Below are 112,314 nucleotides of genomic sequence, written 5' to 3' on the forward strand. Positions count from 1 at the left end.
CCGAAGCTCCCGAAGATACGGCTGCTTCCGCACCGGGCACCCCGCCCCCGCCGCCCGGAACCCCTGGTCAAAGTCCGCATCGACCCGCCGAAGCTCCCGAAGATACGGCTGCTTCCGCACCGGGCACCCCGCCCCCGCCGCCCGGAACCCCTGGTCAAAGTCCGCATCGACCCGCCGAAGCTGCCCCGCATACGGATACGCCGCCCGCGGCTGACCCCATTCCGTGAGCATAATCCCGTGGTGATCGGAGCCGTCGGTCTCACCTTCCTCGCGCTGCTGACCGTGGCCGCGTTCAACGCCGACAGCCTGCCGCTGATCGGCGGCGGCGAGACGTACAGCGCGGCCTTCTCGGAGGCGGGCGGCCTCAAGCCCGGCGACGAGGTTCGGATCGCCGGCGTCAAGGTCGGCAAGGTCAAGGACGTCGATCTGGACGGTGACCACGTCAAGGTCACCTTCAAGATCAAAGGCGATCCGGGGTTCGGCACCGAGACCGGCGCCTCGATCCGGGTCAAGACGATCCTCGGCGCGAAGTACCTCGCGCTGCATCCCAAGGGACCGGGACAGCTGAAGCCCGGCAGCGAGATACCGCTGAAGAGGACGGTTTCGGCGTACGACGTCGTACAGGCGTTCAGCGATCTCACTACGACGACGGAGAAGGTCGACACGGACCAGTTGGCGAAGGCCCTGGACACCATCTCCACCACGTTCCAGGACTCGCCCGCCGAGGTACGGGCGTCCATCAAGGGCCTCTCGAAGATCTCCCGTACGGTCGCCTCGCGCGACAAGGCGCTGGGCGAACTCCTCGACCACGCGAACGGTGTCACGGGCGTACTGGCCGAGCGCTCCGAGGACTTCACCGCGCTGGTCAAGGACGGCGACCAGCTGTTCAAGGAGATCAGCAAGCGGCGCGAGGCGATACACAAGCTGCTGAAGAGCTCCGCCGTGCTCGGCATCGAGCTCTCCGGCCTGGTCGAGGACAACGACAAGGAGATCGGGCCCGCGCTCAAGGGCCTGAACACCGTGGTGCGGATGCTCGAACGGAACCAATCCAGCCTCGACCGGAGCGTCAAGCTGCTCGCGCCCTACGTCCGGGTCTTCAGCAACGCCCTCGGCAACGGCCGCTGGTTCGACAGCTACGTCCAGAACCTGGTCGCCGCTCCAGTGGTGCCGCGCACGGGAGGCAACCGGTGAAGAACCTGAAGAGGCGCGTGGCCGTGGTCACCGCACTCGCCCTCGTCGCCGCGCTCACCTACGTGCTCTGGCCGCGCTCCGAGTCCGTGCACGTCACCGCGTACTTCCCGCGCACCGTCGGCATCTACCCCGGCTCGGACGTCCGCGTCCTCGGCGTCCGGATCGGCGAGGTCGAGAAGATCACGCCGGAGGGCGACCGGGTGCGAGTGGAGCTGAAGTACGACGAAGGCCGCAAGGTGCCGGCGGACGCCGAGGCCGCCATCATCAACTCCTCGGTGGTCAGCGACCGTTACGTACAACTGCTGCCGGTGTACCGAAAGGGCCCGGTACTGCGGAACGGCGCCGTCATCCCCGAGACGCGGACGGCCGTACCGGTCGAACTGGACCGCGTCTTCAGCAGCCTGCACACGACGGCCGACGCGCTCGGCCCCCAGGGCGCCAACAAGGACGGCTCGCTGTCGCGTCTACTCGGGGTGAGCGCGGACAACCTCGACGGCCAGGGTCAGAACCTCAACCAGACGGTCGAGGACCTCTCGCAGGCCGTCACCACGCTGTCCGACGGCCGCAAGGACCTGTTCGGCACGGTGCGAAACCTGCAGGTGTTCACGGCTGCGCTGGCCGCCGACGACAAGAGCGTGCGGTCCTTCAACACCAGCCTCGCCGAGGTCGCCGGACAGCTCGCGGGCGAGCGCAAGGACCTCGCGGACGCACTCAAGAACTTGGGAACGGCGCTCGGCGACGTGTCCGCCTTCGTGAAGAAGAACAAGAAGTCGCTGACCTCGAACGTGCAGGGCCTCAGCAAGGTGACCAAGGTGCTCGTCACCCAACGGGCCGCGCTGGCCGAGCTGTTGGAGGTCGCTCCCACAGGTCTGTCGAACCTGAACGACGCCTACAACCCGTCCTCGGGCACCCTCGACACCCGCAACAACGCGCAGCAGGCACAGGATCCGGCCTCGCTGCTGTGCTCCGTACTGAGGACGACTGGCGGCGAAGGCGGCAAGAACCCCGACTGCAAGGAGCTCAAAGACCTCTTCGACTCCCTGCCGAAGGCGCCCCAGGGCTCCGCGGTGACGGGAACGGTCGACCGGACGCTCGGCGGAATTCTGGGGGCGAGCGCATGAGCGCACTGCGCAAGGTCGGGGCGGTCGCGTGTGCCGCGGTCGGCTCGCTGCTGCTGTCCGGCTGCGAGTTCAACGGCTGGTACGACGTCCAGCTGCCCGGCGGAGCCGCCGCCGACGGCCACGCGTACCACGTCACCGTCGAGTTCCGCGACGTCCTCGACCTGGTGCCGCAGTCGGCGGTGAAGGTCAACAACGTCACCGTGGGCGCGGTCGAGAAGGTGGAACTGGACGGCTGGCACGCGCGTGTACGGCTGCGGGTCGCCGACTCGGTGAAGCTGCCCGCCAACGCGGTCGCCGAGCTGCGGCAGACCAGCATGCTCGGCGAGAAGTACGTCGCGCTCTCCGCCCCGACCGGCACGGCCCCCATGGGCCGGCTCGGCGACGGCGACCGCATCCCGCTGTCTCGCAGCGGCCGCAACCCGGAGATCGAGGAGGTGCTGTCCGCGCTCTCCGCGCTGCTCAACGGCGGCGGAGTGGCCCAGCTCAAGACGATCACCGTGGAGCTGAACAAGGCCCTGGACGGCCGGGAGAGCCGGGTCAGATCGCTGCTCAAGGAGCTGAACACCTTCATCGGCGGCCTGGACGACCAACGGAAGGACATCGTCCACGCCCTGGAGGCCGTCGACCGGCTCGCGGGGCGGCTCGGCAAGGAGAAGAAGACGATCGCCCAGGCCGTCGACACGATGCCACCTGCCCTGAAGGTCCTGGCCGACCAGCGCCGCGATCTGACGAGGATGCTCACCGCCTTGTCGAAGCTCGGCAAGACGGGCACCAAGGTGGTCAACGCCTCGCACGACGACACGGTCGCGAACCTCAAACAGCTGCGGCCCATCCTGCAACAGCTGAACAAGGCGGGCGACGATCTGCCCAACTCCCTTGAGCTGCTGACCACTTACCCGTTCCCGCGCAACGCGGTGGACGCCGTCAAGGGGGACTACGTCAACCTCGACATCACGGCCGACCTCGATCTGTCGGACCTCTACGGAAACCTGGCGGACGGCAACTCCGGCGGGGGCAAGGGCGATTCCCAGAAGCCCGGCACTCCCGACGTACCGGATCTCCCCGATCTCCCCGATCTGCCGAGCGTGCCGACACCCACCGCGCTGCCGAGCACACCGAGCCTGCCGTCGTCCCCCTCGGTGCCGTCGGCCCCCTCGGGCGGGGGCGGGCCGCTGTGCCCGCCGGTGTGCACCAGCAGCTACACCACCCAAGGCGGGCTGCCCGAGGGGATAGACCTCGCGCTCGCGGAGCTGATGCTGAAGGGGGTTCAGCCGTGATCACCCGTACGGTCAAGGCCCAGCTCCTGGCCTTCGCCACCGTCACCGCCGTCGGGGTGTCGTATGTCGGCGCCGAGTACACCGGTCTGGTGGACGACGTCCTGGGCCGCGGCTACACCGTGCAAGCGGACTTCGCCGACTCTGGGGGCATCTTCCCCGGCGCCGAGGTCACCTACCGCGGGGTGCCGGTGGGTCGCGTCGGCGCGCTGCGGCTGACCGGCTCCGACGGCGTCTCGGTCGCTCTCGACATCAAGGACGGCACGCCACGCATCCCGGCGGACACCCTCGCCGTGGTGGCAAACCGTTCGGCGGTGGGCGAGCAATACGTAGATCTACAGCCACGTACTTCGCATGGCCCATACCTCCTCGACGGCAGCGCCATCCCGCGCGGCAGCACGCGCGTGCCACTGCCCACGACGGACCTGGTCCTGAGCCTGGACCGGCTGGTGAACTCGGTCGGCAAGGACGATCTACGAGTCACCGTGGACGAGTTGGGCAAGGCCTTCTCGGGCACCGGCCCGAATCTGAGCCGACTGGTGGACTCGGGCAACGCGCTCGTGGAGTCGGCCTCCGAGTCACTCCCCCAGACGATCTCGCTGATCGAGGACTCGCGAAAGGTCCTCAAGACGCAGTCCGACCAGGGCTCGTCCATCAAGTCGTTCGCGCACGACCTGGCGGTTCTCACGGCACAGCTGAAGTCGAGCGACGGAGACCTGCGCAAGCTGATCGGCAACGCGACACCGGCCGCGCAGCAGGTGAACTCGCTGCTGAAGAACATCTCACCGCGCCTGTCGGTCCTGCTGGCCAATCTGATCAGCGGCGGCCAGGTCACGCTGGCCAACCTGCCCGGCGTGGAGCAGTCCCTGGTCACCTTCCCGGCACTGGTCGCGGGCAGCTACACGGTCGTCCCGGGCGACGGCACCACCCACTTCGGCCTGGTGGTGAACGCCGACGACCCGCCGCCGTGCACCCAGGGGTACGGCACGGCACGGCGCGACCCCTCGGACACCAGCCCGCGCGAGGCGAACACCGACGCGCGCTGCACGGCCCCGCGCGGAAGCAAGACGTCGGTACGGGGCGCGCAGAACGCCCCCGGCGCGTCGGCCGCTTCCGGCGATGCGAACCAGGCGGCGTACGTGACGCCGTACATCACGCCTTACGACCCGGAGACCGGCACCGCGACCGGCCCGGACGGCAGACCGGTCGAGATCGGCTCGACGGGCGGCCAACAGGCGGTGTTCGGAAAGGAGTCGTGGCAATGGCTGCTAGTAGGGCCGATGGCATGAGCGGGACCATGAACAGGGCCATGAGCGTGATCGTGTCGGGCAAGACCCTGTCGAGCAGAGCGTGGTCGGGCAGGGCGTGGTCGGTGGCGCTGGCCGTGGCGACCGTCCTCACGACGGCGCTGACGATCTGGCTGGTCCTTGGACTCTACGACCAGCACGACAGGGCGCAGCGGCGCCAGGACATCCTGGCCGCGGCCCGCCAGTCGGCGCTGAACTTCACCTCGCTCGACTACCGGCACTACGACCGGGACAGCGCGAACGTCCTCCAGGGCGCCACCGGCGACTTCAAGAAGCAGTTCGCCGCACAGACCGAGCAGCTGACCAAGCTCGTCGCCGCGAACGAGTCCGTGTCCGAGGGCCAGGTCCTCGACGCGGGCATCGTCCGCTCCGACGAGCACTCGGCCCGCGTCCTCGTGGTCGCCGACAGCAAGGTGACCAACACCGCCGCCCCCAAGGGCGAGGCGCGCACCTACCGCCTACAGCTCGACCTGGTGCACCGAAACGGCCGCTGGCTGACCTCCGACGTCGAGTTCGTCGGCTGACCGCGCCCTCCCCGCCATACGACCCATGAGGACATGAGGAGTAAGACCGTGGCGAAGACGACCACCCGAAGCCGCGGTTCCGGTTCCGGATCCGGCACCAGGCACACCATGACCGCGGCCGCCCGCGCGGCGGCCAAGCGCGCGGAGCGCGGCCACCTCGAATCGAACCCGGCGTCCACCGACGAGGAGGCCCCGGGACGGCCCGAGGCACCGACCGCCGGCCGCACCGTCCTCATCGAGTCCCCCGACGAGGACGGCTGGGACGACCCGCCCGAGCCCTCGCCGGAGTGCTTCGAGGAAGACCCACCGCAGGAGGAGGGCGAGCCCGGCCCCGGTACGGCCACGCGGCACGGTCGGCGGCGGCTGCTCACCGCCGCCCTGTGTGTCCTGCTCCTGGCGGGACTGGTCGCGGCCACCGTTCTCGGGTGGCGCTACCGGGAGGGCGTGCGGGCCGAACAGGCACGCGGTCAGGCACTCGCGGCCGCACGCCAGGCGGCGCCAGTCGTGCTGTCGTACGACTACAGGCACCTGGACCGCGACTTCGCCGCGGCCCGCGCCCGGCTCACCGGGCACTTCCGCGACGAATACCGGAAGACCACCACGACGGTGGTCGGGCCGACGGCCAGGAAGTACCACGGGGTGGTGAAGGCCACGGTGGCGCAGCCCGCCGGCGGCTCCCCGGCGGCCTCCGTCATCTCGGCCTCGGCCGACCGGGCCGTGGTCCTCCTCTTCGTCAACCAGGTGACCACGAGCACCCAGGTCTCGGGCTCCCGCGTGGACCTGAATCGGGTGCGGATGACGCTGGCCCTTACGTCCGAGGGCTGGAGGATAAGCGGGGTCGACGCGCTCTGACATCTGCTTCTTCCGGGGGCTGAAGGGCAGACGAGGCGGGTTGCATGCCGGGGACGGCTGCGCGATTCGTGGATGCGGCCTCCAAGCTGTGCGGACGTTTCGCCCACTGCCGGTTCCTGGAGGCACGGCACCAGAGCGTGGCGACCGCCGCCAACCCGCTCGCGCTGGAGAAAGCTGTCCTCTCCGGCCGGGACGGCGAGGACGCCCGCGGGTGCCGGCATCGACTTCTTCCGCGGCCGTCTGGCACCGGGCGGAGAGCGGACCCCTTGGTCACTGCCGCACGGCACCTCCTGCCGTGTGATGCGTAGGGGCGGGCGTGACGAGGGCCCGCCCCTGCGCTCATCCGCGCCGACGTGCTCAGGGCAGGTGCCACACCTGGGTGGACAGCCCGTTGCAGTCGTAAATCTGCAGCTGTGTTCCGCTCGCTCGCCGTGTTGCCTTGGGGGTCGTCCAGGCAACGTCCGGACTGGGGGTTGTACAGGCTGCCGTCAGCTCGAGGGACCCACTGTTGGCCGACCACGCCGTTGCAGTCGTAGAGCTGCACTGCGATGGGAGAGGGCGTCCAGGACCAGGCCCCGCTGCTGCCGGCGGTGTTGAGGAGGACCACCTGCTGGTTCTCGGGGGCCCCGGCGGACACCGCCCCCTGCGCCGGCGCAGGCTGCGCAGTGCCGCCTCGCACGTCGGCCTGCTGCTGGTCACCCTGGTCGTCGTCGCCCCGATCCTGCTCATGGTGAAGGTCTCGCGGCAGTCCGACGCCGACGTCGCCGCCCACCCGCTGTCCTGGACCAGGCCACTGGAACCTGCACAACTACGTGGCCGCGATGCAGGCCGTGAACTACGGGCGCAGCCTCTACAACACCGTCCTGATCACCGGCGGCGCCGTCGTCCTGGTCATCCTGACCGGATCACTCGTGGCCTGGCCGAGGTCCCGCATCTCCCCGCATCTCCCGCCGCTGGACCAAGACGGTCTACCAGTTCTTCGTGGCCGGCCTCACGGTCCCCGTCTTCGTCATGATCACGCTGTACATGTTCATGCGGGACCTCGAACTGTTGGACTCCTACGCCTCGGTGATCCTCGCGGAGGCCGCGATCAGCCTCCCCTTCGCCGTGCTCTTCTTCACCAGCTTCCTGAGATCCGTGCCCGTCGAGCTCGAGGAGGCCGCCGTCATCGACGGGGCGGGTCCGCTGCGCACGTACTGGCACGTCATCCTGCCCGTCCCGCGCCCGGCCACCGCGACCCTCGTCATCACCCGCACCCTGGCCATCTGGAACGACCTGGCCATTCCCCTGGTCCTGCTGACCTCCGACAGCAAGCAGACGAACGGCACATCGTCGCCGGTATCACCGCCTGGGTCAGCAAGGGGTGAGGCATGCCCGGAGCGGCCGGGGAACGCCAGTGCGTACGGCGCTGCCCCGGTCGGGGTGTGCGCCGCACGCGTGGTGGGGGCGTCGACGCTCAGCCGAGGGCGGGACGTCGACGTAGACAGTGCTTTGGCCGTACAAGCCGTGGGCGTAGACGGTGACGGCTCGGCTGCTGCCGGTGGTGAAGGTGACCGGCAGTTGACTCCAGCCCGTCTGGCTCGACCTGGCGCTGGCGCCGTCGCTGACTCCAAGGTCGGCGTACGGGCCCGTTAAAATCCGTACCTCGCGTGCAGCAGCTGCCACGAGCCTGTCGAGGCCTCGACTCTGCGGCCGACGTCCGCCAAAGAAGGCGGTGCCGATCAGCGGATGGGCGGGAAGTGAGCGGCTCCCGCGGCGCCGCACGACCTCGATTCGAGGCCTTCCGCGCTCCAGTAGCGTTTTGAAACTAGTCGCGTTGTGCCACTAGTGACCGAAAACGCATCCTCGGTCGCAGAGAGGACTGATCATGACCACGAACCGGCTCGAAGGAGTTACCGAGAAGCTGATCCCCACCTCACTGGGCCCTCAGGCGTCGTCGTGCTCGCGGGTGTGGCGTCTGCGGCGCGTGTGCAGAGAGGACGCGGCGCTCGTGGGCCATGCGGGCTCACGCGCCGGGATCATCGAACTGGTCGAGAAGAAAATCGACCGGTGTCTGGCCCGGGGCGGCGGATGTGCCGTCGTGGAGAATCTGTTCCGTCCAGATGACCTTGCCGCGAGTCGTGTACCGCGTTCCCCATCGCTGGGCGAACTGCGCCACCAGAAACAGCCCCCGCCCGCCTTCGTCCGTGGTCGCCGCCCGCCGTAGGCGCGGCGAGGTGCCGCTGCCGTCCGACACCTCGCAGATCAGACAGCGTCCGTGCAGCAGCCGCACACCGACCGGCGGCAAGCCGTACCGGATCGCGTTCGTGATCAGCTCGCTGAGGATCAGTTCCGTGGCGAATCCGGCCTCCTCCAGTCCCCACTCCCGCAACGTCTCCCTGCACCGCGCCCGCACCGAGGGAACCGCCGCCGGGTCCGACGGCACGTCCCACTCGGCCACGCGCGAGGGCGGGAATATCCGCGTACGCGCCGCCAGCAGCGCGATGTCGTCGGAGGAGTGTGACGGCTTCAGCGCGTCGATCACCGCCTGACACGTCTCCTCCGGAGTCCGGCGTCCGGAACCGTCCAATGCCCGGCGCAGCCTCTCCATCCCGACGTCGATGTCGTGGGTGCGGTCCTCCACCAGGCCGTCGGTGTACAGCACCAGTTGTGAACCCTCTGGCAAGGAGAGCTCGGCGGTCTCGAAGGGGTAGCCGCCCAGGCCGAGGGGCGTCGAAGCCGGGACACCAGGACAGGTGACCGTCCCGTCCGGACGCACCAACACCGGTTCCGGGTGTCCCGCACGGGCCATCGTGCAGGCCCCCGCCACCGGGTCGTAGACCGCGTAGAGACAGGTCGCTCCGGTCACCCCCTCCCCCTCGTGGCCCTCCGCGGCATCGCCCGCGTTCTCCTCGTTGTCCATGCGGAGGACGAGGTCATCCAGGTTCCCGAGCACCTCGTCAACGGGGAGGTCCAGGGTGGAGAAGTTGTGCACCGCGGTGCGCAGCCGGCCCATCGTGGCCGCCGCGTGCAGCCCGTGACCGACGACGTCACCCATGACCAACGCCACCCGCGCGCCCGGGAGCGGGATGACGTCGAACCAGTCCCCGCCCACCCCCGCCTCCGCGGGCAGATACCGCCAGGCCACCTCCAGTGCGTCCTGATCCGGCTGTGCCCGCGGCAACAGACTGCGCTGCAGCGTCACCGCCGTCGCGTGCTCCCGGGTGAACCTCCGGGCATTGTCGAGGGCCAGGGCCGCCCGCGCGGCCAGTTCCTCCGCGAAGGAGAGATCCTCCGGCTGGAACGCCGGGGAATCCACTGTCCGGTAGAAGTTCACCACGCCCAGCGGCACGTTCCGCGCCTGCAGCGGTACGGTCACCAGCGCACGCAACCCGCACTCCAGGGCCTTCCGGGCACGCTCCGGATCCTGCTCCCGCCAGCCGTGTGCCTGCCGCAGGTCCGGCTCCAACAGGACCCGTCGCTCCTGCAGCGTCCGCATTTGCGGCGTTTGGCGCGAGAACGTGATCACTTCGCCCAGCGGATACACCGGGATCATCCGCTGTTCACCGCCGATCGCCGCCCGGCGCAGATGCCGCCACCCCTCCGCCGTCGGCTCCCACCCCCGCAGTACCGCGTCGAGCAGGTCCACCGTCACCAGGTCGGCGAACTGCGGCGCCGCAACGTCGGCCAGCTCCTGCGCCGTACGCCCCACGTCCAGCGTCGTGCCGATCCCCACCCCGGCCTCGTACAGCAGCTTCAGCCGCTCCCGCGCGACCTCGGCCCGCCCCGAGACCACCGCCAGCTCCGTGGTGTCCCGCAGGGTCACCACACTGCCTCCTTGGTCGGCCTGCGGGTACGTTGGCCGCTTGTTCACCGCCAGCAATCGGTCCCCTGCGAGATGCACCTCGTCGGTGACCGCCTCCGGCGACGACAGCAGACGCGTGATCGGCTCCGGCAGTCCCAGCTCCCGCACCGGGCGCCCCTGCACGTCCGCCGGCAGGTCGAGCAGACGCCTCGTCTCGTCGTTGGCCAACAGCAGTCGTCCGTCGCTGCCGATGATCAGCACTCCTTCCCGCACCGCGTGCAGGACCGCGTCGTGGTGCTCGTACAGCTGCGCCAGCTCCGCCGGGGCCAGGCCGTGTGTCTGCCGGCGCAGCCGCCGGGCCACTAGCGTCGTTCCCGTCATGGACACCGCCAGCGCGGCCGCGCCGCTGCCCAGGATGATCGGCAGCTGCGGCAGCCACAGTGCCGCCACGTTCTTGACCGTGATTCCGGCGGAGACCAGGCCGACCACCTTGCCGCGCGAGTCGGTCACCGGGACCACCGCCTGCACGGCCGTTCCTTTGCCCGCGGGCAAAGGCGGCCCGCCGGCCTGCTCGACGACGGTACGGCCCTTCAGCGCCGGTGCGATCGTGCCGACGAACTTCTTCCCGATCTCTCGCGGATAGGGATACGTGTAACGAATCCCCTGCGTGTTCATGGCGACGACGAAGTCCACGCCCGTGCGTTTCCGCACCTCCTCGGCCCGCGGCTGGAGCACCGCCGTCGGATCAGAGCTCCGCAGCGCCTCGGCCGTGCCAGGGGCACTCGCGAACGACTGGGCCGCGACGACCGACTCACGACGCCCCTGTTGCAGCGCGTCACGCGACGTCTGGAGAACCATGGCCGTCACCGCGGCCACGACCAGCAGGACCACGATGACGACCTGGAGAACGAATACTTGACCGGCCGCACTGCGCAGGTCCAACCGGGAAGCCCGGTGTTGCCGCGAGCGTCCGATGAGCGGATGACGTTCCGGGCTCCGAGGACGCCCAGAAAATACCTCCATACACCCTTGATAACACCGCCGCGGGGAAGCCGACGCCGATCACGTCCGTCGCGCCGCCGCGTTACCGAGTTCGGCACTTCAGGGCGACGGTGGTGGGCCGAGCGAAATTTCCAGTGTCTGCCCGATTCCCCACTTGGTTGAGCGGTGAACGATAAGGCCGGGGCCGCGCCCCGGACCGCCTTGGCTGCTCAGCCCAGCGCGTCCATCAGGACGGTGACATAGACATCCAGCCGCTCCTCCACGGCTCGCGTCGTCAGCGCTGCCCTCCCTGCCTCCCGCCATGGCAGACACCGACTGCACTTCTTCAGGGAACACCAGCGCGTCCCGCACCCGCCACTACAGCCGCTCGCTCGCGGCCGCGGCCAGCACCCCACCGGCCTCCTCATACGCCTCAGCGAACCGCAGACCCCACGCCGGACCGTGCAGCAGCGCGAGATTGGTGGAGCAGTGCGCCACATCGAGATCCGCCGGGCCCCAGAAGGTCGCCGCCCACGACGGCACCGGTGATCCGGGCACCTGCCGGCTGCGGGGGCAGCACGTCGAACAGCACGTTGCCGGGGTGGAAGTCGCGGTACAGGTCGCCCTCCATAGGCGGGCTTGCGGATCACGTCGATCGCCGCCTGGACAGGACTTTTGCGTGGCTGCACGGCTTCCGACGTCTGCGGATCCAATGGGAACGGCGAGCCGACATCCACGAAAGCGTTCCTCAAACTGCCTGCTGTCTCATCACCCACCGACAACTCGGCTCATTGCGTTGGCCGTTGTAAGGGCTCGCAGATCATTAACTCGTCTCTTTGATCTCCGCTTAGGCGGGGTCCGGAACGAGGAATGCCGCCGTGTCGGCTTGTGTTCGGCTTTGGCGCCTGTGCCCGGGGCCACGAGGCGCTCGTGACCGCGGCGGGCATCGAACTGCTGCCCCAGCCGCTCGGGGTACGGGCCGAACGTGCCGATCGGCAGGTACGGCCCGACGAACCCCACTCCTCGTCCGTCAGTTGCACGCGTGTCACGCAAGAAGATCCAGTGGTCCTGCAGATTGATCACGACTCGCGCTCTAGGCGAGGGCGGCAGCGCCAGTCACGACGACCACCCCTGAGCTCAACCCCATGACCGCGTTCGACGACCTCACTCGCCTCGTCCCTCCGCCGTCGCGACCACTGTGGGCGAACGGAGACTGGGACGAGGTGGAGGCCGCACTCGGCCTAGAACTCCCTTCGGACTTCAAGCAGTTGGTCGGAACGTACGGGGCCTACCACTTCGCCGAGTTCTTGACGCCACTTACGCCCTTTGGCGGGCGAGACCTGCTGGTCGGCCCCGCGAAGCGGCTGCTGGACCAGGAACGCAACTTCCGGGACAGCAACCCCGAAGACTGCCCGTACCCCTTCTACCCGGAGCCGGGCGGACTCCTGCCGTGGGCAGGAACCGACAATGGGGACCGCGTGTGCTGGCTCACTGACAGGAAGCCGGACGAGTGGACGGTCGTCTGCTGGAATCCGCGGGGCTGGCACTACGACGCCCATCCTGTGGGTGCAGTCGAGTTCCTGCTCGGCTGGCTGTCGGGACACATCAGCACCAACGTCTTTCCTGATGCCTTTGAGTTTCCCAAGGTGGACTGATCCGCTGCTCGTCGAGCATCGTCTCCGGTCTTGTCGCCCGCACCAATTCCAGCCGCCCCAGCCGCGTCGGCAGCCGCACGGATGCTCGCGACGCCGTCGCGTCGGCCAGCGAGGGCCACTGAGTCGGACGAGCTGGCCAAGGTTGCAGTTGGCCGCCGTCTGCTGTGCATGACCTGGTACGCGGCGACTCGCCCCACTGCCCGACATCTCGCCGACCGCCGTGTGCCGGGTGGACCGGCTCCACCGTCCACACCCTGGACCGATGTGGGCGCCGCAGTCAGCGGCCGACGGGAGTGGGGAGCACGCTTTGCGATCGATTGCTTTGCGCCAAGTTGGCAAGTCGACATAGCAGCAGGCGATGAGCTCGTCACTGCAGCACCAACAGGCTCAATGGATTCGATCTCGAGTCTCTTACAGCGGGGGACTCGTGCAGGACCGAGGGGAAACGTGCAGGGGTGCGCAAGGACAAAGGGGGCGCACCACGTTACTCGCCGCTTGAACAGGAAGGACCGCTCTCACTATGACCACGCCGCCAACGAAGCACGTACCCCGCCCTCCAAGGGCCCCAGGCCAGGTCACCATGTACTGCGCCGCGCTGGGGGCTGGAGTGATGTTGGTGCTGTTCGGTCACGCCAGCCCTGTCGAGGCCACCGGTTATGTCGCCCCGTTCCTCGTGATCTTCGAGCGCACCCACCGCGGCGGCGGGGGCTGAGGAAGGTACTCAGCGCTCGCGCATCTCTGACTACCACTCCCATCATCACAGTCTGCGCACCAGCGGCGGCAAGACCTGGATTCCACCCGCCGCGATCACCTGCCACCGCCAAGGAGGAAAGGTGGGTCAAGAGGCCAGGGATACGAGTGCCTCGTACCCCACGTCGGACAAATCTGTGGCCTGTACGTAGACCTGGACACCGTCGAGCAGGTTTCGGAGCGTGCTGTAGCCGGAGGAGTGCGCGATCCTCTCCTCGGCCTTCGTCCCCGGCGGGCACCAGGAGATCAGTACGACCTTCTCCTGACGGGTCCCGTCCGCTGTTGCGAAGAGAAGGTCGTAGACGACGTACCGGGACACGTCGGTCGGCAGGGCCTTCAGTACTTCGTCGTGTGTCAGGTTCCCCTCGAAGTCGGGGATGACGGTCTCCAGGCTGTCGCTGAGCCGGTAGATCACTGTGTTGATGTCCCGCCTGCTCTTCAGCTCCTGGAAGGCGCTGATACAGCTGTCGTCCACTGGGATACCACCGCTCACGACGAGTCCTTCTGATCATTGGGAGAACAGGCCGAGCGGCTCAACGAACCGACACCCCAGGAGGTTCTGGGCCGCCGGCCCTGAGCACCTGTTCCGCTCCCCGGTGCCCTGGCCGTTGACCGGACGCCGACGGAGATCAAGGAAGCGGCGCAGCACGCTGTCGCGGGTGAACGGGCTCACGGCCAGTCGCTCGACGGCCACGGCGGTCACGATCAGGCGCTTGCGTTCCGTGACGTACTGTCGCGAGAGGTCGGCGATCCCGCCCCTCCAACCGACAGGGGGCTGGCACCTCAGCCGAACGGGATTGCTTCCCCGCTCGCCACGCGTCTCTCCTCGGCATGCAGGCGATACGGAGAACACCGACGACGCCTACTGTGACGTGTCATTGGCCGACGGGGCTTCGCACTTTCGCTCTGCCTCTCGCTGCGAAATGGCCCTGCGGCGGTCGTCCGTCAGTCTCCACAGCACATCCCGTCGGGCGCAATCTCGTGGCGGACAGCTGAAGCATGAACACACCTGAGGCGATCACCGCCAGGAGCACGCGCGTCATCGCGAAGGCCTCCAAGGCGGTGACGGTTCGCGGAGCTGGTGCTGGCGGCGCTCATGCCAAGGCGGGTCGGGCGGCGATACGGGTCACCGTGACCGCGACGGTGACCGGTTCCACGACCCCGTGGGTGGCGAGGTGGGAGGTGGCGGCGGTCCGTACCCGGTCGTGGACGCTCCTGGCGGTGTCCAGGGCTCGGTGGCTTTCGGCCAGGACGCAGCGCACCTCGATGCGCCATCCCGAACCGTCCGGCGCCCGGTCGGCGCGGATGCCCGCCTCGGGCGACATGCGGTGCGGTGCGGTGTCCGTCCGGGTGGGCGCGGCGGCCGCCGCGAGGCAGTGGGCCAGGCGGGGTTGCAGACCGGCCACGCCGGGAACCGCGAGGGCTGCCTCGGCCGCGACGCCGAGGAGCATGGTCGTGCCGGAGGCGGTCATCACGTGCCCCCGCCCGTAGGGTCGCCGGGGCTCAGGGGTGGCCACGGCTCCAGAACGTCGACCACGGTGATGTCGACGGCCGTCACGGCCAGACCCAGGTCCCGTCCGGCCGAGTCGAGGACCGATTGGCGTACCTGATCAACCCGGTCGGGCAGCGGGCGGTCGAGGGCAGCGGCCAGTTCCATGGTCACCCGCACGTCGGTGCCCTCGCCCGCGGGTACGAGCCGGCAGGTCGCGGCCCTCACACCGGGGACCATGTCCGCGGCCTGCCGCAGTACCTTCGCGGCAGCGCTCTCGGCGATCCGTAGCTCCCGGTCCGGGTCGGCCAGGGGCAGCAGCCGTCCGAGCCGGATCTCTGCCCTGACGACGTTCATGACACGGTCGGCGAGCGCCTGCAGGCCGGGAGGGTCTTCCGCACGCAGCGCCTGGGCGGCCGCGTTCACCGTGGCCAGTCCCTCGACCGCCTCGCGGCAGTGAGGACAGGACACCGTGTGCGGGTCCGCGACCGGCGCAGCGTCCCGCGCCTGTTCCCAGACCCGGCTGAGCAGGCGGCCGCAGGGCAGTAGCTCATCACCCGCGAACGGGAGCACGTCGGCCATGTCGGCGTCAATGGGGCTGGTGCGGGGCTCGTCGACATGGGGCGGTTCGGAAGGCCGGCCCTGCGGGTCGTCTAGCGCCATGGGCCCATCGCCTCCTGCAGGGATCGGCGTGCTCTGAACAGTCTGCCGCGCACCGTCTGCTCACTGGTCCGTGTCACGTGGGCGATCTCGTTGTAGGGCAGGCCCTGCAGTTCACGCAGGATCCAGCAGATCCGCTGGCCGGCGTCCAGCTCGGCGAGCGCGCGGGACAGGGCCTCGGTTGCCGCGTCCTGCTCGGCGGACCGGGCGGGCTGGCTCCTCGCGTCGCCCGTCGCGGGTTCGGCGACGGTGTCCAGGGGGAGGGGCGGCGTTCGGCGCCGCCGTCGCATGGTCAAGCAGCGGTTGATGGTGATCCGGTACATCCAGGTACTGAATTCCGCACTGTGACGGTACTCCGGTAGACGCCGCCAGGCGCTGACGAAGGCGTCCTGAACAGCCTCTTCAGCGTCCTGGGGGTTGCCGAGCATGCCACGGGCCAGGGCCAGGAGGGACCGGTTGTGCCGCTGGACGAGAACGGCGAAGGAGTCTTCGTCTCCCTCGGCCGCCCGCACGGCAAGCACTCCGTCCGGCAGGTCGCATCCCAGCTGTGGGGAAGCAGTACGTGGAATCATGACGCTCTCGCAGGGGGCTCGGAAAGAGCGTGTACCCCCGCCACGCCCGTGTGATGCACATCACACGTCACGTCTGTGAGAGGTACGCCGCCCCGGGTGTCCAACCTCTTGAGAGACACCACGCAGGTGTCACACCGAGCCACTCGAGGCGACCGCCATGACGGACAACATCACCAGCGTCGGCGGGGGCAGCCGGCCCGACACAGGCGTGAGCGCGCTGAAGGGCCGCACCGGGGCCGGAACACCGGCCGAGACACGGGGGAAGACCACCATCGCGGACGGCGTGGTGGCCAAGATCGCGGGCATGGCCACACGCGAGGTACCGGGCATCCACAGCATGGGAGCGGGGATGGCCCGCGCCTTCGGCGCCATGCGGGAACGCGTCCCCGGCGGAGGCGGAGGCGTCACGCGCGGGGTGAAGGTCGAGGTCGGCGAGCGCCAGGCCGCGGTGGACCTGGACGTCGTCGTCGAGTACGGCGTCTCCATCGTCGACGTCGCCGGCGCCGTTCGCACCAACGTGATCAGCGCCCTGGAACGAATGACGGGACTGGAGGTCGTCGAGGTGAACATCGCCGTCGACGACGTCCACCTCCCCGACGAGGAGGAAGAGGCCGAACGGGACGAGGGCCGCGTGCGGTGACCGACCGCCGTGACCACGGCCATGCCCTGGGCATGGGCGGGTGATCACACGGACGCTCACGTTCGCGAGACGGGTGAGTGGATGATGAACGCAGCGACGACGGGCCTCGTGGCCGGCATGGCCCTGGGCTTCGCCGGATATTTCGGCGGCTTCTGGGCATTCCTGCTGGTTCTGGTTCTGGGTGTGGCGGGGCTGATCGTCGGCCTCGTCGTGCAGGGCGACCTCGACCTCCATGCGCGGAGGCAGCGGTGAGTACCCGGCCCGGTTCCCAACCCCCTGGCGAAGGGGCCGGCCCACCGGGGCGATCCGCCGACCTGCCGCCTCCGGCCGAACGGGGCGCCACCGTCATCCCGGAAAGGGTGGTCGCCCGTATCGCCGCCAGGGCCGCACGCACAGCCCAGTCCCGGCGCGCCGCCATACCGCCCGACCGGAGCGGGCCGGCGACACCCAGCGCCTCGGCAGCCGTCCGTACCGGATCGGTGCGCCTGCACCTGGCCATGGACCTGCCCTACCCCGCCGATATCCCCCACGTCTGCGAGCGGATCCAGCACGACGTCGCCGAACGGGTGACTCAGCTGACCGGCTTGGAGGTGGGAGAGGTCACCCTGACCGTCCGGCGGCTGCTGACCGCCGCCGACGCGAGCCGGGGACGGGTCCGATGAGGCGCCACGCGGCCCGGGCCGCCGGGCACGCCGCGCAGAAAGGAGGACCGGAATGACACCCGACCCGGACCCTCCCGCATGCAGCTCCACGCCATCCGCGCGCCGTGCCACCGTGCCGATGACAAAGGAGCTTGAGGAGCCGAGAGAGCCGACAGAGCCCGGTCCACCAGAACACGACGCGCCCCTTCCGCCGGACTTGGCGGCGGGCGAGCACGACAGAGGGCACCGCACCCACCGCCCGTGGTCCGCGCGTCGCATTCCGGCCGCGCTGGTCGCCTCGGTGATTCTCGTGGCGGCGGTCGCGGCGCTTTTCGACGTCGTCGCCGTACGGGCGGGACGCCCTGCGGCAGCCTGGCGACGGCACCTGGCCGACGAACTGGCCACCCGCCCCTTGGACGACGTGTGGGTGCTCACGGGGGCCGCCGTGGCCGCCGCGCTCGGCATCTGGTTGATCGTCCTGGCCCTCACCCCCGGCCTGCGCCACTGGCTGCCCCTGCGCTCCCCCGCGCCCGGGCTGCGGGCCTCCCTGGACCGCGACGGCGCCGCCGACCTGCTGCGCGACGCCGCCATGCGGGTCCCGGGAGTCAGCACGGCTCGCGTCCGAGTGCGCCGCCACCGCGTCAAGGCGCGCGCGGACGTCCGCTTCCGCGACCCCCAGCAGGTGAAGGACGACCTCACCGCCGTCCTCGACGAGGAGCGCGATCAGCTCGCCCACGCCCGCCCTCCTCGCATCGTCGTACGAGTGCGGCAACGCACCAAGTGAACGAAGACCCCCCAACACCGGAGCCCACACCATGACGCCGCGAACCGTACTCAACCGCAGTCTGCTGGCCCTCGCCGGACTGGTACTGCTCGGCGGCGGTCTGCTGATTCTCTTCGCCGGACTCGACGTCTACCGGCGACACGATCTGGTCCCACCCGTCGGCTGGCCCCTGACCACCCCGCACGACGTCCTGCTCGGCTCCGCCGACCGGGCCCGCTGGAGCAGTCAGGGCTGGTGGTGGTGGCCCGCGGTCATCGCCGCCCTCACCCTCGTCGCCCTGCTCGCCCTGTGGTGGCTGCTCGCCCAACTGCACCGACGCCACCCCGGAGCGCTGCCCGTCGGCGGCACACCCCCGCAGGAAGGCGTCGAACTGCGCGACCACGCGCTCAGCGACGCGATCGCCGCCGAAGCCGGTGCCCAACCGGGCGTTGAGCATGCAACCGTGCACATCACGGGCCGGCCTGCCCACCCCCGCACCCACGTCACGCTCGCTCTCACCCCTCAGGGTGCACCCGGCGCCGCCCTGGCCGCCCTGTGGGAAGGCCCGCTCCGTACCGCTCGTCGGTCCACCGGCTCCCCCGACATGCACACCGACGTCCGCCTACAGGTCGCCCACCACAAACCGCACCGCGCACAGTAAGGCGGGGCACCGACGGCCTGCCTCGGCAGCGGATCCCGCTTGCAAGCACGAGGTGCTCCCAGTTGCCGGGCCCCGCGGGCAGGCGCACGGTGAACAGAGATGTGTCGGTCCTGGACGGGCCGCGTTTCCCAGCGTCTTCGAGAGGACGGCGATTCCGATGGCCAAGGCCAAGGGCAATGCGAAGGTGCATCAGATCAGGGGCAAGATGAAGGAGACTCTCGGCAAGGCCCTGGGGGACTCATCGATGCAGCAGGCTGGACGTGGGGAACAGCTGCGTGCCAAGGCACATGAGATGACGGAAAGGGCGGCGGACCACCTCCGTAAGCGGAACGGGCACTGATCGAGGACGTACGGCTGGTCCGCATCTTCGGGGGCTCGTGTCGTCAACGTCGATATCGCGCCGGACGCGGGTGATCGCGCAGTGGTTCAAGCGAGGCGCCCGCGCCCGTCCGATGGCTTCTCCAACCGATCGCTCACGTCGGCCGACCAACTCTCGGGGCAGGTCGCACCGAGGGGATCGCTCGGCTCGGGCCGCGTCAGCCCTCGTCCTCGTCGCCCTCCTCTTCCTCCTCGGCGTACTCGTCCTCTGGCCCCTCTTCGTCGTACTCCTCTTCTTCCTCTTCTTCCTCGGGCGCCTCTTCATCGGGCGCCTCTTCGTCGTACTCCTCCTGCTCCTCGTCCTCCCCTGCCGCTTCCTCCTCTTCCAGTGCTTCCTCATGGCTGCGAACTACCTCGCCGTCGCGGATCTCTCCGCGCCAGCCCTCGACGTCCTCGTCGGCGAACGTGACATAGCGCTGGAAGTTCTTGAAGTCCAGCCGCAAACGGCGTCCTTGAACGCGCCACAGGTTGCCCGTCTTCTCGAAGAAACCCGAGGGGTAGTACTCGACGACAAGCACGATCCGCGTCAGGTCGGGCGTGAGTTCGTGGAAACTGACACAGCCGTGAGTAGTGCCCTTCGCACCCTCGGAGCTCCACACGATTCGATCGTCCGGCACCTGTTCCTGAACCGTCGCCTTCCAACCGCGAGTCGAGGGACCGACCTTCACCTTCCAGTCACTGGCGGTCTCGTCGTTCCGGGACACACTCCGTACGCCTTTGGTGAAGTCGCTGAACTCCTCGTACTGGGTCCAGTAGTTGTACGCCACGCGGATCGGCACACCGACGTCCAGCACTTCAATGATGTTCATCACCTTGGTGCTGCCGGACTTGCCTCCGCGTCCCCCGCCGAAAACGTTCTTGACCTTGTCCATCACATTGTCTTTGAGCCCCTTGGCCTTCTCACCGACGAACGCCTTCAAGGGGGAATCACCTTTGAGAATGCGTCCGCCGATACCGAGAAGAGATCCGCCGTTCTCGGCCGTGTCAAGGAGTTGGTCGGTGACGTCCCCCAACTTTTCCCCGGCCTTGTCGACTAGATGTCCGACCTGAGCACCGAGGAAGTCGGTCAGTTCGTCGCGCAACATGTCGAGGCCGGAGCCCTCTTCCCGCCCGGAGTCTCGCTCTTTGTCGGCCATGACCTACCTCCGCCGCGCGGGAGTCTTCTTGGCAGTCGCCTTCTTCGCGGGGGCCGCGTTCTTGGACGGGGCCTTCTTCGCGGACGCGCTCTTCGTCGGTGCCCTCTTCGCCGCCGCCTTCTTCGCAGGGGGCGGAGACTTCTTCGCGGTCTTCTTCGCCGGCGCCGACTTCTTGGCGGCTGTCTTCTTGGCCGCGGGCCTCTGCGCCGCAGACTTCTTGGCCGGGGGCCTGTGCGCCGCGGTCTTCTTCGTGGGGGCCTTCTTCTCGGGAGTTCTCCTCGCAGGAGTCCTCTTCCTGGTGGGAGCGGCTTCCTTGGCGGCCGCCCGACGGGGAGAGGGTTTGGCCGCCTGCTTCTTTCCCGCTACGGGGCGGCGACGACGTCGTGGCGGCTCCTCCTCAGCCTCTTCCTCTGGCTCTTCCTCCTCCGGTTCTTCTTCCTCTTCTTCTTCCTCCTCCGCTTCTGCCTCCGGTTCTTCTTCCTCTGGTTCTTCTTCCTCCTCTTCCTCCTCCTCTTCTTCTTCGAATTCCCCCTCAGGCTCTTCCTCGCCCTCTTCCTCCTCCGGTTCCTCCTCGCCCTCCGTCTCCTCCTCGTCTTCGTAGCGCTCCTCGCCCTCCTCCGGTTCTTCCTCGCCCTCTTCTTCCTCGCCCTTCTCCTCACCGATGCGCAGCGTGCGCTCATGGAGAGAGTCGGCGAGGTCGGCGAGGCGCCGGTCGGCGGTGGCGGCCAGGGCTTTGCGTCCGGCGTCCAGCAGCTCGCCGCGCACCTGCTCGTTCAGCTCGGCGACTCCAGGAACATCACCGAGTTTCTGCAGGCCGGTCGTCAACAACTGCTGCGGATCGAGCCCAAATCGGCGACCTGCGAGATAAGTTGCCAGCCCGAAGGCGAGACGGGCTTTCTTCGTACGTCCGAGCACATAGCCAGCTGCGACCGCGGCGGCGAGGCCGATCTTGGTCGTGTCGTTCATGAGCCGGTTCCCTTCGGAAAGGGGAGGTGAACACACTCGAATACGGGCCAACATCCCCTGCTCAACCAGTGATTGAGACAGAAGCGGATCGCACGCAACGCGTCTCTCGGCCCGCTGATAGCACCCCGGACACGCCATGCGGCCCACCGGGGCAGGTCGTGACCCCACCGGGCAGGTTCGCTCAAAGCCATCCATGCCCGACCACATGTACCCCTATATGATGGAATTATAGTGTTCGTGCGTGGAGTATGGCGCGCGCTCCGACCACCGGAGAGACCATGGCCGCAGCAGAACCCCGGCGGCGATCCAGCAGCAGTAGCCGCGGCACGGACCGGGGGACCACAGATGGCCCCCGGCGACGCTCCGGCAAGGGCAACGCAGCCTGGGCCATTCGTACCGCCGTCGAACAACTTCAGGAGTTGCTCGGGCGGGCCCCCGAGTCCGTCTCGGCACTGAAATCCACCGAAGCCGGTTGGGAAGCCGACGTGGAGGTACTCGAACTGGAACGCGTCCCCGAAACCACGAGCGTGATGGCCACCTACCGAGTGACGCTGGACGAGGAAGGCGAGCTGGTGGAGTACCGAAGGACGCGCCGCTACAGCCGCGGCCAGATCGACCGACTGGGCTGAGGCCGCAACGGCCATGAAGGGAGGCACCATGACGGTGGTGCCGCAGAGTGGAGGCGGTGTCGCACGCGGTGGTGGCGGCGGCACCAGCCTCTACGACGTCTTGGAACTCATTCTGGATCGCGGGCTTGTCATCGACGTCTTCGTCCGCGTGTCACTGGTGGGGATCGAAATCCTCAAGATCGACGCTCGGATCGTCGTGGCCAGCGTCGACACCTATCTGCGATTCGCCGAGGCATGCAACCGTCTCGACCTCGAGACCGGGAGGAAGGCACCCGCCCAGTTGACCGACATCGTCGGAGACACGGTGGAGAGCGGGGCCAAGGGCAAATCCAAGGGGGCCCTCTCCGGCGCGGCGGAAGCGGTCACCGATTCCCTCAAGGGGATCACCGGCCGTGACGACGGCGAAGAGGAGGAGACCGAGGAAGAAGACGAGGGCAAGGAAAAGGAACCCGTGGAGAGGCGACGGCGGCCGGCTCGGCGCACCTCCCGACGTGAGCGCGAATAAGGGCTCGCCCGGCGAGAAGGAATGAGCCATGGCCGTATACATCTATTCCATCACCGGCAAGCAGCACCCGCTCCGCCTCGACGGTCTCAGCGGAGTCGGTGAGTCACCGGCGGGCCTGCGGGCAGTGACGGCGGGACCGCTGTGCGCTGTCGTCAGCGACGCGCCAGAGGATCTACGCTCCAAGCGTCGCGACATCATCGCCCACCAGGAAGTGCAGGAGCGCCTCATGGCTGACGGCACTGTGCTCCCCATGCGGTTCGGCCTCATCGCCGAGAACGACGAGGCCGTCCTGCTGGCCCTGGAGCAGAATGCCGCGGACTATACGGACAGGCTTCAAGTACTGGAGGGGTGCACCGAGTACCACCTCAAGGCGTCGCAGGACGAAGACGCGCTCCTGCGGCAGATCCTGCAGGAGTCGGACGTGGCGCGACAGCTCAATGACGAGATCCGCAGCGGCACCGCCGCCCCCGACGCATCGCTGCAACTCGGTGAGTTGGTCGCCCAAGAGGTGCAGGCACGGCAAGAAGCGCTGGCGGCGGGTGTGGTCGAAGCACTGCGCCCCTTCTCCCGGACGCTTGAAACATCCCAGCCGACGGGTTCGGACTTTCTCAACGTGTCGTTCCTGGTGACCGAAGACCAGGAAGAGGCATTCGTCACCTCGGAGTTGAGCGTCGCCCACCAGATGGGCGACGACTTCGGCTTCCGGCTCAACGGCCCCCTGCCCCCTTACAGCTTCGTCTGAAGGAGTTCCCATGGGCCTGCTCACACAGCTCGTCACCCTTCCCCTGGCGCCCGTGCGCGGCGTCGTATGGGTCGTGGACCGCGTCCTGGAGGAAGCCGAGAACGAGTACTACGACCCCGCGCCGGTGCACCGCGAACTCGCCGAGCTCGAACGTCTCCTCGTCGCAGGCGACATCGACGAGGAGACGTTCGACCAGCGCGAGGACGAACTGCTCGACCGGCTGGAGGAGATCCGTGCCTATCGGCAGGGCTGACACTCCTGATCCGGCACGAGGGAATACGAGGCCGCAACCGTGACTGAACCCCTGGCCAACAGGCTCGGTTCCTATCCGTCCCGAGCAGCGCCCCCCTATGGGCAGGGCTCCTCCGCAAATCTCGCCGACATCCTTGAACGGGTACTCGACAAGGGCATCGTCATCGCAGGCGACATACAGATCAACCTTCTCGACATCGAGCTGTTGACCATAAAGCTGCGCCTCCTGGTCGCCTCCGTCGACAAAGCGAAGGAAATGGGCATCGACTGGTGGGAGCACGACCCCGCGCTGTCCTCCCGCAGCAGGGGGGAACAGTCACTGGCCGAGGAGAACCGCCGGTTGCGGGCCGAGATCGATGCCATCCGCCAGGGCAACGCCCTCCCCCCAAAGGAGGAAGCACCCCGGGACACGCGCAGCCGTCGCCGGGGAAGTGCTCGCGATGAGTGACCTGCTGACATACGCGTATGCGGTGGTACGCAACGCCGAGGGACTGCGGGAGACAACCGCGCCGCTCCGGGGCGTCGCCGACACCCCGGTCAGCCTCGTCACCGACTCCGGTGACGATCAGCTGGGACTCGTGGTGAGCCATGTGCCCGGACAGGACTTCCAGGAGGACGCTCTCAAGCAGCATCTCGAGGACCTGGAGTGGCTGGAGGCGGTGGCCCGTGCTCACCACGGCGTCATCGAGGCCTTGGGCGAGCGCACCACCGTCCTTCCACTGCGCCTGGCAACCGTCTATCTCGACGACAACCGGGCTCGGGAGGTGCTGGCGGCCGGCCGGACCATGTTCGCGGAGCGCCTGGCCCAGCTCTCCGAACATGTCGAATGGGGGGTCAAGATCTATGTCGAATCGTCTGCGGCCGCCGCGGCGCCGACTGTTCCCGCGGCAGATCTCACCCCCGGGCGCGCCTACCTGCGTAACCGCCGGCAACAACAAAGTGTTCGCGACACCGTGTACCAGGCGGCGCAGAAGGCCGCCGAGCGGGTGGAGGCCGCAGGCCGCAAGCATGCCTCCGACCGTGTCCGGCATCGCGTACAGCAGGGTCTTCTCGCCGACGCAGCCGGCGCCGTCGGCGAGAACGTCGTGAATGACGCGTACCTTGTGCCCCTGAAGCGTTGCGACGATTTCCTGGCCGACGTGGCGCATGCCGCTGACGGGCTGGACGGGGTGCGGGTCGAGGCCACCGGCCCCTGGGCTCCGTACTCCTTCGCCATGCCACTCGATGAATCCGGCGGTGCTGCAGCTGCAGAGGGAGCACCTCCGTGATCACGCCTGGCCCACCGCCGGAGGCAGAGCGCCTGCCTCAGCGGCAGGTCGCTCTCATCGATCTGTTGGACCGACTTCTGAGCGGTGGGGTCGTCCTCACCGGTGACGTTGTGCTGTCCATCGCGGACATCGATCTAGTACGTATCTCACTGCGTGCCCTGATCGTTTCCATCAGCGAGCAGAATCCCTCGCCATGGACGAGGACGAATCCGCCACGAGGCGGCGACCATGACAGCTGAGGGAGAGAACCGGCTGCCGCGCCGCGCCGACGAGGTCGCGGAGGCCGCCGCACGCGCGTTCCGATTGCTGCCCGCCGCCCCGCGCGACCTGGACCTGCCGGCCGACAAGGGCTCGCGTTCCCCGGCCCGACGAATCAGCTCCGACCGCGACACCGTCGAACGGGACCTCATGAGGCTCGTCCTCACTCTCGTGGAACTGCTGCGCCAGCTCATGGAACGACAGGCCCTGCACCGCGTCGACCAGGGAGACCTCACCGACGAACAGGAAGAACGCCTGGGAGCGACCCTCATGCTCCTCCACGACCGCATGAGCGACCTGTGCGCCCAGTACGGACTGACCATGGAGGACCTCAACCTCGACCTCGGGCCGCTGGGCACACTGCTGCCGCCCTCCGACTGACCCCCGGCAATGCGGCAAACGGCAATACCGCTGTCCACGCAGACAGCTCCTTACCCAGGAACACCATGTGAGACGTTTGGGATCACGGGTACTCCGTACACATGAATTTCTGGTCGAAAGAACCGCCACTGCCGCCGAGCCGGGGCCCCATTTCGAAGGCGATCGCTGAGTACTTGAGAAGTACAGGGCCGCCTCCCGACGATGGGACGATCGCAGACGCATCCCCCTTCGGCGAGGACTGGCAGCTCGGCCTCTATCTCTGTTACGAGCTGCACTACCGGGGTTTCGCCGACGTGGACGCCGCCCGTGAATGGGACCCCGACCTGCTCAAAGCCCGGGCAGCCCTGGAGCGCCCCTTCCTCAAGGCCCTGCGCCACCAGGCGACACGACATGAACGCGCCGCCGAAGCGCTGGACGACCTGCTCGTCGAGCCCGTGGACGGCACCGGGGTCACCCACTACCTCCAGGACGACGGAGAGCTGTGGCAGCTCCGCGAATACGCCGCGCAGCGGTCGCTGTACCACCTCAAGGAGGCCGACCCGCACGCCTGGGTGCTGCCCCGCCTGTGGGGCCGGGCGAAGGCCGGAATGGCAGCCGTGCAGTTCGACGAGTTCGGAGGCGGCCGGGCGGATCGGGTGCACGCGCGGCTGTTCGCCGACCTCATGGCAGACCTCGGCCTGGACACCGCCTACGGGCGCTATCTCGACTCTGCCGGCGCCGAGGCACTCGCCGTCGTGAACCTGATGTCCCTCTTCGGACTGCACCGCGCCCTCAGAGGCGCCCTGGTAGGTCACTTCGCCACCGTCGAGATCACCTCGTCGCCCGGATCACGGCGGCTCGCCCAGGCCATGCGGCGCACCGGCGCGGGACCGGCCGCCGAGCACTTCTACGACGAGCACGTCGAGGCCGACGCCGTACATGAGCAGGTCGTACGCCGGGAAGTCGTCGCGGGCCTCCTCGAGGAAGAACCCCACCTGGACAGCGACGTCGCGTTCGGCGTGGACGCCACCAACTACGTCGAGGACCGCCTCGCCGAACGACTCCTCGGCGCGTGGCGGGCAGGCGAGTCATCGCTGCGTACGCCCGTCTGACCAGCGGGGACCGGCCCGAACAGGTTCTCCTCCACCCCCGAGAACCGGAGATGAAACCACCATGACTCCCCTTGCTCTTCCCGGCGTCTACGCCCCCCAACACGACACCGACCTGCTCGTGCAATCCCTGCACCACGAACCCCTCCCCCCGCAGGCCCATGTCCTCGACATCGGCACAGGTACAGGAGCTGTCGCTCTGGCCGCCGCACGGCTGGGCGCGAGGGTCACAGCCGTCGACATCTCCTGGCGGGCGGTTCTCAACGCCAAGGTCAACGCGGCGTTGGCGCGACTTCCGCTGCGCGTCATGCGCGGCAACCTGCTGGCTCCGGTGTCAGGCCGATCTTTCGATCTCGTCCTGTCCAACCCGCCGTACGTACCCTCACCCGACGCCGACTGCCCACGGCGCGGCGCGGCCCGGTCCTGGGACGCGGGCTATGACGGCCGTCTTCTGCTGGACCGGATATGCCGCGACGCACCCGCGCTCCTCCGGCCGGGCGGAGTCCTACTCCTCGTCCAGTCCGCCCTGAGCGGCGCGGAAGAGACGCTGAGGCTGTTGCGGGCGGCCGGCCTGAACGCGGATGTCGTGGAACACCGCTACATCGCGGCCGGGCCCATCCTCCGCTCCCGAAGCAGCTGGCTGCAAAGCCGCGGCCTGCTGGTCGGCGATGACGAGAAGGAAGAGCTGGTGATCATCCGTGCCGAACGACTCCCCTGAACGACGCCTCCGCATCACCGCTCAGCGCGCGGGACCCCTGCTCGTTGAAGGCCCGGTCGAAGTCACCCTGGACGACGGCACCACCGTGTCGTCCGACCGATTCTGCGTGGCCCTGTGCACCTGCCGCCGCAGCCGCACCTACCCGTGGTGCGACACCAGCCATCGCAGACCTGCCAGGCCGAGCCGAACACAGTCCGGAGCCCGAGGCGACATCTGAACTCAATCCCTGATCCGCGCTGACGCTCCTCGCCTCCGCCGGCCCGTGCAGCCCGGCACCGCAAACCGCCGCCAGTACTTCGCCATAAACGCCTGAGGCGTCCGCGTGTCAGTTGCGGCGCACCACCGCCAGCGGTTCGTTCGCCTGTACCGCGCCTGGACCAGCCAGCCTCGGCAAAGGCCCCGTCCCTTGTGGACGACAGCGCGTTGGGGGCGCGGATGTGCCTACTCTGGAAGAGGCATCACAGCGAAATCGGAGGACACTATGATCGTCCTCGGCATTATTCTGCTCGTTATCGGCCTCGTCGCCGGAATCAGCATCCTGTGGACCATCGGCGTGATCCTCGTCGTCATCGGAGTTGTCCTGTGGATTGTGGGCGCCCTCGGCCACGGCGTCGGCGGACGCAAGCACTACTGGTAGCAATCGCATCGGCACGGGGAGCTCCGCATTCCATAGAGCTCACACAGTCCGTACTCAGTGCAGGAAAGGAAGGCAGGCCAGGCCATGGCAAAGGAGCCGAAGTCATCCCAGCCCCCGCACGGTGAGGGCCCCAGCCGGCACAAGGGCACCCACCAGCACGGCTGGTCTCCGGACGTCGACGAGACCCGCCAACAGGACAACCCGAGCGCCCACCGCTCGTTCCACCCCGACCAGCACGCTCCCGACAAGGGCCCCGGGCGCGCGGTCTCCAAAGAGGAGGCCGGGAATCCGCACGGCAGGCCCGTGAAGAGCACGAGCCACCGCGGAGAAGAACAGAGCAAGGCCCGCAGTGACGAGAAGGGCATGCACGACACCGGCCCCAAGGGCCGCTCCCAGCGTCCCAGCGGAACCAGAGACGCATCCGCCACCACAGGCGTCGACCCTCAGGACCCTCAGGACCCGCCCGGCAGCCGCAAGGCCCGCTGACCCTCGCACCCATGTCTCTCATCGAGGCCTAACATCCCCTCGCGAACGAGCTGGTCGAAGCCGCCGATGATTGACGAGCTCGGCCATCTCGAACAGCATCGCGATCGCCTCCAGCAAGGCGTTCACGAAAGCGCGCATGTTCCGGCGAACCTGTGCCAGGAGGCACCACGCGTGTAGCGATCCTAGCGTTCACGTCGAAGACTCTGAGCGACGTTGATGGGCGGAAGTGATCACTCCGTAGGGCGCGGCGCATAAAACACCGCCTGCTCAGGGTTTTGCCCTTGTCTCAAGGGCACTCGTCCAGTGAGCGCGGAGGTACTGAGATGAGTGCTGGAGAGAAAGCCAAGGCAAAGGCCGAACAGGTTGTCGGAAAGACCGTGCGAAAGGCGGCCCACGCGGCGCACAAGGATGTCCTCGCGGCAAAGGGCGCCGCTCTCGAAGCGCGGGGCATGATGCGGGGCGCGAAAGAGAGGTCCAAGGACTCCTTCAAGCGCTGAAAATGTCATGAAATTGAGTATGAGTCACCGTGGTCGCAGCCTTGAGGATCCTGTCCCGGCACGGCGGCCCAGGGGACTCCCGTCCGGGAGCGAGGTTTCACGTCCCAAGTTGCCAGAAGGCCGAACCAGGATTCCCGCGGCCGGACGCGCCGTCGCCAGGCGCCCGTAGGCGGTGCGGGCGAGTACTTCGATGTCCACTGCTTCCTTCACCGACGGCCGAACTGACCTCCCTGCACACCTTGGTCCATGACCACCGGCGCCGAGGACCCCGCGACGCACCGGCGAGCTGCGGGCGGTGGCCGAAGCCGCACGTGAGGCGGGACTGCCGGTCGAGTTCGTCACCGAGACGGAACTGCCCTTCGCGATCGTCGGCGCGGTCCGGGTGAGCGGCCAGGCCCAGTTCCATACCCGCAAGTGCCTCCTGGCGCTCACCGACGACCTGCGCCGACGCGGCGGCACGGTGTACGAGGGAACACGCGTCGTCGGCCTCACCGAACCTGCCGTCAGCATGCACCCACCGAACCCCACACGTGTTCGCTGTCACGGCACTCGCCAGCCTTGCGATGCTTGAGCCGCCTCTGCGGTGCACTCCCCGACTCCACGGTTTACTTCCCCGCGAAGTTACGAGTCGGCGGTGGTCGAATGCCAACGAGCAAAGGTTGTACGGATGGCCAAGCTCCACGGTGACCTCCTCAGGTGTCTGAGTTGACGGCCGCGTTCCTCACGCAGGGCGGTTCACCAGGTCCGGGGCACGGCTGTGTCAGTCGGGGGACCTCACCGGCAGCCATGGTTCGTGCCATCGCGGGTATCCGGCGACGAGCTTGCTCGCTCCGGCCGGTCCCCAGGTCCCCCGCTGGTAGCGCTCGGGGTCGCCGGGCGCCTCCAGCAGTGGCTGGACGATTCGCCACGTCTCCTCCACGGAGTCCTCCCGGGTGAACAGGCTGGCGTTGCCTTGCATTGCATCACTGAGCAGGCGCTCGTACGGTTCGGGTGCCTCACCCAGCTCGGCCGCGAAGAGGAGGTCGAGGTCGACCAGCTGCGTGTCCTGCTTGCCCGGCTGCTTGGCCTGGATGCGGAAGTTCACGCCAGGGCTCGGATCGATCCGCAGGATCCACTGGTCGGGCTCGGGCGCAAACCGCTCCGCGAACGCAAGCCGCGGCGGACGCTTGAACACGATGCGGATCTCGGTCACGCGCTCGGGGAGCGACTTGCCGGCGCGGATGAAGAATGGCACCCCGGACCAGCGCCAGTTCTCGACCTCCAGCCGCAACCCGACGAAGGTCTCGGTGTGCGAACGCGCCCGCACACCGGGGACCTGCAGGTAGCCCTCGTACTGCCCGCGGACATAGTGGGCCGGGTCGGCGTCGGGGATCGCCCGGAACACGTCAACCCGGCGGTCCCTGAGCGAGTCCGCATCGGCGGCTGATGGCGGCTCGGACGCCATCAGGGCGAGCAGCTGCAGCAGATGATTCTGCACGACGTCGCGGAGCGCGCCGACCGGGTCGTAGAAGTGGCCGCGGTCCTCGACCCCGAAGTCCTCGGCCATGGTGATCTGCACGCAGGAGATGTGGTCGCGGTTCCACACCGGCTCGAACACAGAGTTGGCGAACCGCAGAAACTGGATGTCCATCGCCGGCTCTTTGCCGAGGAAGTGATCGATCCTCAGTAGCTGATCCTCATCGAGGAGCTGACGCAGCGCGGTGTTGAGGGCGCGCGCCGACGCGAGGTCATGCCCGAATGGTTTCTCCACGACAACCCGGGCGCCCTTGGTCAGCCCGACACCTGCCAGGCCCTCGACCACCCGGGCAAACAGCGACGGCGGGATCTCCAGATAGAAGACCGGGTGCCGCTTACCGTTGACCGCCCGGGCGAGGCGATGGAACGTCTCCGGGTCGGCGTAATCGCCCTGCACATAGCTGAGTCGGGCGGCGAACCGGGCGAAGACGCTGTCGTCCAGCGGCTCGCCCGCTGCCTTGACCGCCGCGCGGGCGTGGTCACGCAGCGCGTCGTCGGACCAGCCGTCGCGCGCCACTCCGACGATGGGGCAGGTCAGCAGCTTGCGCCGCTCAAGCCGATAGAGCGAGCGGAACGTCATCTTACGCGCGAGGTCTCCACTGATCCCGAAGATGACCAGCACGTCTGCGGGAACGTTCGACGAGTTCGAAGCCACCTCATCCTCCTTACGGAGCCGGCACGGCAATGGGGTCGGGCATCATGGTCCTGCTGGCGACTGGGCGCCGACGCGAGCAGGACCCCGGCCGGCCGCCGCCGCGTCCGCGAGGACGAGCGACGCCGCCGCCTCGACCCGGCCGGCGGGAATCGACCGGTCTCCCGCAACGAGCCTCGAGAGCGGTTCGCGCTTGTCCGCTCCGGTGATGAGCCAGAGCACCTGCTGGGCGCGAGCGAGCGCAGGATAGGTGAGCGTCATGCGCCGGTGGCCCATGTAGGGCGCCGTCAGGGCCACCGGCCGGTCCGCGACTTCGAGCACCGGGTCCCGTGGCACCAGCGAGGCGGTGTGCCCGTCCGGACCGAGGCCCAGGTGAACGAGGTCGAAACGCTCGGGCAGCGACCGCCCGTAGGCGGCGGCCGCCGCGTCAAGGTCGGCGTCGTTCACGGGCATCGCGATGACCTCGGCCGGGGCCGCACCGAGGCTCTCCCGCAGGTGGGTGAGGTTACGGTCCGGGTCACCGTCGGGCGCGACCCGCTCGTCGACCTGGAGCACCGCCACGTGCTCCCAAGGGACGTCCTCATGTGCGAGCCGCGCGAACATCGCCCATGGCGTGTGCCCCCCGCTGACGGCGAACGTGAATCGGCCGTGTGCTTGTACGCAGGCCCTGGCCAGCCGCGCCACGAACGCCGCCGCGGTGCCGGCGACCGCATCCGGATCGGCGACGACCTCGAGTTCGTGATGCACAGTCCTCAGCCCTTCTTCTCGGCGTGCCCGCCGAACTCCGAGCGCATCGCCGAGAGGATCTTGTCGGTGAACTCCCCGGCCTCCCTGGACTCGAAGCGCTCGTAGAGCGAGGTGGTGATGACCGGTATCGGGACGCCTTCGTCCACCGCGGCGAGGACGGTCCAACGGCCTTCCCCGGAGTCGGAGACCCGCCCGGCGAAGCCGTCGAGGGAGGGCGAGCCGGCGAAGGCGTCGGCGATCAGGTCGACCAGCCACGAGCCGACGACCGAGCCGCGCCGCCAGACCTCGGCCACCTCGCCGACGTCGATGTCGTACTGGTAGGCCCAGGGATCGCGCAGCGGCGTCGTCTCCGCGTCGACCTCTTGCCGGCCTTTGCCGGCGTCCGCGCGCTTGATGATGCTGAGGCCCTCGGCGATCGCGGCCATCATCCCGTACTCGACCCCGTTGTGGACCATCTTCACGAAGTGCCCCGCGCCGTTCGGCCCGCAGTGCAGGTACCCGAGCGGGGCGGTGCCGTCGGTCCGGGTCCGGCTCGGCGTCGGCTCGGCGCTGCCCTCGCCGGGAGCGATCGTCTTGAAGATCGGGTCGAGATGAGCCACGACCTCATCCTCGCCGCCGATCATCAGGCAGTAGCCGCGCTCCAGCCCCCAGACCCCACCACTGGTCCCGCAGTCGACATAGTGCAGCGACTTGCCGGCAAGACGCTTGGCGCGCGTGATGTCGTCGCGGTAGTAGGAATTACCGCCGTCGATCAGGATGTCGCCGGGCTCCAGCAACGGCTCGAGCTGGCCGAGGATGGAGTCGACGATCGCAGCCGGAAGCATGAGCCATACGACCCGTGGCTTGTCCAGTTTCGCAACGAAGTCCCGGAGTGAGTCTGCGCCCGTCGCGCCTTCGCCGGCCAGTTCGGCGACGGCGGCCGCGTTGACGTCGGACACGACGCAACGGTGGCCGTCTCTCATCAGCCGACGCACCAGGTTCGCCCCCATCCGGCCGAGCCCGATCATCCCGAGCTGCATGGGCTTGTCTGTCGCCATGTGGCGCCTCCTAGTCCTTGAGCGTGCGGTAGTGCCGGATCAGCGCGTTCGTCGACGAGTCGTGGCCGAGCGCAGGCTCGGTCGCGCTCTCGAGCTCCGGGATGATCGCGACAGCAAGCACCTTGCCCAGCTCGACGCCCCACTGGTCGAAGGAGTCGATCCCCCAGATGGTCCCCTGGGTGAAGACGCTGTGCTCGTAGAGCGCGACCAGCGTGCCGAGCCGGTACGGGGTGAGTACCTCGGCCAGCAGAACGTTCGTCGGGCGGTTGCCCTCCATCACCCGGTGCGGCGCCACGTCCTCCGCCGTCCCTTCGGCACGCACCTCGTCCTCGGTCTTGCCGAAGCCGAGAGCCTGGGCCTGGGCGAAGACGTTCGAGGAGAGGATGTCGTGGTGGCTGCCGAGCGGGTTGAGCGACTTGCCGAAGCCGATCAGGTCCACGGGGATCAGCTTGGTGCCCTGGTGGATCAGCTGGTAGAAGCTGTGCTGCCCATTGGTCCCCGGCTCCCCCCAGTACACCGCGCCGGTCTGGTAGTCCACCGGCACACCCTCAAGCGTCATGTGCTTGCCGTTGGACTCCATGGTGAGCTGCTGCAGGTAGGCCGGGAAGCGCTTCAGGTACTGGTCGTAGGGCATCACGCCGACGGTCTGGGCGCCGAAGAAGTCGCCGTACCAGACCGCGAGGAGTCCCATCAGGACCGGCAGGTTCTGTTCGAACGGCGCGGTACGGAAGTGAGTGTCCATCGCGTGGAATCCGGCGAGGAGATCGCGATAGTTGTCGGGGCCGACAGCGAGCATCGTCGAGAGACCGATCGCGGAGTCCATCGAGTAGCGCCCGCCGACCCAGTCCCAGAAGCCGAACATGTTCGCGGTGTCGATGCCGAACTCTGTGACCCGCTGCGCGTTCGTGGACACCGCCACGAAATGCCGGGCGACCGCCGCCTCGTCACCGAGCTGCGCCAGGACCCATTCACGCGCAGAGCGGGCATTGGTCATCGTCTCCAGAGTCCCGAACGTCTTCGAGGCGATGATGAACAGCGTCTCTTCGGCGGCCAGGTCGCGAGTCGCCTCGACGATGTCCGTCGAGTCGACGTTGGACACGAACCTGAACGTGAGATCGCGCCGGCTGTAATGGCGCAGCGCCTCGTAGGCCATGACGGGACCGAGGTCGGAGCCTCCGATGCCGACGTTGATGATGTTGCGGATCGGCTTGCCGGTGGCGCCTTTCCAGGCGCCCGAGCGGACCTGGTCCGCGAACGCCGCCATCCGGTCGAGCACCTCGTGCACCTGCGCGACGACGTCCACTCCGCCGACGACGAGCGAGGACTCCTTCGGCATCCGCAACGCCACGTGGAGCACCGGCCGGTGCTCTGAGACGTTGATCCGATCGCCGGTGAACATCTGGTCGATGTGCTCGCGCAGTCCCGATTCCTCGGCGAGCTGAAACAGCAGCCGCAAGGTCTCGTCGGTGATCCGGTTCTTCGAGTAGTCCAGGTACAGCCCGGTGGCCTCGGCCGCCATCCGTTCGCCGCGTCCCGGATCGGCCGCGAACAGCTCGCGCAGGTGGCGCCCGGCGATCTCGGAGTGATGGCCCACAAGCGCCTTCCACGCGGGACGCTCGCGCAGCGCGGTCGATGGCATGGCTTGCTCCTTTGATGGGTTCGGTCCGGCGCTCGACTCCGAGGTCAGGCCAAGGCCTTGCTCTGCACGTCGATGCGTTCCATGAGGTCGTTCCAGGCCGCGACGAAGGAGTTGGCGCCTTCGCTTTGCAACTTGGCGGCAAGCGCCTTGACGTCGACGCCCGCGCTCGCGAAGCGGGCCGGCGCTGCCTCGGATTCGCCCCCGTCCAACGGCAGCGTCTCTCCGATCCCGCCGTGGTCGAAGAAGGCTTTCAGGGTGTCGTCGGGCATCGTGTTGACCGTGAATGGCGCGGCCGGCCCGTGGACGTAAAGCGTGTCGGAGGCGGCCGGGTCCTTCGTCCTCGTGCCGACCCAGAGCAGCCGCTGCACTCGCGCGTCGGCATTCTCCAGCCGCTGGAAGCGCTGTGAGCCCGTCACTTCGCGGTACGCCCGGTACACGTCTAGGCCGACGGCGAGGGCGAGGGTGTCCGTGAGGCCGTCCGGTGCGGTGTCCTTGACCGCCACGTCCCAGCGTGACATGAACATCGACGCGACCGAGCCGACAGCGGGGTCGTGGCCGGCCTGCACCCGGCGCTCGACGCCACGCGGGTAGGCGTCAGCCGCGGCCCGGTAGTGATCTGCCGAGAACAGCAGCGTCACGTTCACGGAAATGCCGGAGGCGATGGCCTCCTCGATCGCCGACAGCCCCTCGGGCGTCCCGGGGATCTTGATAAAGAGGCTACGCCGGTCGGCCCTGGCGTGCAGCGCCTTGGCGGCCCGCTGCGTGTCGTGGGCGAGCAGCTGCAAGACCTCCAGCGAGACCCAGCCGTCGACACCGTCGGTGCGTTCGTGGATGGGCAGGAACAGGTCGTCGGCCCGCTGCAGGTTCTCGATGGCCGGCTCGAAGAACAGTTCCTCGCCCATGCACCCACCCGCCGCCTTCGCGCGGATCGCGTCGTCGTAGTCACCGGAGCCGATCGCCTTGTCGAAGATCGAGTGGAGCGCCTGGGTTACGTTCACGCCTACTCCCTACCGGCGGCCACGCACTCGCGGGCAACCTGGGTGACCTTCTCGGGAGTGAAGCCGAATTTGGTCAGCAGCATCTTGAGTGGCGCCGATGCCCCGAACGTGTGCATGCCGACGACGGCGCCGCCGTCGCCGACGTAACGGTCCCAGCCGAAGGTCGCCGCCTGCTCGATGGCGACCCGGGCCCTGACCCCGGGCGGGATGACCGAGTCACGGTATTCCTTGGGCTGGCGATCGAACAATTCCCAGCAGGGCATGCTGACCACACGAGCCGCGAGGCCCTCGGCGGCGAGCTCGTCACGGGCCGCGAGCGCGAGTTGCACCTCCGACCCAGTGGCAAGCAGGATGACGTCGGGCTTGCCGTCCGCCGCGTCTACCAGGACATAGGCTCCTCGGGCCACCCCGGATGCGGCCCCCAGCTCGGAGCGGTCCAGAGTCGGCAGTGCCTGACGGGAAAGGACCAGCACCGCCGGCTCGTGCCTGAGCGCGGCGACAACCCGCCAGGTCTCGACGACCTCGTTCGCGTCGGCCGGGCGGAACACCAGCAGCCCCGGCATCGCGCGCAGCGACGCGAGCTGCTCGACCGGCTGGTGGGTCGGACCGTCCTCGCCGACCCCGATCGAGTCGTGGGTGAAGATGTGCACGACCGGGATCTCCATCAGCGCTGAAAGCCTGATCGCGCCGCGCGCGTAGTCCGAGAAGATCAGGAACCCCGACCAGTAGGAGCGCAGCTTGGTCAGCGCCATCCCGTTCGTGATCGCGCTGGCGGCGTGCTCGCGGATCCCGAAGTGGAGGTTGCGCCCCGAACGGTCATCGGCCTGGAAGTCGCCGGCGCCGGAGAACGTGAGGTTGGTCTTGGTCGACGGCGAGAGGTCCGCCGATCCGCCAAACACCCACGGCACGGCTTGGGCAAGCGCGTTGAGCACCTGGCCGCTGGAGTCGCGGCTGGCGATGCCCTTGGGGTCGGCCGCGAAGGTCGGCAGCGCCGACTCCCAGCCCTCCGGCAGGTCACGCCGCTGGATGCGCCCCAGCTCGTCGGCGAGCTCGGGATGGGTGGTTCGGTAGGCCTCGAATCGAGCCTCCCAGCTCGTCCGCGCTTCGCGACCGCGCGCGCCGACGCCTGCGGCGAAGTGCTCGTAGACGCCGTCGGGAACGAAGAAGTCCTTGTCTTCCGGCATCCCAAGGAATCTCTTGGTTGACTTGACGCCCTCCACGCCGAACGGCTCGCCGTGCGCCTTCGGGGTGTCCTCGACCGGCGACCCGTAGCCGATGTGGCTGTGCACCACGATGAGCGTCGGGCGCTCATTCTCGGACTTGAAAGTGTGCAGCGCGCGGGCCACGGCGTCGAGGTCGTTGGCGTCGGCCACGGTGGTGACGTTCCAGCCGTAGCCGATGAACCGGGCCGCCACATCCTCGGTGAACGCGATGTCGGTGTGGCCCTCGATCGTCACCCGGTTGGAGTCGTAGATCCAGCAAAGGTTCGACAGCCGTTGGTGGGCCGCGAGCGAGGCGGCCTCCGAGGAGATCCCCTCCATCATGCAGCCGTCGCCGGCCATCGCGTACACGTCGAAGTCGAAGAGGGTGAAGTCGTCGCGGTTGTACCGGGCGGCGAGCCACTGTCCGGCGATCGCCATCCCGACCGAGGTCGCAACGCCCTGGCCGAGCGGGCCGGTCGTGGTCTCCACGCCGCTGGTCCACCGGTACTCCGGGTGCCCGGGGCAGCGTGAGCCGAGCTGGCGGAACGTCCTGAGGTCGTCGAGGGTCACGGCGGGTCGGCCAAGGACCTCGTAGTCGGGGTCGACAGCCTGCACGCCGGTGAGGTGGAGCAGCGACCAGAGCAACGCGGAGGCGTGTCCTTCCGACAGCACGAAGCGGTCGCGGTTGGGCCAGATCGGGTCGGCCGGGTCGAAGCGCAGGAAGCGTTGCCAGAGCGTGTACGCGACCGGGGCGATTCCCATCGGCGTCCCCGGATGGCCGGAATTGGCCGCCTGGATGGCGTCCATGCACAAAGTGCGGATCGTGTTGACGGAAAGTGTTTCCAGGTCGTTGTTGCTCAATGCGAGCCTCCCTGAAAGTGCTGCCCCTGCGCTCATATCGAGCGCGGCAGGCTAGGGTTGAGCTTTCCCGGCCGGGGCGAAGAGCGCCGCGCCGACAATGCCCGCATCGTTCAACAGCTGCGCCGGCACGATCTCGGTCCTGAGCTCGATGTACGGCAGGAACTTGTCGGCCTTCTTGCTGACGCCGCCGCCGATGATAATCAGGTCGGGCCACAACAGCCGCTGGACGAGCTCGAGATACCTCTCCAGACGGTGCGCCCATTTCTTCCAGGACAGGTCGTCGTGCTCGCGCACCGACTCCGCGGCCCAGTCCTCGGCATCCTCGTGGTGCAGCGGCAGGTGCCCCAACTCGCTGTTGGGCACCAGGAACCCGTCGGAGAAGACGGCACTGCCGATACCGGTGCCGAGCGTCACCATCACGACGACGCCCTTGCGTGCCTTGCCGGCGCCGAAGCGCATCTCGGCGATCCCGGCCGCGTCCGCGTCATTCACTACCTTCACGTCGCGGCCGGTCGCTCTTGCGAAGAGCTGGGCCGCGTCCGTCTCCATCCAGGCCGGGTCGATATTGGACGTCGTCTGGACTTTGCCGCCCCGGATGACAGCCGGGAGCGTCAGCCCGACCGGTCCTGGGACGCCGATCTGGGAAAGCACCGTCACGACCACGTCCGCGACTGCCCCCGGGGTCGCCGGATGCGGGGTCGGGATCCGGACCCGCTCACCGATAAGGCTGCCGAGCTCGAGGTCGACCGGCGCTCCCTTGATACCGGTCCCGCCGATGTCGACCCCCAGCACCTGGGCCGTCTTGTCCAGAATTCCCTGCACCACTGCCCGCTCCCCTCAGGGGCCGACCCAAAATGTGTTGTGTGAATTTTGGACGTCAGGCCCCGCAAGAGCTTCGCCACGTAATCCGTAACACTCGCATATATCCCTAATGCTCGCCACATGACCCTTATGAGGTTATATCGAAGCTTGAGGGGTATACCCAAGCATTGCGTGCCCGCAAGGCCATTGGCCTTCCCCTCCGTTCGAGCGGAACGAACGCGACTGCGACTCACGCCGGCCGCGACAGCACCCTCCAGCAACTTTCGGAAATCAAGCCAACCGGGAACCCGACCCACAGGTCCCCGCATCCATGAGCCGCTGCCTCTCCCCACCCGGACCGGCCGCGACCAGAGCTTACGGAGGCGTGATGCCAACCCGACCGATCCGCCTGCTCCTTGCCGACGTCGACGGCACTTTGGTCACGAGCGACAAGGTCCTCACCGACCGCGCCGTCCAGGCGGTCCACAAGCTCTACGACGCCGGCGTCCTCTTCGCAGTGACCAGCGGGAGGCCACCCCGCGGCATGTCCATGATCATCGAGCCCCTGGCGTTGGCCACTGAACTCGCCGCCTTCAACGGTGGTCTCATCGTCAACCCGGATATGACCGTTGTCGAACAGCAGGTCATTCCCACGGAGGTGGTGGCCCCAGTCGTCGCGCTGATGGAGTCGTTCGGCCTCAGTGTCTGGATCTACCGGGGCGCCGACTGGTACGTCCGCGACATGAAGGGGCCGCACGTGGATCGCGAGAGCTGGACGGTGCAGTTCGCGCCCACGCTCGTTCCCGGCTTCGACGGGCTCGAGCAGGGCGCCGCCAAGGTCGTCGGGGTCTGCGATGACCACCAGGCCGTAGAGGCGGCCGCGGTCGCAGCTCGCGCGCAGTTCGGCGAGCATGTCTCGGCCGCCCGCTCGCAGCCCTACTACCTCGATGTGACGCATCCGCAGGCCAACAAGGGCGGTGTCGTCAAGTACTGGTCCACCAAGCTCCAGATTTCCCCCGAACAGATCGCCACGATCGGCGACATGCCCAACGACGTGCTGATGTTCGCCCACTCGGGACTGTCCATCGCGATGGGCAACGCCAGCGACGAGGTCCAGCGCGCGGCGAGGCGGGTTACTACGAGCAACGAGGAGGAAGGTTTCGCGCACGCGGTCGAGCAGTTCATCCTATGACCCCCGTCACCGCATACCCGGGTCTCGCTGCCCTGAGCCTGAGACCCGGCCTGGTCAAGGAGGAGGACATCCATGAGCGTCGAGCATGAGAAACAACTTGCCGCCGAGGCCGCGGCCGAGCTCATAGAGGACGGCATGACCGTCGGCCTCGGCACCGGCTCGACCGTCGCCTACCTCCTGCCTGCGCTGGCCCGCCGCGGGCTGTCGCTGCGGTGTGTCGCGACATCGCCGCGGACCGAGGAGGCGGCCCTGATGCTCGATCTGCGGGTCGAACCGTTCGGCAGCATCGACCGCTTCGACATCACGATTGACGGTGCGGACCAGATAGCCCCTGACGGCTGGCTCGTCAAGGGCGGCGGTGCCGCGCACACCAGGGAGAAGATCGTCGCGGCAGCCGCCGATCGCTTCGTCGTGATCGCCGACTCGACCAAACGAGTCCCAGCGCTGCACCCGCCGGTCCCGCTCGAGCTGCTCGAGTTCGGGCTCGCCGCGACCATGCGCCAGCTCCACCCGGTCTCCCTGCGCAACGCGCCACGCAGCCCCGACGGCGGCGTCATCGCGGACTACCACGGTGCCGTCGACGACCTCGCGGGCGTGGCGGCACTGCTCAGCGCCACCCCTGGCGTCGTCGAACACGGCCTGTTCCCTCCGGCGCTGGTCGCCGACGTGTTCGTCGCCCACGGCGACTCAGTCGAGCACCTCAATCTCGTCAAGCCCCGAGCCTGAGAGGGCGTTTCCTGCGGCCAGGCCACGGCCCTCGCTTGCAGACGCTCTCGCGGATTTCCGAACCGACGCAGTCCTGCTGACCGGCCGTACCAAAAGGGCGCCTTGCAAACACCCGCGCAGCTGTCTGCCGGCACGCGAATCGCGTCCACTCTCCAGCACCTCGCCGCTCACCCTTCTCACGCCGCGTCAGCGGCCAGCGCGGAGGCCTGCCGACGCGCAACCATGCTGAGCCGACCCGATCCCCGAGGCCGCCGCGTCGACCCAGCCCGCCCACCACCCTTCTTTCTTCTCCACCGGGCATGGGAGCAGCGGCAGCAGAGGGGATGTCAGGCCCCCGACCACGCGGAAATTGGGGGCTGACCTGGGCCTACGCACAAGCGCTGAGAGCAGGTAGGGAACCCTTGATGCAACAGTCAGGTGCAATAGTGGCCGCAGTAGATGGTTCCGACAGTTGGTGTCTCAACACCTTCCGCTCACAGGAGATGACAAACTCGTCGCCGTGTCCCAGCCCGCCTCGGTCTGCCGGATGCGGAGGAGCGGGCTTCGTGGCGACGAACCCGAGCGGATCGGGCGCACCAGCGAAACCTGCTTCAGCCGTCGCCGACGCTCCCGACAGGTGGCCGGCATGGTGGCGTTGAACAGATCCGCGAGACCAACCCAGGATCGCGCAGCGACAGACCCGCAGGATGGCCGCGGCGCTGCGAAAAGGATCCCCACGGGTTCCGGGAGAGGGGTTGGCGATCTACGTAAAATGATCCACGGCATCGTTCCAACCGGTAGGACTCGGGGCGCACGCACCCACGAGTCGGCCGGTGGCGGCGAGTGTTGAGCCCGGCGCAAGGCTCATCGAGGCTACCCGCGCACTGACATGGCCCGGACGGACGCGGCCAAGAGCTCGACGACCGATCAAGATCCCAGAACCTCGACCGCCGACTGCCGTGGTCGGCCCTGTGGTCGGGGCCGACCAGACGCCCCCGTCACCACCTGGGTGCCCCACACGGCGGTAACAAGCCACGCAGGTGCGCATCCTGCGCGCTCTTCCCTCGCTCCTTGCGGCCCCTGGCGCAGGCAAACCAATGAGCCCCACAGCACAGGCTGGTTGGGGCACGTCGTGCTGCGCACCAGCAGACGAACGCTGCGCATTCAATTACAGACGGGCCTGCGCACTGGACGCCAGAGACGACTGCGCAGTTGCGCAGCGCACGATTCGTTCGCCAGGCAGCGTCTGCAACATCCTCCTTGGGCTGCACTGCGCATCCCGGCATGACTATCGATGGCCTCGTGGGAGTGCGCGCATCTGAGCTCGCCGCCGGCCTGCGCACGGGTGTCCGTGAGACGCGCGGCACTACGAGCCACCCGTTGAATCGGGCATGGTCGGGCCCGTGGTCGGGTGACCACGACCCCCACCAGGACCTTCGTGTCTGCTTCGTCATCATGGTCGGGGTCCTTTGGTCGACGGTTTGGTCGGGGCCGGCTGGTAGTAGCGCTCGCAGCGGCCACCCCGGCAAGTCCGAACAGGAGGCAGGGCGGCCTCGCCGAAGACACCGGACCTCTGCGCACGGCCAGGGCGGCCGCCGTATCGGGCTATGCGCAGGGTTCAATTTCGGCGGGGTTGCGCGGTCGCACAGACGGACGTCGTCAGTGCGCAAGCACGTGGTGCGCAAGCACGTGGTGCGCAGTCGATGATCTTGGTGTGGGTGCCGTGGTGACGGCGGCTCAGCCAAGGTGGGTGGGTCTGATTGCAGGACCGAACGAGCGGCAGATCCGTGAGCACGTCGTGCTCGTGCGACGTCGGAGCGAAGGTAGCCGACCGGCAGCCAGCCGTGGGCTCTGCCGCTGGATGACCGCATCCTGCTGGTGGCAGCGTGCTGACGGACGAACCTGGCAAGTGCGGCAGTGGTCCTCTGTTTCGGGATCTCGAAGTCGGCTGCAGCCCGGGCTATCGACCGCATCGCCCTGCTTCTTGCTCTGGCCCCGCTCCAATGGCGGCACTCCGGCGCCGGCCGGGAGCACCGCCAGCAGGAGCAGAGGCAACATCAGCGGGTGCAGCACGGTGATGACGCCGCTCGCAGCGATCATGCGGATCAGGGCGGACATGAACCGCTGGGCGTCCTGCACCATCATCCGGGTCCGGGTGACGCCGACTTCGGCTGCCTCCTGCCGGTCGGCGAATCCGTCCTCGCCGTACGCGGATGACTCCACGCGGCACACGGTGGCCACGAGCGCGATGTCTGCTTCGGTCATCAGGAGAGGTGTGATCCGACCGTCAGCGTACGAGGACAAGGCGCTACCGACTCGGCCAATGCCCGCAGCCGTTGTCAACACGATTAGGGCGGGCAGCGCGGCGTGCCGGCGTTCGGGAACTGGGCCGGTGGCGAAGAGGTGGGTCATCGCCTGGGCGGTGAACGCGAGGACGATGGCGGCCGCGAGTCCGGTGAGCAACTGGCAGGCGAGGAGTAGTACGACGCCGGTCTTGTCGACGGCCCACGCCATCCGCGCCGTGTGCCCGAGCACGGAGGGGAGGCGTCGGCACATTGCCCCGAAACTGGCGTCGGCCAGCGGGTTCTTTCCGTACTTGCCCTCGAAGGTGATGACGGCTGGGGGTGGAGGGGGAGGCGTCTCTTCGTTTGAAGTCGAGGCGTCAGTCACAGTCACCTGTATCCCTCCTTGGGGGTCGGTCCCGCACCTGGATGGCTCGTCGGTGCACGGTTCGAACGCGCTCGATTCCGGACGCGCTGGGGCCCTTGCAGCGCAAGGGGTCGAACGCGCGGCCGCCGCGATGGGGCCGCCCTCGGGTGGTGAGGACTGGCCGAATCGCCGACGTCTGAAACGCCTGTGACGGATGAGGTTTCCAGGGAGGGATCGGCTCGTGGCGATTGCTGGGCACCGCCCACGATCAAGATCATTTGCGCCCAGTTATGCAAGCCCGTTCCAGACGGGCAACGTTCTTCCGGATCGTGTGGTCGCTCGTACGCAGTGCCTTGGCGAGTTGGTCGTGCAACTCGTTCGGGAGCGATCCGGCTCCGAGTGCGCAGCCGTGGAGGAGAGCACGGCAGTCCTGCACCTCCTGATCGGTGGCGAGGGTGGTGAACAAGGGGTGCGCGAGGGTCTCGCGGGCGGCGTAGCCATCGGTTGCCTTGATCGTCCGGCGGTGCAGCTCCGCGACCACCAGGCGCGCAGCCGGGTCCTCGGGCGAAGCGATCACGTCAAGCACTGCGAGTCCGAGCCGCGTGTTGAAGACGGTCATGTCGTCCCCGTCGGGGCGTTCGAGGTAGGTGGACACCAGGTTCTGCAGGGGGCGCCGCCACGCCCGGCCGGCTGCCCGGCGGCAAAGGACGGACAGGCATTCCGTGGCGGCGTTCTCCCAGAGCTCCCCGGACACCGTGGCGGCCAACAGGTTGTTGGCGCCGAGCGTGTTTCCCGTGGTGATGGCGGCGAGGACGGCGACTTGGCGGCCGTCGAACATGCGCTGTCCGACGCCGCGGTGTGCCTCGACATGGGCGAGTGCTTCGGTCCAGCGGCCGGCAGCGGTCAGCGCACGAGTCCCGTCGGCGAGGAGGACCCGCCACAGCCAGGCGCGAACCTCTTGGCGGTCATCGGCGGTCGCGGTGAGGTCGGCTGGTACGGCGATGTCCTCGACCTGAGCCGGGGACTCGGTGCTGACAGCGTCAAACAGCGTCAGGAGGCGTTGGCGGCCGTCGGCGTGCTGCCCAGCGCGGAGTTGGAGGCGCGCAAGGTTGACGACGGGTTCGAGGGCCCGGATCGCGGTTTTGCCGGGCAAGGGCGCGGCGTGCAGGTAGGCAGCGGCATGCTGGTGGCACATCGCGCGCGCGGTCTCCGAGTCTCCGACGTCGGAGGCGATCAACGCGGCCTGGTTGTAGACCGTGGAGGCCATACTCGGGTCGCCCAGCTTCGCCGCGGTGTCAGCGAGTTCGGCCAGAGCGTGCACGCTCTGGGGCAGGGGGAGGCAGGCGGGGCGGGAGCGAGCAATGAGCGGAAAGCGCCGGGCTACGGCGTCAGGGAGTTTCCACACGGTCCGCGGCGCTCCTCTCAGTGGTGGGGTCGGTGCCGAAGATGACGGTCTTCGCAGCAGCCGCGAGGCTGGCCTGCGTGGCGTAGGGCAGGCCGATCCGGTTCCAGGCGAAGATGATGTGGTGGGCCAGGACGTCACGCAGGCCGCGGTGAAGCTGCCCGGAATCTGTGAGGTGGGCCAGTTCCCGTCCGGCGTCGGTGTAGGCGCGTGCCCATTCGGCGGAGTGGGCCAGCGGCCCGCCCGTGCGTATCAGGTCTTCTCCGCTCACCGTGATCAGCCGGTGCACTGCGGACTGCAGTCGGTCACGGCTGTCCCGCTCGGCGTCGGGAGGTAGCGCGCGGTGGGCGCCGACGCGTGCCCAGACGTCTCCCTGCTCGTACCAGTCCAATCCGGCTGAGCGCATCAGGAGGCTGCACAGCATGAGGGATATCTCGCGTCGGTGTCTGCCGGCGTCGCCCTGGAGAACGTCACTCACGTTGCGGCTGTCGCGGTGGAAGAGGCGGTGCGCGGATGCCATGGCTTCGGCGCCGCCGAAGGCGTGGACCTCGGGTTCGTAGATGATCTCCGTCCAGGCTGTGATGTCCCCTTCGGCGATCAGCGCGTCGAGCCCATGACCGATGCGGTCCTGCCTGTCGACGACGGGCAGGTAGCGCACGCGCCAGCAGGGGCGCTTGCGGATGATGAACCACGCGATGAGGGCGCCTTCGTCTTCTGCGGCGCGTAGGAGCGGAGCGAGTCGGGCCAAGGCGATCGGCTCGGCGCGTTCCCAGTCCGGGAACGCCACGTTGGCCTGGCACCAGGTAGGTGAGTTCATGAGGCGGGTCTCCGTGATGTTCACGCCAGGGTGAGGAAGGTGTCCCAGTGCGGTGCGGGCGCGCTGTCCGTGCCGAGGGTGTGGAGGGCGAGGGCTGCTCCGGCTGCTCCGTCGAGCAGCTCCGGGTCGTGGTCGTCCAGGTCGAGCGCGGTGATCAGACGGTCGGCCAGACGTGGCAGCTCCAAAGTGATCTCGGAGTTGCCCGTCTCGGTGGCCATCCGCCACGCGGCATGCAGCAGTCCGGCCAAGCCGTGGCACAGCCCGATCTCGGGGAGCTTGCCCAGTTGAAGCGGGTCGCGCAGGGTCGAGAGGATCGCGTTCTCGGCGGCCTGCACACGCACCGGATCTCGGAGGGCGAGTCCGGCCAACTGCTGGGCGCGGGCGGTGCCACTGACTCCGTAGCACCAGGAGGGGCGGGGACGAAGGTCGGAATGGACGTGGTTGACGGTCGCCTGCTGCATCGAGATATAGCCCGGCCACCAAGGGGCGCTCTCGTCGCCTTGACGCCATTGGTCGGTCCAGGCACAGATCCGTTCGACCGCGTCGACGGTGCCGGGCACGGCCAGGTCGCGCAGCAGAGCCAGGGACAGTACGGATAGGGCGGAGCCGATGCCGTGGGAGAGCCCGAAGTTCCCGTGCCCGCCGGGGTAATCGGCGTGGGGTGCACCGGTGGGCGCGACGTTCATCCACCATGGCGGCAGCCCGGCCGGATCGGGCAGGGACTCGGTCAGGCGTACCAGGTAGGCCAGGGCGTCCCGGGTGATCTCGTGGTGCGGATGGCAGCTCATGTGGTAGGCGCCCAGCCCGGACAAGCCCCTGATCAGGTCGGACTCTTCCATGGGAGGCCGCTCGGCGCGGTCGATGCGCTGGTGGGCCTGGGCCAAGCGGTTCCGGGTGACAGTGCAGGTCGCCGCGTCCAGACGTTCCAGGACGCGCAGGTACCGGCTCGATGCTCTGGCCGCGCGATGCGTGACGAACGCGAGGGCGGGAGCACCGAAGTACAGACTCGCGTTGGCCGCTGCGCTCACTTCGCCGCGCACAGCCGTGGCCAGCCAGGTGTGCGCGGTGCCCCAGTCGCCCCGGCCGGTCCGGGCTCGCTCGATGTGCAGCAGGGCGATGCCCGAGGCTCCTCCGGCGAGCGACTGCGGCCAGGCCCGGACGCCGTCGAGTCGGCCACCGGGCCACACGGTGCTCGGGTCGGCCAGTGCGTGGGCCAGCTGGTCGGCGGTCAACAGTGCGGCGCGGGCGGGGGCTGTCGTGGTCACGGTGTCCTCCTTGCTCGTGCCGTCCAGCTCAGGGCGGCAGCTCTGGCCAGGTGCAGGTGCCTACGCTCCTCGGACAGTCCCGGCCCGCACATCCGGACGTGGTGGAGGTGCAGCAGGTCCGGCAGCACGTCGTGGGGGTGCGTGGTCGCGTCCTTGAGCGCGCGGCGGTAGGCGGCCAGAGTCACGCGGCGTGCGGACCAGGCCGTCGTGACGCGCTCGTGCAGGCCCGCAGGGTCGGTGTTCACCAGGCCGACGGCTTGGCGGTAGACAGCGCGGGGCGGAGAGGCCTGGTCGGTGCGGGTGTGCTCGATGAGCCACTGCATCGCCGCAGCGTCGTCGCCGAGCAGGCCTGCGGCGATGTCCACCATGCTCGCGGCGGTCATCGCGCGGGCATCCGGTGCGTCCTTCCGGGCCTGGGCGGCGAGTTGGGCCAGGGCGGCGGCGGAGTCGGCGGCGAAGTACTGCTCGGCCGCGTCGATCGCGGCGGGGCCGCCGAACCGCGCGGTCTCCGGGTGGTAGGTCTCCACGCTGGCGTGCGTGATTAGGCCGCTGTGACGGAGCTGCCGGGTCCACTCGCCGATGTACTCGATAGCGGAGCCGAGTGTGCCGGGTGGGCAGGTCAGACGGACGCGGAGGTGGTCTGCGGGGTCTGGGTATCGGACGAACCACCACCGGGGGTTGCCCAGTTCTTTCAGCAGAGCCGGCAGGTGCCGGGCCAAGAGCGGGTTCTGCCGGTCTCGGTGTCCGTGGAGCTGGAGGTAGATGCGATTGCCGCAGCCGGGCAGGTGGCCGTGCTCGCGGTTGACGACGTGGCCCGCTGCCCGGACGGGAGCGACGTTCTGTTCTGCGGTCAGGGGGATGACGACTTCATGGGCGCGTCCGCCGGTCCAGCCCAGGTCCTGGGGTTGCGGTGCGGGGTGCAGCGTCACCTTGCCGTCGCGGTCCAGGTGGGTGCGCAGCAGGACCCGGTGTGAGGGCTCCGTCAGGTCCAGGGCCATGCACTGGTCGGCCTCGCTCAGGTACACCCGCTCGGGCAGATGCACGTCGCGGCGCCATTGGGTCAGGGCCTCGTCCCACTGTGGCCACGGTGCCGACGCAGCGGGGACGTCGTCGCTGGCGAGAAGCCAGCGGGCCGGGGACAAGATCGTGCGTCCGTAGCGCAGCGCGGGCAGGAACGGCAGGCTGGAGGCGGCAGTGCCCCACATGAATCCGGTGCACGGGACGGCCAGCGCGACGGGTGCCTCGGCAAGAAACCGGGCCAGCGGATGGGTGTGATACCCCAGGTCTACGGCGTTCAGCAGCAGCGTATGCACCGGCCGCCGGCAGGAGAGCGAAACCAGGTGCAGCCGTTCGGCGTCGGCGGTCACCGCCAGATCCGTCAGGGGAATGAGACTGGTATCCAATCCCTGGTAGTCGCCGAGCGAGATCACCAATCCGGTCACCTGCGGTGCACGCGCGACATTCTCAGCGGGTGCGGACAGCGGGGTAGAGCTGATCTGCGCGACGAGCGCGTCCTCGTGCACTCCGGGCAGCCCGGCGTACACCTTGGTCATGCGGCGGCGGTCCTCGTCGTCCAGCATGCCCAGGAAGCGGCCGGTAGTCGCTCCGGCCGAGCGTGCCACCCCGACGACGTGCAGAGTGAACTCGCCCTGCTGCAGTGCTGGAATGCTCACGGCGTCGATACGGACGGTCACCTCGGTGCTCGGCTGGACGCAGTGGCCAGGATCCGTAGTGGCCAGCTCCTCGAGCGCGGGATCGTCGAGCTCGACTTCAATGCGGCGCTGCATCCCGGCTCTGTGGGCGAGCTTGATGAGTCGGCTGTCCCGGTCAGGCAGCGGGGAGGGCGCCAGCGTGGTGGTAGACCCCAGGTAGCCGGATGGGTAACCGAGCGCGTTGACGGCCTCCACGACGGGGACGACCGCTCTTGGCCCGTACCGCTCAAGGAACCGGCTGTGCCACTCGGCCCATCCGGCCAAGGCCGACCTGGGCGCGAGACGCGTGAGTGCCTTGGCTGCCGCTGCCGCTTCCTGGGCCACCGTCTCCGGGACGACCATGTCCCAGTCCACCCGCAGGTCGAACGAAGGTTTGGGAGCCTCGCGTAACTCCGCAGTCTCAGCCGGCGCGAGATACTGCGTGTGCCTGAGGAGGGCGGCGAGCGGGTCGGTGGCTGTCATCGCCGCGCGGAGGCTGGTGATCAGGAATCGTTGCCTGACCAGGCCCGCGAGCAGTTTCTCAATCGCAGCGAGCGGCGCGGTCGGGAAACCGGCGGAGAGCTTTGCTATGAGGTCGCTCCACAGAATCGGAGTCCGCGCGCTGTCCAGGGCTTCGCGGACCGGACCGGTCACACGTATCTGCACGTGTTCCGAGGCGCCGCCGCGCGTGCCGCGCGGGCGGTGCTCGATCACCACGTACCCGTCGCGCTCGACGACGAGGCTGGACGCCATCACCATCAAACGGGGCCGCAGTCCGCTGTGCTCCTCGAACCGGTCGATGAGAGTCGTGGTCCATGCCGCGTCGGGTCTGGCGAATGCCCGGTGCCCGGTGCCCGTGCGCAGCGCGGGGGCGGCGCCTATTCGTGCGGCCGCGACCCCGGCGAACAGGCCGAACGGGGTGGCGCGCGTGCGGGCCCGCAGCAGGTAGCGCAGCACGGAGAGCACCGTGCGGCGTACAGCGGGGTCTGGCAGCGACTGGCCGGCACAGACCTGGTCCACCCGACTCGCGAGGTCCGGACTCGCGGCTTTGACGGCGGTCGTGAAGTCGGCTGCCTGCCAGGCCTGTTGCAACCACGCCCGCCACGACGCCGCGTTCGCGGACGGGCCGGTCAGCTCCGGCCAGACCACCTGACGGCCGGAGTCCAACGCGGCCCCCCGTATCACTGCTGCATCAACGTAGCGATACACACACCCCTCCTGTGGCCTGCGCGGTGCCCGGCCGCGCCCATGGATCAGGCGCGGCCGGGCACTGCGAAAGACGCGGTCTGGTGCTGCTACGGGCAGCTCGTGCACGCGGACGCGCACGTCGAACCGCAGCCGTCATTCGTCAGACGGATGAGCTGGTCCGCGGCGGGGCTGCCCTCGACGATCGTGATGTCCAGGTCGAAGGCGTCCGCTCCGGATGCCTCCTGTTCAGCGACCGGCTGAGCAACCGGACGCTCCAGCTGAACGGTCATGCATGCCTCCTTGGCAGTGGGTGATGGTGCAAGGTCCCGGGGCCCAGGAGCGGGCCCCGGAGCCTTAGTGCCAGGACACCGCGACGATGCCGTGCCGCTTCGGCACGGTGTCCTGGGGCAGAGGGGACGGGGCAGGCCCCGGCACGTACCGGATCGTCGCCGCCCCCCGGCGGCGGTGGTCCTGCGCCCAGCGCCGCAGCAGGTCCAGGTACTGGTCCGCGAGAACTTCGGCCTGCGGGCCGTGAGCGACGACACCGCTCTCGAAGCCGCCGGTGTCCCCGTTCTCGCGGCGGGTGCGGTACGCGATGCTGTCCTCGCTGACCAACGCCGGCACACCGAGCACGGCTGATGCTTCCACGAGCCCGCTCTCGACGACGTCCTTGGACGCGTGCAGCCGGGCCGGACTCGACAGATGGAGCGTGAGATACAGCTCCAGCTCGTCGGGCAGGTCATAGGCCGCCCCCGACCAGCACTCCAGCCGGGGAGTGTCCAGGGCATGATTCAGCGCCTCGGCGTTGAGGCGCACCCGCACGTCGTCGGTCTGCACGGCGACGCCGTCCCGCAGCAACGCCTTGCGCTCCTTGGCAGCTCCCTCGCCCTGCATGGCCACGAAGCGCGCCAGACGGTAGGAGTGGCTGACCAGACCCTCGCCGTCACGGTCGAACGCGACCGAACGGGTCGTACCGCGCACAGTCAGCGGGACGACGAGCCTGCCCTTCTCAGCAAGCTCACTGATCCACGACGGAGGGATGTCCCACGCGGCCGCGGTGACGATGATTCGGTCGTACGGCGCCCCATCGGGAACACCGGCCTCGCCGTCCGCGAGCAGCGTCTTCACCTGGCCGTACCCGGCATCGTCCAGGCACAGACGGGCGCGGTCGACGATGTCACGGTCGATGTCGACCGTGGTGACCGCCCCGCCGCTGCCCACGAGTTCCTGGATGAGCGCGGCGTTGTAGCCGCCCGAGCCGATCTCCAAGACCTTCATGCCGGGCTCGATGTCGGCCTGCTCCAGCATCACGGCCTGGAGGTGGGCGGCAGACATGACACTGATGTCCAGGCCGTGCTCGTCCTTCTTGACCGGAACGGTGCGGTGGAGGTCGTAGGCGAGTTCCAGGGGCGCGTCCGGTGCGAACCGGTGCCGGGGCACTGCGGCAAAGGCAGCGGCGACAGACTCGGACATGATCGCGTCCTGGTCACGGAGCGCACGGACCATGTCCGCACGCAGCGCGTCGGGATCGCGAAGAGTCGAGCCATCAATAGCAGTCATCCGATTACCTACTTCTGTTGGGAGGGTGCTTGCTGTAGCCAGTTCGGGCTGGTGGTCAGCGAGGACGCTAGCCAGGGCACCGTTTCTGGGGTGTGGTTACGCGCCGGAGGAAGGCGCCGCCCTTGGAGTTCGGCTGAAAAGCACTCAGGAACGGAAAAGGTGGACACACTCGATCTCCGCGTAGCGATAGCCGAGGGCCTCGGCCGTAGTCCCTGCGGGGCGTGTATGGGACGCAAAGACGACCGGGAGGTGATCGGAGACCTGCGGGGAGCCAGCCGTCGAAGGAGTCATCCACACCTCCGCAGAAGAAGATCCAGTTCACGGCGCGCCTCATGCCGACCCTCCAGCTATGAATGGGGCGAAGTCATCGACGTCGTACAGCGCAAGTTGCCCCCACGGGGCGATACCGGAGCCGAAGCGTGCGGCTTGCTGAGTCAGATCGAAGAGAAGGGGCAGCGCGATGGCCGTCATGCGGTCCATACGCCCTGAGCGATCGAGATCAGCGGTGGGGCGGCTGGGCCGTTGGGTCCGCGTGGTGCGGGAGAGGAGGTCAGGCATGGAGCAACCCCTTCGCGCGGTCCGCGTCCGTGACCTGGCCGTGGTGCGTGTCGATCTCGGCTCGGGCGGCATGGGCGTAGTGCTGCACCACTGAGGGGCTGAAGGCGTGCGTGGCAAGCGAGCCCTCCGTGAATGCGGCCACTGCCTCGTCAAGGGTGCGCGGCACCGGCCTTGGGAGCGGGTCGGCCTCGTAGGCGTCTCCTGTGCAGGGGTCCGGCAGCTTCGGGTGCTTCGTGATGCCGTGGAGGATTCCCGCGAGTACTGCGGCGAGCGCGAGGTAGGTGTTGGCGTCGGCGCCGGGGAGCCGGACCTCCAGCCGGGTGTCCTTGTGGCGGCCGGCGACCCTGATGGCGCAGGTGCGGTTGTCGTACCCCCATGTGAAGTTCGTCGGTGCGAAGGAGTGGGGGGCGTATCTCTTGTAGGAGTTGGGATAGGGGGCGTACAGCGGTGCCATCTCGGGCAGCGCGTCGAGGAGTCCGGCAATGGACTGCCCGAGGACCTCGGGCAGATCCGCGCCGAGTGCCGTCTCGAACGCGGGCTCGCTGTCACGCCACAGGGACACGTGGAAGTGCAGGCCGGAGCCGATGCCCGTCTCGGGGGCGGCCATGAAGGTCGGCGTCATACGCTGCTGCGCGGCAATGGCCCGAACAGCGTGCTTGTGCACGGCGTACGTGTCGCAGGCCCGCATCGCATCGCCGTACGGCCACGTGACCTCGATCTGCCCCGGTGCCCCTTCCGTCTTGATCGCCTCGACCGGTGCGTCGGCCTGGTGCAGCGCGTCCCGGAGGGCTCCGAAGAACGCGGAGAGACTGGGAGGATGGTCGAGGGCATAGTCGAGGTTGTGGGGCGACACAGGCCTTAGGCCCCGGTATCCCGCTCGGCGGCTGCGGTCCGCGCTGCCGCGGTAGAGCAGGAACTCACTCTCGATGCCCACCCGGACCTCCCACCCGAGGTCTGCCAGGTAGTTGATCTGCTGGCGCAGCGTCTCCCGAGGCGCCACTGGGACGCGGTAGCCGTGGTGGTCGTGGGCATCAACCCACGCCCAGCGGGGCCCGCCGAGACGGTGGGCCATGTAGTACAGGCCGCCGGAGGTGGGGTAGGCGGACGTCACCTCGGCCAGGCACATCCCCAGAATCAAGGTCATGGCGCCGATGCCGACCCAGCCCCAGATCATGACGGCGGGGCCGCCGGTATTCAGGCCGTAGCCGAACAGCGTCATGCCGCCGGCCAGGATGCAGATCACACTGAAGCTGATCGCGAAGTTGCCGAACCCTCCCATCCGGCGGGACAGTTCGGGCTGGTAGCCATGCGCGCGCAGCGCGGCATCATCGTCAAGGCGTGCATGGGCTCTACTCGGAGACAACGGAGAAATCCTCTGGTTGTAGGGGGGCGGAGTGGTGTGCCAGGTATGGCCCGCATGAGGGCGGAGGTGCTCGACTGCTCATCGGCGACCGTTGCGGTCTCTGAGGGCTCTCTTGCGTGCGGAGCGGAAATCGTCCTGCCACCACGCAGGGTTCTGGGTGACGTGGGCCCACGGCGCGGGGGTGGCGTAAGGGCCGATCGCGGTGAAGACGGCGCCTGCGTTTCCTACGCCGGTGGCGGTCAGGGCGTGCGCGAGATGGTTCAGGTCCGCGAGAGAGTGGGTGCGCGGGTCACGCCGCTGCCACTGCTGGCCGGCAGGTACCGGTCCCGGAGCAGGAGCGTTGAACCACCACTCAAGACCCCGGCGGGCGTAATGCGCCTTCTCCTCGGTGGCCCAGAAGGCGATCACACTGCTAGCCCGGCTGCGCGCGATGGAACGTCGGTAGGTTTCTACGAATCCGTACAGGGGCAGCAGTGTCACCGCGGCGCCTTCGGGTGCTGCGCTGGCCACCCACAGAGCGAAGTCCAGGTCGCCCGCCCCGCGGGACTGTAGGACCTGAAGGGCCCGGTGGTAGGCCTCCCGGTTGTACGGATCTCGGACGTGGACCCAGTTCAGCAGTGTCCACGGCCCTGGCGGCAGAAATCCGTCCCTGTGCACAAACCAGTTCATGCGGCTGTGCGGCACTGACTCATCGACGTCGGTCTGCGCCAAGGTGAGGAGGCAAACCCCCGGCACTGGATCCTCCGGCCGTGCGCTTGCCGCGGCTCTGCACGCCTGGTCTGCGACATAGGCCGCGCGGCGTAACTCCTCGCCGCGTACGCCGTCACGGAAGGCGTAGAGCGCCCGCTGTGTCAGTACTCGGGCCCACATCATCAGCGCGGTCACACTGCGGGGCTCTTCTTCCCGCCATGCTTCGATGGCGTGGCTCTTGGCGGCGCCCACGGCCAGGGCCTGGCTGCGCGACGTTCGCAACGCCCAGTTCGTTCCGGTGCTTCGAAGTAGTTGCTGCGCTGCGCGCCAGCGGTCCATTTGCAGGTCTTCCATGGCGAGACGCAGCTCATGGTCCCAGCCTGCAGAGTGGACGATCAGGTCCATGACATCGGCGGCCATCAGTGCACCTCCGAGTGGACAGATACGGATCCAGTCGCCTGCGGAACCGGGTTAAGTAAGCAAGACATGGGGGGTGGTGTCCTCAAAACGGGATGGGGGAGCCGTCGGGTCGCAGGAGGCTGAAGCCCTGGTTCTGGGGGAGCCGAGGCGGTTTCTGCGGCCCGACGGCCGATCAGGGGGATGGCGCGTAGCAGCGGGAGGTCAAGCAGTCATCGGCTTGATCAGTGCTTGGACGATCTTTCCGGCCCCGGTCGGGGCATAGGCCAGTTCGGCGCCGAGCTGGCGCGCGGTCCACAGCCCACGAGGTCTCACGCCCTTGGCCGGCTCCCACGTCACGGCTTCGGCGAAGTCGGGGAAGTCGGGTCGGGGGTCCTGCACGTGGATGGCCAGTTCGCCGGTCCGGAGGAGGTTCCACTGCATGGGGATCCGGGCGTACACGGGGACACGTGAGTGCTTGACCGCATTGGCCATCAGAACGCCCCCGATCACAGCCGCATCCTCGATATCCACGCAGACGCTTGCCAAGGTCAAGTGCACGCGTGTGTGGCTGCGCGCGTTCTCAGCTGCGTAGCGGTTGGCCAGAAAAGGCCAACTCGCCTTCCATACGGGCTCGTCGTGGATGAGCCCAGGGGTGACAGCGTCGTCTTCCCGCTCGCTGTCGGACGCATGATGCGGTTGAGGGCCGATCCTGAAGAGCCGCTCAGCGGGCGAAGTCATTGAGAAATCTCCAGCGGTCATGGTTGCTGCCCAGCAGGAATGGCGAGACGGCACCACGTGATCGCTCCGCCGTCGCTGAATCCCCACGCGCCCGCGTGCTCTTCCGCCAGGGAACTGACAAGGAACAGCCCGCGGCCTCGCTCTGATTCGCCATCGCTGTCGTGGACCATCGGAATGCCGGGCATCTCGTCGCGCACGTAGATGTGGAGGAAGTCATCACCCACCGTCATGGTGAAAGTGATCTTTGTTCCGCCGCTGTGGACGATGGCGTTGGTGACGAGCTCAGACACGATGATCGTGGCGTCATCAACCAGACCAGGCAGGCCGCAGTATCGCAGCCTGGCCGCAGTCACCCGGCGGACCATCCTCACGCGGCGAGCGTCGGCGTCGGCGATGCACTGTCTGGGGACGTGCGGGGAGACTCTGAAGGACAGCGCCGTCAGGTCCCGGGCCACGCGTGCACGCCCAGACTGCGGACGCTCGCCACAGACAAGGCTTGCTGGCGTGACGGGACCTGTTGTCACTGTTGGTGCGCTGGTCACCGCTGCCCCCAAGGCCGAGATCGTTCGCTCTAACTTGGTAGAGGTAATCGCACGATCACTGTCTGCCGGTACCGTGGGAGATAGGTGGGACCGTGAACACCGTGAACGCCATGGAGCTGTCGGGAGTTGAGTACATGGCCACGAGAAACCGCACGCCCAACCCTGCCCTGAATAGGCTGCTTGAACAGGCACGATGGACTCGCACGCAGATGGCGCAGCAAGTCAACCGGCTCGGCCCGCAGGCAGGATTGAAACTGACGTACGACCGGACGGCCGTAGCGCACTGGATCGCCGGTACACCGCCAAAACCGGAGGTCAGGCCCCTGATCCTTGAAGCCTTGTCCGCACGCTTAGGCCGACCGGTCACGCACGCGGAGGCCGGACTTTCGCCCGCTCTGGCCGACGGCGCCTCCCAACCGCTCGACACTGTGGAGGAGTTGATCGACTTAGGAAGGGCGGATATGGACCCATCCCGTCGCGGCCTGTTGGGTGCGACCCTGTTCTCTGCTGCACTCGCCGTACCTGCGTTCCAGTCCAGGGCGCGTGCCGCTAGCGACCCGGTCACCCCGGGCAAGGCGACCACGCGCATCGGCGCCTCCCAAGTCGCTTCGGTGCGCTCAATGACCGAGCGGATCGCGGACATCCTCGATGAGTTCGGCGCAGGCCACGCCCGCCCCATGGCGGCGGCGTTCCTCGTCAACACGGTCGGTCCGTGGCTGCGAGCGGAAGCGTCCGAGCCGGTGAAGACGGACATGCTTGCCGCGGCTTCCGACCTGACGTATCTCACTGGCTGGATGGCCATGTACGAGAAGGCTCACGGTCTGGGACAGACGTACTACGTCAAGGCGCTCAAGTTGGCCGACGAGGCAGGAGACCACGTCACCTACTGTCGGACCCTGCGCGGTATGTCGCTTCAGGCTGCGAACCTGGGCCACGGTCGAATGGCGCTGGAACTGGCGGACTCCGCGGCCGAGGCAGCACCGTCGGCCGGCCCTCGCCTGGTGGCGTTCCTACGCGGGCAACAGGCACACGCAGCATCCATGGTCGGAGACCGGCGCCAGGCCCACGCCCGCCTACTGGAGGCCGAGACCGCCCTGTCACAGGCCGACAACCGGCGCGACGCGATCGGCGGCTACGACCAGACCGCATATCTGTTCCACGTGTCCCACGTGCTGATGGAGGAGAAAGACCTCTTTGGCAGCGTCAAGGCCATGCAGCAGTCAATCCGCGTACAGCCGGCACAGGAGCGGCAAGGCCGCGTACACGCCTATGCGGTTCTGGCTCAGCGGCAACTGAAGCACGGGCACCTGGACGCCGCATGTGATTCGTGGGGACGCTTCCTCGACGAGTACGAACACGTCTCGTCCGTCCGCGGCGACGATCACTTCACCACGATGCACAGGGAGCTCACACCCCACGCCCGAGCGCGCTCAGTGAAGGAGCTCGCAGGCCGGGCGCGGGACGTGGCGGCGGCCAAGGCCTAGAAATGGGGGCGCCTCCGGAGGAGCTGTCGGCAGCCCCCGGAGGCGTCACCACCATAAGGCCATCCCGCTCTGCTTGGGCAAGAAGGGTTCAATTCGCTCTCCCGGCTTCCCGCCGAATCCGTGGCGGTTGGCTGCGCGGGCTTGTCTTACTTGGATAAGAACGCTGTCGCCAGCCGCAAACAGTGGGGGTCACGTCCCGCGACGTGCGGCGGGGTCGCGTTCGGCGACGTGTCGGGCGACCGAGTCGACGCCGAGGCGGGCGTACCGCTCCAGGGAGCGGACGGAGGCGTGGCAGCATCGGGGTGGAGGTGCCGTCCTCTGCGTCGTGTGTCAGGGCACTGTGCCGTAGCCGGGGAAGCGTCATCCGCCGCCTCGGTGAACTGTGCTCCGGAATCGGCCGACCCTTCACCAGCGGCACCACAGCCGTTGGGATACGACAAGCCATCGAAGAGTTCGGCTTGGACTCCGCTCCGCGGCATCTTGCGCTCTCGCCGGTGGAGGGATCAGCCTGCTTTGATCCCTGGCTATGACAACTCAACCCGAGACCATGCGGAACCACTGGTGGTGGCGGCCTGACTGGAGCGTGGGCCGCCGCTTCTACACCTGGCACCTGACGTTCGAGGGCCAGGACGATGTACACCGGCTCGCTGCCGAGTACCGGTCCGCACTCGCACCTCTCGGAGACATCCTCACCCCGATCCCCAATCAGTGGCTGCACCTGACCATGCAAGGCATCGGCTTCGTAGGCGAAACCAAAGAGCAGGACGTCCACGCCATCGTGGATGCAGCCCACCTGCGGCTGGCGGCCATCGAAGCCCTCGACCTCCAAATCGGACCGGAGGTGCTCGACCCGGAGGCAGTGCTCCTGCATGCCCACCCCGACGGCCTTGTCCGAGCCGTCCGGAACGCTATCCGGGGTGCCATCGGGGACGTTCTCGGTGAGGTCCCGGAGAAGGCCGAGGGCTTCACCCCGCACGTCTCCGTGGCCTACAGCGCCAAAGACGGCCCCGCAGAACCGATCGCGCAAGTCCTCGCCGGCCTCACTCTCGCTCCGGCACAAGCTCGCATTTCCAGCGCGGAGCTCATCGTGATCCACCGGGATAACCAGATGTACGAATGGGAACCCTTCGCGAAGGTCTCCCTCGGCTGACGGTCCTCTGCCAAGCGGGGTCTTGCCGCCAGTGGCCGTAAGACCCCGTGCCACCTCGCCCTGCCGTCGTACGTCCCGAGCAGAGTCCAGCTCAGCGCTGTGTGTCATCGGTCCCAATACCGCTTATCACAAGCCGCGAGAGCGTAGGGCGTCAGCTCGACCGGCGTGGCCGCCCCATATAAGGCCGAGCACCCCAACGCCCTGCCGTCCACGGTGCACAGCTTCCTCTCCGGCGTCCACGAATGGCAGTGGCGGTCCCAACTCACATGCACAGCCATCAAGGGAAGTACGTTTGCATGTCGTCGGCTGGAGGCGTCACGTCACCTGCCGCTGGCAGGCTCGGGAAGAGGTAATCCTCGAAAGCGTCCGTGGCAAAGAGGAACGCGATCAACAGGCCGGACATGAGCAGAGCGAGCAGGACCACAGGACCTCCCGGGGGGTGGTGGTCGGCCTGTGCAGCCGATGGCGCCGCTTCCAGGGTGAACCCGAATGGCGTAGTGCGCATGTCATGCGTGGTGGCGTAGCGGACCCCGGTGGTGACGTCGCGCGCAGCAGCCGAGCGGCAGGAGTGAGCGCGGGCGGCTCGTCGAGTCCACCCGCCACCGCCACTCAGTGTGATCGTTTGATTGCTGTCCGCAACGGGAAGATCAATGCCCGTCCGCGGCGAAACGCGCAGAGGAGATCGTCATGCCCGAAGCAAAAGGGCCGGCTTACGTCCAGATGCCTGTGTCCCAGCAGCCTGCGTCCAAGGCGGAGTCTGAAAAGGTGGGCAGGCTAATGCTTCAGTACAAGGACGGAGTTCCTGTTCTGACCGTCACCGGCGGGAACGTCTTCCCTACGGGTCTCGCGATCGTGGACGAGGCCGGCAACGGGGTAGGGCTGTACACGGCCAAGCGCGGCAAGAATGCCGTAGACAAAAAGAAGGCCCTCAGTTTCGCTCAGGAGTACGTGACCTCCGCAAAACTCCCGCCGTACACGCCGGTCGCGCGCATCCTGGAAGGTGGGGAAAACGAAGTCTTCGAGGACTTCTTCGACTGACCGCAGTGCGGCCCCCCAAGGCAACAGGGTTGGGCGCCAGGTGCCTCCCGTAGAGGCTGGGCGGTGCACACAGAGGCCCTCTCGTCGACTTTGGCGAGGGGTCCTCTTGCTCGTCCGGACGCTGTCCGGGTGCGTGTACGGACGGGGCGCTGTTGTCAGGGGGAGCGCGGTTGCATGTCGTCGGCTGGAGGTGTCACGTCACCTGCCGCTGGCAGGCGTGGGAAGAGGTAATCCTCGAAAGCGTCCGTGGCAAAGAGGAACGCGATCAACAGGCTGGGCATGAGCAGAGCGAGCAGGACCACAGGACCTCCCGGGGGGTGGTGGTCGGCCTGTGCAGCCGATGGTGCCGCTTCCAGGGTGAACCCGAATGGGGTAGTGCGCATGTCATGCGTGGTGGGCTACGGCCGAGGCCGGGCCGCCGGGCGCCTGTGCTCCCGCTCGGCAGCCCGAACACTCTCTTCCAGTGCTGCCAGCAGATCCAGCGCCGGGGCGGGCTCCGCTGGCTCGACGAGTTCACCGCCGGTGATCTTCGCGTCCACGAGCTGCTCAAGGGCGTGGGCGTACTCGTCGTGCACCTCGCCGACGTTGATGCCGGCGAGTTTCCGGATCAGCACCTCGGCCAGCTCGAGTTCCCGGTCAGTGACCGGTGTGGAGGGTGCGAGGTCTCCGGGGTCGCGTAGTTCGTCCTGCCACAGGAGAGTCTGGAGGATGAGAATGCCGTGGCGGGGGCGGAGCAGCGCCAGGCGTTCTCGGCTGCGCAGGGCGACCTTGGACACGGCGACGTTGCCGGTGCGGGCGAGTGCCTCGACGAGCAGGGTGTACGGGCGGTCGGCGCCCGGTCCGGGAGCGGCGTAGTAGGGCCGTCCGAAACTGATCGGGTCGATGTCCTCGAAGGGCACGAAGCCGAGCACGTTGACGGTCCGTTTTGTGGGCAAGGGCAGACGGGCTAGGTCCTCCTCCGTGAGCGGCACCATGCGCCCGTCTGGCAGGGCATAGCCCCTGCCGACTTGTTCGTAGGGGATCTCTCGGTTCTCGGCCTTGCAGATGCGGCGGTGCTCGACGCGACTGCCATCGGCGACATGGATTTCGTGAAGGCGCACGGGATGCTCCTCCGTGGCCGCGTACAGCCTGATCGGCAACATGACCAACCCGACCTGGATCATCCCGGACCACGTGACCTTCATGCATCCAGGGTCATCCGCCAGCAGGTGGCGCGCATCCCGGTCGCCGTGGCTGAGCAAGTGGGCTGGGTGTCCTGTGCCACTGAACATTGAGTACGTGACATTGAAGGTTGATTGGCGTCACCCTGTACCGGCTCCCTTAGGAGCCCCTGGTGTTCCGCCACCAATTCCGACGCACTCTGATGCCATTGGCTGGCGGTGTAGCGCAAGCTTCCTGGTGCCAGTCGCCGGTTGCCGGGTTCCAGGTGATCACCTGCCACTCGCCGTTGGAGCTTCCCTCACCCTCATCGGCATCGTCACGGCCCCGGGGAGCCGACGGGCGGGACGCCTCTGCAGGCATGCGCAACGCCACTTTGCTGGGGTGATGGATGAGAACGATGTCTTCATCGTCCGCGGGTTGACGTTGGACATGCCGGCTCAGCAGTTCGCGGACCTTTGCATAAGCGTCTTCGCCGGCCTTGGTACTGATGGCCTGCACAAACGGAACTAGCGCACTGCCGCCTAGGAAGCCCAGCAGCAAGTCCAACGTGACGCCGGCGGTCGCCTCCATGCCCACATACAGCCGAGTCTCGTCGGTCACACCCTGCTCGCTGAGCGGAATTCCCAGAACCAACCGCCTACGACCCTGCCGATCATCATCTTCGGCGTCAAGGACAAAGGCGAGGTCATCGCCTTCCAGTTCGCACTGCGCCGCTACTGCCTGGGCCAGCTCCTCGGGCAGGCACCCGTGTGACACTTCTGTCGCCCGGAATTGGCGGCCATCGAACCCTAAAACGAACAACTGTGGATACGTTCCCCCTGTCATGTCTGTAACGGTCCCGTATCGGCCGCACCCCGTCAGGCAGTTGCCGCCATCACCGCTCAAGTTCCGATGACGCTCACTCAGGTTTCGATGGCACGGGACACTGGTGTCCTGTGACAGCGAACCTTGATCGTGTGTCACCCAACTTTGAGTGGCACAGGTCACTGTCACGCTGCACGCGGAGCCCATGTCGCCAGCGTCCTCTGGGGGATCACGCCCGGTCGCCTGTGGGCCAGAGGGTGATGGCGGGGTGGGACCGTGCGGTCGGCGCTGCGCGGTCCCACCCCGTGTCTCACTCGGTCGTGGTCCAGGTGACGATGACGGCTCCGTTGTGGCCAGCGGTGCCGGAGGCTCCGGGCTGGCTGCGGTGGCCGTAGCCGCCCTCGTCGCCGGGCTTGCAGCTCAGGCCGCCGCCGAGGCTGGGCTTGTAGCAGCCGCCGTGGCCGCCCGCGCCACCCGCCCCGCCGTCCCCGCCGGCGCCGTAGGACTTGCCGTCGGAGATGACGGCGGCGCCGCCCTTGCCTCCCTGGCCGCCTGTCCCGGGGCTGCCGCCGCGGCCGCCGCTCACTGTGCCGTTCTCGATGCCTTTACCGCTCTTGCCGTCACTTCCCGCGCCGCCGGCCGTGCCAGCGGTGCCGTTGGCGCCGGCGCCGCCCGGGGTCGCCGTGTGAGGCAGAGAGCCGAGGAAGCCCCGCCTGCAGGTTCCGCCGGAGCCGGCCTTCCCGCCGTCGCCCTGGGCACCTGGTTCGCTCGCGCCGGCCCCTCCCGTACCCGGGGCACCCCCGGCGAACGTGCCGCCGTAGCCTCCGCCGCCGCCGGAACCTGCGCTGCCGGCCTGCCCGACTGCACCGCCGCCTCCACCGGGGGCACTGACATACGACTCGTTGAGGGGATTGACGGGCCCAAGGCGGACCCCACGGACGGTCGTGGCCCCCTTGGAGGCGCTGCCCTTCCGGCCTGCGTGGCCGGTCCATCCCCTGGTGCCGTCGGAGCCCCCGAAGGCATCACCGCCCGCACCCCCCGGATCGGTGTCGCCCCTGCCCGATCCACCCGCGCCCCCGGGGCCGCCTTCACCGACCTCGATGATCAGCCCGTCGCCCACCCAGAAGGTGCAGGTGACGAACTCTCCGGCACCGCCGCCTCCTCCTGCGCCGCCACCTGCCCCACCGCCACCGCCGCCGCCACCACCACCGGCGTTCGCGGCCAGGCCCCCACCGCCACCGCCGCCGCCGGTGCCGCCGGTGGAGCCCCCGCCGCCCCCACCGCCACCACCGCCAGCGCCCCAGAGCCAGACCGTGACCTCCCCGGACCCGACCCACGACCATCGGCCGGGCTTGTCGAACACCTTCTCGTGCACGACCTCGGCCGCATGGGCCGGCCCGGCCACACCAAGCGGCACCAGTGACCCGGTGACGGCCATGGCCACGGCGACGGCCCGAGCCGTCCGGCACCCAGGACGTACAGCGTTGAAACCGGCCGAAGTGAACGGCTTCACGGCCGCGGCCAGCACGGTGGCCGGCATGGAAAGGATCTTCATGCCGGGGCTAACGGCCTTCCCCGCAACCAGGGCACGCCGTCGCGAAGGCCAGTTCACCATCACGGCCAGCCAGGCCGCCATGCCCTCGGGGTCCGCGTCGGAAGGCGCGGAAACACACCGCACCGTTCACGGTGGCCCTCAGTCACCCGGGTGGGAGCCGGTAGGCAGGAGGCGCAGGGTGAGACCGGCAAGGAAGCCCTCGCGGACAGCGCCGACCTTCTCCGGGGACAGGCCCACCACGTCGAGGCTGGGGAACTGCACCCCCCTGGGCGACCTGAGAGGAATCCTCCAGCCCATTCCGGTCCAGCGCGGCCAGGGGCATGACCAATCGCAGCGACTGACGCGTACCGGTGCCGGGAGCCTGGTACTCGCGAACCGTCTCCATATAGGTGAGCTCCAGCGTGCCAGCGGTCGTACCGAGGAGGTCGCTCAGCAACGGCAGGCCGGTGTCGGACATGGCTCTTCGAGTCACTGAACTTCGTGATGATCATCGTGCCTTCGATAACGCGGGCTGATCTTGATCAAAGGAGACGACGGGAAGTGCGAGGGAGGCAATGGCCGGGATCCAATTCGGGTGCACTTCCGCCCTGAACACAACACCCCCGCAAGGCCACCAAGATCACCTTCCCCGACAGCCAGACGAACGGGTCGCTGACCAGGCGTGATCAAACTTCGGTGACACAAATCTGAGGATGATCAATATTCGGTGGCAACGCTCAAAGTTCGCTGTCACAGGACACAGGGGGCCGTGTAGCGCCTCCGGCTCTCCGCTCTTCTAGAATCGAACGCATGAACGATTCACCGTCTCGCCTGGACCTGCTGCTGTTTGTGTCATGGCGAACGGTGCCCGGGGCAAGCCAATCAGTGAGGACCAGGCGCGGAGGGCGCTGTACGAGCATGTCGAGGCCTGCCCGTTCTGCAATCCGGACACGGCGCTCCAGGTCATTCCGGAGTAGACCCTCCACCCGGGAGGGCCGAGTAGGCCAGCAGGCGCGCGGCCATTCATGGGCGGAGGCTGATCACGTGGAGTTCCCCGTGCAGGACGCGCTGGCTGAGCTGGTTCCCGTGCTGCCGGCCACGCCGGGCTGGTGGTACGAGATCAAGCTCGACGGCCACAGGACGGTCATGTGGCGTACGGCCGACGGCGTGCGTCTTCAGGCGCGCTCCGGACGGGATGTGACGGCGAACTGGATGGACATCGCGCTGCCCGGGATGGAGCTGCCGCCCGGCGTGGTCCTGGACGGTGAGGCCGTGGTCGTCGTGGACGAGCGGATCAGCTTCGAAGCGGCGCAGTCCCGGGCGGCGTCGGCGCCCGCGCGAGCGCGGCAGCTGGCGGAGAAGCATCCTGCCTTGTACGTAACTGGAGTACCCACGGGTTCCTGGCTGGTCATCACGGGGGGAACGAGGCCAAGTCAGCAGGTAGGAGACCCATGTTCGAGGCGTCCCTCAAGGGTGTGAGATTCCTCCAGTCACTCGCAGATTTCGCGAGTGCCCTTCGTAATCTGCTGGTTCATGGGGGAATTCGGAACCCGTTCCCTGGCATCGGGACGTGACGCGGTCGGTCTGGCAGAGGTCTTCTCTCTCCACACCTACCGGAGCCGTTCGGGCCAGGCTGATGAGCGGTCGTACTTCTTCGACACGCTCGCGGAGTACCAGTGGGCGCGGGACTCGGCCGGGCTGATGCCCGCGTCGATCGACCAGTTGGTCAAGCCGGTGATCGAGTTGTGCGAGCACTATGACGTCGTGCCGTGGCAACTCACGCCGACGGCGTTGGACCGGTACTTCGCCGGGCCGGGCAAGAGGGCCCGCCCGACAGTCCTCGCGAAGATCAACAAGATTGACGCGTACTTCGCGTTCCTGGAGCAGAGGTACGCCGGGGAGATCCATCGGCTGTACGGGGCGGTCGTTGAGTCGCCGGTCGACCCGTTCAACCGCCCTTGCCACCGAGGTGACTTCGGGCTGCGGGTGCCGCCCTCGCCGCGGGCGATGCGGGAGTTCTTCGCCGCCTGGCGCACCGTTTTGCCGCAGTCCCGCAAGGAAGCGGTGGCGTGCCGGGACTACGTGATGGCGAAGATCGCCTACCTGTCCGGGGTGCGGGCGGCGGAGTTGTGCGGTGTGGCGATGGGGGACGTGCACTGGGAGTCGGGGCGGTGGGGCCGCTTCGTGGTCCAGGGCAAGGGCGCCCGCGGGTCCGGGCCCCGGCCACGGGAGGCGTTCCTGTTCGAGCAGGGCCGTGAGCTGCTGTGGTGGTACGTGGAGGAGGTGCGGGGGATGTTCCGGGACGACCCGGAACATCCGGCGGCGCCGTTGTTTCCGTCCGAGCGGTTGCCGAAGCCGGTGGCGGCGCTGAACATGCCGATCGCGCCGACGGTCGTCCCGGCGACGTTCCGTCGGGCACTGAAGGCGGCGTCGCGGCTGTATCTGCCGGGGCCGGTGCCCGAGCTGTTCCCGCATCTGCTGCGGCACGCGTGCGCGACCCACAACTACGAGCGCGGGATGACGTTGTGGGAGGTACAACGAATGCTCGGACATACCTGGACGACTACGACGGTCAATTACCTGGCGACGGCCCAGGCCGATCCCGAGCAGGCGGACCGCTGGAGGTCGTCGGCGACGCGGGCCGGGCAGCGACTGGTCGCGGACAGGGGGAGCTTGCGGTGAAGTGGAATCTGCGCTGGGCAGCAGCCAAGCGCGACATCTGGCGGCCGGTCGATCTGCAGGCGGCGTTCGCGAAGGTGGGGTTCACACCGTCGCTGAGCAAGGTCGCCGCCCTGTGGGGCGGCACTCCGGTGACGGTGCGGCTGGACGATCTGGACAAGATCTGCGCGGCGTTGGAGTGCACGGTGGCCGACCTGATGGAATCCGAGCCGGTGGCTGCCGCGACAGGCCGGGAGGAACAGGAGCGGGCGGTCGGCGGCGAGTCGCGGCCAGTGCGTCCGGTGCCGCGCCGGGATGGTCCGCGCCGGCTGCGGCCACCGAACTGACGGTGGTGGGCACGGTCGTGGTGCGGCAGTGCGCACGGTGTCTGGACTGGGGCGTGCCCCGTCTGCGCGAGGGGCTGTGCTGGAGCTGCTCCAACTGGCTCAAGCACCGTCCGACGCGGGCGAGTTGTGCGCGGTGCCGCCGGATCGGGCACGTGGACGGCGACGGGTTGTGCCGCCCATGCGTGATCGCGACCGGCGAGGACATCCAGTCCGGCGACAACGCCGCCTTCCCGGGCGGGGCCCAGCTGCACCTGTAGGTGCTGGGACTGGGACGGCAGGGCGCACGAAACCTACCGCGCCCGCGCGGCGGAACCGCTCCCTACTGGGGGCCGCACGAGGTGAAACGCCTCGTCGATGACCCACGGATCTGTCCCAGGGTGACGGTCGGGCAGCAGACACTGTTTCCGGTCCGGCGGCGCATCGAGCGCGCCCATGCCCGGCAGATCAGCGCCCGGACATGGCCCGAGGAGGCGGCCCTGTACCCGCTCGCCGAACAGCGGGCGGCGAGCGCGGGCCTGACGCCGACGTGGCCGCAGATGGTGATGCGGTTGATCCGCTGCGCGCTGGCGATCCGGGACGCCGAGGGCGAGGCCCTGGTCGCGCAGGAGATGCTTGACCAGGTGCGGTTGCCCCTGAAGGCGGCCGCAGCAGAGATCCTCGCCCAGGCCGGGATGCTGCGGCCCCGCACGGCCCAGCCGCCCGCGCTGTGGCCGGTGGGGGCGTGCTGCCCTTGCCTCCGTGCTTGGGTGCGTCCTTGCCGCTCTTCGTGGGGGCGGCCGGTGCCGCCGTCTCCCCTTCACCGGAGGTCTGCGCAGGCGAGGAGGGAGCCGAAGAGGTGGCGGAGGGCGGGGAAGCCGCGTCGCGCGATGTCGCCGCGGACCGGGAGGCGTCGGGCGGCGGCGTGGACGCGTCCGCGGTCGCGGACGGCTCGGCCTGAGGCCCCCCTGTGTCGAGCCGGTGTCGGGCGCGAACCAGGCCATGCCGGCGAGGAGTGCCACGGCGAAGAGGGTGATGCCGCCCAGCAGCGCCGCCGCGCGGAAACGCCGTACGAGGGTGAGACCTGATCTGTGCGGGCCGCGGGAGCGAGGCTGCCGCCGGCGTCAGTGCCGTGACCAGGCCGTCGGTCAGGCCCGGATGCCCGGTCGGCCACCGCTGTCGTAAATCGCGACGCATGCTGGAGATGACGGCGCCCGGTTCCGGGATGCGCGAGCGAAGCGTGGGACGGGGTGGACGGATGTCCAAGCTGACCCCCCACTCATGGGCGATCGCCGTCCACCGGGACCTGGCATTCACATGATGTGCAACGCAGGTGGTGAGGCATTCATGGCGACGCTTGAGATCCATGGTCTGCGCTGCTCGGTGCAGACCGATGCCGGTCCGCGCGAAATCCTGCGCGGGGTCGACCTGACCGTGCGGCAGGGCGAGACGCACGCGATCATGGGGCCCAACGGCTCCGGCAAGACCACCCTCGCCTACGCACTCGCCGGCCACCCGAAATACCAGGTCACCGCGGGCACCGTCACTCTGGACGGCGAGGACGTGCTGGCCATGAAGGTCGACCAGCGGGCGCGGGCCGGGATGTTCTTGGCCATGCAGTATCCGGTTGAGGTGCCGGGCGTGTCGGTGTCGAACTTCCTGCGCTCGGCCGCCACCGCCGTACGCGGCGAGGCCCCGAGGCTGCGGACCTGGATGCGGGAGATCCGGGCGGCGATGGAGCGGCTCCAGATCGACCCCTCCTTCGCCGAGCGCAACGTGAACGAGGGCTTCTCCGGCGGTGAGAAGAAGCGCCACGAGATCCTTCAACTCGAACTGCTCCAGCCGAAGATCGCGATCCTGGACGAGACCGACTCCGGCCTGGACATCGACGCCCTGCGCATCGTCTCCGAGGGGGTCAACCGGGTCCGGGCCACCGGCCAGGTGGCTACTCTTCTGATCACCCATTACACGCGCATCCTGCGCTACGTCGCCCCCGACTACGTCCACGTCTTCGCCGACGGACGGATCGTCGAATCCGGCGGACCCGAGCTCGCCGAGAGGCTCGAGGAGGAGGGCTATGAGACGCACGTGAAGGGTGTGGTCGGCGGTTGACATCCGGCCGGGAGCCTTCCTCAGCTGCTTCACCATGCGGCGGCTGCCCACGGTTCGGCCTGAGAACCTGGGGATGGTGGGCCACCGGCCCTCTCGTGGGTGTACCTGGCGGCGAGATGCGGGCGGGATCGTTTCGGGGCACGGTGGGAGGGGGCCGGTTACCGGCCGGTTCTTTTCCTTGCACCGCACTAGCCGAAGGAAACGTGATGGCCGTCGCAACAGACATGCTCGTTCCGGCGCTGCGCGAGGTCCGCGAGGCCGAAGCCGCGCTTGCCGACCGGTTCAAAGCCCACCTCTCAGTCACGCCCGCCGGAGAGCACCGGGAGGTTTTGGAACGCCGCGTCGGTGACGCCCGGGGTCACGTGTACCGCATCGACGAACGTCTGGGTACCTTGAAGCCCCGCGGGCTGGTGCAGACCGTTCTCGAGAATGCCTTCCACATCACCAGGCAAGCTGTCCAACTGCCCTTCGAAGCAGCGATGTCCGTCCCGGGCGCCGTGTTGCGGGGCCAGGGGAAGGCGACCGAGGAGCAGCTGCTGAAGAACGTCGAGGACGAGTATGCGGTCACCGCGTTCGCCGTGGCCGTCTGCCGGGCCGCCGAGCGCATCGCCCAGGAGGCCCAGGACGCCGCCAGCACGGAGTTGCTCGGCTCCGTCCGCCATGACGGCGAGGAGGTACTGGAAGAACTCGGCAGCAGCCTTGAGCAGCACGCCGAGGCAGCAGTGGTGGCCGCCGAGACCACTGGCGGCGTGGGCGCCACCGGCGCCGCCCAGGCGGTCCACGACTGGAGCAGCTGGCTGCGGGAAACAGCCGAGCGCATGCCTGGCGTGGACCGGCTCCAGGGCGTACCGGAGGGAGCCCTCATCACGGAGGGTGAGTTGCCGATCCCCGATTACCGCAGTCTCGGCACCAGGTCGATCCTCGACCAGCTCCCGTACCTGTCCCAAAGGGATCTGGCCACGGTGGGCGCCTATGAGCGATCCCATGCGGCGCGCCCCGCGGTCCTGAGCAGGATCGCGGACCTGCTGGGCCCCGAGCCCTGGCCCGGCTACGACAGCATGAATACCGGCGAGATCCGTAAGCGGCTCGGCGATGCCGAAGACAGTCTCAACCGGCGGGTGCTGGAGTACGAGCGCCGCCATCAGGCACGCTCCACTGTCCTCGCGGCCGCCGAACGAGTCCACATCTGAGCGGGCACGTCCCTTTCAGGGCTGCCTCATGCCCCCGGGCTCACGCGGACGACCGCGTGCCCCGGGTGTGTCGGTGCTGGTAGGTCCACAGCTGGTCGACGAGGGTGAAGCCGAAGGACTCGAAGAGCCGGGAGGCGGCCTGGCTGTCAGGGGTGGGGTGCGGGCCGTCGTCGACGACGACGAGAGCGACCTCGGTGGCACCTTGCTCGGCCAGCAGGGCCAGGGCCTGGGCGAGCAGCTTGTGGCCCAGGCCACAGCGACGGCGTGTGGACAGGGTCTCGATCCAGTACACCGTCGCGGTGCGGTCGGCTCCTACGCTGACCACGGCTTCTGCGACCGGCTCGGCGGCTTCACGGATGATCAGCCGGTGTCCCGGAGGGAAGTCGCAGGGGAAGACGTCGGCGACCAGCTTGGCCGGCGGGGGCTCGGCGGGTAGCACGCGGTGCAGGTAGCTGCCACAGCGGCGGCCGGTGAAGCCGCTCTGCAACAGGGCGTCGTGGGTGGCGCCGCGGCGGGTGCGGGGCAGGCCGCCCGGCCCGAGGGGGCCCGGCGAGGCGCCGACGAATGCCTCGATCCGCGGGCAGTGGGCGAGGGCGGCGAGCGCGTGGCTGATCAGGGCACGCAGCGCAGGTGGGTCCTCGCGGGCGTACACCCAGCAGACCAGACCAGTGCGCACATCGTGCCAGGACAGGTAGCCGAGGATGCCGCAGGGGCAGTCCTGGGCATCGGCCAGAACGCTGATCCGCGGCCGTGCCGGTACCGCCCAGGCGGCGAGGGGGACAAGACCGCGCTGCACTGCGGCCAGCTTCTCCGCGGTGCAGCGGGGCTGTGCCGGCAGCCGGTCGGCGTCGATCAGTTCTCGCACGCCAGGTTCGTCTTCGGGCCGGTACGGGCGTACCGTCGGCCCGCTCTCGGGGTTGGGCGAATAGGCCATCCTGTCCGTCCGCACATGCTGACGTTCATACCGGCTATCTACCAGGGTCCACCGTTTCCCCCCTGCTGTCACGGGCAATCCTGGCTGCGCCGTGGCGGACCGGCCCGCCACGCTGCGGGGAGTCGCCTTGCGGGCGGCACGCGGCGGAAGTGGTCTGCTGGGCTGCGGTCAGCAGCGAGCGCACCTGGTCGATGACCGGCTGGTGAAGGGGGAGCGTCAGATGGCCGACGCCGGGCACGAGCACGTTGCGGGCCTTGAGGTCGGGATGGTCGATGAGGCCGCTGGTGGCGGGTATGACGGCCTCGTCCAGGTCGCTGTAGAAGGCCACGAACCGGGCGCGGCATCCAGCCGCCGGTTCGGCGAGTTCGGTCAGCAGCCCGCTTCCCGGCCGTAGCTGGCGCAGGAGCGGATGGGCCGGGGCCAGCAGGGCCGTCGCGGTCCCGCCGTGCGGCGTCGCCAGCGTGATCACCAGCGGCACGTACGCGTCCCCACCGAGACGCTGCACGTAGTAGCGGGCGATCAGTCCGCCCAGGCTGTACCCGATCAACACCACGATCCGCGCTTCTGAGCGGCCACACGCCAGCTCCACCTGGTCGCCCAGCACCCTGGCCGCCGCGCGGATGTCGGGGCTGAACGCGTTGTAGCCGACCACGGTGATGGGGCCCACGCCGCAGTCGCCCAGCCTCCGTCGCAACGGCGAGACGACCGACGCCCCGTCGGACAGCCCGCGCACCAACAGCACCGGGATGGCCGCATTCGGCGGCGGCGGTTCGTCCCGGCCCGCATGCCGCCCGGGCAAGGCGCGACCCAGGCGCCCGGTCAGCTGCCCGACGCCCCCGGCAGCGATGTCGAGCGGGAGCTGCACCAGGCGCATGGCAACCCAGCCCGCCTCGACACCCACGCCGCGCACCGGTGACAGCCCTGGCACCGACAGATGCGGCCCGAAAGGAATGCCCGTAACCATTGGCCCTACCTACATGCGTTCCTATTCACATCGTATGTGGGCAAAACTGTATGTTCCAGCATGGACAACATTGAATGTTCCAGCCCGATTCCCCCACCACCGCAGTGGTTCCCTGTGGTTCGCGCCCCATGCTCCCGCCCGATGTGTCCGGTCGGTGCCGGGGCCGGCGCAGGCCGGCGTGGCCGGCGGCTCACGGACTTCGGGGGCTCCGGCGAGACCGGTCGATGTCGTGAGCGGTGAGGATGCCGCCGAGGTGGCCGCCGTCCATGACCAGGATGGGCAGGCCACCCCCGATGCCGAGGCGCTCCAGGACGGAGTTCAGCAGCTCGTCCGGCGCGGCGAGCGTGCACTGCGACACCGGGGTCGCCACATCCCGTACACGCAGCGACTCCCGCTGCCCGGACGGCACGGCGGCCAGTCGGCGCATCCGTACGACACCGCTGGGGTGGCCCTCGAAGTCCAGCAGCGGCAGCACCGAATGCCCCGCCCGGGCGGCCACCTCGGACAGGAAGCGGTCCACGGTCAGCCAGTCGGGACCGGCGACCACCGGACTGCTCATCGCCTCCGCCACCCGTACCCCCCGCAGGGCCATGAACAGCTCGGCCCACCGACGTTCGGCCGCGGCAGTGCCCGCCACGAACAGACCGATGACCATCAGCCACAATCCGCCCGCCATCCCCTTCACGAACGCCAGCCAGCCCACCGCGGCAAGCGCCATGCCGACGATCTGCCCGCTGCGCCCGGCCGCCCGCTGGGCCCGTTCGCGGTCCCCCGTACGCCACCACAGCAGGGCCTGCAGCACCCGGCCCCCGTCCAGGGGCGCGGCGGGCAGCAGGTTGAAGACGCCCAACAGCAGGTTCACGCCACCCAGCCAGCCCAGCACGGCAACCGGAACCCGCCAGCCCAGCGACGCCTCCACCCCGGCCGCCACGCCCACCCCGATCCCGCCGAGCAGCAGGCTGGCGAACGGCCCGCTGACGGCAACCGCGCATGCCGCCCCTGCCGTCGCCGGCCGGTCCATCCGGGTCAGTCCACCCAGCGCCCACAGCGTCACGTCCCGCACGGGTATCCCGGCCCTGCGGCCCGTCAGCGCATGCGCCATCTCATGCACCACCAAGCTCATCAGCAACAGCAGCGCGCCGACGACTCCGGCGGCCGCGTACACCACCGGCGCCTGGCCCGGCGCAAACCCGGGCATGGTCCGGCGGGCGAGGCCGTACGCGAAGAGGAGCATGATCAGCGGCACACTCCAGTGCGCCCGCAACACCACGCCCCGCACACTCCCGATCCGGAACGAACCCTTCATCGCCATCACCGCCGACCGGACACGTCGCGCGGCCACCGAACCGGCGAACCGCCCCCTTCATATGGTCCGCCACCGGCCCCCACGACCGGAAATGTCCGATGACACCCGGCCGCTAGGCCGACGCGGCCCGGGAACGGGCCAGGAGTCCTCGGCGGCGCCGCGATCGCCGCGCAGGCAGAAGTGGTGCTTCGGACCTACGGTGGCAGAGAAGTGGTGGTAGGCGGTGTTGCTGAGGAGGCGGCGATGGAAGAGCACTTCGTCTGGATCACGACGCGTCGTCTTCGGCCCGGCACCTTGGAGGACTTCGAGAGGGCATGGCGCCCCGCCCCCTACCCGCAGGGGCTGCGACGCGCCTTCGCGTACTGGTCCGAGGACGGGCAGGAGATCACCGGGGTGTCGTTCTGGGACTCCAAGGAAGCATGCGACACCTGGCGGGCCTCCGAGCCGGAGGCCCAGCGGCGTGCGGCCATGACCCCGTATGTCGTCGAGGAGCGGGAAGACTTCTACCGCGGCCGTGAACTCACGATCCCCCAGCCGTAGCCATGGGCGAGGGCCGCTGCGGTCCTGATGCCCGTCCACTCACACGGCGGCCGCATGGGCGACGCGGACGCCCATCGTCACCGCGGCCACTCCTCCGGTCGCCGAACCCGCCCCGCACCGAAGTTGCACGGTAGCGCCCCAACCGTGGCACGCGGACTCATGATCACTGGGACTGCGACTCACGACACCCTCGGCCGTAATGGCCCGCTCGGCGGACAGTCGGTCGCCCCATTCATTACCTTTACGCCCAGAACATATCTATCTGCCCGTCTCGGTCGCCTGCCAGGCCGCCGGGACGACGTACTTGCGGAAGGGACGCGCATGCTGCCCATCGGTTCGCTAGAGAACCTGCTGAGCGCCATCGGCGAGCAGGCCACCCGCAGTCTGCTCGCCATCGCCCCGTACGGTGGCGCAGACCACGCCCGGCGCAATGCCACGCAGGCTGCCGCTGCGGCCAGCGCGGAGCGACACGAGCGCGACGCCGTGTCCGCCTGCTGGCCAAACGTGACCTCGCCAGAGCGCAGCATCCCTGACCGCCGCGGCCAGGCTTGCGCCACCCACGCACGACCCTGATGCCTGCGGTGGCCCGACTCTGGCGCCGTCAGCCCTCACCGGGGTGGACCGCGGGGATGGGCATGCGGAGCCGGATTGCGCTCTCCTCAAGCGCCGCATTTTCCCCGGCCGGTTGGCAGGCTTCACGGAAAGCGCCGAAGACCCTTGGTTCTCCCCTGGCAACCGGCTCCACTGCGGCGTCATCCCAGCCCACCGACGAGGACACCGCGCAGGAATGTGGACACGCCGACCAGGCCGCCTCGACGGCCCGGCCGCACCCGTCCCGTAGCCTCGGCGCCGTGGCACTGACAGACGGAACCTACCGGCTCGGGCCCTCGACCGCCCGCCTGCTGATCAAGACAGGCCGTGCCGGGCTGGGCCGCAGAGCGGGGCACGACCTCACGATTGAGGCCGTCCGATGGTCCGGGGACGCGGTGTTGGTCGTCGGCGACCCGGACAGGTCGTCAGTGAGTGTGACGGTCGAGACAGGCTCGTTGGAGGTGCGGGAGGGAACGGGTGGGCTGAAGGCGCTCACCGATGCCGACCGGGCCCAGATCAAACGGACGCTGGCGGACAAGGCGCTGCTGCACGCCGCGGAACACCCCACGATCACCTTCCGTTCCACTCGCGTCACGGGAACTCCGCAGTCCTTCGAGATCACCGGGGACCTCACCATCAAGGGCCGGACCCGCCCGGTGACGGTGCACGGGAAGCGGAACGGGGACGGGCTGTTGCGCGGCTGGGCGATCGTCACGCAGTCCACCTGGGGAATCAAGCCATACACCGCATTCCTGGGAGCGCTGCGGCTGGCCGACGAGGTCCGAATGGAGTTCGAGGTGGCCCGGCTCGAACCGGCAGACGGGCCTCGGTAGCCGCCCGATGGCAGGACGAGGGTGCCGTAGCTGATCTGCAGAGCAGCGGCTGTCGTCGTGCCGGACGTGCCGATATCGTATGCGGTGGTCAGGTCGTTCGCCATGAGGTCCGAGCAGGCGGATCAGATCGGCGTCGGTCACCCGGTGACCACCCGGGACAGGGCTCGCGCGCTCACCGCGTTCGGGCTCAGGTGCATCGTGCCGCTCAGCGGCTGGTCGGCGACCACCACGAAGCGGACGTGCGGGACCAGTCCGGCAGCGAGGCGGGCGGCTACGGCGGAGCGTGCCGCGGTGCCGGTGGTGACGACCGTGGAGCAGCGTAGCTGGACCAGGGTGTTCACGTAGGCAACGGAGTTCGCTCCTGCGGGCAGACGGTAGCGCTGCACGACGACATTCGCGTCGCTCACCCTGGCCACTTTCTGCAGCGCCGCCCACGTGCCCGTCGCGCCCGCGTCCGTGGACGTCAGGAGGCAGACCCGAGTGGCGGTGTCCACGTGTGAGACCGGGGCCGGCGCCGTCCGACCGCCGTCCGCGCCCGAGTGGAGGAGCAGGGCTACAGTGCCGGTCGCAGCCAGTACCGCCACTGCTCCCGCGCCGACCACGGTCCACCGCCGCCTGCGAGGGAGATGGAGGGCCCGATCAGAAACCTTCAAGATCGCCGCCCTCGTCGAGCAGACGCCGCTCTTCCTCGCGCCATGATTCGAACGTGGCCGGAAGCTCCAGTTCGGCACCCAGCGGCGGGTGGATGTCTCCCCGCACCAGGCGGAGCAGGAACTCTGCCATTCCCATGTCGTACTCGTGGTCCCGACGGCGGTCTCTGGGCCGGAAGACCACTCGCCACTCGTCGGGCTCACCGGCACACCGCCATAGGAAGTCGTCACCAGCTTCGTTCGACGCCCAGGTCAACGTCCCGTGCACCGGCGGCCACTGAGCGCGGAAGAGCAGGTGGTCCACGAATGGATAGCCGTCGAAGGAGGGCGTGGAGATGCCGATCGAGTCGCTGATGGCACCCAGCCCGTACACCGCGACGAAGTCACGGTAGTCAGCCGGGAACTTCCATCCCGTATCAGCGTGCAGCGCATCCCAGTCGACCGTGTCGCCGCCATCCGGGGGCGGCAGCATAACGCGGCCCAGCTCTTCCACAGCCCAGTGCATGGTGTCCTCGTACCGTTCGGATCCGTTGGTCATGAGGTGGGGACGTCCCTGCCTGTGCGCGTGTCCACCACCGTGCCCAGGTTGCGCCAGCCCCGCGGCGTGTTCATCAGGTTGGGCACGCTGCGTGTCGTGGTTCCCACCAGGCTGCCGTCCCGGTCCCAGGTTGTGGCCGTCATCTCGTACGCCTGCGGCGTGACGCGGTTGCCCAGGTATGTGGGGTGTACGGAGTACAGGACCGTCTCACCCTTCTCCACTTGGGCCTGCACCTGGTTCTCGAATTGAACCATGTTGTCCATGGCTCCCAGGCCACCCCGCTCCGGGAAGGCGTTGGCGTCGCGGCCGCAGGTCGACAGGTTCCTCAAGTCGGTTCCGGAGCCGGAGAGCTGGCTGCCGAGGAGGTGGCAGTTGTTCACCGATACCTTGGGCACGGCGCCGAGGTGCCGGGCGTACCGCTGGGCCCAGGCGTATCCGGGCGGCCGAATGTCCTTGGTCGTGGCTGATCCCGAATGGTCGTCCAGATACTGATTGGTCAGACACGCCGTAACGCCTTGGGACCGGTCGCCGTGCGCCTCATCAGTGCCCTGATAGTCGACCCACCCGTCACCGTTCGCCGCGCAGGTCGACGACTCATCGTCTCGGGGAGCACAGGCGCCGGTGACCATACAGACTGCGGCCGTTGTCAGTCCGGCGGCGATGGCCGAGGCGGCGTTGCGGACCGAGTTGCCGATGTTGATCCCGACGGTCGGGGGTTCGGCGGCCGCCGAGATCGAGTGGACGGTGAGGGTGCCCTTGCCAATCGAGGCGGTGATCTTGATGGCGTTGGCGCGGATCGCGGCACGCCTGGCTGCTGCCGCGGCAGCGGCTGCGGCAGCGGCCTTGGCAGCCGCGGCGGCAGCGTCCGCGGCGCTGATGCCACCTCCCCCGCCGCAGGAGTAGCAGTAGCCGCTTCCTCCACCGCCGCCCCCTCCACCGCCGCCGGACGACCGGCCGCCGCTGCTGGAGTTGGTCCTGCCGTAGCGCTGCTGGCAGGACATCGACCAGACCTCGGCGCACATCCCGTAGCTGCTGGTCGCGGCGCTCGAGTGGCTTGCGGCGGAGGAGTGGCTGTGGGACGAGGAACTGGACGAGCTCCAGGAAGACAATGAGCTCAAGCCGTCGGAAATGCTCTGGGACAGAGCAGAGCAGTACTTGACGCAGGTGCCGATCAGGGCCGTGCCGAGGAGGTAGGCCCCGTAACCCTCACCGATACACAGGTCCTCCAAGCAGTGCCCGCTCGGGTCCGTCCCTGTGAGCGGCGCGTCATTCGCATACGCGTAGTCGTTGGCGTTGACGCTTTGGCCGACTGCCGGGTTGTCGACTGTGTCGGCGGAGTTGAAGCTCCCGGTGCCGGGGCTGTACCAGCGGGCGTGCATGTTGACGTTGCCGGTGGCCGAGTCGGTGAACTCGCCCTGGTAACCGACCGTTCCGGTGAGCGTGGAAGCGGTGGTGGTGCCCCAGGAGTCGTAGCTCGCGGAGCCGGCCAGTGTCGTTGCGTTCGCGGTGAACTGGCCGATGAGGTCGCCGTGCAGGTCGCTCAAGGCGAGGGTGGCTCCGGCCGCCGCCGAGGATTCGCCGGTCAGCGCGCCGGAGGGATCATGGCTGTAGGTGGTGGTGCCGTCAGAGGCGACGAGGTTGTCCGTGCCGGAGTAGGTGAGGGTCGTCGAGCCAGCCGTGATGGCGCGGCCCAGCGCGTCGTAGGTGTAGGACGTGGAGCCGGCGGTGATCTGCTGGCCGTAGGAGTCGAAGGTGTAGGCCGTCGCGTCCTTGGCGGCGAGGGTGCCGCGGGCCGTGTAGCTGTAGCTGTGGGTGCCGTCGGAGGTCAGCTGGTCGCGGGCGTTGTAGGTGTACGTCGTCGAGCCGGCTGTGAGGCGGTTGCCGTCGCTGTCGTAGGTGTAGCCGGTGGTGGTGGAGCCGGCGGTCCAGGACGTGAGGCGGTTGGCGTAGTCGTAGGCGTAGGTGTTCGCCGAGGCGCCTTGCACGCCGGTCGTGGTCTTGGAGGTCAGGTTGTTGTTCTTGTCGTAGTCGTAGGCGACCTTGGCGACCGTGCCGCCGGATGTGGTGGCCAGAGTGTCGGAGGTCAGGCGGTGCAGGGAGTCGTAGCCGAAGTTGCGCACGTCGCCCGAGCTGCCGTACGTGACCGACTTGGGCTGGGACAGTGCGTTGTACTGGGAGGTCAGCGTGATGCCGGTCGCCGCGTCGGTGTCGGTTTTCAGCCGTCCGTCGGTGTCGTAGGTGTAGCTGCTGGTGCCGGAGGCGTCGGTGCGGGTGAGCGGGGACTCGTCTGCGTTGTAGGTGAAGGACGAGCTGCCCGCCTGGCCGGAGGTGGTGAGGATGTCCCCGAGGGCGTTGGTGTCGTAGTACTCCGAGGTGTCGCCGACCGCGGAGGCCACCAGGTGACCATTGAGCGAGTAGGTGAAGTGGTGATCGGCGGTGGTGGCATCGGCACCCGTGCCGGTCTGCGCGGTCAGGTCGTCGAGGGCGTCGTAGGTGTTGGTGAGGGTGACGCCTCCGGGGTCGGTCTGCGTGACGAGCCGGCCGCGTTCGTCGTAGGCGTAGGTGGTGGTCCGGTCCGCCGCGCTGGTATAGCCGGTGACGGCCGGGACCTCCTTGCTCGCTGGCAGGCCGAGCGAGTTGTAGGTGGAGTACGTGGTGTCGCCGTTGCCGTCGGTGTACGCGGTCTGATGCCCGGAGGCGTCGTAGCCGAACTTCGTGGTGATGGAGACGGTGTCGCTGACCGGTTCGGTCTGCTGGGTCACCTCGCCCAGGGCGTCGTAGTCGTAGCTCGTGGTGTGCTGGCGGGCGTCGGTGACGGTCTTCAGGTACCCGTTGTCGGTGTACGTCGCCGACGTCGAGGACAGCACGGCTCCGGCGGTGTCCAGGTTCGCGGTGGCGGTCCTGCGGCCGGCCGCGTCGTAGGTGGCCGTCTGGGCGGTCTGGTCCGGCAGGACGGTCTTGATGACGTCGTCGCGCAGGTCGTAGGTGTAGGTCGTGGTGTCGCCGGTGGTGTCGGAGACGGTGTGGGTGCGGCCCAGTCCGTCGTAGGCATAACTGGCAGTGACGCCGCTGATGGAGGCCGTGCTCGCGACCCGGCCCGCGGTGTCGTAGGCGGTGTCGGTCTCCTGCTTCGTCTGGGCGCTGGTGGAGGTGTACACGTACGCCCAGGTGCTGCTGTCGCGGCCCAGGTCGTCGTAGGTGTGGTGAGTGACGGCGCCGTAGGGCGAGGTCTCGGTCAGGCGGTTGCCGGCCAGGTCGTAGGCGTAGGTGAAGGTGCCGCGCGTGTCGGTCCCGTTGATCGATATGGCCGGGTCGGTCTGCTGGACCAGGTCGCCCAACTGGTCGTAGGTGTTGTCGGTTTCGCCCTTGGCGTCGGTCTCGCTGAGGACGTCGCCCGCTGCGTCGTAGGTCCAGGCGGTGGTCGCCAACGTGCCGTTGTACGAGGGCAGCGTGGTGCCGGTCCTGCGGCCGTCGCGGTCGAAGGCGGTGGCAATGATGTGGCCGCCTGCGTCCTCGGCCTCGGTGCGGTCGCCGAAGGTGTCGTACCCGTTGAACGTGGTCGGGTAGACGGTGGTGGTATTGCCGGTGCCGGGTGTGGTGATGGTGATCGCCGGGCTCGTGGTGGTGGTCAGGCGGCCGGCCTCGTCGTTGGCGTAGTTGGTGACGTGGCTCTGGGCGTCGGTGGCGGTGAGCTTCAGGCCGCGTTTGTCGTAGGTCGCCTTGCTGGTGAGGGTGAGGGAGCTGGAGACGTACTGGGCGGCGGACTTCACGTCGCCGGCGGGGTCGTAGGTGTACGTCCACTTCTGGGCGGGGTCGCCCGCCGCGTCGGTCTGCGTCGAGGTCAGGACGCGGGAGTCGTCGTCGAAGGTGTACGTCGTGGTCCGGGCCACGGTGTTCGGGTCTTCGGTACTCGCCGTGGTGCGGTCGGCGGCGTCGACCGTGTACGTCGTGGTGAGGGTGCCGTTCGCCGTGGTCTTCGCGGTGAGGTTGCCCGCGTCGTCGTAGGCGTCCTGCTCGTTGACCGAGGTCGTCCCGGACGAGCCGGTGCTGGTGATCTGCTTGGTCAGGCCGTTGTCGTAGTAGCCGTACGTGATGGTGACGCCGATGCCGTCGGTGATCGTGTACAGGCGGCCGCCCGGGTCGTATGCCCGCTTCTCCCGTAGCTGCGGGGCAGCCGTCTGTGCGGTGGCCGAGGAGCCCGTGTAGTTGGTGAGGGTGGTGTTCAACACGTTGCCGTTAGCGTCATGGGTGAAGGCGTAGACCTGGCCGTCGGCGTCGGTCTCGGTCGCCTTGTTGCCATAGCTGTCGTACTCGTAGCGCGTGATGTGCTGCTCGGGGTCGGTGACCGTCTTTGGCTCACCGAAGTCGTTGTATGTGCTGGAGGTCGTGCGGGCGGTGTCCCCACCGGTGGTGTCGGAGACCGTGCTGGAAAGGGGTTTGCCGTCGGGGTCGTAGGTCTTGGTCGTCAGGGCCGTGTGCACGACGGCCTGGTTGACAGCGTTCGTCGTGCCCGGGTCGAGTTCGGTCAGGAGTCGGCCCAGCGGGTCGTAGGTGTAGCGGGTGACCAGGCCCGCCGGGTAGGTGTCGGAGATCTCGGTCTTCGTCAGCACCCTGCCGAGCTGGTCGTAGGTATAGCGGGTGACCAGGCCGAGGGGTGAGGTCGCCTGGGCGAGGTCACCGTTGGCGTAGTAGAGGTACGAGGTGCTCGCGCCGCCGGACGTGGTCGTGGACGCCAGCAGGCCGGCCGGGGCGGTGGTGCCGGAGACGTAGGCGGCCGTGGTGGAGGTCGTGTACGTCTTCTTCGTCGTCAGTCCGGCGCTGTGGCCGGTGACCGCCGGGGTCGTCGTGGTGAGCAGGTTGCCGTTGGTGTCATAGACGTTGGCGGTCTGGTAGGCGGTGTCCGTCGAGCTGGACGAGCGGCCGTCGGAGGAAGTCAGCAGCTGGTCGTTGCGCGGGTCGGTGTCGGAGGACGTGTTGAAGTAGTACGTGAAGAACGACGTCGAGCACTTGGAGGCCGATCGGTCCTGGCAGGACGTCCGGGACACCACGTCGCCGCGGGAGTTGTGGCCGGTGGTGGTCACGTTCCCGTTGCCGTCGGTGGTGGTGTAGAGGAACCCGGAGGTGTCGTAGCCGTAGGAGGTGGTGGCTCCGGTGCCGTCGGTGTCGGCCAGGATGCGGCCGCCGTCGGAGAGGTCGTAGGTGCTGGTGAGGGTGTTGTTGCCGGGGTCGGTGACGTCGACGGACTCGGTGGCGACGGTACCGGTGGACTGCTTGTAGGCGTTCCACTGGGTGGCGACCTGGGCGGACGTCAGATTGTGGTCGTAGAAGGCGACGTCGGAGATGGAGCCCTTGAAGTGACTGACGTTGCCCGGCGAGTCGATCCAGCTCTTGGCAAAGCCCGCGCCGATGTAGGTGATCGAGTTGGACTGGTCGGCCGGGGTACCGGAGAAGGTGTCCTGCTTGGTTCCGTCCAGGAACAGCGCCTGGCTGTCGACGTCGCAGCTGAGCACCGCGTAGTGCCACGCGTTGTCCGTGACCGTGCCCGTGGAGCCGAAGTCGGCGCCGCCCGAACCGCTCACGCTCCACCAGTGACCGCGCAGCTTGCCGTCCGAGCCCACGTACAGCACGGGCGTCCAGGAGCCTGAGGCATCCGCGGCCCCGTCGATCGCCACGGACTGGTCGCCGATCAGCACGCCGGAGGTGGATGTCTTGAACCAGATCCCCACAGAACGCTTGGTGCCGGTGTGCAGCAGGTCGGCCGGGACCGAGACGTACGAGCTCGTCCCGTCGAAGGAGGCGGCCGTGCTCGCGGAGCTGTCCTTCGCGCTGAATGGGCCGCTGACCCCGAGGGTCACGTTGTTGTACGTGCCGTCACCGCCGTTGACCTCGTCCGCGGCATAGACGGCCGAGCCGTCGGTGTTGTCGTCACCGAGCTGCCAGTAGCCGGCCGGGGCGGCGCCAAGCACCGCGCCTCGGAAGACCGCGCTGGAACCCGCGACGGTCGGCGTGCCGAGCTTCCAGCTGCCGCCGTGCTCGTCGGTGACGGAAGTGAGACGGTCGGCGTCGGTGTCGTAGGCAACCGCGGCCGTGGTGCGCCCCGCCGGACTCGCGGCCTTGGTGAGCAGGGCCGCGCTCGCCGTGCCCGACGCGTACAGGTCGTCGACCTGGGAGGCGGTGATCGGGTGACTGTAGAAGGAGACGTCGGAGATGGAGCCGGTAAAGTAGCTGACGTCGCCCGGCGAGTCGAGCCACGAGGTGGCGAAACCGGCGCCGATGTAGGTGTAGACGTTGTCCTGGTCGTCCGGAGTGCCGGAGAAGGTGTCCTGCTTCGTGCCGTCCAGATAGAGGGTCTGGGTACTGCCGTCGGAGCTGAGGACCGCGTGGTGCCACGCGTTGTCCGTGACGGTGCCGGTGGAGCCGAAGTCCGCGCTACCCGAGCCGCTCACGCTCCACCAGTGGCCGTGCAGCTTGTTGTCCGAGCCCACGTACAGCACGGGCGTCCAGGTACCGGAGGCGGCACTCGCCCCGGTGAGGCTCTTGGACTGGTCGCCGATCAGCACACCCTTCCTGGACGTCTTGAACCACAACGACAAGGCACGCGTGGTGCTGGCGTGCAGCAGCCCTGCCGGGACCTTCACGTAGCCCGTGCCCGCGAGGGTCGCGGCCTTCGCCGTGGAGCCGGTGAGCGGGCCGGTAGTGCCGCCCAGCGTGGCATTCTGGAAACTGCCCGCGTCGGTCTGTTCATTGGCCAGGACCGAGGAGGCGGCCATAGTGCTGCCCGACGGCTCGTCCAGGCGCCAGTAACCGCTGGGGCCGGCGTCCAGAGCGGCGGAAGGGTAGTTGGACCCGTCGATATAGATGTACGCGTAGCAGGACGTCGACGCGGTGGACGGGCTCGTGGTGGAAGGAGGGCAGACGGAGGTGAGCCGGTCGCCGGTGTAGCCGTACGTCCACAGGGCGGCGGTGGTCGCGTCGCCGCTGGTCGCGGCATCGGTGGTGACCGTCTGCACGTGGTAGTGGGCGGCCCCGGAGGGCTTGGCCCAGACGAAGGTCAGGGTGCGCCCGGAGACGTCGTTCTTGACGGTGGCGAGCCGGTGCGAGGAGTCGTAGGTGAGCGACTCGGTCAGCCCGGCATGCGTCTTGATCTGCGACAGCAGCCATATGTTGGTGCCGCCCGAGGTGCCGAAGGTGTACGTCGTACCCGAGGTCTCGGTCAGCGAGTAGCCGGACGTCAACGCCTTGAAAGTGCCGTACGTGCCGGTGGGCGGGGTGTACCCGGAGGACGAATAGCCCCAGCGCTCCTGCTTGCCGCCGTCATCGGTGACCACCACGCTCTTGGAACCGTCGTCGTCCATCACCGCCCGCATGTCGGCCAGCGCCGACCAGCCCGCACCGAAGGCGCCCGCGGTACTGGTGTCCAGGGAGTTATAGGAGCGGGTCACCTCCAGGGAGGGGCCGACAGTGGAGACGGAGGCGTCCGTAGCGGAGGTGGTGTAGTTGCCGGCTTCCTCGTCGTAGCCGTGACCGCCGTTCTGCGCCAGCCGGGAAGCTACCAGCGGCTGCGCCACCAGCGTCGACAAGGGCTGGCTGCTGCTGGTGGTAGTCGACCAGCCATCGTTCGCCGACACCGTCCAGTAGTACGACGTCGACCAGTCCAAATCCCCCGACGGCACGGTCCACTTGGTGGAGGACTGCCAGCCGGAGGTGTCGATCTGCTTGCCCGCCGAGGAGTAGACCGCGAAGTCATACTTCAGGGGCGATGTGGGCCAGGAGTCCGGGTCGACGGCCTTGACCTGCAGCTGCGGGCGCAGGGACGGCGAGGTGAAGTTCGCCTTCGGATAGGTGTGTTCGATGTCCGGCGCGGAGTTCTTGCTGTAGGTCACCGTGACGTACGGCGCGTGCGAGTCGACCTGGGAGGAGTCGAACTTCTTCCACTGGCTGGAGCTGGTCGCCGAGGAGAACACGGACAGGCCGTAGTTGTTGGTCTGACCCAGGGCGATCTTCTGCAAGTAGTCCGTATCCAGGTGAGTGGTCTGCCACTGACCCGTGCCGGTGGACACCGAGGTGTTCCCGCACACCGTGTCGGACACCGTGCCCGACCAGGTACCTATGGAGGCGGACGTCGCCGGCCGGTTCGACCAGGACTTCTGGCCGGTCACCCACCATTGCTCCGTGATCGGGTACACGTTGTACGACGTGGATGAGTTGCACGTGTACGCCCACACGTCGAACAGATGCAGGTCGGCGCCGGTGATGTGGTAACCGTCGGTGTCTGGCAGCCCGAGGAACTTCATGAACGCCTGGCCGATGTACGAGCCGCCGTCCGGCGTACCGACGCGCATGATCGTGTCCGACGAATAGTCCGCGGTGTTCGGGTAATAGACGTACGTCGTGAGGGTCTGGCCGGCGGTCGACACCGTCATCGTCGGGTCCACCGTCACCGGGAAGTGAATCGAGGAGCCGGCGAGCCAGGAGGGATCCAGCGACATCTTCACAGCCGGGGTGCCGTCGACCTCGGTGACGCTGTACGTCATGCCCCAGTTGTCGTGGGACTCACCGGTGGCAGGATCGACGTAGGAATCGCGGGCGAACGGCTGCGGCAGGGTCGCCGCGACCGCACCGCTGCCGTCCACCAGCTCCACCGTGCCGTCCGAGGCCGCGGTCAGGGTGAGACCCTTGAGGGTCATCGGGAAGACCCAGTTGGTCGGCGCGTCGGCCGACGTCAGAACCAGGGACTCCTTCACACCTTCGGCGGTCGGCGCGAGCACGAGGTTGGTGTCAGTGAGGACGCCGTCGTACTCGACGGAGGAGCCGGAGGCGGTGCCGGTCACGGCGTTCGCACCCGCCAACGACCAGGAGACCGACTCTGAGTCGGAGATGGTCAGCGTCGCCAGGTCCGCTTGCGCCGAGGAGCCCGCGCTGACGGTCGGATCGGGCGAGGGGGTGGGGTCGTCGGCCTGGACGGCGGAGGTCGTCCTCCAGGGCAGCGAGGACGTGAAGGCGGCAGGTACGACCGAACCGCCGTTGCCCCGCAGGGCGGACTGTGTGACGCCGGTCGCCGCCGCTCCCGTCGCCGCCGTGGCGGGCGCAAGGGACACCTTCAAGGAGTTGGCCTTCTCGTGCCAGCGGCCGTCATCGCCCTTCGCCACACGGGTGTCGATGGACTTCCACGTCCCGGACATGTCCTTGAAGTTGATGCGGGACTGCGACATCTTCCGGGAGAAGGACCCGTCGGCGTTCTGGTAGTAGTCGAACGTCGCGCCGGACTTGGCGGCCACGCGGTTACTCGTCTTCACGTCGAAACCCACCGGCACCTTGCCGGAACGTTTCTTCTCGGCCTGGATACTCGGCGCCTTCCAGGCAGCCAACTGCCCCTTACCCCTGCCCGGCGCGCGCCCGGAGGGGTGCCCCCGGCCGGCCTTCGCGGCGTGCACGTCGCGCGCCGAGCCGGTCTTCGACCGCGGGCCCGAACCGTCCGAACCCGCCAGCCACTTCCACACAGAGTCCAGCCCGGCACCCAGGGAGGAGGACGGCCGCGTCGCCGCGTAGGCCGCGCCTCCCTCCTGAGCCCAGAAGGACAGCAGCAACGGCACCACGGCCAGCCACACACGCCACCGCGACAGCGGACGCACCCCACCCACCGAACCTTTACACATCGCACCACGACAGGAACAGCCGATGCGTCAGGTCGTCCCCTTGATCACGCAGGCTGTGACGCAAGTTGTAAGCGCCGCGTGAAGGGAGAGACAAGATCTCTTGTGACGACCCGGAGTATTCCTTTGCCGCCCTTATGGACGACCCACCGGGATGCCGTCTTCCGTTCACCGTTCCGCCGCTCAGACGCGGTGCGCCGCGGGTCTGTACGGTCTTCGGCTCTTACAAGATTTTCGTAGCCGGTGATCGCCATGGACTCTGAGGTCAGCTGAGCAGGATGCGGGGGGTGTCCGGCGCGGCCGTAGGTCTGCCGCTTGATCAGCTTGATCTTGTTGTTGACGCCCTCGGTGCGGCCGTTGTGCCAGGGCAGGGTGAGGGCGGCGTCGACGGCCGCGCGGTCGCGCTCGAGGCCTGTGGCGTAAGAATGCATGAAAGGCAGGTCCGCTGCCCGGACCTGGGCGATCCAGCCGGTCAGCGCCGCGGCGTTGGCCTCGTCTGGAGTTGGCAGAGTGGCGAAGTCGCGCACCGAGGCGGCCAGGGCGGTCATCTCCGAACAGGCTCTGGTGAGCTGGTCACGCAGCAGCCGCTTGTCTTCACCCAGGTGGGCGGGGGCGGTGAGCAGAAGCCGGGCGACCCGGCGCGGGGAGAGGGTGGCGTGGTCGGCCTCGACCCGCCCTTGGGTGACGTAGCGGACCAGGAGGTTCGCGCTGCCGGTGTAGCCCAGCTCCCTGATCGCGCGTAGGAGGTGGGTGACGGGCACCGCGGGGTCCTCGCTTCGACGCCGGCGCAGGTGGTCGCGGTAGGGGTCAACCAAGGTGGGCCGGTACTGCGGTGCCCGGACCATGCGTTCGGGCTCGCTGTGGCGGGCGTAGCGCTTGACGGTATTCAGGGTGAGATCCAGTCGGCGGGAGCTCCAGCAGGCCGACGCCGGCGTACAGCAGCTGGTGGACCTGCTGCCACCGCTCGCGTGTGGTCTACGCACGCGTGCCCTCCCGTAGTGGCGGGCCGGCCTTGGCCCAGCAGGCGCTGTGGGCGCCGACTTCCTTCAACGCTGCCTCGGCCAGGCCGTGCCACAGATGCCAGCGGTCGCAGACCTGCACGATCGTGGGGTCGGCGTCGGTGGTGGCCTGGGCGAAACCCCCGGCCCCGGGCGGTATCGGCCGATGGCTATGTCACACCAGAGTGCAAGCGGACGCAGTAGGCGGCACCCCTCTCTCTTGTCGGCTTCGACCGCTGAGTGGCACCGGGCGGCCACCCAGTCCGAGGGACCGCATCGGTCAAGATCCGGACCATTCCCGGGCCAGCAATCCCGTCAAAGCCGAGACGGGCGCTGCTTGCGCTGGTCAGCGATGCGCTGCCTGTGTACCACCAGCAGACCAACAACCTGCTGGCTGCCGTTCACCCGCCCTGAAGCAGAGCCTGGCTTGCCGACAAGCCTCTTCCGAGACCCGTCGCTGCAGCCACACCCCCCCCCATAGCGGTCCGCCCAAGGGGTGAGTACGGCCGCAGCGGCATGCCGGGGGCATTGGGGGATTCCCACAAAAGCCCCCTCGTCACGGACTTCTCCTCCCCGTCGTCGCCCAGGCGCTTGGGGGCGCCTTGCCCCAGCACAAGCCACCGAAGCCAGCATCGGCCTGGCCTGCACGCGAGCGGTAGGTCCGGGGGCAGGCGCTCCAACAGCTGCGACACCAACGCAATGACGCTGACGCCCCGTCAGGAAGGTCAGCATTGGGTCAGCATTAGGCTGACTAAACCCGCCCACAGATGGCCAGACATGAGAACGCAAGGCTGTCCATCGATGGACTTCGCAGGGGCGATCGACCTCTCGGGGAAACGGGGTGCCGAGCGGGGGCCGCCGCGTCCCGCGAGAGGCCTGCACTAGAGCTTTAACCCCAGGTCAGCGCACCCTTCCGCGCGGTTTCAGTGGTACAGGCGGGAGTTCGGGAGCGCGCAGTGGAGCCCCGTCGTACCCCACCACCTCACCGAATCGGGAGCCCGTCATCCAGTCCGAACGGGCCTGTGCGATATCCTCGGTGGACCGTCCGATGAAGTTCCACCACATGACAAGCTCCTCCTCGAACGGCTCGCCGCCCAGGAGCATGAGGGACGCGTCCGACTCGGCGCGCAGGGGAAGTTCGGTGCGACCGCAGCCGAGGTAGAGCATGGAGCCCGGGAGCACCGGTACGCCGTCGACGTGCGCCTCGCCGGACATGGACAGGACGGCGTACTCGAAGTCGGGCTCCAGCGGCAGTCGTACGTCGGTGCCGCTCGCGAGGGACAGGTCGGCGCCGACGATCGGGGTGTACGTCGTGCCGGGCGAGGTCGTGCCGTCGACGGTGCCCAGGATGAGCGTGGCCTTGAGGCCGGCGGCCGTGACGAGGGGCAGCTCGGCGTGGTGCTCGAAGTGCGGGTCGGTGTGGCGGTGGCTGTCGGGGAGGGCGACCCACAGCTGCGCGCCGTGCAGGAAGCGGGCGTGCGACTTGGGGCTCTCCTCGGAGTGGCTGATGGCCTTTCCGGACGTCATGAGGCCCAGTTCGCGCGAGCGGATCGTCTGGAGGCTGCCCGTGGAGTCGCGGTGCAGCACCTCGCCCTCGTGGAGCCAGCTGACGGTCTGGAGTCCCATGTGCGGGTGCGGCGGGACCTGCATACCGGGCTCGTCGGCGATGTCGTCGGGCCCGTAGTGATCGACGAAGCACCACGCGCCGATCATGCGGCGGCCCAAGTTGGGCAGCAGGCGGCGGACTTCGGTGGACTCGCCGAGCTTGACCCGACGGGGACTGAGGAGTTCACGCACCGGCTCGGCCACCACGAAACCGCGGCCACCGCACAGCGCGGGAACTGCCTCGCGATCAAGATTGCTCATGGCCCACAACCTAGCCCCGTCGGGGACCGTCCGTCAGGCCGTCCTCCCTCCGCTGGGCTCCCCCGGATTCCCCTGGGCTCCCCCGGACGGAGGTACTCGGGCTGGAGTCGGTGCGGTCCTAGGGCTGCGGGCGGAGGTCGGTAGGGCGTTGGTCGGGGACAGTGCGAAATAGTAGCCATGGACATAGTAGCCATGTATGGTTTTTCTTATGAGTTCGACATCCGAGCACGCGACCCCCGGCTTTCTCGTCTGGCGCCTGTCCACGAAGTGGCGCGTGGCCGTCGACCGGGCGGTCGCGCCGCTGGGCCTGACCCACGCCCAGTACTCACTGGTCGCGTCGCTGTACGGGATGCACAGGGCCGGACGGCGGCCGAGCCAGCGTCAGCTCGCCGATCACACCGGACTCGAACCGCTCTACGTATCGAAGCTGGCCCGCGCCCTGGAGACGGCCGGTGTCGTCGACCGGACGCGGGATCCCGCCGATCCACGCGCGATCCGGCTGTCGCTCACGGAGGACGGACGTGAGGTCGCGCGGCGCGCGATCGGGGTGGTCCAGGGGCTGCTGGAGCAGCTCCTCGAACCGCTCGGCGGGCTCGGCGGCGAGCGCACGAAGGCGTTCAGCCGCGAGCTGGCGACCCTGCTCGACGTACCACTCGATGCGCCGATAGATGCACCTCTCGACGCACCACTCGATGCGCCGATCGATGCACCTCTCGACGCACCACTCGACACACATCTCCATTCGCATCCTGCCGAGGAGCAGCCATGAGCATTCCCACTCCCCCGGTCAACGGCCAGGTCATAGGACTGGCCCACTACGCGAGCCGCGCAGCCCTGGAGGCTGTGCTGGCGCGTGCCGGAAGCACCTTCAACCAGTCGGTGGCACTGCGGGCCGTCTCGGACCAGGGCGGCACCGTCGAGCGCGACCGGCTCGTGGGGCGGCTGACCGGGGCACTGAAGATCGAGGAGTCGGTGGCCGAGGAGACCGTCACGGAGATGACGGCCCTCGAGCTGCTGACGGAGGCGGACACCTCGCTGGTGTCGCTCACCGAGCACGGCCGTGAGGTGTTCGAGGAGATCCGCACGGCCGGGAACGAGATCGCGGCCCGGCTGTACGCGGGCATCCCGGCCGAGGATCTGGCGACGGTGGGGCGTGTGCTGACCCTGGTGACGGAGCGGGCCAACGCGGAGCCGGCCGGCGCATGACGCCCACGGGGGCAAGGTAGTGGAATATTCAACCATCGAGTGAGGTTCTGGCAGTCGAAGGAGGTCAGCAGTGGACACGAAGTACTACGACCAGGGGACGGCCGCGGAGCGCTGGGAGCGGGCGCAGCTGTTCTTCGACGCCAAGGACTACGCCGGAGCGGCGCGCGTTCTGGGGGGCCTTGTGGACGAGGTGCCGGAGCAGACCGGACCGCGGCTGCTGCTGGCCCGCGCGTACTACCACTCGGCCCAACTGCGCCGCGCCGAGACCGAGTTGCGCGCGCTCGTCGAGCGTGACCCGGTGGAGCACTACGCCCGGCTGATGCTGGGGCGCACGCTCCAGCGCCAGGGGCGTGACGACGAGGCCGAGTCGCACCTGCGGATCGCCTCCGCGCTCGCGGGTGACTTCGAGCAGGTGTGACCGCCCTTGAGGGTGCGACCGCCCCTTGGGGTGCGATCGCCCGCTGAGGACGTGAACGTCTCCCGGGGCATGCACGTCGCCCGAGGGCGTGAGCGTCGCCGAGAGCACGACGAAGAGGCCGGGTGCCGGAGCGCCGTGGCTGGTCATCCAGGTGACCGGCGACGGCCACGGCACCCGGCCTCCGCCGTGTCACGCCGCGCGCGGCTCCACCAGCCGTGCCAGCAGGTCGTCCAGGCTGACCAGGCCGGTCAGCCGCCCCGTGTCATCGCGTACGACGGCGAGGGAGGCTCGGTGCAGGCGGAGCTGTTCGACGGCGTGGGCGACCGTGTCGTGCGGTGACAGCTCCGGGACGGGGCGGGCCAGGTCGCGGGCGACCGCGGACCGGCCCTGCGCGCGGGCGACCAGCGCGTCACGGGCGTGCACCGAGCCGAGGACCGTGACGCCGTCGCGGACCAGCAGGCGGGTGCGGTCGCTGTCCCCGGCGACGCCCAGTACGGCGTCGATCGCCGCGTCGGCGGGGACCGAGGTGATCCGGTCGGCCGGGATCTGGAGCTCCCCGACCGGGTGCTGCGGCTCGGTCAGCGAGCTGGTGATCAGCTCGGAGTCCTCCTTGCTGATCAACCCGAGCCGCTCCGACTCCTCGACGAGGTGGGCGAGTTGCTCGCGGTTGTGGACCGAGGTCAGCTCGTCGCGCGGAGTGACCCGGCAGAGCCGGACCAGCGCGTTGCTCACCTTGTTCAGCCCCACGATCAGCGGGCGCACCGCCCGGGTCAGGGCCCGGAAGGGCGGCGTGAGCAGCATGGCGGAACGCTCGGGGTGCGCGATGGCCCAGGACTTGGGGGCCATCTCGCCGACCACCATGTGCAGGAACACGACGACGAACATCGCGAGCGCGAAGGACACGCCGTAGCTCAGGCCGCTGGGCAGGCCCGCCTTGTGGAGCAACGGGTCGAGTTCGTGCGAGATCGCGGGCTTGGACACCGAGCCCAGGCCCAGCGTGCACACGGTGATGCCCAGTTGGGCGCCCGCGAGCATCAGTGACAGCTCGCGCATTCCGGCCAGCGCGGCCCTGGCACCGCGTTGCCCGGCCGCCGCGGCCCGTTCCAGCCGGTGCCGCTTGGCGGCGACCAGCGCGAACTCGGCGGCCACGAAGAACCCGCTGCCGATCAGCAGCACTACGGTCACGAAGAGCGCCATCGAGAAACTCATGCCTGCTCCTCCGCACTGTCCACACGGTGGATACGGTCCATGCCGCCCACCTCGTCCACGCCATCCGCGCCGTGCACGCCGTCCATACCGTCCGTACGGTCCTTCGCCGGCAGGCGTTCCAGGCGGACCCGTTCCGGTACGTGGCGGTCCAGGGCCTGTACGTCGATCGAGACGCGGCCTCCGTCGGGCAGTTCGACGATGACGCGGTCCGCGATGGCGGGGAAGCGGCCCAGGCGGTCGACGATCAGCCCCGCCACCGTGTCGTAGTCGTCCTCCTCGGGCAGGTCGATGCCGGTCGCCGCGGCGACCTCGTCCAGTCGGCGGCCGGCGTCGACGAGCCAGCCATCGCCGTCGGCGACCGCGATCTCCTTGACGGTGTCGGTCTCGTCCGCGATGTCGCCGACGAGTTCCTCGGCGATGTCCTCGTAGGTGACGACGCCCGCCACGCCCCCGTGCTCGTCGAGGACGACGGCGAACTCGTCGTCGTACGCCCGCATCTGTGCCACGGCCTCGGGCAGCGGCAGGGTGTCGGGCAGCAGCAGGGGTCTGCGGCCGAGCGCGCCGGCCGTCGTGCGGGTGAGCCGGTCGGCGGGCAGCCGCATCAGCTCCCGTACGCCCAGGACGGCGGTGATGTCGTCCGGGTGGTCGCCGAGGACGGGGTAGTTCGAGTGTCCGTGCTCGGCGATCAGCTGGACGGCCTCCGTGGCCGTCGCGTCCTTGCGGACGAAGACGGCGTCGGCGCGCGGCACCATCACCTCGTCGAGGGTGCGGTCGGAGAACTCCAGGGCGTGGTCGAGGAGATCGGCGGTCTCGCGCGGCAGTTGCCCGTGCTCGTGCGACTCGCCGATGAGATGGCCGAGCTCCTCGAGGGTCGCGCCGTGGTGGAGTTCCTCGACGGGCTCGATGCCGACCTTGCGCAGCAGCTTGTCGGCGGCGCCGTCGAAGAGCCGTACGACCGGGCCGACGACCTTCAGATACGCGAGCGTGGAGCTCGCCAGGGCCTTCGCGAGGCGCTCCGGGACGGCCAGGGCCAGGTTCTTGGGGGCCAGTTCGCCCAGCACCATCTGGAGCACGGTCGCGAACGCGAAGGCCAGGACCACCGAGATGCCCGTGACCGCGCCGTCCGGGATGCCGATCCCGGTGAGGACGGGCGTGAGCAGGGCGGACATGGACGGCTCGGCGAGGAAACCGACGACCAGACCGGTCACGGTGATGCCGAGTTGGGCGCCCGACAGCATGAAGGACAGCCGCTCCAGCACCTTCAGGGCGCGGGTGGCCCGTCGGTCGCCCGCTGCCGCTTCCCGCGCGAGCGCGAGGCGGTCGGCGGCGACGTACGCGAACTCCTGGGCGACGAAATAGCCGGTGCCCGCGGTCAGGACGAGGACGGCCAGCAGGCCGAGTGCGGCACTCATCGAACACCACCCCGCTGTGTGCCGCGATCAAGAGAAATCAGGCGGGGTGGTCCGGGACTGTGTCCCGGGGGGTCCGTCGGTCTGGCGGACAAGGAAGCGCTCCTCTGGGTCGGTCTGTACCCAGGGAAACGATTCTGTTCGCAAACGAGTTCCCGCCACCGATGTTCTTTCTACACGGCTGTAGGAACCCCGAGGAGTGGTGGCGGAGCCACAGAGGGGTAGTGACGGAGCTACAGCGGAGTGGTGGCGAAGCTACAGCGGCGTGGCCGCGCGCAGGATCAGGACCATCGTCACGGCCGAGTTCGCCGACGACATGGCGGAGACGAGCGTGCCGACCGCGGCGCCCCAGGCGGCCAGCCCCACGGACGTGAACACGGACGGCCGGCTGCGGGCCACCGGAGCGGGGCGCAGCAGGGCGGCGACCCGGCGCGGCACAGGGCCCGCGGACGCGAATCCGGCGAAGCCGGTGAACGCGGCGAACGCCGGCACCGAGCCCCCGCCCGGCAGCAGGGCCGCCTTGCCGATCGCCCGCGCCACCACCGTGCGGTTGCCGACCGACCGGGCCGCGTCCTCGTCCGCCCACCGCTCCGTGGTGTAGACGACGGTCGTACGCAGCGGTCGCAGGAACGGGTTGGCGCGCGCCGCGAGTCGTACGGCGAGCAGGTGGCGGTGGTGAGCGGCCGTCAGGTGGGCCCGCTCGTGCGCGAACAGGGCACGGCGCTCAGGCGAGGTGAGGCCGCGCAGCAGGGCCGTGGTGACCACCACGCGGTCGCGGCGTCCGCCGGGGAGGGCGTAGGCGTAGGGCTTCTCCTCGGGGAGTACGACCACGGAACGGCCGGGCAGTCCGGCGAGCGCCCGCCGCGCGCGCTGGGTGACCCGGCGGTGGCGCCACAGGGTGCGCGCGCAGACCACGAGGACCAGGACCAGGGCCGGGATCGCCGCCTTGCCCGCGATCTCGTCGTGCGGGACGGCCGCGCGGACCTCCGCGTCGGACCAGCCGTCCGGGAGCGGGTTGCCGGGCAGTTGCGCGGTCCCGACGACCATCAGCAGGGCCAGGCAGAGTGTGCTGCACAGGGCCATGACGGTGGCGACCGCCGTCAGCAGCCGGGTGGCCGTACGCGGATGCAGATGCAGTTCGGCGAGGCGTGCCACCGGCCAGGCACTGAGTGGCAGGACGAGCGGCAGAAAGACGAAGACCCCCATGAGACGTCAGTCTTCCGTATCGCCGGGCGCCCCATCGGTGCCATCCACCACATCGGCCCCGCCCTCCGTATCAGCCCCGCCTGACGCAGCGGCACCGTCTGACACTTCGGACCCATCTGACGCAGCAGCCCCGTCCGTCGCGTGGGCCGTCTCCAGGAGCGCGCGCAGGACCTGTTCGTCGTCCGGTGGCAGCGCGGTGACGAAGCTGGCGAGGACGGCCTCGCGGTCGCTCTCGCCGTCGAGAAGCCGGCGCATCTTGAGCGCGGCCAGGCCCGCGACGTCGGCGGTGGGCCGCCACACGAAGGAGCGTCCGCGTCGTTCGCGGGCCACCGCGTCCTTGGCGAGCAGCCGGGTCAGGATGGTGACGACGGTGGTGTAGGCGAGGTCGCCGCCGAGTCGTTCCTGCACCCAGGCGGCGGTCACCGGGGCCTCCGCCTCACGCAGCGCACCGAGCACCTGGCTCTCCAACTCGCCCTGCCCGCGGCGCCTGGAAGGCCGGTGCGGGTCCTCGCGGTTGCGCTGCGCCATGTCCGTCTCCCTCCGGCGTTCCCCTACCTGATCACGCTACCTGGCCTCCATGGGTGCGCTTGCCACGGCGGTACGCGATCTCGCCGAGGACGACGTCCACGGCGACGAACACCGCGAGCGGGATGCCGAGCAGCGGGACGAAGTAGCCGAGCACGGCGACGGCCGCCATGAGCGGGACGAGGATCTGCGGCGGGACCTGCTGCCAGGCGCCGCGGGGTATGGGGCGGCCGAACGCGGAGGCACGGCCGCGCTGCCACCACATGCGGTAGCCCCACACGATCAGCAGGACCAGACCGAGCGCGAGGGCCATCAGGGCGATCTGGTTGAGGAGACCGAAGAGGACGCCGCTGTGGGCGTCGATGCCCCAGCGGGTCAGCTTGGCGAGCAGCGGGTAGTCGGCGAAGCGGAGTTCGTCGGTGACCTTGCCTGTCGTCGGGTCCACGGCGACGGAGTCCTGCTTCTCGGGCCAGCTGCGCTGGATCTGCTTGACCACGTACGCGGTGGAGGCGTCGGCGGGTACGACGATCTCGACGGGGTCGCCGAGCCCCTCGGCGCGGGCGGCCGCGAGGATCTTGTCGAGGTCCTGGGGCGTGGTCGTGGCCGTGGTGCCGTCGGACCCCGTGCCGGTGTGGCCCGCGTGCTCGCCGCCGGCCGCCACCGACGCGGACACCGAGGGGGTCGCCTGGCCGAGCGAGGTCCTGAGTTCGTCGATGTTGGCGCCGGCATAGGTCGACCAGGTGAGTCCGGTCGCCGAGAGGAAGAAGAACCCGGCCGCCGCCCACACGCCGACGGTGCCGTGCAGACCGAGGGTGCGGCGGCGCCCGGAGGTGCCCCGCACCTTGCGCTGGGCTCGCCGCCGGGCGAACCACAGCACCAGCCCGCCGGCCGCGATGACCCACAGCCAGCTCGCGGCGAGTTCGCTGTAGAGGCGGCCGTTCTCGCCGAGGTGCAGGTCACGGTGGAGCTCGTCGATCCAGGTGCGCAGCGGGAGCGCGCCGGTGGAGCCGTACTGCTCCAGCGATCCGCGCACCTTCGCGGTGTACGGGTCGACGAACACCGCGAGCGTGTGGCCCTCGCCGACGCCAGGGACGCCGGAGAGCAGCACCCTGGTCGTCGCGTCCGCCTCCGGCGACGGTCGTACGGCGGAGACTGCGCCCTGCGGGTGGGCCTTGCGGGCGGCGGCCACCTGCTCGGAAACCGGAAGCTTGTGGTCGCCGACCGGGACGGTCAGCTCATGCGCGTACACGATCTTCTCGGCCTGGTACGAAGCGGCGTACAGGAAGCCGGTCAGGGCCGCGACCAGCAGGAACGGGGCGACGAGTATTCCCGCGTAGAAGTGCAGGCGCAGGATCAGGGGGCGCAGCGGTGCCTTTCTGGTGGGGGCCGGGGCGACGGGTTTGGGGGACTCGTCCGTCGTGGTCGTGGGAGCGGTGGACATGGGCGGGCTTCTCCGGTCGGACGGGGATGGGAATGCGGACGGAAGCGGGGACAGGGGTGGGGACGGGAACGGGGACGGGAACGGGGACGGGCGTGGACTCGGGTCGTGGGCCGGGGAGTTGGGCTCTCGGCCTGAGTGGTCCGTGGTGGTCCAGAAGTCGGGGCGCGTTGGCGTCGAGTTCCCGGGACACCCTGTGGTGTGAGTCACACGTACGGACGCGTGGGGACCCGGGGGATGCCCCTGGCGCCGCCTCGCTTGGCGCGATCCGTCTTGGCATCCTGGCGCGATGGCATCCGAACGTGACCCCAGCGCCTCTCGCCCCCTGAGCGACCTGGTCGAGGAACTCCTCGCCCATGAAGGCCCGTTGCCCATCGTCGCCGCCGGGGACCCGGTGCTGCGCCGCCCCGCCGAGCCCTTCGTCGGCCAGCTCGACCCGGGGCTCCTGACCCGCTTCGTCGCCGCCCTGCGCGCCACCATGCACGCGGCGCCGGGCGTCGGGCTCGCGGCACCGCAGGTCGGCGTGCCCCTGCGGATCGCGGTCATCGAGGATCCGGCGCCGGTCTCCGAGGAGGTGCGGGTGGTGCGCGGGCGGGTGCCGCAGCCGTACCGGGTGCTGGTGAATCCGTCGTACGAGGGGGTGGGCGCGGGGCGGGCCGTGTTCTTCGAGGGGTGTCTGAGCGTGCCGGGGTGGCAGGCCGTGGTGGCCCGGCACGCCGAGGTGCGGCTGACGGCGCTGGACGAGCGGGGCCGGGCGATCGACGAGGTCTTCACGGGGTGGCCCGCCCGGATCGTCCAGCACGAGACGGATCACCTGGACGGCATCCTCTACCTCGACCGTGCGGAGTTGCGCTCGCTGTCTTCCAACCAGGCGATGGCGGAACGCTGGACGCAGCCGACGCCTGCGGAGGCCGCCGCGACACTGGGCTTCGCCCTGCCCGACTGAGGGCGCGCGCCGCGAGGGCCTGAGGCGAAGGGTGTCCGGCAGCGGGAGCGACGGGGGGCCGCCTTGGGGGCGGCCCCGGCGGTCCGGGCGCGACCGACCTGGCTGAGAACGGGACGCCCTCCGGGCCCGGCGCCGGAGGCCGGCCCGGCTGACGCGGCCGGAGGGGCCGTTGGCGGCCGGCCCCGGAAGGCCCGGGCCCAAACCGACCCGGAGCCCGTACGGCCGGCCCCGTCGGCCTCAGCCGCGCCACCTCGGACGGCCCGGGCCTGGAGCCACCGAGGCTCGGACGGCCACCGTCGGCCCATCAATCCCAGGCGCCCGAGGCCCAATCCCCGGGGGCCGAACCGCCGAGGCCCGAACGACCGGCCCTGGCCGGTCGATCCAGCCCGCCGAACCCGAAACCGCCGGGGGCCTCAACCCCCGCCAAGCACCCGCCAAGCCCCGACCGCCCGAACGACCGGGCCCAACCCGTCATTCCCGGACGGCCGAACCCCAAAGCGATCGAACTCCGAAACCGTCGGGACCCAAACGGCGGACGCCAAACAGGTGAATCCGCCGGTCGGTCCCGGAGGGCCGGGACCCACGCCCTCGACGCTCAAGCCGCCGACGCTCCAACGGCCGGTCCTATAGGGCCTGTCCGACGGATCATGCCGCAGACGCGGGGTCTGGCACGCCCCTCTGCGGCGTCGTCGTCGGTTGCCGACTCCCCCGAGCTCTCGGCTTCGCTCGAGCAGGGGGGACCCCCATCGCGTCGACGCCCTCCTCCGCCTTGCAGCTGGACACACCAGACCCCGCTCACCTGCGCTCATGAGGTGTCGTTACTTTCCTCCGACCTGATCCGCCGGACAGGCCCCAACCCGTCGATCTCAGGCGGCCGTACCCGAAAACGACCGGCGTCGCCACTCAGTCCGAGGTGGCCGCACCCGGACCTTGGCCTCCCGGGCACAGCCAATCGCCCCAGGCGTCCGCCAGAGCGTCGACTACGCGTCCCGGTACATCTCCAGCAGGCGGAGCCACACCTCGCTCACGGTCGGGTACGACGGGACCGCGTGCCACAGGCGGCTGATCGGGACCTCGCCGGCGATGGCGATCGTCGCCGAGTGGATCAGTTCGCCCACGCCGGGGCCGACCAGGGTGAGGCCCACCAGGATCTCGCGGTTGATGTCGACGACCATGCGGGCCTTGCCGCGGTAGCCGTCCGCGTACAGGCCCGCGCCCGCCACGGAGGACATGTCGACGTCGACGGCGCGAACGCGCAGGCCCGCGCGCTCGGCCTCGGCGAGGGAGAGGCCGACGGCCGCGGCCTCCGGGTCGGTGAAGACGACCTGGGGGACGGCCCCGTGGTCGGCGGTCGCCGAGTGCGCGCCCCAGGGATCGGTCTCAAGGAGGGGCACCCCGGCGGCACGGGCGGCGATGGCGGCGCCCGCGATCCGGGCCTGGTACTTGCCCTGGTGGGTGAGGAGCGCACGGTGGTTCACGTCGCCGACCGCGTACAGCCAGTCGCTGCCGGTCACCCGCAGGCTGTCGTCGACGTCGAACCAGGAGCCCGGCTCAAGCCCGATGGTGTCGAGGCCGAGGTCGTCGGTGCGGGGCACGCGCCCGGTGGCGAAGAGGATCTCGTCGGCCTCGATGCGGTCACCGGTGTCGGTGAGGGCCACCACGGTGGAGCCCTCGCGCGTCACCGCGGTCACCGAGGTGCCGGTGCGGACGTCCGCGCCCGCCTCCTTCAGCGACTCGGCGACCAGCTCACCGGCGAAGGGCTCCATGCGGGGCAGCAGTCCCGTGCCGCGGACGAGGACGGTGACCTGGGAGCCGAACGCCTGCCAGGCCGTGGCCATCTCGACGGCGACGACACCACCCCCCACCACGATGAGCCGACCCGGCGCCTCGTGCGCGCTGGTGGCCTCACGGCTGGTCCAGGGCCTGACCTGGTCCAGCCCCGGCAGGTCGGGGAGCAGGGCGCGGGTGCCGGTACAGACCGCGACGGCGTGCCGGGCCGTGAGCACCTGTCGCTCGCCGTCGGGCCCGTCGACGGTCACCTTGCGCGGCCCGGCGAGGCGCCCGTGTCCGCGGTACAGGACGGCGCCGATGCCGTCCAGCCAGCCGACCTGTCCGTCGTCCTTCCAGTGGGAGGTGTAGTAGTCGCGGTGGGCGAGGACCGCGGGGACGTCGAGGGGGCCCTGCACCGCCTGGCTGAGGCCGGGCACGCGGCGGGCGTCGGCGCGGGCGATGACCGGGCGCAGGAGGGCCTTGCTGGGCATGCAGGCCCAGTACGAGCACTCGCCGCCGACCAGCTCGCTCTCCACGACCGCGGTGGAGAGGCCGGCCGCGCGGGCGCGGTCGGCGACGTTCTCCCCCACGGGCCCGGCCCCGAGCACCACGACGTCGTACACGATGGATTCCGTTTCCGTCATGGGCACAGTCTGGTTGTTGGTGTGCCCGGTGGCCACACGGGTACGCGCGCGGAATACGCCGCTCAGGGGCGGCGTTGTGCACACCGGCTTCGCCCCGAGGCCCGAGGCCCGACATCAGGAAGAGGTAGTCACGCCATGAGCAGCACGATGGAGCTGACCAAGGAGAACTTCGACCAGACGGTCACGGACAACGAGTTCGTCCTGATCGACTTCTGGGCCTCCTGGTGCGGGCCGTGCCGTCAGTTCGCCCCGGTCTACGAGAAGGCCGCGGAGGCCAACCCGGACCTGGTGTTCGCGAAGGTCGACACGGAGGCGCAGCCCGAGCTGGCCGCCGCCTTCGACATCCAGTCGATCCCGACGCTGATGATCGTCCGCGACCAGGTCGCGATCTTCGCCCAGCCCGGGGCGCTGCCCGAGGCCGCCCTGACGGACGTCATCGGACAGGCCCGGAAGCTGGACATGGACGAGGTCCGCAAGTCCATCGCGGAGCAGCAGGCCAAGCAGGCTCCGCAGGGCGAGTAGTCCACAGGGGCGCGGGAACAGTAAGTCCGCACAACCCTTCCGTCAGAAGGGGTACGGCGCCACGTCCCCGCGCACCGTCGTCCAGCGCACGTCGGTGAAGGCCTCCAGGTTGGCCTCACCGCCGAAGCGGGCGCCGGTGCCGGAGGCGGCGATCCCGCCGAAGGGGGCCACGGCCTCGTCGTTGACGGTCTGGTCGTTGATGTGGGCGATCCCGGTCGGGATGCGCTCGGCCAGGTCCAGGCCGCGCGCGGTGTCCCGGGTGACGATGCCCAGCGCGAGGCCGTAGGGTCCCGCGGCGGCGAGGGCCGCGGCCTCGTCGGCGTCCGCGAAGGACCGTACGGGCGCCACCGGGCCGAAGACCTCCTCTGCGTACGCGGGCGTCGCGTCGTCGACTCCCGAGAGGACCGTCGGGCGGTAGAAGAGCCCCTCGTGCGTGCCGCCTGCCACGAGTTTCGCGCCGCGCGCCGTGCTGGACTCCACCAGCCCCTGTATCTTGGCGAGTTGGGCGCTGTCGATGATGGGTCCGAGGTGCACCTGCTCGCGGTGCGGGTCACCCACGGCGAGCGAGTCGGCCTTGGCGGCGAGCCGCTCGACGTACTCCTCGTAGAGGGAGGCGTGGACGAGGTGGCGGCCCGTCGTCATGCAGATCTGGCCCTGGTGGAAGAACGAGCCCCACGCGGCCGTGGAGATCACCGCGTCGATGTCGGCGTCCTCCAGGACGATCAGCGCCGAGTTGCCGCCCAACTCCAGGTGGGCGCGCTTGAGGAGACGGCCCGCCGCCTCGCCCACCGCGCGTCCGGCGGCGGTCGAGCCGGTGAAGGAGATCACCGGTACGTTCGGGTCGGCGACCAGCGCCTGGCCCGCCTCCGGACCGCCGGGCAGGACGTGCAGCAGGCCCTCCGGGAGCCCCGCCTCGGCGAAGACGGCGGCGAGCGCGAGACCGCCGCAGACGGCGGTGCGCGGGTCCGGCTTCAGGACGACGGCGTTGCCGAGCGCGAGCGCCGGGGCCACCGAGCGGATCGAGAGGATCAGCGGGGCGTTGAAGGGGGAGATCACGCCCACCACACCGACCGGGACGCGTCGGGTGTACGACAGGCGCGGCGCCTCGGAGGGAAGGATCTGGCCGCTGGGGCGGGAGGCGAGGGCGGCGGCCTCGTAGCACTCCTGGGCCGCGACGTGCAGTTCGAAGTCGGCCTTGCCCGGGATCGAGCCGGACTCGCGCACGATCCATTCGCGCAGCTCGTCGGCGTGCGCGGCGAACAGGTCGCCGGCCTTGCGCAGCACGGCGGCGCGGACGAAGTGCGGCGCCTTCGCCCACTCCGTCTGGGCGGCGCGGGCGTCCCGCGCGGCCGTGGCGACGTCCTCGGCGGCGGCGAGCGTGACCGTGGCCAGCGTCTCGCCGGTGGCGGGTTCGGTGACGGCGTACTCACCGCCCGCCAGGGTGCGGGACTGCCAGGTCTTGGGGTCGAGCAGCGGCATGTCGGCTCTCCGATCGTTCACTGTTCGCCACCGGGACTCACGGTTCACGGTCCCAGGGGCAGTCCCGTGTAGTTCGCGGCCAGTTCGGCGGCCGCGTGGCGGGATGCCGTGATCCGGCGCAGCCGGGCGAGCTGGATCCGGTGGTCGAAGACATCCCCATTTGGTTGAGCGTGCAACATCCTAGTCATGTCGTACGAGAAGCGCGTGGCCTGCCACACCCGCTCGAGACACAAGTCCGAGTAGTGGTCGAGGAGTTGGGTCGATCCCGTGCGTTGCGACTCGATGAGTCCGCGGGCCAGCACCCGTACGTCGGAGACGGCGAGGTTGAGCCCCTTGGCGCCGGTCGGCGGCACGATGTGCGCGGCGTCCCCGGCGAGGAAGAGCCGGCCGTGACTCATCGGCTCGTGGACGTGACTCCGCATCGGTGTGACCGACTTGGAGGTGATGGGGCCGCGCCCCAGGCGCCATTCGCCGTCGACCGCGAAGCGCGCGGCGAGTTCGTCCCAGACGCGCTCGTCGGGCCAGTCGGCGACATCGGTGCCGTTCGGGACCTGCAAGTACAGCCGGGACACGGTCGGCGAGCGCATGCTGTGCAGAGCGAAGCCGCCGGCACCGCGCGCGTAGATCAACTCCTCGCCGGAGGGCGGCACATCGGCGAGGATCCCGAGCCAGGAGTACGGGTAGTCGTGCGCGTACGTACGGGCCCCGTCGGCGGGGAAGGCGTTCCGGGAGATGCCGTGGTGACCGTCGCAGCCCACCACATAGGCACAGCTCAGGGCCTGTTCGCGGCCCTCGTGCACAAAGCGTACGACCGGCGCGCCGCTCTCCGGGCACTCGACCGCGAGGGCCTCGGCCTCGAACAACAGCGGTGGCCCGGCGGCGAGTTGGAGGGCGATCAGGTCCCTCACGATCTCCGTCTGGGCGTAGATCGTGACGGTGCGGCCACCGGTCAGGGCGGAAAAGTCGATGTGGTGGCGCTCGCGGTCGAAGCGCAGCTCGATGCCGTGGTGGATCAGGCCCTCGGCGTCCAGACGGTCGCCGGCTCCGCAGGCGCGCAGGGCGTCGACCGTGCCCTGCTCCAGCATCCCGGCGCGCTGGCGGTGTTCGACGTAGGCGCGCGACCTGCTCTCCAGCACGGCGCAGTCGATGCCGCCGCGGTGCAGCAGCCGGGCCAGCAGGAGCCCGGCGGGACCGCCGCCGATGATGCCGACCGTGGTCCGCATGGCGCCTCCCGTACCTGATCAGGCCGCATCCGGTCCGAACGGGCCGGATGCGGCCGGGGACCAGCTACAGCCTCTCTCAGGTCGAGTCGCGGTGCACCACCCGCGCGCCCAGTACCTCGTGGCTCTCGGGCGCCGCGCCCGGTTCGCGCACCACCCGGTCGACCAGTTCCGCGAGGTCGCGCCCGGACGGCAGTTCGATGTGGACGGTGCTGAGGCGGGGCCTCAGCAGTCGCCCGAGCATGAGGTCGTCGGCGCCGATGACGGCCGTCTCGTCGGGGATGCCGACGCCCTCCTCCTGGAGGGCGCGCATCAGCAGCATGGCGTACTCGTCGTTGTAGGCGAATACCGCGTCCAGGCCGAGCGCTCGCCAGCGCGCCGCCAGCCGGGCGGCGGCCCCCTCCTCGTATGCGAGCGGCAGCGCGGTCGCCGTGGCGTCGGTACCGGCCAGGGACCGGCGTACGCCGTCGAGCCGGGACTTGGAGAAGATCTCCAGGCCGGGTTCCTCGGGCACCACGACACCGATCCGGCGGCGGCCGCGGGCCAGCAGGTGGACACCCGCGCTGTGGCCGACCTTGTCGTGGTCCATGAGCAGCGCGTGCGCGCCCTCGACACGCTCGGGGCCGAGTGTGACGACGGCACGGGCGCCGGAGCGCTTGAGGACGGCCACACCCTGCGGGCCGAGGTCGCTGCCGGGCACCAGGACGGCGACCGGTCGCAGCTCCGCCCAGGCGCGGGCGGCGTCGTCGCCGTGCAGGCCGACACTGCCGTACTGCACGACCGTGTAATCCAGACGGCCCAGCGCCCACTGAAGTTCGTTGAGGAACTGGCTGTAGAGCGGTCCCACGGGCACGCTCGGCGTCGGCATCAGGACCATACGGCTGTGTCCGGCGCGCAAAGAGCGGGCGGCGGCGTGCGGAACGTACCCGAGTTCCTTGGCCGCCTCGTGGACGCGGCGGCGGGTGGGCTCGCTGATCCGGACGGCGCTGGTGTTGTTCAGTACGTAGGAGACGGTGGCCCGGGAGACGCCCGCCAGGCGTGCCACATCGGCACTCGTCGGCACGGGTCGTTGTGCGGGCGTCGGCGGGACGGGCTGCTTCGGTATCTGCACCATGACGTCTCGCATCCTTGCAGAAACCCCGGGCGTCCCTTCCCGCCGGGGGAACCTCGTGGGCCCGTCATGCCGGAACACCCGCTTCCGCGAGGGAACTTCCGCATCTCGTGCGGGATGGCCCGTGGTGCGGTTACCGTGCGGTAGACGACGTGCTCCGGAGGTGGTCACGTATGACTCACGACCGTGCCGCAGGTCTGGCGGAGTGTGCGCGCGCCCTCGCCCACGGGGAGGTGAGCGCACGCGAGCTGGTCGAGCGGGCGCTGACCCGCATCGAGGCGACGCAGCACTCCCTGAACGCCTTCCGGGTGGTGCGCGCCGAAGCGGCGCTCGCCGAGGCCGACGCGGCGGACAGGGAACTCGCCGCCGGAGTGCGCAGGCCGCTGCTCGGGGTGCCGGTGGCGGTGAAGGACGACATGGACGTGGCGGGCGAGCCGACCGCGTTCGGCTGCCGGGGTGTGTTCCCGCCCGAGGCCGAGGACGGGGAGGCGGTACGGCGGCTGCGCGCGGCCGGCGCGATCGTCATCGGCAAGACCAACACCTGCGAGCTCGGCCAGTGGCCGTTCACCGAGGGGCCCGCCTTCGGCGCGACCCGCAACCCCTGGCACGCCGAGCACACCCCGGGCGGCTCGTCCGGCGGATCGGCGGCGGCGGTCGCGGCGGGCCTCGTCCCTGCCGCGCTGGGCTCGGACGGCGCGGGCTCGGTCCGTATCCCGGCCTCCTGGACCCATCTCATCGGCATCAAGCCGCAGCGCGGCCGGATCTCGACCTGGCCGCGCGCGGAGTCCTTCCAGGGCATCACGGTCAACGGCACCCTCGCCCGTACGGTCGCGGACGCGGCCCTGCTCCTGGACGCGGCGAGCGGCAACCACGACGGCGATCTGCACCGCCCGCCCGCGCTGCGGGTGTCAGAGGCGGCGGGGCGCGAGCCGGGCCGGCTGCGGATCGCGCTGTCGCTGAAACCGCCGTTCACGGCGCTGCCCGCGCGCCTGGACCCCGTCGTACGGGCGCGGGTGGTCGCGCTCGCGGAGCGGCTCGCGGAGCTCGGCCACACGGTGGAGGAGGCCGAGCCGCGGTACGGGCAGATCGGGCTCACCTTCATCCCACGCGCGACGGCCGGGATCGCCGAGCGGGTGCGCGACCTGCCGCACCCGCACCTCCTCGACCGGCGGACCCTGGGCGCGGCCCGGCTCGGCCGACTGCTCGGCGGCGCGCCCCTGCGCGTGGCCCGGCGCGCCGAGGCGTCCCTGCACCGGCGGATCGGCGCGCTCTTCGACACGTACGACGTCCTGCTCGCGCCGACGACGGCCGCTCCCCCGCCGCGCATCGGCTCGATGGCGGACCTGAGCGGCCTCGGTACCGACCGGGCCATGATCGCCGCCTGCCCCTACGCCTGGCCGTGGAACATCCTGGGCTGGCCCGGTGTGAACGTCCCCGCGGGTTTCGTCGACGGCGGCCTGCCGGTCGGCGCCCAGCTCCTCGGTCCGGCGAACAGCGAACCGCTGCTCGTCTCCCTGGCCGCCCAGTTGGAGGCCGACCAGCGCTGGCACGAGCACTGGCCGCCGCATGGGGCACCCGCGGACTCCCCCGCGGTGTAGACGAGTTCACCGCGCGTGCCGGTGGGCGAGTTCGGGGCGCGTGCCGGTGAACGAGTTCGGCGCGAAGGCACTGACCAGGGGATTCGGGCCGTACGCTGGGCACATGGACGATGCGTCGATGGTCGGGTTGATGGGGCGGGTGACCGGCACGGTCGGACCCGGGCTCGTCGGTGAGGTGATCGTCCGGGTCCGCGGCGGCGCCGAGCACTTCCTCGCGTACCCGGCCGCGGCGAAGGAGCGGATCGAGCGCGGCACGGTGGTGATGGTGGTCGAGTACCTGCCGCCGCGCACGGTGTACGTATCGGCCGCGTACGACAGTTGACGGCTCGTCTGTGCACGCTCCGCCCCAGGTGAGAGCGGTATGCGTCAAGATTGCAACAAGGATCCGTCAGCGTCTGTACCCCGGTCTTGCACAGGAGCACACTCCCTTCGTTCGGTGCCGATAGGGCACCATCCAAAGGGGGCGTATGCCGATGGTTGTCGGCGTCGTGGCGGGGGCGGTTGTCCTCGCACTGATCTTCATCGTTGTGGTCTTCAAGCTCATGTGGCGTGTCGCGGAGCCCAACGAAGCACTGATCATCTCCGGTTCGAAGCATCGGACCGAAGGCCTTGAAGAGGGCATGGGATTCCGCATCGTGACGGGGCGCGGCACGCTGGTGCTGCCGGGTGTTCAGGCGGTACGGAAGATCTCGCTCGACCTCAACGAGACCGAGCTGCACGTGGACTGCGTGACCACCCAGGGCATTCCGCTGAAGGTGCGCGGCGTGGTCATCTTCAAGGTGGGCGACGACTTCGTGTCGATCGCCAACGCGGGGCGTCGCTTCCTCGACCAGCAGAAGATGATGTCGGAGCGCGTGCACAATGTGTTCGCCGGTCATCTGCGGTCCATCGTCGGCGGGTTGACCGTCGAGGACATGATCCGCGACCGGGAGAAGCTGACCGGCCAGACCCGGGCCGCGTGCGGTACGGAGATGGAGAAGCTCGGTCTGATCGTCGACTCGCTGCAGATCCACGAGATCGAGGATCCGACCGGGTACATCAAGAACCTCGCGATGCCGCACGCCGCCGCCGTACAGCGGGACGCGCGCATCGCGCAGGCGGAGGCGAATCGTCTCGCCACCGAGGCCGAACAGAAGGCCGCGGCCCGGATGTCGGAGGCGACCCGGGACAGCGAGATCCTCCAGGCCGGCTACCAGGCCGAGCGCGACAAGGCGGCGGCGAAGGCGCGGCAGGCCGGACCGCTCGCGGACGCCGCGGCCCGGCAGGACGTCGTCGTCCAGGAGACCCGGATCGCCGAGCTCGATGCCCTCCGTCGTGAGCAGCAGCTCCAGGCGGACGTCCGCAAGCCGGCGGACGCCCAGGCGTACGAGACGCGGGCCCGTGCCGAGGCCGAGCGTGACGCGCGTATCTCGGCGGCCGAGGCCAAGGCCAAGGAGACCGAGCTCGCGGCCGCGGCCGAGGCGAACCGGGTCAAGACGGCCGCCAACGCGGAGGCCGAGGCGACGAAGGCCCGGGGTGCGGCCGCCGCGACGGCGACCAGGGCCACGGGTGAGGCCGAGGCCGCAGCGGCTCAGGCCAAGGGTCTCGCGGCGGCCGAGGCGACCCGGGCACAGGGTCTCGCGGAGGCGGAGACCATCAAGGCGCGGGCCGCGGCCCTCGCCGAGAACCAGGAGGCGGTGGTCGCCCAGCAGCTCGCCGAGAACTGGCCGGAGATCGTCCAGGCGGGCGCCAGCGCGTTCGGGAACGTCGACCACATGGTGCTGCTCAACGGCGCCGACGGCATGTCGGACATGTTCGCCAAGGCGCTCACCATGGGCGGCACGGGCCTCGGCCTCGCCCGTCAGCTGCTCTCGTCGATGAACCAGGACGGGACGGCCGGCAACGGTACGGGGAGCAACGGCGCCGCCGGGCTCAACGGGGTCGTGCCGCCGCGCACGGAGAAGGTGCCGGTGGAGGGCGACGGCAAGGCGTGATGGCGAAGGAGAACGCCGGGGGCTGATCCCGGCGGGGCGACGAGGGTGTTCCAGTCCCTCGTCGCCCGCTCTGCGCGGGCGATTCGCCCCTCCGCCCCGACTGCTCGGCCTACTCGGCCGCGGCGCCGACCAGGCCGTCGAGCCAGGCCTGGTGGCCGTTGAGCATCGGGTTCGGCCGCTCGGAGGCCAGCGCGGCGGCGGGCCGGCCGATCTGGGTCTCCTGGGTGAGGACGCGGACCCGGCCGCCGGGCAGATCCTCCACGAGCCAGGCGTGCAGGACGTCGAGCCGCTCCTCGGGCGTGCCGCCTTGCTTCGCCGTCCAGGACAGGCGGCCCGGGGTGCTTTCGGCGGGCGCCTGGAACTCCACGACGTGCGCGTCCAGCGGCGGGAAGCCGAAGGTACCGAAGCCGAAGTGGATGCCGTCCGTCAGTACAGGACCGCCGCCCCGGGGAAAGCTGATGTCGGCGACGTTGTCGTAGTACGACTCCCACCGCGAGGTGTCGACGAGGTGGGGCCAGACTTCGGCCGCGCTCAGGCCCGCCACGACGACCTCGTTGGAGACGAAGTTGTCACCGGTGCCCGGCAGGTAGCGCTCGGGCCAGGTGATCGCGTTCTGGGTGGTCATGGCAGGTCCCTTTCAGGGTGTACGGCTTCAGGGTGTACGGCGGGGGTGGCGACGTTTCGACGTTAGGCTCGGCCGCCATTCGATGGCCAATAGGAGAGCCGATTTCTCCCATCGGCAATCCGATGGGAGCCGCCGTTAGGCTGTCGGCATGAAGAACGCGACGCCCGAGGAGACCCTGCCCCTCTCAGGCCGGGAAAGGATCACGCCGCATGTCGATCTGAACCTGCTGCGGACCTTCCTCGCCGTCTACCGCTCCGGCTCGTTCACCGGCGCGGCCCCGCTGCTCGGGCTCTCCCAGCCGACCGTGACCGCCCAGATCCGCACCCTGGAGCAGCAGACCGGACGCGAGCTGTTCACCCGCCTCCCGCGCGGCGCGGAACCCACGCCCCTCGCCCACGACCTGGCAGACCAGGTGGCGGGCCCTCTCGACGCGCTCGCCGCCCTCGAAGGCCGCGGCGACGTACTCGGCGGACAGGCCGCGCCGGTGCACCTCGCCGGGCCTTCGGAGCTGTTGTGCACCCGGGTGCTGCCCGCGCTCGCGCCGCTCGTCGCCGAGGGCGTACAACTGCGCGTCACGCAGGGTCTGCCCGAACCGCTCATGGACGACCTGCGCGCGGGCCACCACGATCTGGTGATCGCGACCAGGCGGCCGCGCGGGCGCCTCGCGTCCCTGCCGCTGGCCGACGAGGAATACCTCCTGGTCGCCGCTCCGAGCTGGGCGCGGCGCGTCGAGGAGCACCCGTCGGCCGAGGACATCTGCACCGCGGTCCGGGACGTTCCCCTGGTCACCTACGCCGAGGATCTGCCCATCGTGCGCCGGTACTGGCGCAACGTCTTCGGCAAGCAGCTCTCAACCCGGGCCGCGGTCACCGTGCCCAACCTGTACGCCGTCGTCTCCGCGGTCACCGCGGGCGCCGGCTACAGCGTGCTGCCCCGCTCCCTGTGCGAGGAGCACCTCGCCGACGGACGCCTCACCCTGCTCCACGAGCCGGTCGAACCGCCCCTCAACACCCTCTTCCTCGTCCAGCGCCCCGGCGCCGACGCCAACCCGGACGTCGTACGGGTCCGCGACCGCCTCCAACACGCGGCCCGGACCTGGTAGTCCGCCATCTCGGCCACCCGCTCGGCGGGTTGGACAGGGCAGGCTCTAACGTGAGCCGCGTGACTGCCTTTACCGATGACACCGCCGAAGACGTTCCCGGCCGCTACGGCCCTTCCGCGACCACCGAAGCCGAACCCCGCGAGGTGGGCCGGGTGCGGACGGAGTACGCGCCCGCGCACGACGGCGACCCCGATCCCGGCGAGATCGTCTGGACGTGGGTGCCGTTCGAGGAGAACGACGGACGGGGCAAGGACCGTCCGGTGCTCGTCGTCGCCCGCGAGGACGCCGGCACGCTGCTCGCCGTCCAGTTGTCGAGCAAGCGGCACGACGGGGACCGGGAGTGGGTGCCGATCGGGAGCGGGCCGTGGGACCGGTCGGGTCGGGACTCGTGGGTGGATGTGGACCGGGTGCTGCGGCTGCACGAGGACGGGATGCGGCGGGAGGCCTGTGCGCTGGATCGGATGCGGTTCAATTCGGTCGTACGCCGTTTGCAGGAGCGGTACGGCTGGCGTTGACGGCTCACCCGTAGGCGAACACCCGCTCGAAGGAGCCTCGCGTCGCCTGATCCCTCGTGCGGTCCAGGACCCCGAACACGACATGGTCGAAAGCACCGTCGAAGCGGCCTTTGACCAGCAAGTCGTGGAACGCGCCCGCCACCTGCGCCGGATCGTTCCGGAAGACGCCGCAGCCCCACGCGCCCAGCACCAGCCGGCGGTAGCCGTGGGCCGCGGCGGTCTCCAGGACGCGCTCGGCGCGTACGGCCAGGGCGGGTCCCAGCTCGGGCGCGCGCTCCGGGGCCGTGCGCAGGACGACTCCGGCGTTGGGGGCCGCGGCGGTCAGGAATCCGACCGCGTACGGCTCGTCGAGCAGTTCTCCGCGGTCGTCGCGGAAGACGGGCACGGCGGGTGAGTGGATGACACGGTCCGTGTAGAACGGATCCCGGTGGGCGCGGTGGTGGTCGTAGAACTCCCGGACCCCCAGCAGACACGTGTACAGCGCGGAGGCACGGCACAGGGCCTCCTCCTGAGCCTGCGCGCCGTTCAGGAAGCCGCCGCCCGGGTTGCGCGCCGAGGCGAAGTTCAGGACGGCGACCGGGTCCGCCGGGCGCCCTCCGTCCTTGCGCACGAGCCGTCGGGCGGCCTCCAGACTGCTCTCGCCCGTCACCTCGAACAGCGTGCTTTCGCGCGGTGCGCCCGCGGGGCTGCCGGCCGGTGCCCCGACCGGTCCGGGGCCGCACATGCGCGTTCCCGCTCGCGCGGCCTCGACCGCCGCGGCGATCGACACCGTGCGTCCGTCGGACGCGCGGTACCCGCCCGCCGCGACGATCTCCTCCGTCTGCCGCGCGTGCGCACGCAGGCGCGCACTCATGGCGCGACCCCCGTACGCGCCACGAGGACGCCCCTCGCGATCTCCCCCGTCGTGCCCATGAACGCATCGTGAGCGATGCTGGTCCTACGGCGCAACGGAATTTCCCAGCCTCGTAAACAGCGCCTCGTGGCCCGGCAAACAGCGCCTCCGGGGCCCGCGAGCGACGATTTGCACCCTTGTGCGAACCGCCAAGAGGGTCTTGGGTGGGACGAGCGATGCCAGTCCGGCACCACAGACGTCGGGCCGGCGGCATGGTGGAATCTCAGGAGGATCCCGACATGTCCGATTCGGTGAGTGACTGTACGGAGCGCCGCTCCGCCGTCACCGAGGCCGAGGTGGAGGCGCTGGTCCGAGGCATCTGCTTCAAGACCGGACCGCCCCGTACCCTCGGTGTCGAAGTGGAATGGCTCGTCCACGAGCTGCGGTGGCCGCAGCTCCCGGCATCACCCGAACGACTCAAAGCGGCCTATGCCGCACTGCGGACCCTGCCCCTGCGTTCGGCGCTCACCGTCGAACCCGGCGGACAGCTGGAGCTGAGCTCCCTTCCCGCCGCCTCCCTGATGGAGTGCATCGGGTCCGTCTCGGCCGACCTCGACGCGGTACGCGCGGTACTGCGCGAGGCGGATCTCGGCCTCAGCGGGTACGGCCACGACCCCTGGAACCCCCCGAACCGCTTTCTCCATGAGCCGCGCTACGACGCCATGGAGCGGTACCTCGACCGGGCGGGCCCGGAGGGGCGGGCCATGATGTGCTCCTCCGCCTCCGTCCAGGTGTGCCTGGACGCCGGATACGAGGAGCCCGGCCCCTTGGGGCACGGGCGCCGCTGGTGGCTGGCGCACCAGCTGGGCGCTGTACTGGTGGCCGCGTTCGCGCACTCGCCGATGGCCGGTGGCCGGTACACGGGCTGGCGCTCCACACGGCAGTCCCTGTGGGCGGCCATGGACCCCGGACGGTCCGCCGCGCCCCCGCTGGTCGGCGATCCGCGCGCCGCCTGGGCCCGGCGCGTCCTGGACGCGCCGGTGATGTGCGTGCGGGCGCCGGACGGCCCCTGGGGCGTACCCGAGGACCTGACCTTCCGGGCGTGGACCAGGTCCGAGACACCGCCCGACCGGGCGGATCTCGACTACCACCTGACGACGCTGTTCCCGCCGGTCCGCCCGCGCGGCCATCTGGAACTGCGCATGATCGACGCGCAGCCCGGCGACGACGGGTGGATCGTGCCGCTGGCGGTGACGGCGGCGCTGTTCGACGACCCGGAGGCCGCGGAGGTCGCCTACCGGACCGTCAAACCCCTCGCGGAGCGCGCCGAGGCACGGCCCGCTCCGTGCAACCCGCTGTGGAACGACGCCGCGCGGCACGGCCTGACCGACCCCGAGTTGCGTGAGGCCGCCGTCACCTGTTTCGCCGCTGCCGCCGAGGCGTTGCCGCGCCTGGGCGCCACCGCCGAGGTGCGGGAGGCCGTCGCGGAGTTCACGGACCGCTATGTGGCCCGGGGCCGCTGCCCCGCGGACGATCTGCTGAGCCGCTTCCACAGCCAGTTCCATGGTCAGCTCGACGGGAAGGACATCCGCACATGACCGCCCCCGCATCACCCACGGACCCGGAGTCGCTCCGGGAGCGCGCGCTCGACGCCCTGACCACGGCCCGCGACCGCACCGCGCTCCTGACCTCCTGCGTGGAGGAGCCCGAACTGACCGCGCAGCACTCGCCGTTGATGTCCCCGCTGGTCTGGGACCTCGCGCACATAGGCAACCAGGAGGAGCTGTGGCTGCTGCGCGCGGTCGCCGGGCGGGACGCGATGCGGCCCGAGATAGACGGGCTGTACGACGCGTTCGAGCATCCGCGCGCCGAGCGGCCCTCGCTGCCGCTGCTGCCGCCCGCCGAGGCCCGTCAGTACGCCGCCGAGGTACGCGGACGGGCGCTGGACGTCCTGGAGAGCACCGCGTTCCGGGGCACGCCGCTGACCGAGGCGGGCTTCGCGTTCGGGATGATCGCGCAGCATGAACAGCAGCACGACGAAACGATGCTGATCACCCATCAGCTCCGCAAGGGGCCCGCCGCCCTCACGGCGCCGGACCCCGCTCCCGCGCCGCCGTTCACGGGACCCGCCGAAGTCCTGGTCCCCGGCGGCCCGTTCACGATGGGCACGTCCACCGAACCGTGGGCCCTGGACAACGAGCGCCCCGCCCACCGACGCGAGGTCCCACCCTTCTTCATCGACACCACTCCGGTGACGAACGCCGCCTACCAGGCCTTCATCGAGGACGGCGGCTACGACACCGAACGCTGGTGGAGCCCGGAGGGCTGGTCCCACATCCGCTCGCACGGCATCGAGGCGCCGCTGTTCTGGCGCCGCGAGGGCGGACAGTGGCTGCGGCGTCACTTCGGCGTCACCGAGGTCGTACCGCCCGACGAACCCGTGCTGCACGTCAGCTGGTACGAGGCCGACGCGTACGCCCGCTGGGCGGGACGCCGGCTGCCCACCGAGGCCGAGTGGGAGAAGGCGGCCCGCCACGACCCGGCGGCCGACCGCTCCACGCGCTACCCGTGGGGCGACACCGACCCCACCCCCGAGCACGCCAACCTCGGCCAGCGCCATCTGCGCCCGGCCCCGGCGGGCAGCTATCCGGCGGGGGCGTCACCGCTCGGCGTACGGCAGTTGATCGGTGACGTGTGGGAGTGGACGTCGAGCGACCTGCACCCCTATCCCGGGTTCGCGGCGTTCCCGTACAAGGAGTACTCGGAGGTGTTCTTCGGTCCGGAGTACAAGGTACTGCGCGGCGGTTCGTTCGCCGTGGACCCGGTGGCCTGCCGTGGGACGTTCCGCAACTGGGACTACCCGATCCGGCGGCAGATCTTCTCCGGGTTCCGCACGGCCCGCGACGGGGTCGCCTGATGTGCCGTCACCTGGCCTACCTGGGACCGCCGGAGCCGCTCGGGCGACTCCTCGTGGAGCCGCCGCACAGTCTGTTCCGGCAGTCGTGGGCGCCGCGCCGACAGCGGCACGGGACGGTCAACGCCGATGGTTTCGGAGTGGGTTGGTACGCCGAAGGGGATCCGGTGCCCGCGCGGTACCGGCGCCCCGGGCCGATCTGGGGCGACCAGTCGTTCGCGGACCTGGCCCGGGTCGTCAGGAGCACGGCGCTGCTCGGCGCCGTACGGGACGCCACCGTGGCGGGAGCGGACGGGGAGGCCGCGGCG

General features: G+C 69.3%; 105 protein-coding genes and 4 pseudogenes (1 of these 109 only partly in view). 60 read left to right on the top strand and 49 right to left on the bottom strand.

The features are described from left to right. Positions 1–210: 210 nt before the first annotated feature. The 7 genes from ACFVWD_RS22530 (at position 211) to ACFVWD_RS22560 (ending at position 7,904) form a co-directional block, all read left to right on the top strand. Positions 211–1,191: an MCE family protein gene (locus ACFVWD_RS22530; RefSeq protein WP_389598550.1), complete on the top strand. Its 981-nt coding sequence runs from the start codon at positions 211–213 to the stop codon at positions 1,189–1,191. Continuing rightward, a complete protein-coding gene (locus ACFVWD_RS22535; RefSeq protein WP_389598393.1) occupies positions 1,188–2,312 on the top strand; it encodes an MCE family protein in 1,125 nt (374 codons plus the stop codon). The genes ACFVWD_RS22530 and ACFVWD_RS22535 overlap by 4 nt, the downstream gene beginning before the upstream one ends. Beyond that, positions 2,309–3,589 carry an MCE family protein gene (locus ACFVWD_RS22540; protein WP_389598395.1) on the top strand — a complete coding sequence of 427 codons (1,281 nt, stop codon included), beginning with the start codon at positions 2,309–2,311 and terminating at the stop codon, positions 3,587–3,589. Before ACFVWD_RS22535 ends, ACFVWD_RS22540 begins: the two co-directional genes overlap by 4 nt. Next, entirely contained in the window at positions 3,586–4,875 is a 1,290-nt protein-coding gene (locus ACFVWD_RS22545) for an MCE family protein (RefSeq protein WP_389598397.1), read from the top strand. The genes ACFVWD_RS22540 and ACFVWD_RS22545 overlap by 4 nt, the downstream gene beginning before the upstream one ends. A gap of 20 nt (positions 4,876–4,895) precedes the next feature. Continuing rightward, a complete protein-coding gene (locus tag ACFVWD_RS22550) occupies positions 4,896–5,417 on the top strand; it encodes a hypothetical protein (protein WP_389598552.1) in 522 nt (173 codons plus the stop codon). Between the two features lie 48 nt (positions 5,418–5,465). Further along, entirely contained in the window at positions 5,466–6,269 is an 804-nt protein-coding gene (locus ACFVWD_RS22555) for a hypothetical protein (RefSeq protein WP_389598398.1), read from the top strand. Between the two features lie 942 nt (positions 6,270–7,211). Next, complete coding sequence (locus tag ACFVWD_RS22560) at positions 7,212–7,904, top strand: carbohydrate ABC transporter permease (RefSeq protein WP_389598554.1); 693 nt, start codon at positions 7,212–7,214, stop codon at positions 7,902–7,904. Between the two features lie 370 nt (positions 7,905–8,274). Here the strand turns inward: ACFVWD_RS22560 and ACFVWD_RS22565 are convergent, their stop codons facing one another. Further along, positions 8,275–11,076: a SpoIIE family protein phosphatase gene (locus ACFVWD_RS22565; protein WP_389598400.1), complete on the bottom strand. Its 2,802-nt coding sequence runs from the start codon at positions 11,074–11,076 to the stop codon at positions 8,275–8,277. 188 nt (positions 11,077–11,264) lie between these two features. Next, positions 11,265–11,696, bottom strand: a pseudogene (locus ACFVWD_RS22570) (phosphotransferase); the annotation flags it as partial. On the opposite strand from ACFVWD_RS22570, the pseudogene ACFVWD_RS22575 reads away from it, so the two are divergent. From ACFVWD_RS22575 to ACFVWD_RS22585, 3 genes and pseudogenes are all read left to right on the top strand, one after another. Continuing rightward, positions 11,697–11,843: pseudogene (locus ACFVWD_RS22575) on the top strand (IS5/IS1182 family transposase); the annotation flags it as partial. It lies immediately after the preceding pseudogene. Between the two features lie 336 nt (positions 11,844–12,179). Further along, a complete protein-coding gene (locus ACFVWD_RS22580) occupies positions 12,180–12,689 on the top strand; it encodes an SMI1/KNR4 family protein (RefSeq protein WP_389598402.1) in 510 nt (169 codons plus the stop codon). Positions 12,690–13,209: 520 nt separating this feature from the next. Beyond that, positions 13,210–13,401: a hypothetical protein gene (locus tag ACFVWD_RS22585; RefSeq protein WP_266419953.1), complete on the top strand. Its 192-nt coding sequence runs from the start codon at positions 13,210–13,212 to the stop codon at positions 13,399–13,401. Positions 13,402–13,527: 126 nt separating this feature from the next. Here the strand turns inward: ACFVWD_RS22585 and ACFVWD_RS22590 are convergent, their stop codons facing one another. The 4 genes from ACFVWD_RS22590 to ACFVWD_RS22605 form a co-directional block, all read right to left on the bottom strand. Then, the gene (locus ACFVWD_RS22590) at positions 13,528–13,932 is read right to left on the bottom strand and encodes an actin-binding ADF family protein (RefSeq protein WP_389598404.1); all 405 of its coding nucleotides are present in this window, start codon (positions 13,930–13,932) and stop codon (positions 13,528–13,530) included. A 601-nt stretch (positions 13,933–14,533) separates the two neighbouring features. Continuing rightward, on the bottom strand, positions 14,534–14,911 hold the full coding sequence (locus ACFVWD_RS22595) for a hypothetical protein (RefSeq protein WP_389598406.1): 378 nt from the start codon (positions 14,909–14,911) through the stop codon (positions 14,534–14,536). Further along, positions 14,911–15,591 carry a hypothetical protein gene (locus tag ACFVWD_RS22600; protein ID WP_389598407.1) on the bottom strand — a complete coding sequence of 227 codons (681 nt, stop codon included), beginning with the start codon at positions 15,589–15,591 and terminating at the stop codon, positions 14,911–14,913. Before ACFVWD_RS22600 ends, ACFVWD_RS22595 begins: the two co-directional genes overlap by 1 nt. Continuing rightward, a complete protein-coding gene (locus ACFVWD_RS22605; protein WP_389598409.1) occupies positions 15,582–16,160 on the bottom strand; it encodes an RNA polymerase sigma factor in 579 nt (192 codons plus the stop codon). The genes ACFVWD_RS22600 and ACFVWD_RS22605 overlap by 10 nt, the downstream gene beginning before the upstream one ends. A 157-nt stretch (positions 16,161–16,317) precedes the next feature. On the opposite strand from ACFVWD_RS22605, the gene ACFVWD_RS22610 reads away from it, so the two are divergent. From ACFVWD_RS22610 to ACFVWD_RS22635, 6 genes are all read left to right on the top strand, one after another. Further along, positions 16,318–16,800: an Asp23/Gls24 family envelope stress response protein gene (locus ACFVWD_RS22610; protein ID WP_389598411.1), complete on the top strand. Its 483-nt coding sequence runs from the start codon at positions 16,318–16,320 to the stop codon at positions 16,798–16,800. Between the two features lie 9 nt (positions 16,801–16,809). Beyond that, positions 16,810–17,052 (top strand): hypothetical protein, encoded by a 243-nt coding sequence (locus tag ACFVWD_RS22615; RefSeq protein ID WP_389598412.1) that lies wholly within the window; start codon positions 16,810–16,812, stop codon positions 17,050–17,052. Continuing rightward, positions 17,049–17,462, top strand: coding sequence for an Asp23/Gls24 family envelope stress response protein (locus ACFVWD_RS22620; protein ID WP_389598414.1), 414 nt, complete (start codon positions 17,049–17,051; stop codon positions 17,460–17,462). The genes ACFVWD_RS22615 and ACFVWD_RS22620 overlap by 4 nt, the downstream gene beginning before the upstream one ends. 118 nt (positions 17,463–17,580) lie before the next feature. Beyond that, positions 17,581–18,225, top strand: a complete 645-nt coding sequence (locus tag ACFVWD_RS22625) for a DUF6286 domain-containing protein (RefSeq protein ID WP_389598416.1) — start codon at positions 17,581–17,583, stop codon at positions 18,223–18,225. A 31-nt stretch (positions 18,226–18,256) separates the two neighbouring features. Then, entirely contained in the window at positions 18,257–18,865 is a 609-nt protein-coding gene (locus tag ACFVWD_RS22630) for an alkaline shock response membrane anchor protein AmaP (protein WP_389598418.1), read from the top strand. Between the two features lie 157 nt (positions 18,866–19,022). After that, complete coding sequence (locus tag ACFVWD_RS22635; RefSeq protein ID WP_389598420.1) at positions 19,023–19,205, top strand: CsbD family protein; 183 nt, start codon at positions 19,023–19,025, stop codon at positions 19,203–19,205. 196 nt (positions 19,206–19,401) lie between these two features. Here the strand turns inward: ACFVWD_RS22635 and ACFVWD_RS22640 are convergent, their stop codons facing one another. Beyond that, entirely contained in the window at positions 19,402–20,379 is a 978-nt protein-coding gene (locus ACFVWD_RS22640) for an SRPBCC family protein (protein ID WP_389598422.1), read from the bottom strand. Positions 20,380–20,382: 3 nt separating this feature from the next. After that, complete coding sequence (locus ACFVWD_RS22645; RefSeq protein WP_389598424.1) at positions 20,383–21,345, bottom strand: histone protein; 963 nt, start codon at positions 21,343–21,345, stop codon at positions 20,383–20,385. Between the two features lie 278 nt (positions 21,346–21,623). Here ACFVWD_RS22645 and ACFVWD_RS22650 point away from each other — a divergent pair, with 278 nt between their 5' ends. The 15 genes and pseudogenes from ACFVWD_RS22650 to ACFVWD_RS22720 form a co-directional block, all read left to right on the top strand. Continuing rightward, on the top strand, positions 21,624–21,974 hold the full coding sequence (locus ACFVWD_RS22650; RefSeq protein ID WP_389598426.1) for a gas vesicle protein: 351 nt from the start codon (positions 21,624–21,626) through the stop codon (positions 21,972–21,974). A 28-nt stretch (positions 21,975–22,002) separates the two neighbouring features. Beyond that, entirely contained in the window at positions 22,003–22,479 is a 477-nt protein-coding gene (locus ACFVWD_RS22655) for a gas vesicle structural protein GvpA (RefSeq protein WP_389598428.1), read from the top strand. Positions 22,480–22,507: 28 nt separating this feature from the next. Further along, entirely contained in the window at positions 22,508–23,221 is a 714-nt protein-coding gene (locus ACFVWD_RS22660) for a GvpL/GvpF family gas vesicle protein (protein ID WP_389598430.1), read from the top strand. Between the two features lie 10 nt (positions 23,222–23,231). After that, positions 23,232–23,474 (top strand): gas vesicle protein GvpG, encoded by a 243-nt coding sequence (locus ACFVWD_RS22665; RefSeq protein ID WP_389598432.1) that lies wholly within the window; start codon positions 23,232–23,234, stop codon positions 23,472–23,474. Between the two features lie 39 nt (positions 23,475–23,513). Further along, entirely contained in the window at positions 23,514–23,921 is a 408-nt protein-coding gene (locus tag ACFVWD_RS22670; protein WP_389598434.1) for a gas vesicle protein, read from the top strand. Beyond that, positions 23,914–24,741 carry a GvpL/GvpF family gas vesicle protein gene (locus ACFVWD_RS22675; protein ID WP_389598435.1) on the top strand — a complete coding sequence of 276 codons (828 nt, stop codon included), beginning with the start codon at positions 23,914–23,916 and terminating at the stop codon, positions 24,739–24,741. The genes ACFVWD_RS22670 and ACFVWD_RS22675 overlap by 8 nt, the downstream gene beginning before the upstream one ends. Next, positions 24,738–24,980 carry a gas vesicle protein gene (locus tag ACFVWD_RS22680; protein ID WP_389598437.1) on the top strand — a complete coding sequence of 81 codons (243 nt, stop codon included), beginning with the start codon at positions 24,738–24,740 and terminating at the stop codon, positions 24,978–24,980. Before ACFVWD_RS22675 ends, ACFVWD_RS22680 begins: the two co-directional genes overlap by 4 nt. After that, a complete protein-coding gene (locus ACFVWD_RS22685; protein WP_389598439.1) occupies positions 24,970–25,380 on the top strand; it encodes a gas vesicle protein K in 411 nt (136 codons plus the stop codon). Before ACFVWD_RS22680 ends, ACFVWD_RS22685 begins: the two co-directional genes overlap by 11 nt. 101 nt (positions 25,381–25,481) lie before the next feature. Beyond that, positions 25,482–26,471, top strand: a complete 990-nt coding sequence (locus ACFVWD_RS22690) for an iron-containing redox enzyme family protein (protein WP_389598441.1) — start codon at positions 25,482–25,484, stop codon at positions 26,469–26,471. Between the two features lie 61 nt (positions 26,472–26,532). Next, positions 26,533–27,186: a HemK2/MTQ2 family protein methyltransferase gene (locus tag ACFVWD_RS22695; RefSeq protein ID WP_389598443.1), complete on the top strand. Its 654-nt coding sequence runs from the start codon at positions 26,533–26,535 to the stop codon at positions 27,184–27,186. Next, positions 27,167–27,403 (top strand): CDGSH iron-sulfur domain-containing protein, encoded by a 237-nt coding sequence (locus tag ACFVWD_RS22700; RefSeq protein WP_389598445.1) that lies wholly within the window; start codon positions 27,167–27,169, stop codon positions 27,401–27,403. Before ACFVWD_RS22695 ends, ACFVWD_RS22700 begins: the two co-directional genes overlap by 20 nt. A 264-nt stretch (positions 27,404–27,667) precedes the next feature. Continuing rightward, entirely contained in the window at positions 27,668–27,823 is a 156-nt protein-coding gene (locus tag ACFVWD_RS22705) for a DUF6131 family protein (protein ID WP_095851855.1), read from the top strand. Positions 27,824–27,907: 84 nt separating this feature from the next. Beyond that, a complete protein-coding gene (locus tag ACFVWD_RS22710) occupies positions 27,908–28,309 on the top strand; it encodes a hypothetical protein (RefSeq protein WP_389598446.1) in 402 nt (133 codons plus the stop codon). Between the two features lie 323 nt (positions 28,310–28,632). Next, complete coding sequence (locus tag ACFVWD_RS22715; protein WP_168514056.1) at positions 28,633–28,806, top strand: hypothetical protein; 174 nt, start codon at positions 28,633–28,635, stop codon at positions 28,804–28,806. Between the two features lie 274 nt (positions 28,807–29,080). Continuing rightward, positions 29,081–29,302: pseudogene (locus tag ACFVWD_RS22720) on the top strand (FAD-dependent oxidoreductase); the annotation flags it as partial. A 264-nt stretch (positions 29,303–29,566) separates the two neighbouring features. Here the strand turns inward: ACFVWD_RS22720 and zwf are convergent. From zwf to ppgK, 7 genes are read right to left on the bottom strand one after another with little or no spacing between them, the layout of a single operon-like run. Then, a complete protein-coding gene (zwf, locus tag ACFVWD_RS22725) occupies positions 29,567–30,976 on the bottom strand; it encodes a glucose-6-phosphate dehydrogenase (RefSeq protein WP_389598555.1) in 1,410 nt (469 codons plus the stop codon). Between the two features lie 42 nt (positions 30,977–31,018). After that, positions 31,019–31,720 (bottom strand): 6-phosphogluconolactonase, encoded by a 702-nt coding sequence (gene pgl, locus ACFVWD_RS22730; RefSeq protein WP_389598448.1) that lies wholly within the window; start codon positions 31,718–31,720, stop codon positions 31,019–31,021. A gap of 5 nt (positions 31,721–31,725) precedes the next feature. After that, positions 31,726–32,757, bottom strand: coding sequence for a phosphogluconate dehydrogenase (NAD(+)-dependent, decarboxylating) (gnd, locus tag ACFVWD_RS22735; protein WP_389598450.1), 1,032 nt, complete (start codon positions 32,755–32,757; stop codon positions 31,726–31,728). A gap of 10 nt (positions 32,758–32,767) precedes the next feature. Continuing rightward, complete coding sequence (gene pgi / locus ACFVWD_RS22740; protein ID WP_389598452.1) at positions 32,768–34,396, bottom strand: glucose-6-phosphate isomerase; 1,629 nt, start codon at positions 34,394–34,396, stop codon at positions 32,768–32,770. Positions 34,397–34,440: 44 nt separating this feature from the next. Next, positions 34,441–35,394 carry a transaldolase family protein gene (locus ACFVWD_RS22745; RefSeq protein WP_389598453.1) on the bottom strand — a complete coding sequence of 318 codons (954 nt, stop codon included), beginning with the start codon at positions 35,392–35,394 and terminating at the stop codon, positions 34,441–34,443. 2 nt (positions 35,395–35,396) lie between these two features. After that, on the bottom strand, positions 35,397–37,457 hold the full coding sequence (gene tkt / locus ACFVWD_RS22750; RefSeq protein WP_389598454.1) for a transketolase: 2,061 nt from the start codon (positions 37,455–37,457) through the stop codon (positions 35,397–35,399). 51 nt (positions 37,458–37,508) lie between these two features. Further along, positions 37,509–38,249, bottom strand: coding sequence for a polyphosphate--glucose phosphotransferase (gene ppgK, locus ACFVWD_RS22755; RefSeq protein ID WP_389598456.1), 741 nt, complete (start codon positions 38,247–38,249; stop codon positions 37,509–37,511). Positions 38,250–38,646: 397 nt separating this feature from the next. Here ppgK and ACFVWD_RS22760 point away from each other — a divergent pair, with 397 nt between their 5' ends. Together ACFVWD_RS22760 and rpiA are read left to right on the top strand one after the other, a co-directional pair. Continuing rightward, the gene (locus ACFVWD_RS22760; RefSeq protein ID WP_389598458.1) at positions 38,647–39,450 is read left to right on the top strand and encodes a Cof-type HAD-IIB family hydrolase; all 804 of its coding nucleotides are present in this window, start codon (positions 38,647–38,649) and stop codon (positions 39,448–39,450) included. 72 nt (positions 39,451–39,522) lie between these two features. Further along, positions 39,523–40,176 (top strand): ribose 5-phosphate isomerase A, encoded by a 654-nt coding sequence (gene rpiA, locus ACFVWD_RS22765; RefSeq protein ID WP_389598459.1) that lies wholly within the window; start codon positions 39,523–39,525, stop codon positions 40,174–40,176. 1,716 nt (positions 40,177–41,892) lie between these two features. On the opposite strand, the gene ACFVWD_RS22770 is transcribed toward rpiA, so the two are convergent. The 11 genes from ACFVWD_RS22770 to ACFVWD_RS22820 form a co-directional block, all read right to left on the bottom strand. Next, a complete protein-coding gene (locus ACFVWD_RS22770; protein WP_389598460.1) occupies positions 41,893–42,669 on the bottom strand; it encodes a hypothetical protein in 777 nt (258 codons plus the stop codon). A gap of 409 nt (positions 42,670–43,078) precedes the next feature. Next, positions 43,079–44,209 (bottom strand): hypothetical protein, encoded by a 1,131-nt coding sequence (locus ACFVWD_RS22775; protein WP_389598461.1) that lies wholly within the window; start codon positions 44,207–44,209, stop codon positions 43,079–43,081. Continuing rightward, on the bottom strand, positions 44,193–45,023 hold the full coding sequence (locus tag ACFVWD_RS22780) for a thiopeptide-type bacteriocin biosynthesis protein (protein ID WP_389598462.1): 831 nt from the start codon (positions 45,021–45,023) through the stop codon (positions 44,193–44,195). The genes ACFVWD_RS22775 and ACFVWD_RS22780 overlap by 17 nt, the downstream gene beginning before the upstream one ends. A 20-nt stretch (positions 45,024–45,043) precedes the next feature. Continuing rightward, positions 45,044–46,288, bottom strand: a complete 1,245-nt coding sequence (locus ACFVWD_RS22785; RefSeq protein ID WP_389598464.1) for a lanthionine synthetase C family protein — start codon at positions 46,286–46,288, stop codon at positions 45,044–45,046. Further along, the gene (locus ACFVWD_RS22790) at positions 46,285–49,146 is read right to left on the bottom strand and encodes a lantibiotic dehydratase (RefSeq protein ID WP_389598465.1); all 2,862 of its coding nucleotides are present in this window, start codon (positions 49,144–49,146) and stop codon (positions 46,285–46,287) included. Before ACFVWD_RS22790 ends, ACFVWD_RS22785 begins: the two co-directional genes overlap by 4 nt. Before the next feature lie 128 nt (positions 49,147–49,274). Further along, positions 49,275–49,457, bottom strand: coding sequence for an FxLD family lanthipeptide (locus ACFVWD_RS22795; RefSeq protein ID WP_389598466.1), 183 nt, complete (start codon positions 49,455–49,457; stop codon positions 49,275–49,277). Between the two features lie 64 nt (positions 49,458–49,521). Further along, positions 49,522–50,727, bottom strand: coding sequence for a methyltransferase, FxLD system (gene fxlM / locus ACFVWD_RS22800; RefSeq protein ID WP_389598467.1), 1,206 nt, complete (start codon positions 50,725–50,727; stop codon positions 49,522–49,524). A 550-nt stretch (positions 50,728–51,277) separates the two neighbouring features. Further along, the gene (locus ACFVWD_RS22805) at positions 51,278–52,648 is read right to left on the bottom strand and encodes an amino acid permease (protein ID WP_389598469.1); all 1,371 of its coding nucleotides are present in this window, start codon (positions 52,646–52,648) and stop codon (positions 51,278–51,280) included. A gap of 78 nt (positions 52,649–52,726) precedes the next feature. Continuing rightward, complete coding sequence (locus ACFVWD_RS22810; protein ID WP_389598471.1) at positions 52,727–53,758, bottom strand: hypothetical protein; 1,032 nt, start codon at positions 53,756–53,758, stop codon at positions 52,727–52,729. 201 nt (positions 53,759–53,959) lie between these two features. Continuing rightward, positions 53,960–54,475 (bottom strand): hypothetical protein, encoded by a 516-nt coding sequence (locus ACFVWD_RS22815; protein ID WP_389598473.1) that lies wholly within the window; start codon positions 54,473–54,475, stop codon positions 53,960–53,962. Positions 54,476–54,492: 17 nt separating this feature from the next. Further along, positions 54,493–55,209: an ATP-binding protein gene (locus ACFVWD_RS22820; protein ID WP_389598475.1), complete on the bottom strand. Its 717-nt coding sequence runs from the start codon at positions 55,207–55,209 to the stop codon at positions 54,493–54,495. Between ACFVWD_RS22820 and ACFVWD_RS22825 the strand changes: the two genes are divergently transcribed. From ACFVWD_RS22825 to ACFVWD_RS22835, 3 genes are all read left to right on the top strand, one after another. Next, positions 55,152–56,501 carry a hypothetical protein gene (locus ACFVWD_RS22825; protein WP_389598477.1) on the top strand — a complete coding sequence of 450 codons (1,350 nt, stop codon included), beginning with the start codon at positions 55,152–55,154 and terminating at the stop codon, positions 56,499–56,501. The genes ACFVWD_RS22820 and ACFVWD_RS22825 overlap by 58 nt on opposite strands. Before the next feature lie 547 nt (positions 56,502–57,048). Next, positions 57,049–57,651, top strand: a complete 603-nt coding sequence (locus tag ACFVWD_RS22830) for a 2'-5' RNA ligase family protein (protein ID WP_389598557.1) — start codon at positions 57,049–57,051, stop codon at positions 57,649–57,651. A gap of 687 nt (positions 57,652–58,338) precedes the next feature. Then, complete coding sequence (locus ACFVWD_RS22835; RefSeq protein ID WP_389598478.1) at positions 58,339–58,689, top strand: hypothetical protein; 351 nt, start codon at positions 58,339–58,341, stop codon at positions 58,687–58,689. 398 nt (positions 58,690–59,087) lie between these two features. Here the strand turns inward: ACFVWD_RS22835 and ACFVWD_RS22840 are convergent, their stop codons facing one another. The 4 genes from ACFVWD_RS22840 to ACFVWD_RS22855 form a co-directional block, all read right to left on the bottom strand. Further along, entirely contained in the window at positions 59,088–59,873 is a 786-nt protein-coding gene (locus tag ACFVWD_RS22840; RefSeq protein WP_389598480.1) for a Ku protein, read from the bottom strand. A 136-nt stretch (positions 59,874–60,009) separates the two neighbouring features. After that, positions 60,010–60,675: a hypothetical protein gene (locus tag ACFVWD_RS22845; protein ID WP_389598482.1), complete on the bottom strand. Its 666-nt coding sequence runs from the start codon at positions 60,673–60,675 to the stop codon at positions 60,010–60,012. Positions 60,676–60,964: 289 nt separating this feature from the next. Beyond that, a complete protein-coding gene (locus ACFVWD_RS22850) occupies positions 60,965–62,194 on the bottom strand; it encodes a hypothetical protein (protein ID WP_389598484.1) in 1,230 nt (409 codons plus the stop codon). Between the two features lie 153 nt (positions 62,195–62,347). Then, positions 62,348–62,470: a hypothetical protein gene (locus ACFVWD_RS22855; protein ID WP_389598486.1), complete on the bottom strand. Its 123-nt coding sequence runs from the start codon at positions 62,468–62,470 to the stop codon at positions 62,348–62,350. 572 nt (positions 62,471–63,042) lie between these two features. Here ACFVWD_RS22855 and ACFVWD_RS22860 point away from each other — a divergent pair. The 8 genes from ACFVWD_RS22860 (at position 63,043) to ACFVWD_RS22895 (ending at position 68,471) form a co-directional block, all read left to right on the top strand. After that, positions 63,043–63,165 carry a DUF6233 domain-containing protein gene (locus ACFVWD_RS22860; RefSeq protein WP_389598487.1) on the top strand — a complete coding sequence of 41 codons (123 nt, stop codon included), beginning with the start codon at positions 63,043–63,045 and terminating at the stop codon, positions 63,163–63,165. Between the two features lie 67 nt (positions 63,166–63,232). Further along, positions 63,233–63,667 (top strand): hypothetical protein, encoded by a 435-nt coding sequence (locus tag ACFVWD_RS22865; RefSeq protein WP_389598489.1) that lies wholly within the window; start codon positions 63,233–63,235, stop codon positions 63,665–63,667. A gap of 54 nt (positions 63,668–63,721) precedes the next feature. Continuing rightward, positions 63,722–64,870, top strand: a complete 1,149-nt coding sequence (locus ACFVWD_RS22870) for a tyrosine-type recombinase/integrase (RefSeq protein WP_389598491.1) — start codon at positions 63,722–63,724, stop codon at positions 64,868–64,870. After that, positions 64,867–65,193 (top strand): helix-turn-helix domain-containing protein, encoded by a 327-nt coding sequence (locus tag ACFVWD_RS22875; protein WP_389598493.1) that lies wholly within the window; start codon positions 64,867–64,869, stop codon positions 65,191–65,193. Before ACFVWD_RS22870 ends, ACFVWD_RS22875 begins: the two co-directional genes overlap by 4 nt. 2 nt (positions 65,194–65,195) lie before the next feature. Further along, positions 65,196–65,450, top strand: a complete 255-nt coding sequence (locus tag ACFVWD_RS22880; RefSeq protein ID WP_389598495.1) for a hypothetical protein — start codon at positions 65,196–65,198, stop codon at positions 65,448–65,450. A 497-nt stretch (positions 65,451–65,947) separates the two neighbouring features. After that, positions 65,948–66,130, top strand: a complete 183-nt coding sequence (locus ACFVWD_RS22885) for a hypothetical protein (protein WP_389598496.1) — start codon at positions 65,948–65,950, stop codon at positions 66,128–66,130. A gap of 386 nt (positions 66,131–66,516) precedes the next feature. Next, complete coding sequence (gene sufC / locus ACFVWD_RS22890; RefSeq protein ID WP_382190805.1) at positions 66,517–67,281, top strand: Fe-S cluster assembly ATPase SufC; 765 nt, start codon at positions 66,517–66,519, stop codon at positions 67,279–67,281. A gap of 206 nt (positions 67,282–67,487) precedes the next feature. Beyond that, positions 67,488–68,471, top strand: coding sequence for a hypothetical protein (locus ACFVWD_RS22895; RefSeq protein WP_389598498.1), 984 nt, complete (start codon positions 67,488–67,490; stop codon positions 68,469–68,471). 40 nt (positions 68,472–68,511) lie between these two features. Here the strand turns inward: ACFVWD_RS22895 and ACFVWD_RS22900 are convergent, their stop codons facing one another. The 3 genes from ACFVWD_RS22900 to ACFVWD_RS22910 form a co-directional block, all read right to left on the bottom strand. Further along, positions 68,512–69,336, bottom strand: a complete 825-nt coding sequence (locus ACFVWD_RS22900; protein ID WP_389598499.1) for a GNAT family N-acetyltransferase — start codon at positions 69,334–69,336, stop codon at positions 68,512–68,514. A 103-nt stretch (positions 69,337–69,439) separates the two neighbouring features. Then, a complete protein-coding gene (locus ACFVWD_RS22905) occupies positions 69,440–70,333 on the bottom strand; it encodes an esterase/lipase family protein (protein ID WP_389598501.1) in 894 nt (297 codons plus the stop codon). Between the two features lie 226 nt (positions 70,334–70,559). Continuing rightward, a complete protein-coding gene (locus tag ACFVWD_RS22910) occupies positions 70,560–71,675 on the bottom strand; it encodes a site-2 protease family protein (protein ID WP_389598502.1) in 1,116 nt (371 codons plus the stop codon). A 243-nt stretch (positions 71,676–71,918) separates the two neighbouring features. Here ACFVWD_RS22910 and ACFVWD_RS22915 point away from each other — a divergent pair, with 243 nt between their 5' ends. From ACFVWD_RS22915 to ACFVWD_RS22925, 3 genes are all read left to right on the top strand, one after another. Beyond that, a complete protein-coding gene (locus tag ACFVWD_RS22915; RefSeq protein ID WP_389598504.1) occupies positions 71,919–72,215 on the top strand; it encodes a hypothetical protein in 297 nt (98 codons plus the stop codon). Between the two features lie 321 nt (positions 72,216–72,536). Then, a complete protein-coding gene (locus tag ACFVWD_RS22920; RefSeq protein ID WP_389598505.1) occupies positions 72,537–72,788 on the top strand; it encodes a hypothetical protein in 252 nt (83 codons plus the stop codon). Between the two features lie 278 nt (positions 72,789–73,066). Further along, positions 73,067–73,639 carry a YceI family protein gene (locus ACFVWD_RS22925; protein ID WP_257040613.1) on the top strand — a complete coding sequence of 191 codons (573 nt, stop codon included), beginning with the start codon at positions 73,067–73,069 and terminating at the stop codon, positions 73,637–73,639. Positions 73,640–73,776: 137 nt separating this feature from the next. Here the strand turns inward: ACFVWD_RS22925 and ACFVWD_RS22930 are convergent, their stop codons facing one another. The 5 genes and pseudogenes from ACFVWD_RS22930 to ACFVWD_RS22950 all read right to left on the bottom strand — a co-directional run bounded on the left by ACFVWD_RS22930 (position 73,777) and on the right by ACFVWD_RS22950 (position 87,344). After that, complete coding sequence (locus tag ACFVWD_RS22930) at positions 73,777–74,133, bottom strand: hypothetical protein (protein WP_389598507.1); 357 nt, start codon at positions 74,131–74,133, stop codon at positions 73,777–73,779. A 145-nt stretch (positions 74,134–74,278) separates the two neighbouring features. Continuing rightward, entirely contained in the window at positions 74,279–74,794 is a 516-nt protein-coding gene (locus ACFVWD_RS22935) for a hypothetical protein (RefSeq protein WP_389598509.1), read from the bottom strand. A 29-nt stretch (positions 74,795–74,823) separates the two neighbouring features. Next, positions 74,824–84,459, bottom strand: a complete 9,636-nt coding sequence (locus ACFVWD_RS22940; RefSeq protein WP_389598510.1) for a LamG-like jellyroll fold domain-containing protein — start codon at positions 84,457–84,459, stop codon at positions 74,824–74,826. Between the two features lie 311 nt (positions 84,460–84,770). Next, positions 84,771–85,629, bottom strand: a pseudogene (locus ACFVWD_RS22945) (transposase); the annotation flags it as partial. A 749-nt stretch (positions 85,630–86,378) separates the two neighbouring features. Continuing rightward, the gene (locus ACFVWD_RS22950; protein WP_389598512.1) at positions 86,379–87,344 is read right to left on the bottom strand and encodes a pirin family protein; all 966 of its coding nucleotides are present in this window, start codon (positions 87,342–87,344) and stop codon (positions 86,379–86,381) included. A gap of 208 nt (positions 87,345–87,552) precedes the next feature. Here ACFVWD_RS22950 and ACFVWD_RS22955 point away from each other — a divergent pair, with 208 nt between their 5' ends. From ACFVWD_RS22955 to ACFVWD_RS22965, 3 genes are all read left to right on the top strand, one after another. Beyond that, complete coding sequence (locus ACFVWD_RS22955) at positions 87,553–88,113, top strand: MarR family winged helix-turn-helix transcriptional regulator (protein WP_389598513.1); 561 nt, start codon at positions 87,553–87,555, stop codon at positions 88,111–88,113. Further along, a complete protein-coding gene (locus tag ACFVWD_RS22960) occupies positions 88,110–88,550 on the top strand; it encodes a MarR family winged helix-turn-helix transcriptional regulator (protein ID WP_389598515.1) in 441 nt (146 codons plus the stop codon). The genes ACFVWD_RS22955 and ACFVWD_RS22960 overlap by 4 nt, the downstream gene beginning before the upstream one ends. A gap of 70 nt (positions 88,551–88,620) precedes the next feature. Beyond that, positions 88,621–88,968 carry a tetratricopeptide repeat protein gene (locus ACFVWD_RS22965; RefSeq protein WP_389598517.1) on the top strand — a complete coding sequence of 116 codons (348 nt, stop codon included), beginning with the start codon at positions 88,621–88,623 and terminating at the stop codon, positions 88,966–88,968. A gap of 189 nt (positions 88,969–89,157) precedes the next feature. Here the strand turns inward: ACFVWD_RS22965 and ACFVWD_RS22970 are convergent, their stop codons facing one another. The 5 genes from ACFVWD_RS22970 to ACFVWD_RS22990 form a co-directional block, all read right to left on the bottom strand. Continuing rightward, positions 89,158–90,177 carry a hemolysin family protein gene (locus ACFVWD_RS22970; protein WP_389598519.1) on the bottom strand — a complete coding sequence of 340 codons (1,020 nt, stop codon included), beginning with the start codon at positions 90,175–90,177 and terminating at the stop codon, positions 89,158–89,160. Further along, complete coding sequence (locus ACFVWD_RS22975) at positions 90,174–91,589, bottom strand: hemolysin family protein (protein ID WP_389598521.1); 1,416 nt, start codon at positions 91,587–91,589, stop codon at positions 90,174–90,176. The genes ACFVWD_RS22970 and ACFVWD_RS22975 overlap by 4 nt, the downstream gene beginning before the upstream one ends. Positions 91,590–91,841: 252 nt before the next feature. Next, positions 91,842–92,792, bottom strand: coding sequence for a M56 family metallopeptidase (locus ACFVWD_RS22980; RefSeq protein WP_389598522.1), 951 nt, complete (start codon positions 92,790–92,792; stop codon positions 91,842–91,844). A 6-nt stretch (positions 92,793–92,798) separates the two neighbouring features. Next, on the bottom strand, positions 92,799–93,320 hold the full coding sequence (locus ACFVWD_RS22985; protein WP_389598524.1) for a BlaI/MecI/CopY family transcriptional regulator: 522 nt from the start codon (positions 93,318–93,320) through the stop codon (positions 92,799–92,801). A gap of 31 nt (positions 93,321–93,351) precedes the next feature. Further along, on the bottom strand, positions 93,352–94,758 hold the full coding sequence (locus ACFVWD_RS22990) for a PepSY-associated TM helix domain-containing protein (RefSeq protein WP_389598526.1): 1,407 nt from the start codon (positions 94,756–94,758) through the stop codon (positions 93,352–93,354). A 286-nt stretch (positions 94,759–95,044) separates the two neighbouring features. On the opposite strand from ACFVWD_RS22990, the gene ACFVWD_RS22995 reads away from it, so the two are divergent. Beyond that, positions 95,045–95,701, top strand: a complete 657-nt coding sequence (locus ACFVWD_RS22995) for a peptide deformylase (RefSeq protein WP_389598528.1) — start codon at positions 95,045–95,047, stop codon at positions 95,699–95,701. A gap of 980 nt (positions 95,702–96,681) precedes the next feature. Here the strand turns inward: ACFVWD_RS22995 and ACFVWD_RS23000 are convergent. After that, positions 96,682–98,115, bottom strand: coding sequence for a dihydrolipoyl dehydrogenase family protein (locus ACFVWD_RS23000; protein ID WP_389598530.1), 1,434 nt, complete (start codon positions 98,113–98,115; stop codon positions 96,682–96,684). A 135-nt stretch (positions 98,116–98,250) separates the two neighbouring features. On the opposite strand from ACFVWD_RS23000, the gene trxA reads away from it, so the two are divergent. Next, positions 98,251–98,637 carry a thioredoxin gene (gene trxA / locus ACFVWD_RS23005; RefSeq protein WP_054231635.1) on the top strand — a complete coding sequence of 129 codons (387 nt, stop codon included), beginning with the start codon at positions 98,251–98,253 and terminating at the stop codon, positions 98,635–98,637. Positions 98,638–98,679: 42 nt separating this feature from the next. Here trxA and ACFVWD_RS23010 read toward each other — a convergent pair whose 3' ends face one another. From ACFVWD_RS23010 to ACFVWD_RS23020, 3 genes are all read right to left on the bottom strand, one after another. After that, complete coding sequence (locus ACFVWD_RS23010) at positions 98,680–100,116, bottom strand: aldehyde dehydrogenase family protein (protein WP_389598558.1); 1,437 nt, start codon at positions 100,114–100,116, stop codon at positions 98,680–98,682. Positions 100,117–100,160: 44 nt separating this feature from the next. Beyond that, positions 100,161–101,339, bottom strand: a complete 1,179-nt coding sequence (locus tag ACFVWD_RS23015) for a 4-hydroxybenzoate 3-monooxygenase (protein ID WP_389598532.1) — start codon at positions 101,337–101,339, stop codon at positions 100,161–100,163. A gap of 76 nt (positions 101,340–101,415) precedes the next feature. Further along, complete coding sequence (locus ACFVWD_RS23020; protein ID WP_389598534.1) at positions 101,416–102,450, bottom strand: LacI family DNA-binding transcriptional regulator; 1,035 nt, start codon at positions 102,448–102,450, stop codon at positions 101,416–101,418. A 170-nt stretch (positions 102,451–102,620) separates the two neighbouring features. Between ACFVWD_RS23020 and ACFVWD_RS23025 the strand changes: the two genes are divergently transcribed. The 3 genes from ACFVWD_RS23025 to ACFVWD_RS23035 all read left to right on the top strand — a co-directional run bounded on the left by ACFVWD_RS23025 (position 102,621) and on the right by ACFVWD_RS23035 (position 106,018). After that, positions 102,621–104,045: an amidase gene (locus ACFVWD_RS23025; protein ID WP_389598536.1), complete on the top strand. Its 1,425-nt coding sequence runs from the start codon at positions 102,621–102,623 to the stop codon at positions 104,043–104,045. A 103-nt stretch (positions 104,046–104,148) separates the two neighbouring features. After that, positions 104,149–104,367: a hypothetical protein gene (locus ACFVWD_RS23030; protein ID WP_095857581.1), complete on the top strand. Its 219-nt coding sequence runs from the start codon at positions 104,149–104,151 to the stop codon at positions 104,365–104,367. A 145-nt stretch (positions 104,368–104,512) separates the two neighbouring features. After that, the gene (locus ACFVWD_RS23035) at positions 104,513–106,018 is read left to right on the top strand and encodes a flotillin family protein (protein ID WP_168498609.1); all 1,506 of its coding nucleotides are present in this window, start codon (positions 104,513–104,515) and stop codon (positions 106,016–106,018) included. A gap of 109 nt (positions 106,019–106,127) precedes the next feature. Here ACFVWD_RS23035 and ACFVWD_RS23040 read toward each other — a convergent pair whose 3' ends face one another. Next, positions 106,128–106,643, bottom strand: a complete 516-nt coding sequence (locus ACFVWD_RS23040) for an SRPBCC domain-containing protein (RefSeq protein WP_389598538.1) — start codon at positions 106,641–106,643, stop codon at positions 106,128–106,130. A 148-nt stretch (positions 106,644–106,791) separates the two neighbouring features. On the opposite strand from ACFVWD_RS23040, the gene ACFVWD_RS23045 reads away from it, so the two are divergent. Next, positions 106,792–107,745, top strand: a complete 954-nt coding sequence (locus ACFVWD_RS23045; RefSeq protein WP_389598540.1) for a LysR family transcriptional regulator — start codon at positions 106,792–106,794, stop codon at positions 107,743–107,745. A gap of 59 nt (positions 107,746–107,804) precedes the next feature. Further along, complete coding sequence (locus ACFVWD_RS23050; protein WP_095851156.1) at positions 107,805–108,260, top strand: type II toxin-antitoxin system PemK/MazF family toxin; 456 nt, start codon at positions 107,805–107,807, stop codon at positions 108,258–108,260. Positions 108,261–108,264: 4 nt separating this feature from the next. On the opposite strand, the gene ACFVWD_RS23055 is transcribed toward ACFVWD_RS23050, so the two are convergent. Continuing rightward, the gene (locus ACFVWD_RS23055) at positions 108,265–109,113 is read right to left on the bottom strand and encodes a TIGR02452 family protein (RefSeq protein WP_389598542.1); all 849 of its coding nucleotides are present in this window, start codon (positions 109,111–109,113) and stop codon (positions 108,265–108,267) included. Positions 109,114–109,391: 278 nt separating this feature from the next. On the opposite strand from ACFVWD_RS23055, the gene egtA reads away from it, so the two are divergent. The 3 genes in view from egtA to egtC are tightly spaced (each overlapping or abutting the next) and all read left to right on the top strand, a layout consistent with a single transcriptional unit that may run on beyond the window. After that, positions 109,392–110,690, top strand: a complete 1,299-nt coding sequence (gene egtA / locus ACFVWD_RS23060) for an ergothioneine biosynthesis glutamate--cysteine ligase EgtA (protein WP_389598544.1) — start codon at positions 109,392–109,394, stop codon at positions 110,688–110,690. Then, on the top strand, positions 110,687–112,009 hold the full coding sequence (gene egtB / locus ACFVWD_RS23065) for an ergothioneine biosynthesis protein EgtB (protein ID WP_389598546.1): 1,323 nt from the start codon (positions 110,687–110,689) through the stop codon (positions 112,007–112,009). Before egtA ends, egtB begins: the two co-directional genes overlap by 4 nt. Beyond that, positions 112,009–112,314: the beginning of an ergothioneine biosynthesis protein EgtC gene (gene egtC, locus ACFVWD_RS23070; RefSeq protein WP_389598547.1), read on the top strand. The gene runs 504 nt beyond the window's last position; 306 of the gene's 810 nt are visible here — the first part of the coding sequence; the start codon lies at positions 112,009–112,011; its stop codon lies off the right edge, out of view. Before egtB ends, egtC begins: the two co-directional genes overlap by 1 nt.

This window comes from Streptomyces sp. NPDC058086 (assembly GCF_042885015.1).
Classification (GTDB): domain Bacteria; phylum Actinomycetota; class Actinomycetes; order Streptomycetales; family Streptomycetaceae; genus Streptomyces.

What these genes read in the sequence shown, in the direction of transcription:
- ACFVWD_RS22540 (WP_389598395.1), top strand. Translation starts at nt 2,309, where the DNA reads ATGAGCGCACTGCGCAAGGTCGGGGCGGTCGCGTGTGCCGCGGTCGGC.
- ACFVWD_RS22550 (WP_389598552.1), top strand. Translation starts at nt 4,896, where the DNA reads ATGAGCGTGATCGTGTCGGGCAAGACCCTGTCGAGCAGAGCGTGGTCG.
- ACFVWD_RS22565 (WP_389598400.1), bottom strand. Translation starts at nt 11,076, where the DNA reads ATGGAGGTATTTTCTGGGCGTCCTCGGAGCCCGGAACGTCATCCGCTC.
- ACFVWD_RS22580 (WP_389598402.1), top strand. Translation starts at nt 12,180, where the DNA reads ATGACCGCGTTCGACGACCTCACTCGCCTCGTCCCTCCGCCGTCGCGA.
- ACFVWD_RS22585 (WP_266419953.1), top strand. Translation starts at nt 13,210, where the DNA reads ATGACCACGCCGCCAACGAAGCACGTACCCCGCCCTCCAAGGGCCCCA.
- ACFVWD_RS22595 (WP_389598406.1), bottom strand. Translation starts at nt 14,911, where the DNA reads ATGACCGCCTCCGGCACGACCATGCTCCTCGGCGTCGCGGCCGAGGCA.
- ACFVWD_RS22600 (WP_389598407.1), bottom strand. Translation starts at nt 15,591, where the DNA reads ATGGCGCTAGACGACCCGCAGGGCCGGCCTTCCGAACCGCCCCATGTC.
- ACFVWD_RS22605 (WP_389598409.1), bottom strand. Translation starts at nt 16,160, where the DNA reads ATGATTCCACGTACTGCTTCCCCACAGCTGGGATGCGACCTGCCGGAC.
- ACFVWD_RS22610 (WP_389598411.1), top strand. Translation starts at nt 16,318, where the DNA reads ATGACGGACAACATCACCAGCGTCGGCGGGGGCAGCCGGCCCGACACA.
- ACFVWD_RS22625 (WP_389598416.1), top strand. Translation starts at nt 17,581, where the DNA reads ATGACAAAGGAGCTTGAGGAGCCGAGAGAGCCGACAGAGCCCGGTCCA.
- ACFVWD_RS22630 (WP_389598418.1), top strand. Translation starts at nt 18,257, where the DNA reads ATGACGCCGCGAACCGTACTCAACCGCAGTCTGCTGGCCCTCGCCGGA.
- ACFVWD_RS22635 (WP_389598420.1), top strand. Translation starts at nt 19,023, where the DNA reads ATGGCCAAGGCCAAGGGCAATGCGAAGGTGCATCAGATCAGGGGCAAG.
- ACFVWD_RS22640 (WP_389598422.1), bottom strand. Translation starts at nt 20,379, where the DNA reads ATGGCCGACAAAGAGCGAGACTCCGGGCGGGAAGAGGGCTCCGGCCTC.
- ACFVWD_RS22645 (WP_389598424.1), bottom strand. Translation starts at nt 21,345, where the DNA reads ATGAACGACACGACCAAGATCGGCCTCGCCGCCGCGGTCGCAGCTGGC.
- ACFVWD_RS22650 (WP_389598426.1), top strand. Translation starts at nt 21,624, where the DNA reads ATGGCCGCAGCAGAACCCCGGCGGCGATCCAGCAGCAGTAGCCGCGGC.
- ACFVWD_RS22655 (WP_389598428.1), top strand. Translation starts at nt 22,003, where the DNA reads ATGACGGTGGTGCCGCAGAGTGGAGGCGGTGTCGCACGCGGTGGTGGC.
- ACFVWD_RS22660 (WP_389598430.1), top strand. Translation starts at nt 22,508, where the DNA reads ATGGCCGTATACATCTATTCCATCACCGGCAAGCAGCACCCGCTCCGC.
- ACFVWD_RS22665 (WP_389598432.1), top strand. Translation starts at nt 23,232, where the DNA reads ATGGGCCTGCTCACACAGCTCGTCACCCTTCCCCTGGCGCCCGTGCGC.
- ACFVWD_RS22675 (WP_389598435.1), top strand. Translation starts at nt 23,914, where the DNA reads ATGAGTGACCTGCTGACATACGCGTATGCGGTGGTACGCAACGCCGAG.
- ACFVWD_RS22685 (WP_389598439.1), top strand. Translation starts at nt 24,970, where the DNA reads ATGACAGCTGAGGGAGAGAACCGGCTGCCGCGCCGCGCCGACGAGGTC.
- ACFVWD_RS22690 (WP_389598441.1), top strand. Translation starts at nt 25,482, where the DNA reads ATGAATTTCTGGTCGAAAGAACCGCCACTGCCGCCGAGCCGGGGCCCC.
- ACFVWD_RS22695 (WP_389598443.1), top strand. Translation starts at nt 26,533, where the DNA reads ATGACTCCCCTTGCTCTTCCCGGCGTCTACGCCCCCCAACACGACACC.
- ACFVWD_RS22705 (WP_095851855.1), top strand. Translation starts at nt 27,668, where the DNA reads ATGATCGTCCTCGGCATTATTCTGCTCGTTATCGGCCTCGTCGCCGGA.
- ACFVWD_RS22710 (WP_389598446.1), top strand. Translation starts at nt 27,908, where the DNA reads ATGGCAAAGGAGCCGAAGTCATCCCAGCCCCCGCACGGTGAGGGCCCC.
- ACFVWD_RS22715 (WP_168514056.1), top strand. Translation starts at nt 28,633, where the DNA reads ATGAGTGCTGGAGAGAAAGCCAAGGCAAAGGCCGAACAGGTTGTCGGA.
- gnd (WP_389598450.1), bottom strand. Translation starts at nt 32,757, where the DNA reads ATGGCGACAGACAAGCCCATGCAGCTCGGGATGATCGGGCTCGGCCGG.
- pgi (WP_389598452.1), bottom strand. Translation starts at nt 34,396, where the DNA reads ATGCCATCGACCGCGCTGCGCGAGCGTCCCGCGTGGAAGGCGCTTGTG.
- ACFVWD_RS22760 (WP_389598458.1), top strand. Translation starts at nt 38,647, where the DNA reads ATGCCAACCCGACCGATCCGCCTGCTCCTTGCCGACGTCGACGGCACT.
- rpiA (WP_389598459.1), top strand. Translation starts at nt 39,523, where the DNA reads ATGAGCGTCGAGCATGAGAAACAACTTGCCGCCGAGGCCGCGGCCGAG.
- ACFVWD_RS22770 (WP_389598460.1), bottom strand. Translation starts at nt 42,669, where the DNA reads ATGGCGTGGGCCGTCGACAAGACCGGCGTCGTACTACTCCTCGCCTGC.
- ACFVWD_RS22780 (WP_389598462.1), bottom strand. Translation starts at nt 45,023, where the DNA reads ATGAACTCACCTACCTGGTGCCAGGCCAACGTGGCGTTCCCGGACTGG.
- ACFVWD_RS22795 (WP_389598466.1), bottom strand. Translation starts at nt 49,457, where the DNA reads ATGACCGTTCAGCTGGAGCGTCCGGTTGCTCAGCCGGTCGCTGAACAG.
- fxlM (WP_389598467.1), bottom strand. Translation starts at nt 50,727, where the DNA reads ATGACTGCTATTGATGGCTCGACTCTTCGCGATCCCGACGCGCTGCGT.
- ACFVWD_RS22810 (WP_389598471.1), bottom strand. Translation starts at nt 53,758, where the DNA reads ATGGCCGCCGATGTCATGGACCTGATCGTCCACTCTGCAGGCTGGGAC.
- ACFVWD_RS22815 (WP_389598473.1), bottom strand. Translation starts at nt 54,475, where the DNA reads ATGACTTCGCCCGCTGAGCGGCTCTTCAGGATCGGCCCTCAACCGCAT.
- ACFVWD_RS22825 (WP_389598477.1), top strand. Translation starts at nt 55,152, where the DNA reads ATGGCCACGAGAAACCGCACGCCCAACCCTGCCCTGAATAGGCTGCTT.
- ACFVWD_RS22830 (WP_389598557.1), top strand. Translation starts at nt 57,049, where the DNA reads ATGCGGAACCACTGGTGGTGGCGGCCTGACTGGAGCGTGGGCCGCCGC.
- ACFVWD_RS22835 (WP_389598478.1), top strand. Translation starts at nt 58,339, where the DNA reads ATGCCCGAAGCAAAAGGGCCGGCTTACGTCCAGATGCCTGTGTCCCAG.
- ACFVWD_RS22840 (WP_389598480.1), bottom strand. Translation starts at nt 59,873, where the DNA reads ATGAAGGTCACGTGGTCCGGGATGATCCAGGTCGGGTTGGTCATGTTG.
- ACFVWD_RS22845 (WP_389598482.1), bottom strand. Translation starts at nt 60,675, where the DNA reads ATGACAGGGGGAACGTATCCACAGTTGTTCGTTTTAGGGTTCGATGGC.
- ACFVWD_RS22850 (WP_389598484.1), bottom strand. Translation starts at nt 62,194, where the DNA reads ATGCCGGCCACCGTGCTGGCCGCGGCCGTGAAGCCGTTCACTTCGGCC.
- ACFVWD_RS22860 (WP_389598487.1), top strand. Translation starts at nt 63,043, where the DNA reads ATGGCGAACGGTGCCCGGGGCAAGCCAATCAGTGAGGACCAGGCGCGG.
- ACFVWD_RS22870 (WP_389598491.1), top strand. Translation starts at nt 63,722, where the DNA reads ATGGGGGAATTCGGAACCCGTTCCCTGGCATCGGGACGTGACGCGGTC.
- sufC (WP_382190805.1), top strand. Translation starts at nt 66,517, where the DNA reads ATGGCGACGCTTGAGATCCATGGTCTGCGCTGCTCGGTGCAGACCGAT.
- ACFVWD_RS22895 (WP_389598498.1), top strand. Translation starts at nt 67,488, where the DNA reads ATGGCCGTCGCAACAGACATGCTCGTTCCGGCGCTGCGCGAGGTCCGC.
- ACFVWD_RS22910 (WP_389598502.1), bottom strand. Translation starts at nt 71,675, where the DNA reads ATGAAGGGTTCGTTCCGGATCGGGAGTGTGCGGGGCGTGGTGTTGCGG.
- ACFVWD_RS22915 (WP_389598504.1), top strand. Translation starts at nt 71,919, where the DNA reads ATGGAAGAGCACTTCGTCTGGATCACGACGCGTCGTCTTCGGCCCGGC.
- ACFVWD_RS22920 (WP_389598505.1), top strand. Translation starts at nt 72,537, where the DNA reads ATGCTGCCCATCGGTTCGCTAGAGAACCTGCTGAGCGCCATCGGCGAG.
- ACFVWD_RS22935 (WP_389598509.1), bottom strand. Translation starts at nt 74,794, where the DNA reads ATGCACTGGGCTGTGGAAGAGCTGGGCCGCGTTATGCTGCCGCCCCCG.
- ACFVWD_RS22950 (WP_389598512.1), bottom strand. Translation starts at nt 87,344, where the DNA reads ATGAGCAATCTTGATCGCGAGGCAGTTCCCGCGCTGTGCGGTGGCCGC.
- ACFVWD_RS22955 (WP_389598513.1), top strand. Translation starts at nt 87,553, where the DNA reads ATGAGTTCGACATCCGAGCACGCGACCCCCGGCTTTCTCGTCTGGCGC.
- ACFVWD_RS22960 (WP_389598515.1), top strand. Translation starts at nt 88,110, where the DNA reads ATGAGCATTCCCACTCCCCCGGTCAACGGCCAGGTCATAGGACTGGCC.
- ACFVWD_RS22970 (WP_389598519.1), bottom strand. Translation starts at nt 90,177, where the DNA reads ATGAGTTTCTCGATGGCGCTCTTCGTGACCGTAGTGCTGCTGATCGGC.
- ACFVWD_RS22975 (WP_389598521.1), bottom strand. Translation starts at nt 91,589, where the DNA reads ATGAGTGCCGCACTCGGCCTGCTGGCCGTCCTCGTCCTGACCGCGGGC.
- ACFVWD_RS22980 (WP_389598522.1), bottom strand. Translation starts at nt 92,792, where the DNA reads ATGGGGGTCTTCGTCTTTCTGCCGCTCGTCCTGCCACTCAGTGCCTGG.
- ACFVWD_RS22985 (WP_389598524.1), bottom strand. Translation starts at nt 93,320, where the DNA reads ATGGCGCAGCGCAACCGCGAGGACCCGCACCGGCCTTCCAGGCGCCGC.
- ACFVWD_RS22990 (WP_389598526.1), bottom strand. Translation starts at nt 94,758, where the DNA reads ATGTCCACCGCTCCCACGACCACGACGGACGAGTCCCCCAAACCCGTC.
- ACFVWD_RS22995 (WP_389598528.1), top strand. Translation starts at nt 95,045, where the DNA reads ATGGCATCCGAACGTGACCCCAGCGCCTCTCGCCCCCTGAGCGACCTG.
- ACFVWD_RS23000 (WP_389598530.1), bottom strand. Translation starts at nt 98,115, where the DNA reads ATGACGGAAACGGAATCCATCGTGTACGACGTCGTGGTGCTCGGGGCC.
- trxA (WP_054231635.1), top strand. Translation starts at nt 98,251, where the DNA reads ATGAGCAGCACGATGGAGCTGACCAAGGAGAACTTCGACCAGACGGTC.
- ACFVWD_RS23010 (WP_389598558.1), bottom strand. Translation starts at nt 100,116, where the DNA reads ATGCCGCTGCTCGACCCCAAGACCTGGCAGTCCCGCACCCTGGCGGGC.
- ACFVWD_RS23015 (WP_389598532.1), bottom strand. Translation starts at nt 101,339, where the DNA reads ATGCGGACCACGGTCGGCATCATCGGCGGCGGTCCCGCCGGGCTCCTG.
- ACFVWD_RS23020 (WP_389598534.1), bottom strand. Translation starts at nt 102,450, where the DNA reads ATGGTGCAGATACCGAAGCAGCCCGTCCCGCCGACGCCCGCACAACGA.
- ACFVWD_RS23025 (WP_389598536.1), top strand. Translation starts at nt 102,621, where the DNA reads ATGACTCACGACCGTGCCGCAGGTCTGGCGGAGTGTGCGCGCGCCCTC.
- ACFVWD_RS23030 (WP_095857581.1), top strand. Translation starts at nt 104,149, where the DNA reads ATGGACGATGCGTCGATGGTCGGGTTGATGGGGCGGGTGACCGGCACG.
- ACFVWD_RS23035 (WP_168498609.1), top strand. Translation starts at nt 104,513, where the DNA reads ATGCCGATGGTTGTCGGCGTCGTGGCGGGGGCGGTTGTCCTCGCACTG.
- ACFVWD_RS23040 (WP_389598538.1), bottom strand. Translation starts at nt 106,643, where the DNA reads ATGACCACCCAGAACGCGATCACCTGGCCCGAGCGCTACCTGCCGGGC.
- ACFVWD_RS23045 (WP_389598540.1), top strand. Translation starts at nt 106,792, where the DNA reads ATGAAGAACGCGACGCCCGAGGAGACCCTGCCCCTCTCAGGCCGGGAA.
- ACFVWD_RS23055 (WP_389598542.1), bottom strand. Translation starts at nt 109,113, where the DNA reads ATGAGTGCGCGCCTGCGTGCGCACGCGCGGCAGACGGAGGAGATCGTC.
- egtA (WP_389598544.1), top strand. Translation starts at nt 109,392, where the DNA reads ATGTCCGATTCGGTGAGTGACTGTACGGAGCGCCGCTCCGCCGTCACC.
- egtB (WP_389598546.1), top strand. Translation starts at nt 110,687, where the DNA reads ATGACCGCCCCCGCATCACCCACGGACCCGGAGTCGCTCCGGGAGCGC.